This window comes from Mesoplasma grammopterae ATCC 49580 (assembly GCF_000701525.1).
In the GTDB taxonomy this organism is placed as follows: domain Bacteria; phylum Bacillota_I; class Bacilli_A; order Mycoplasmatales; family Mycoplasmataceae; genus Mesoplasma; species Mesoplasma grammopterae.
On sequence record NZ_KL370789.1, the window covers coordinates 1 to 115,343 of the forward strand.

At 25.5% G+C, this 115,343-nt stretch carries 90 protein-coding genes, 2 tRNA genes and 1 other RNA gene (1 of these 93 running past the window's edge); 85 read left to right on the top strand and 8 right to left on the bottom strand.

Annotated elements, in window-relative coordinates; genetic code table 4:
* Positions 1-113 precede the first annotated feature (113 nt).
* Positions 114-1,118 carry an adenosine deaminase gene (gene add / locus T314_RS03840; RefSeq protein WP_036237552.1) on the bottom strand — a complete coding sequence of 335 codons (1,005 nt, stop codon included), beginning with the start codon at positions 1,116-1,118 and terminating at the stop codon, positions 114-116.
* Positions 1,119-1,294: 176 nt separating this feature from the next.
* Here add and T314_RS0102755 point away from each other — a divergent pair, with 176 nt between their 5' ends.
* Positions 1,295-2,413, top strand: coding sequence for a serine hydrolase domain-containing protein (locus T314_RS0102755; RefSeq protein ID WP_029512080.1), 1,119 nt, complete (start codon positions 1,295-1,297; stop codon positions 2,411-2,413).
* Between the two features lie 40 nt (positions 2,414-2,453).
* On the opposite strand, the gene ssrA is transcribed toward T314_RS0102755, so the two are convergent.
* Positions 2,454-2,861: a transfer-messenger RNA gene (gene ssrA / locus T314_RS03960) on the bottom strand.
* Between the two features lie 49 nt (positions 2,862-2,910).
* Between ssrA and mgtE the strand changes: the two genes are divergently transcribed.
* Genes mgtE through T314_RS0102795 form a run of 8 tightly spaced genes read left to right on the top strand, consistent with a single transcriptional unit; the run spans position 2,911 to position 10,540 of the window.
* On the top strand, positions 2,911-4,317 hold the full coding sequence (mgtE, locus tag T314_RS0102760) for a magnesium transporter (protein WP_029512081.1): 1,407 nt from the start codon (positions 2,911-2,913) through the stop codon (positions 4,315-4,317).
* A gap of 8 nt (positions 4,318-4,325) precedes the next feature.
* Complete coding sequence (gene trmB, locus T314_RS0102765) at positions 4,326-4,997, top strand: tRNA (guanosine(46)-N7)-methyltransferase TrmB (RefSeq protein WP_029512082.1); 672 nt, start codon at positions 4,326-4,328, stop codon at positions 4,995-4,997.
* A gap of 53 nt (positions 4,998-5,050) precedes the next feature.
* Entirely contained in the window at positions 5,051-6,394 is a 1,344-nt protein-coding gene (locus T314_RS0102770) for a hypothetical protein (RefSeq protein WP_029512083.1), read from the top strand.
* A gap of 26 nt (positions 6,395-6,420) precedes the next feature.
* Entirely contained in the window at positions 6,421-7,185 is a 765-nt protein-coding gene (locus T314_RS0102775; protein WP_029512084.1) for a PP2C family protein-serine/threonine phosphatase, read from the top strand.
* A gap of 1 nt (position 7,186) precedes the next feature.
* A complete protein-coding gene (locus T314_RS0102780; protein WP_029512085.1) occupies positions 7,187-8,347 on the top strand; it encodes a serine/threonine-protein kinase in 1,161 nt (386 codons plus the stop codon).
* A gap of 9 nt (positions 8,348-8,356) precedes the next feature.
* The gene (gene rsgA / locus T314_RS0102785) at positions 8,357-9,253 is read left to right on the top strand and encodes a ribosome small subunit-dependent GTPase A (protein WP_029512086.1); all 897 of its coding nucleotides are present in this window, start codon (positions 8,357-8,359) and stop codon (positions 9,251-9,253) included.
* Positions 9,253-9,924 carry a ribulose-phosphate 3-epimerase gene (locus T314_RS0102790; protein WP_029512087.1) on the top strand — a complete coding sequence of 224 codons (672 nt, stop codon included), beginning with the start codon at positions 9,253-9,255 and terminating at the stop codon, positions 9,922-9,924. Before rsgA ends, T314_RS0102790 begins: the two co-directional genes overlap by 1 nt.
* Positions 9,917-10,540: a thiamine diphosphokinase gene (locus T314_RS0102795; protein WP_029512088.1), complete on the top strand. Its 624-nt coding sequence runs from the start codon at positions 9,917-9,919 to the stop codon at positions 10,538-10,540. The genes T314_RS0102790 and T314_RS0102795 overlap by 8 nt, the downstream gene beginning before the upstream one ends.
* A gap of 10 nt (positions 10,541-10,550) precedes the next feature.
* Here T314_RS0102795 and T314_RS0102800 read toward each other — a convergent pair whose 3' ends face one another.
* Positions 10,551-10,988 carry a hypothetical protein gene (locus T314_RS0102800; RefSeq protein ID WP_029512089.1) on the bottom strand — a complete coding sequence of 146 codons (438 nt, stop codon included), beginning with the start codon at positions 10,986-10,988 and terminating at the stop codon, positions 10,551-10,553.
* Between the two features lie 106 nt (positions 10,989-11,094).
* Positions 11,095-11,179 (bottom strand) — tRNA-Leu (locus T314_RS0102805).
* Positions 11,180-11,233: 54 nt separating this feature from the next.
* On the opposite strand from T314_RS0102805, the gene T314_RS0102810 reads away from it, so the two are divergent.
* Positions 11,234-11,977, top strand: a complete 744-nt coding sequence (locus tag T314_RS0102810; protein WP_029512090.1) for a hypothetical protein — start codon at positions 11,234-11,236, stop codon at positions 11,975-11,977.
* Between the two features lie 36 nt (positions 11,978-12,013).
* Here the strand turns inward: T314_RS0102810 and rpmB are convergent, their stop codons facing one another.
* Positions 12,014-12,214, bottom strand: coding sequence for a 50S ribosomal protein L28 (gene rpmB / locus T314_RS0102815; protein ID WP_011183124.1), 201 nt, complete (start codon positions 12,212-12,214; stop codon positions 12,014-12,016).
* Between the two features lie 155 nt (positions 12,215-12,369).
* Between rpmB and T314_RS0102820 the strand changes: the two genes are divergently transcribed.
* The 17 genes from T314_RS0102820 to T314_RS0102900 all read left to right on the top strand — a co-directional run bounded on the left by T314_RS0102820 (position 12,370) and on the right by T314_RS0102900 (position 32,757).
* Complete coding sequence (locus T314_RS0102820) at positions 12,370-12,681, top strand: Asp23/Gls24 family envelope stress response protein (protein WP_011183125.1); 312 nt, start codon at positions 12,370-12,372, stop codon at positions 12,679-12,681.
* 28 nt (positions 12,682-12,709) lie between these two features.
* Positions 12,710-14,356, top strand: coding sequence for a DAK2 domain-containing protein (locus tag T314_RS0102825; RefSeq protein WP_029512091.1), 1,647 nt, complete (start codon positions 12,710-12,712; stop codon positions 14,354-14,356).
* A gap of 63 nt (positions 14,357-14,419) precedes the next feature.
* Positions 14,420-15,415, top strand: a complete 996-nt coding sequence (gene plsX / locus T314_RS0102830) for a phosphate acyltransferase PlsX (protein ID WP_029512092.1) — start codon at positions 14,420-14,422, stop codon at positions 15,413-15,415.
* A gap of 1 nt (position 15,416) precedes the next feature.
* On the top strand, positions 15,417-16,112 hold the full coding sequence (gene rnc, locus T314_RS0102835; RefSeq protein ID WP_029512093.1) for a ribonuclease III: 696 nt from the start codon (positions 15,417-15,419) through the stop codon (positions 16,110-16,112).
* A gap of 148 nt (positions 16,113-16,260) precedes the next feature.
* Positions 16,261-19,248, top strand: coding sequence for an AAA family ATPase (locus T314_RS0102840; RefSeq protein ID WP_029512094.1), 2,988 nt, complete (start codon positions 16,261-16,263; stop codon positions 19,246-19,248).
* A 144-nt stretch (positions 19,249-19,392) separates the two neighbouring features.
* On the top strand, positions 19,393-20,526 hold the full coding sequence (gene ptsS, locus T314_RS0102845) for a phosphate ABC transporter substrate-binding protein (RefSeq protein WP_029512095.1): 1,134 nt from the start codon (positions 19,393-19,395) through the stop codon (positions 20,524-20,526).
* A gap of 31 nt (positions 20,527-20,557) precedes the next feature.
* Positions 20,558-22,705: a phosphate ABC transporter permease PstA gene (gene pstA / locus T314_RS0102850; protein ID WP_029512096.1), complete on the top strand. Its 2,148-nt coding sequence runs from the start codon at positions 20,558-20,560 to the stop codon at positions 22,703-22,705.
* A complete protein-coding gene (gene pstB / locus T314_RS0102855; RefSeq protein WP_029512097.1) occupies positions 22,698-23,558 on the top strand; it encodes a phosphate ABC transporter ATP-binding protein PstB in 861 nt (286 codons plus the stop codon). The genes pstA and pstB overlap by 8 nt, the downstream gene beginning before the upstream one ends.
* Before the next feature lie 2 nt (positions 23,559-23,560).
* Positions 23,561-24,250 (top strand): phosphate signaling complex protein PhoU, encoded by a 690-nt coding sequence (gene phoU / locus T314_RS0102860; RefSeq protein ID WP_029512098.1) that lies wholly within the window; start codon positions 23,561-23,563, stop codon positions 24,248-24,250.
* 77 nt (positions 24,251-24,327) lie between these two features.
* A complete protein-coding gene (ftsY, locus tag T314_RS0102865; RefSeq protein ID WP_029512099.1) occupies positions 24,328-25,431 on the top strand; it encodes a signal recognition particle-docking protein FtsY in 1,104 nt (367 codons plus the stop codon).
* Positions 25,424-25,750 (top strand): YlxM family DNA-binding protein, encoded by a 327-nt coding sequence (gene ylxM, locus T314_RS0102870; protein ID WP_029512100.1) that lies wholly within the window; start codon positions 25,424-25,426, stop codon positions 25,748-25,750. Before ftsY ends, ylxM begins: the two co-directional genes overlap by 8 nt.
* On the top strand, positions 25,750-26,514 hold the full coding sequence (locus tag T314_RS0102875) for a TIGR00282 family metallophosphoesterase (protein WP_029512101.1): 765 nt from the start codon (positions 25,750-25,752) through the stop codon (positions 26,512-26,514). Before ylxM ends, T314_RS0102875 begins: the two co-directional genes overlap by 1 nt.
* Positions 26,515-26,599: 85 nt before the next feature.
* Complete coding sequence (gene metK / locus T314_RS0102880) at positions 26,600-27,733, top strand: methionine adenosyltransferase (RefSeq protein ID WP_029512102.1); 1,134 nt, start codon at positions 26,600-26,602, stop codon at positions 27,731-27,733.
* A gap of 66 nt (positions 27,734-27,799) precedes the next feature.
* Positions 27,800-29,698 carry a M13 family metallopeptidase gene (locus T314_RS0102885; protein WP_051612894.1) on the top strand — a complete coding sequence of 633 codons (1,899 nt, stop codon included), beginning with the start codon at positions 27,800-27,802 and terminating at the stop codon, positions 29,696-29,698.
* 79 nt (positions 29,699-29,777) lie between these two features.
* Positions 29,778-31,106, top strand: coding sequence for a methylenetetrahydrofolate--tRNA-(uracil(54)-C(5))-methyltransferase (FADH(2)-oxidizing) TrmFO (gene trmFO, locus T314_RS0102890; protein ID WP_029512104.1), 1,329 nt, complete (start codon positions 29,778-29,780; stop codon positions 31,104-31,106).
* Positions 31,099-31,749 carry a uracil-DNA glycosylase gene (locus T314_RS0102895; protein ID WP_029512105.1) on the top strand — a complete coding sequence of 217 codons (651 nt, stop codon included), beginning with the start codon at positions 31,099-31,101 and terminating at the stop codon, positions 31,747-31,749. The genes trmFO and T314_RS0102895 overlap by 8 nt, the downstream gene beginning before the upstream one ends.
* A gap of 27 nt (positions 31,750-31,776) precedes the next feature.
* The gene (locus tag T314_RS0102900; protein ID WP_029512106.1) at positions 31,777-32,757 is read left to right on the top strand and encodes a 3'-5' exoribonuclease YhaM family protein; all 981 of its coding nucleotides are present in this window, start codon (positions 31,777-31,779) and stop codon (positions 32,755-32,757) included.
* A gap of 86 nt (positions 32,758-32,843) precedes the next feature.
* On the opposite strand, the gene T314_RS0102905 is transcribed toward T314_RS0102900, so the two are convergent.
* The 3 genes from T314_RS0102905 to T314_RS0102915 are packed head-to-tail and all read right to left on the bottom strand — an operon-like array spanning position 32,844 to position 38,214.
* Positions 32,844-33,251: an HIT family protein gene (locus T314_RS0102905; protein WP_029512107.1), complete on the bottom strand. Its 408-nt coding sequence runs from the start codon at positions 33,249-33,251 to the stop codon at positions 32,844-32,846.
* Positions 33,251-35,305, bottom strand: a complete 2,055-nt coding sequence (locus T314_RS0102910) for a lipoprotein (protein WP_029512108.1) — start codon at positions 35,303-35,305, stop codon at positions 33,251-33,253. Before T314_RS0102910 ends, T314_RS0102905 begins: the two co-directional genes overlap by 1 nt.
* Complete coding sequence (locus T314_RS0102915) at positions 35,305-38,214, bottom strand: lipoprotein (protein WP_029512109.1); 2,910 nt, start codon at positions 38,212-38,214, stop codon at positions 35,305-35,307. Before T314_RS0102915 ends, T314_RS0102910 begins: the two co-directional genes overlap by 1 nt.
* A gap of 151 nt (positions 38,215-38,365) precedes the next feature.
* Between T314_RS0102915 and T314_RS0102920 the strand changes: the two genes are divergently transcribed.
* The 58 genes from T314_RS0102920 to T314_RS0103215 form a co-directional block, all read left to right on the top strand.
* Positions 38,366-39,592: an aminotransferase class V-fold PLP-dependent enzyme gene (locus tag T314_RS0102920; protein WP_029512110.1), complete on the top strand. Its 1,227-nt coding sequence runs from the start codon at positions 38,366-38,368 to the stop codon at positions 39,590-39,592.
* Positions 39,593-39,601: 9 nt separating this feature from the next.
* Complete coding sequence (locus T314_RS0102925) at positions 39,602-40,030, top strand: iron-sulfur cluster assembly scaffold protein (protein WP_029512111.1); 429 nt, start codon at positions 39,602-39,604, stop codon at positions 40,028-40,030.
* Positions 40,031-40,086: 56 nt separating this feature from the next.
* Positions 40,087-40,734 (top strand): 5-formyltetrahydrofolate cyclo-ligase, encoded by a 648-nt coding sequence (locus T314_RS0102930; RefSeq protein WP_051612895.1) that lies wholly within the window; start codon positions 40,087-40,089, stop codon positions 40,732-40,734.
* 95 nt (positions 40,735-40,829) lie between these two features.
* Positions 40,830-41,186 (top strand): MerR family transcriptional regulator, encoded by a 357-nt coding sequence (locus T314_RS0102935; RefSeq protein WP_051612896.1) that lies wholly within the window; start codon positions 40,830-40,832, stop codon positions 41,184-41,186.
* A 72-nt stretch (positions 41,187-41,258) separates the two neighbouring features.
* On the top strand, positions 41,259-42,245 hold the full coding sequence (locus T314_RS0102940; RefSeq protein ID WP_029512114.1) for an aldo/keto reductase: 987 nt from the start codon (positions 41,259-41,261) through the stop codon (positions 42,243-42,245).
* Between the two features lie 86 nt (positions 42,246-42,331).
* On the top strand, positions 42,332-42,502 hold the full coding sequence (locus T314_RS04035) for a hypothetical protein (protein ID WP_167321185.1): 171 nt from the start codon (positions 42,332-42,334) through the stop codon (positions 42,500-42,502).
* 459 nt (positions 42,503-42,961) lie between these two features.
* Positions 42,962-44,242, top strand: a complete 1,281-nt coding sequence (locus T314_RS0102955) for a glucose-6-phosphate isomerase (protein WP_029512115.1) — start codon at positions 42,962-42,964, stop codon at positions 44,240-44,242.
* Positions 44,243-44,365: 123 nt separating this feature from the next.
* Positions 44,366-44,869 carry a dUTP diphosphatase gene (locus tag T314_RS0102960; RefSeq protein WP_029512116.1) on the top strand — a complete coding sequence of 168 codons (504 nt, stop codon included), beginning with the start codon at positions 44,366-44,368 and terminating at the stop codon, positions 44,867-44,869.
* A 1-nt stretch (position 44,870) separates the two neighbouring features.
* The gene (locus T314_RS0102965) at positions 44,871-45,626 is read left to right on the top strand and encodes a TrmH family RNA methyltransferase (RefSeq protein ID WP_029512117.1); all 756 of its coding nucleotides are present in this window, start codon (positions 44,871-44,873) and stop codon (positions 45,624-45,626) included.
* Positions 45,627-45,707: 81 nt separating this feature from the next.
* Positions 45,708-47,126: an NADP-dependent glyceraldehyde-3-phosphate dehydrogenase gene (locus T314_RS0102970; protein ID WP_029512118.1), complete on the top strand. Its 1,419-nt coding sequence runs from the start codon at positions 45,708-45,710 to the stop codon at positions 47,124-47,126.
* Positions 47,127-47,265: 139 nt separating this feature from the next.
* Positions 47,266-49,737: an MOLPALP family lipoprotein gene (locus T314_RS0102975; RefSeq protein ID WP_029512119.1), complete on the top strand. Its 2,472-nt coding sequence runs from the start codon at positions 47,266-47,268 to the stop codon at positions 49,735-49,737.
* A gap of 27 nt (positions 49,738-49,764) precedes the next feature.
* A complete protein-coding gene (locus T314_RS0102980; protein ID WP_029512120.1) occupies positions 49,765-54,828 on the top strand; it encodes an ABC transporter permease in 5,064 nt (1,687 codons plus the stop codon).
* Between the two features lie 95 nt (positions 54,829-54,923).
* Positions 54,924-60,101, top strand: a complete 5,178-nt coding sequence (locus tag T314_RS0102985; RefSeq protein WP_029512121.1) for an ABC transporter permease — start codon at positions 54,924-54,926, stop codon at positions 60,099-60,101.
* 10 nt (positions 60,102-60,111) lie between these two features.
* Positions 60,112-60,657 (top strand): DJ-1 family glyoxalase III, encoded by a 546-nt coding sequence (locus tag T314_RS0102990; RefSeq protein WP_029512122.1) that lies wholly within the window; start codon positions 60,112-60,114, stop codon positions 60,655-60,657.
* A gap of 35 nt (positions 60,658-60,692) precedes the next feature.
* Entirely contained in the window at positions 60,693-62,510 is a 1,818-nt protein-coding gene (locus T314_RS0102995) for a cysteine peptidase family C39 domain-containing protein (protein ID WP_029512123.1), read from the top strand.
* A 31-nt stretch (positions 62,511-62,541) separates the two neighbouring features.
* Positions 62,542-63,051 (top strand): rRNA maturation RNase YbeY, encoded by a 510-nt coding sequence (ybeY, locus tag T314_RS0103000; protein WP_029512124.1) that lies wholly within the window; start codon positions 62,542-62,544, stop codon positions 63,049-63,051.
* Positions 63,044-63,949 (top strand): GTPase Era, encoded by a 906-nt coding sequence (gene era, locus T314_RS0103005; RefSeq protein WP_011183163.1) that lies wholly within the window; start codon positions 63,044-63,046, stop codon positions 63,947-63,949. Before ybeY ends, era begins: the two co-directional genes overlap by 8 nt.
* The gene (gene recO / locus T314_RS0103010) at positions 63,949-64,752 is read left to right on the top strand and encodes a DNA repair protein RecO (RefSeq protein ID WP_029512125.1); all 804 of its coding nucleotides are present in this window, start codon (positions 63,949-63,951) and stop codon (positions 64,750-64,752) included. Before era ends, recO begins: the two co-directional genes overlap by 1 nt.
* A 90-nt stretch (positions 64,753-64,842) precedes the next feature.
* A complete protein-coding gene (locus T314_RS0103015; RefSeq protein WP_029512126.1) occupies positions 64,843-66,198 on the top strand; it encodes a glycine--tRNA ligase in 1,356 nt (451 codons plus the stop codon).
* 28 nt (positions 66,199-66,226) lie between these two features.
* Positions 66,227-68,098, top strand: coding sequence for a DNA primase (dnaG, locus tag T314_RS0103020; RefSeq protein WP_029512127.1), 1,872 nt, complete (start codon positions 66,227-66,229; stop codon positions 68,096-68,098).
* 16 nt (positions 68,099-68,114) lie between these two features.
* A complete protein-coding gene (locus T314_RS0103025) occupies positions 68,115-69,530 on the top strand; it encodes a sigma-70 family RNA polymerase sigma factor (RefSeq protein WP_029512128.1) in 1,416 nt (471 codons plus the stop codon).
* Position 69,531: 1 nt separating this feature from the next.
* Positions 69,532-70,221 carry a tRNA (adenine(22)-N(1))-methyltransferase gene (locus T314_RS0103030; protein WP_029512129.1) on the top strand — a complete coding sequence of 230 codons (690 nt, stop codon included), beginning with the start codon at positions 69,532-69,534 and terminating at the stop codon, positions 70,219-70,221.
* Positions 70,199-70,975 carry a Nif3-like dinuclear metal center hexameric protein gene (locus tag T314_RS0103035; protein WP_029512130.1) on the top strand — a complete coding sequence of 259 codons (777 nt, stop codon included), beginning with the start codon at positions 70,199-70,201 and terminating at the stop codon, positions 70,973-70,975. The genes T314_RS0103030 and T314_RS0103035 overlap by 23 nt, the downstream gene beginning before the upstream one ends.
* The gene (locus T314_RS0103040; protein ID WP_029512131.1) at positions 70,965-72,347 is read left to right on the top strand and encodes a DEAD/DEAH box helicase; all 1,383 of its coding nucleotides are present in this window, start codon (positions 70,965-70,967) and stop codon (positions 72,345-72,347) included. Before T314_RS0103035 ends, T314_RS0103040 begins: the two co-directional genes overlap by 11 nt.
* 89 nt (positions 72,348-72,436) lie before the next feature.
* Entirely contained in the window at positions 72,437-73,981 is a 1,545-nt protein-coding gene (locus T314_RS0103045) for a YitT family ABC transporter (protein ID WP_051612898.1), read from the top strand.
* A 62-nt stretch (positions 73,982-74,043) separates the two neighbouring features.
* Complete coding sequence (locus T314_RS0103050; protein ID WP_029512133.1) at positions 74,044-78,057, top strand: protein translocase SecDF, variant type; 4,014 nt, start codon at positions 74,044-74,046, stop codon at positions 78,055-78,057.
* 17 nt (positions 78,058-78,074) lie between these two features.
* Positions 78,075-78,587: an adenine phosphoribosyltransferase gene (locus tag T314_RS0103055; protein WP_029512134.1), complete on the top strand. Its 513-nt coding sequence runs from the start codon at positions 78,075-78,077 to the stop codon at positions 78,585-78,587.
* 57 nt (positions 78,588-78,644) lie between these two features.
* Positions 78,645-79,208 carry a DNA-3-methyladenine glycosylase I gene (locus tag T314_RS0103060; RefSeq protein WP_029512135.1) on the top strand — a complete coding sequence of 188 codons (564 nt, stop codon included), beginning with the start codon at positions 78,645-78,647 and terminating at the stop codon, positions 79,206-79,208.
* 75 nt (positions 79,209-79,283) lie between these two features.
* On the top strand, positions 79,284-81,581 hold the full coding sequence (locus tag T314_RS0103065) for a RelA/SpoT family protein (protein ID WP_051612899.1): 2,298 nt from the start codon (positions 79,284-79,286) through the stop codon (positions 81,579-81,581).
* 85 nt (positions 81,582-81,666) lie between these two features.
* Positions 81,667-82,254, top strand: coding sequence for a sigma factor-like helix-turn-helix DNA-binding protein (locus tag T314_RS03845; RefSeq protein WP_036237558.1), 588 nt, complete (start codon positions 81,667-81,669; stop codon positions 82,252-82,254).
* A gap of 26 nt (positions 82,255-82,280) precedes the next feature.
* Positions 82,281-82,559 carry a hypothetical protein gene (locus T314_RS0103075; protein ID WP_011183177.1) on the top strand — a complete coding sequence of 93 codons (279 nt, stop codon included), beginning with the start codon at positions 82,281-82,283 and terminating at the stop codon, positions 82,557-82,559.
* Position 82,560: 1 nt separating this feature from the next.
* On the top strand, positions 82,561-83,121 hold the full coding sequence (gene coaE, locus T314_RS0103080) for a dephospho-CoA kinase (protein WP_029512137.1): 561 nt from the start codon (positions 82,561-82,563) through the stop codon (positions 83,119-83,121).
* Between the two features lie 54 nt (positions 83,122-83,175).
* On the top strand, positions 83,176-84,036 hold the full coding sequence (truB, locus tag T314_RS0103085) for a tRNA pseudouridine(55) synthase TruB (protein WP_029512138.1): 861 nt from the start codon (positions 83,176-83,178) through the stop codon (positions 84,034-84,036).
* Positions 84,036-84,578 carry a nucleotidyl transferase family protein gene (locus T314_RS0103090; RefSeq protein ID WP_029512139.1) on the top strand — a complete coding sequence of 181 codons (543 nt, stop codon included), beginning with the start codon at positions 84,036-84,038 and terminating at the stop codon, positions 84,576-84,578. The genes truB and T314_RS0103090 overlap by 1 nt, the downstream gene beginning before the upstream one ends.
* A 117-nt stretch (positions 84,579-84,695) precedes the next feature.
* Complete coding sequence (rpsO, locus tag T314_RS0103095; RefSeq protein ID WP_029512140.1) at positions 84,696-84,962, top strand: 30S ribosomal protein S15; 267 nt, start codon at positions 84,696-84,698, stop codon at positions 84,960-84,962.
* A 68-nt stretch (positions 84,963-85,030) separates the two neighbouring features.
* Positions 85,031-85,104, top strand: a tRNA-Gly gene (locus tag T314_RS0103100).
* Between the two features lie 76 nt (positions 85,105-85,180).
* Complete coding sequence (locus T314_RS0103105; protein ID WP_029512141.1) at positions 85,181-85,897, top strand: DxFTY motif-containing membrane protein; 717 nt, start codon at positions 85,181-85,183, stop codon at positions 85,895-85,897.
* Positions 85,898-85,972: 75 nt separating this feature from the next.
* Positions 85,973-87,028: a phosphatidate cytidylyltransferase gene (locus T314_RS0103110; protein WP_029512142.1), complete on the top strand. Its 1,056-nt coding sequence runs from the start codon at positions 85,973-85,975 to the stop codon at positions 87,026-87,028.
* Between the two features lie 25 nt (positions 87,029-87,053).
* On the top strand, positions 87,054-88,322 hold the full coding sequence (gene rseP / locus T314_RS0103115; protein ID WP_167321186.1) for an RIP metalloprotease RseP: 1,269 nt from the start codon (positions 87,054-87,056) through the stop codon (positions 88,320-88,322).
* A 12-nt stretch (positions 88,323-88,334) separates the two neighbouring features.
* Positions 88,335-92,816, top strand: coding sequence for a PolC-type DNA polymerase III (locus tag T314_RS0103120; protein ID WP_029512144.1), 4,482 nt, complete (start codon positions 88,335-88,337; stop codon positions 92,814-92,816).
* Between the two features lie 21 nt (positions 92,817-92,837).
* On the top strand, positions 92,838-93,467 hold the full coding sequence (locus T314_RS0103125; protein WP_051612900.1) for an NAD(P)H-dependent oxidoreductase: 630 nt from the start codon (positions 92,838-92,840) through the stop codon (positions 93,465-93,467).
* 56 nt (positions 93,468-93,523) lie between these two features.
* Positions 93,524-95,626, top strand: a complete 2,103-nt coding sequence (locus T314_RS0103130) for a P-loop NTPase family protein (protein WP_029512146.1) — start codon at positions 93,524-93,526, stop codon at positions 95,624-95,626.
* Between the two features lie 88 nt (positions 95,627-95,714).
* The gene (gene rimP / locus T314_RS0103135; protein WP_029512147.1) at positions 95,715-96,209 is read left to right on the top strand and encodes a ribosome maturation factor RimP; all 495 of its coding nucleotides are present in this window, start codon (positions 95,715-95,717) and stop codon (positions 96,207-96,209) included.
* Positions 96,210-96,218: 9 nt separating this feature from the next.
* On the top strand, positions 96,219-97,634 hold the full coding sequence (nusA, locus tag T314_RS0103140) for a transcription termination factor NusA (RefSeq protein ID WP_029512148.1): 1,416 nt from the start codon (positions 96,219-96,221) through the stop codon (positions 97,632-97,634).
* Positions 97,621-97,884, top strand: a complete 264-nt coding sequence (gene rnpM / locus T314_RS0103145) for an RNase P modulator RnpM (RefSeq protein WP_029512149.1) — start codon at positions 97,621-97,623, stop codon at positions 97,882-97,884. The genes nusA and rnpM overlap by 14 nt, the downstream gene beginning before the upstream one ends.
* Complete coding sequence (locus tag T314_RS0103150) at positions 97,871-98,170, top strand: L7Ae/L30e/S12e/Gadd45 family ribosomal protein (RefSeq protein ID WP_036237561.1); 300 nt, start codon at positions 97,871-97,873, stop codon at positions 98,168-98,170. The genes rnpM and T314_RS0103150 overlap by 14 nt, the downstream gene beginning before the upstream one ends.
* An 18-nt stretch (positions 98,171-98,188) precedes the next feature.
* Entirely contained in the window at positions 98,189-100,078 is a 1,890-nt protein-coding gene (gene infB / locus T314_RS0103155; RefSeq protein WP_029512151.1) for a translation initiation factor IF-2, read from the top strand.
* 8 nt (positions 100,079-100,086) lie between these two features.
* Complete coding sequence (locus T314_RS0103160) at positions 100,087-100,932, top strand: HpyAIV family type II restriction enzyme (RefSeq protein WP_029512152.1); 846 nt, start codon at positions 100,087-100,089, stop codon at positions 100,930-100,932.
* A 3-nt stretch (positions 100,933-100,935) separates the two neighbouring features.
* Positions 100,936-102,024 (top strand): DNA-methyltransferase, encoded by a 1,089-nt coding sequence (locus T314_RS0103165; protein ID WP_029512153.1) that lies wholly within the window; start codon positions 100,936-100,938, stop codon positions 102,022-102,024.
* Positions 102,025-103,074: 1,050 nt separating this feature from the next.
* The gene (locus T314_RS0103175) at positions 103,075-105,420 is read left to right on the top strand and encodes an N-6 DNA methylase (protein WP_029512154.1); all 2,346 of its coding nucleotides are present in this window, start codon (positions 103,075-103,077) and stop codon (positions 105,418-105,420) included.
* A 26-nt stretch (positions 105,421-105,446) separates the two neighbouring features.
* The gene (locus T314_RS0103180; protein ID WP_029512155.1) at positions 105,447-106,103 is read left to right on the top strand and encodes a J domain-containing protein; all 657 of its coding nucleotides are present in this window, start codon (positions 105,447-105,449) and stop codon (positions 106,101-106,103) included.
* Entirely contained in the window at positions 106,103-106,888 is a 786-nt protein-coding gene (locus tag T314_RS0103185) for a hypothetical protein (protein ID WP_029512156.1), read from the top strand. Before T314_RS0103180 ends, T314_RS0103185 begins: the two co-directional genes overlap by 1 nt.
* 261 nt (positions 106,889-107,149) lie before the next feature.
* On the top strand, positions 107,150-108,424 hold the full coding sequence (locus tag T314_RS0103190) for a hypothetical protein (protein WP_029512157.1): 1,275 nt from the start codon (positions 107,150-107,152) through the stop codon (positions 108,422-108,424).
* A gap of 7 nt (positions 108,425-108,431) precedes the next feature.
* Positions 108,432-110,033 (top strand): hypothetical protein, encoded by a 1,602-nt coding sequence (locus T314_RS0103195; RefSeq protein ID WP_029512158.1) that lies wholly within the window; start codon positions 108,432-108,434, stop codon positions 110,031-110,033.
* Positions 110,034-110,128: 95 nt separating this feature from the next.
* The gene (locus T314_RS0103200) at positions 110,129-112,639 is read left to right on the top strand and encodes a hypothetical protein (RefSeq protein ID WP_029512159.1); all 2,511 of its coding nucleotides are present in this window, start codon (positions 110,129-110,131) and stop codon (positions 112,637-112,639) included.
* A 256-nt stretch (positions 112,640-112,895) separates the two neighbouring features.
* Positions 112,896-113,615, top strand: a complete 720-nt coding sequence (locus T314_RS0103205) for a hypothetical protein (RefSeq protein ID WP_029512160.1) — start codon at positions 112,896-112,898, stop codon at positions 113,613-113,615.
* Complete coding sequence (locus T314_RS0103210; RefSeq protein ID WP_029512161.1) at positions 113,608-114,321, top strand: RsmE family RNA methyltransferase; 714 nt, start codon at positions 113,608-113,610, stop codon at positions 114,319-114,321. The genes T314_RS0103205 and T314_RS0103210 overlap by 8 nt, the downstream gene beginning before the upstream one ends.
* A 179-nt stretch (positions 114,322-114,500) precedes the next feature.
* Positions 114,501-115,343: the start of a DEAD/DEAH box helicase family protein gene (locus T314_RS0103215; protein ID WP_029512162.1), read on the top strand. It continues 2,151 nt past the right edge of the window; 843 of the gene's 2,994 nt are visible here — the first part of the coding sequence; it begins with the start codon at positions 114,501-114,503; its stop codon lies off the right edge, out of view.

The following is a 115,343-nucleotide window of genomic DNA, read 5'->3' on the forward strand; positions in this document are numbered from 1 at the left end:
GGTCAGGAGTTGCTTTTTTTGTATCAAAAAAACTGCAATTCCTATGAGATTATTTTCTCATAAGTGTTGCAGTTCCAATTTTAATTCGTACTTATCGTAAGATAAGCATTTATTTATTTGAAGTAGTTTTCTATTTTTTCTTTTAAATATTCTTTTTCTCTAGTATTAGTGAATGTTGAATTTAATGTTCTTAATAATAAAATTTTTCATTTTTCTTCAGATATTTTATTATTTTGATCAACTAAAAGATAGTTATCATTCAAAGTTGTAGGTCCAAAATATGCAGGGTCATCGGAATTTATTGAAAAAGAAATATCATTGTCTAAGAAAACTTGAATAGGAAATGTTTTTGGGTCAAGTCAAGCTTTTGAGTAAAAATTAGGCAAAGGACATAATGATAAATGTATTTCTTTTTCTTTAACTAATTTTAATGCTTCTAAACTTTTATGAATATATAATCCATGATCAATTCTATCAGGGTTTAAAATATTTATAACCTCAATTGGGTCTTGTTCAAAACTATTTTCAGCAGCATGTGTTGTTACATTTAAACCTAGATTCCTTGCTTTATTAACAACTGGTTTAAAAATGGTTGCTCAGTTTTCAATTTCATTGGAATCAAAACCTATTCCAACAATTTTTTTATTTTGAATAGCAAGTTTTGACATATCTAAAATATTTAAAGCTTCATCAACACTTTCATCTTTCAAAAAACACATTATTAACTTTGCCTTTAAATCAAGTTCTTTTTCTGCTTTTTCTAAAGCTTGATATAAACCATCTATAACATCATCTAAATGAATGCCTCGTTTAATGTGAGGTTGTGGATCAAAGAAAATTTCAGTATAAATAACGTTTTGTTTTTTTGCATTTTTTAAATGATTTCAAGCTAAATCAAAAAAGTCTTGTTGATTCTCTAAGACAGCCATATTTTTATAGTAGTCTTTTAAAAAATCAGACAAACTAGTAAAAAGGGGTGGCTTTGATAATTTTTCTAAGCACATATGATCAAAATTTAATTGTTTCTCTTCAATTTTAGCTAAAACTGTTTTAGCTTCTAAAGTTCCTTCTATATGTACATGTAATTCAATTTTTGGCATATTTTCAATATTTTTCATACAACTCCTTTATTTAAAAATATGAACTTATAATATCAAAATGCTAATAAACAAAAGGTATTTTTGAAACACAATATAATTACTTTTTTATGTTAAAATAAAAAAAATGTGTCGAATAAATATGAATAATTTTTTATTTTATTCATTGTAATATTAGTCAAAATGGAGGTACTAAAATGAATTGAAAAAACACTGAAAATAAGTTAAATGAATTTATAGATAATAAATTATTTAATGGGGTTGTATTAAAAATAACTAATGAAAACAAAACAATTTATTTTAATAGTTTTGGTTATTCAAATCTTGAAGAAAAAGTTAAAATGAACAATGAGAACATATTTGCATTGTATTCAATGACAAAACCAATTACAGTTATTGCATGTTTACTATTGATACAAAGAGGATTATTATCTTTTGAAGATAGAGTTTGTGATTTTTACTCAGATTTTAATGAAGAAATTAAAATAAAACATTTATTGAATATGACATCTGGATTGACTTATTTTTGAAATAACTCAGAAAGTGGAAAAGAAATTAAAGCTGTTTTTGACTTGGTTGAAAATGAAAATATAACTTTACAAAATTTTTGTGAAAAAATTAGTAAAGCTAAGGTAATTTCTAAACCAGGAACTGAATGACATTATGGTGTTTCACTTGATATTATCGGTGGAATAATTGAAAAGATTTCAAGTCAAGGATTTAATGATTTTGTTAATGAAAATATACTTGCACCTTTAGAGATGCAAGATACTGCTTTTTATATAAAAGATTTAAATAGAAAAACACAAGTATATGAATTTAAAAAAACAATAGATGGAAATAAGTTAGTTTCTAATAAAGATTTTCATTTCCTTATGCCTTTTACAAATGAACAACCAGCAGCTTCATTGGGCGGCAGTGGATTATTTTCCACAGCAGATGATTACTCAAAGTTTTTGAATTTCTTAATAGATGGAAAAATCAATGGAATACAATATTTGGAATCTACATTACTTGAAGAAATGAGAAGCGATCAATTAAAAGATATCAAGGAAACTTTTAAATGAACTTTTAATAAAGATTATTCTTATGGATATGGAGTAAGAGTAAGATTGAGAAATGAATTAGACCCTTTAACAGAAATTGGGGAATTTGGTTGAGATGGAGCTTTAGGCAGTGCTGGGCTTGTTGACCCTAAGAATAACATAACAATGACCTTTTTAAGTTCTAGTTACCCTGGTAATAATAGAATTGTTCAAACAGAATTATTCGGTGCTGTTTATAAAGATTTAAGAGAACTTAAAATAATAAAATAAAAACCTAGTTATTTCTAACTAGGTTGTTTTTTCCTAATAATGGTGGAGATGGTGGGAATCGAACCCACGTCCAAAATACCGAATCATATAAATTCTACAGTTTAGATAATTTTCTAATTTGCTATATTAAATAAAACTATCAAAAGACTAATATAACATTCGTAATTGAGTTTCAAAATTATTTATTACGATCATAATTTCTATTGGAATTGGTATGTACAATAATTAACAGCTTCCAAGACTATTAAAAATTGCCAAACGTATATTTGTATTTAAGTCAAATTAAGCGAAAGCGTAATTTGCTTGTCCAGCATTTAACATAAATGTTGGAACTTCGTTTGTGTTTTCTTCGTTTTTGTTTGCATTTTATCAAACCTAGAAGTATTATGGTCTACCACACCACTGCTATTATATGACCAGAGTATCCTGTCGAAACCAGGACATCCCCATAAATTTATTATACAATATATAAATAAGAAGTTCATGAAAGGTAAATTATGTTGAAACTAGATCATATTGAAGAAATGCTTGAAAAAGCTTTAGAAAAAAAAGATGTTAAAAAAATAAGAAGCATTTCTAAGGAATTTCAATTTGTTGATTTTGCTGAGGCAATGGAACAATTTGAAAGTAAGAAAGTATTAAAAATATTTAGATTATTGGAGCTTGAAGAAGCTGCAGAAATTTTTACATATTTAGACTCTGAACATCAAGAATATATTATCGAAGCTTTTACTAATACAGAAATACAAGAAATCTTAGATGAACTTTACACTGATGATATTGTTGATTTAATTGATGAAATGCCAAGTGAAGTTGTTAAAAAGATTTTAAAAGCAACTACAAAAGATGTTAGAAAAGAATTAAATAATATTCTTAAGTACAAAGAACATACTGCTGGTGCCATAATGAGTATCAACTTTACTGAACTTAAAGCGGATAATACCGTTGAAATGGCAATTAAAGCTATTAAACGTCGCCATGAAGACTATGATGAAATAGATGATTTATTTATTATTGATGAGCAAAATAAATTATTAGGTTGATTAGAATTAAAACAACTTCTAATAAATACGCCAGAAACTAAACTTGAAAAAATAATGAATTCAAAAATTATTAGTGTTAACGTAGAAATGGATCAAGAAGAAGTTGCTAACTATTTTAAACGTTATGATATAAATACACTACCTGTTGTAAATAAAAACCAACAATTAGTAGGTATTATAACTGTGGATGACGTTATTGATGTATTAGTTGAAGAATCAACAGAAGATATTCAAAATTTTGCAGGTATTGATGCAGATAATGTTGAATCAGATTACTTTGAAACAAGTATATTTAAAATGTATAAATCTAGAATTGTATGATTATCAATTTTATTATTAATTGGAATAGTTACACATGTTATTATGTTAGTTATGTTTAACCTAGTTCCTGAATTAAAAAACTTATCTTCAGGTAAAGAAATGATTATGATGATACCAATACTAATTGTTTTAGCTGGTGTATCTGGCAATATAGCAAATCAATCGTCATTAATGATGATAAGATCATTAGCTTTAAATCAAGTTCATAAAAAAGAAATTAAAACTATTTTTGGAAAAGAATTAATAGTTGGTTTCTTACTAGGTATAACATTATCATTTATAAATGTAATTAGATTATTGATTATATACGCTATACAGGGCGGTGGTTCAATTAATCATATGGAATGAATGGTTATCTTGTTTTCAACTTTAGGAATTTTAGTTGTAGTTATGCTAGCTAATTTATTGGGTATTTTACTACCACTAATATTGAAGAAAATAAAAAGAGATCCAACAATTGCATCTTCACCATTAATAACTAGTTTAGTTGACATAATGTGTGTACTTGTATTTATTGGGCTTGCATTAATTATAGTTTAGGAGAAAATATGAGATTAAGAAATAAACCTTGAGTAAAGGAATATTTAGAAAAAAATGATAAATATTTAATTAATTGAGATAAAGAAACAAAAATTAATTTATCTGATTTATTCAATAATAAAAAGCAACCAGTTCACTTAGAAATTGGCTGTGGTAAAGGAAATTTTATTACAAACCATGCATTAAAAGAATCAGATATTAATTTTATTGGAATGGAAAAAGAAGAAACTGTTGTTGGAGTGGCTTTGAAAAAAACTTTAGCAGAATTTGAACAAAGAAATAAAGAAGTAACTAATTTAAAATACTTTAATGATTTTGCTGAAGACTTATCAGATATTTTTGCCCCATCATCAATTGATAAAATTTATTTAAACTTTTCTGATCCTTGACCAAAGGCTCGACATTCTAAAAAAAGACTTACATATAGAACATTTTTAGACATATATGCGAACATAATAAAATCTCATGGAATACTTGAGTTTAAAACAGATAATGATGGATTATTTGCTTTTTCATTAGAAGAGATAGCTGAAAATAAAAACTGAGAACTTATATATCAAACAACTGATTTATATTCAGATATTGAGGCTTTAAAAAATAATATACCTACTGAATATGAAACAAAATTTCATACAGCTGGTAAAAATATAAATAAATTAATTATTAAAAAAACTTTTTAGAAACTTGGAGAAATCCAAGTTTTTTTATTAATAATATCAAGAGGTGGTTTATAATGAATCTAATTCTTACATTTTTATTTTTTATATTTAGTTTTAATCAAAATATTAATTTTAAATCAGAATCAAAAATAAATAATGAAAAAATTTTTAAAAATGAAATAGAGTATCCATCAAAAATGTATTCTACAAACATAAATTTTAATCAAAATTTAAATAATGGAGATTTATGACATTCAAATTATAATTACACATTTGTTGTTAATTTAACTGATTTCAAAAAGTATACTTTTGAGTATTATGATTTTAAAATAGAATATCAAATACTTGAAAGAATAATTGATAAAAACAATAATGTAATTTCAACAAAAAATGGTATTTCATTACTAGTTAGAAAAGAAATTTCTTCAAAAGCTAAAATAAATAACTATGTATTAGAAGAAATTGAATCATCTAATAAAATTGAATATCAAAGTTTTTTAATGGCAGATTTAGAAATAAAACAAGATTATAAATTAACAACAATAATTACGAATAACCGTGCCAAAGAGTCAGCAATTAAATCTACAAATTTGTTTAAACAAAGAACTTTAAGTGTTAGTCAAATTGAAGTTTTTTTAATTCCTAAAATAGAATATGAAATTTTTGATAATCAGAGTTTACAAGTAAGATATGATCCTTCAAAAATACCAAATAGTATTCATAATATTAATAAAGAGTTGAATAATAAATTATTGCAAATGATAGATCAACTAAATTTAAATTCTCAAATTTTCTTTTATTTCTTTTCTGGAATTCAATTATCAAATGATAATTTAAATGATTTATCAGAAATTACCCCAAATTTGATAAAGACAATAGAGATTGAATTTTCAAAAAGCTATGTTATAGAAAAAGATGCTTTTCTTAAACAATTAACTCCCCCCAAACTAAAAGTATTTTTTTTACAAACTTTTAATATCAGCAATTTAGGATTAGCAAAAGAAATTTTTGTTGAAAATTATTCTATTGTAAACAAAGAATTTTTAATTTCGAAATTTGGCTCACTTGCATTTTTATTTGATGAAATTCTTTTTATTGAAAAAGAAAGAGAAAATAAATGAATTATAGATGTAAAAGATGAATATAAAACCTGTATTTATGGAACCTTAGAAGTTAATATACACCTATACTCTAATAATTGAAATGAATCAAATAATGAGAACATAGATAGTGAAAACCCATCATGAATTGATGGTGAAATTTATGATGAAAATCCACAGTTTAAAAATATTAAAGAAAGTAAATACTTAAAATCTATAATTTTATTTTCTATCAGTATATTGATGTTTAGCTCAATATTGTTGCCAGAATTATTAAAAAAACTAAAAAAGAAGCATAGAAAAAATGATAAAATATAAAAAGAAAATACTGAGGGCTTATTCAAATGAGATATAAAATTCAATCAATGAGTGATATAGGTAGAGTAAGAAAATCAAACCAAGATTTCTTAGGCTACACTACAAACAACGAAGGTTGTCTTTTTGCTATTGTTTGTGATGGTATGGGTGGTCATGCTCATGGTGAATTAGCATCAAAAATGGCAGTTGAAACATTTATAAGATTATTTGAGAAAGAAACTTTTTTAGAAAAGGATGATAATCAAATAAATCAATGATTAAGAGATTCTGTTAAACAAATAGTTCAAGAAATGAAAGATCATGTTGATGTTTTTTATGAAACACATGATATGGGTACAACTCTAACAGCAGTTCTTTTTGTAGAAAAAAAAGCTTTTGTTGTTAATATTGGAGATTCAAGAACATATAGATTAAAAGACGGAAAACTAAATCAAATCACAGTTGACCAAAATTTGTGAAATGATAAAGATAATAGAGAAAAAAGAAAAGAAGAAATTAAAAACTATTTAGGTGCAAAATTTAATGAAATGACATATTGAAAAGTATTAACTAGTGCACTAGGGCCAAATAAAAATACTAAAATTGATACATATTTACTTAACGACAATGTAGGAACTTTTGTTTTAACAACTGACGGAGTTCATGATTATATTGATGCTGAGACTTTTACTGAAATTTTAAGCTCAAAGAGAAGACTTAAATCAAAAGCTAAAGATATGATCGAATTTGCTATGAATAACTTTTCAACAGATAACCTGTCTTTATTAATAGTAGAAATGATGGGTGAGTAATATGCAAGATGAAAAAAAATATACAAGAATAGATGAAATTCCAGTTGATTATTTTGCAAATAAAAAAATAAGTGGAAACTATTTATTAATAAATGAAATAGGTAGAGGTACTTTTGGTTTAGTATATAAAGCTAAAGATTTAAGTAATCAAAACTATTCAAGTGAAAGTTTTTTAGCCATCAAGTTAATGTTTGTTCCAAATATCAAAAATGAAAATGATAGATTAAGAGAACAAGAAATAAGAGATGAAATTAAGAAATACTCAACTCAAATTTTTAATCCTAGAGTTGTTAAAATTCAAGATTATCTTCAATGAGAAAACTTTTTATTAATTGTAATGGAATATGTAGATGGTCAATCATTACAAGACATGCTAAAAGAAAAAGATGGAACTTTAACTTTTGAAGAAATAATTTACTATTTTAGCGAAATAGCCTTAGGTCTTCAAGGAGTTCATGATATGAACATGATTCATCGCGATATAAAACCGGGAAATATTTTGTTATCAAAAGACAAAAAAATAAAAATAACTGACTTTGGTATTTCTCATGTTAAAGGATTTGTTTATGAAGGTGGAAATGCTAAAAAAACACTAAAACCATCTTCTCCAGGAACTCCAAGATTTGCATCACCAGAACAATACATTGAAACAGATAGTTCTAGTGAAGATAAAGTTTCATTTCAATCAGATATTTATTCATTAGGTGTAATGATGTATGAAGCAACAACTGGAGTTGAACTGATAAAAATAAATGATCCAAGGTTATTCAAACCTCAAGACGACAAAGCAAGAAAAGACAGAAATTCATATTTGCTTGATCAAACTTTGGTTGCAGAAATTGTTTTACCGTCAGTTATAAATCCTGCAATTGATAAGAGTTTAGAAGACATAATTATGAAATGTTTGGAAAAGAATGTAGCAGAAAGATATAAAACAGCCAATGAAGTTGCAAGAGATTTAAAAGCAATTGGTAGTGGCAAAAAAATAATAATTAAAAAAAGTAAAAATGAGCCTTACAGGACTGATAGCATTAAAAAATTAGAAAATGAAAATAAAAAATTTAAAGCATTTATTTCAACTTTTATTAATGCCAAAGTTGTTCCGATAGTAGCTTGCATTTTTATAATATTTGTTTTATTAATGTTTGTTTTAATTTGATAGGAGGTAAAAATGAAGGGAAAAATTATTCAAATAGATAGTAACGTCAGTTTTGTTCTTACAGAAGAGCAAAAAATATATGAAGTATTCATAAAAGGTAATGTAAAAAAAGAAATAAAACCTTTAGTTGGTGATGATGTTGAATTCGAACTTATTGAAAATGAAAAAGGGAATATTACAAAAATTCTTTCAAGGAAGAATGAAATATACAGACCACGTATCGCGAATGTCGATCAAGTTATTATTGTAACATCACTATTTGAACCTCTTTTTGCCTCATATATTTTAAATAAATATATTTTTATGATTGAAGCAAAAAAAATAAAGCCTATCCTTCTTTTTACAAAAAATGAGCTGTTAGTTAAAACTAAATATTATGATGAAGTAACAAAGAAAATTAATTCTTATAAAGAATTAGGGTATGAAATTATTGTTTTAGATAATATTGAAAATAAGAATTATTTAAATGAAATAGCTAATTTAAGAAAAAAAATGATTGATAAGGTTTCTTTTTTTACTGGACAGACAGGTGCTGGAAAATCAACTACTCTTAACAATTATTTATTCGAATATCAAATTAAAACAAATGAAATATCTCTTAAATTAAATAGAGGTAAACATACTACTACAAATGTTAAAATTTATAATTTACCAGATAATATTTTAATAGCTGATACACCAGGTTTTTCAAGTTTTGAATTGGTTAATTTGGAAATAGAAAATATTTTAAGAACATCTAAGATTTTAAACAATTTTAACAGTGATTGTAAATTCATAGATTGTATACATATTCATGAAAAAAAATGTGGTGTAAAAGAAGCTGTTGAACAAAATAAAATACCAGTTTTCATATACGAAGATTATAAAAAGATATATGAAGAAATATCAAACAGAAAGGTAAAATACTAATGAAAAAAATAACAATAGTTCCTAGTTTTTTATCAGCTAATTTTGCAGATTTAAAAAATGAAATAAAAAGATGTAAAGAAGCTAAAATTGAATGAATTCATTATGATGTTATGGATTATGATTTTGTTCCTAATTTAACATTTGGATCAAAAATTTTAAAAGATATTGTTAATTCAAGTGACTTTAAAATTGATATACACTTTATGGTTAAAGTTAAAACTAAAAAGTTTGAAGACTTTTTTTCAGAATACATTAAATGTAAACCTACTATGATGACAATGCATGTTGAATCAATGTCTAAAAAAGAAATAAATATGTTTTATAACATATGTAAAGCAAATAATATACTGTTTAGTTTAGCTGTTTCACCAAAGACAAATATAAAAGTTTTAAATAAATGAATAGATAAATTAGAAAACATCTTAATAATGAGTGTAGAGCCAGGCTTTGGTGGCCAATCATTTATTCCCGAAGTGTTAGAAAAAGTAAAACATTTAGCTGAATTGAAAAAAACAAATGGATACACTTATTCTATTGAAATTGATGGTGGGATTAATGATAAAACTAGCAAAAAAGCTATCGAAGCCGGTGTAGAAATGATGGTTGCAGGAAGCTATCTATTTGAAAGCAAAAACTTTTTAGAGAAAGTTGAATCTTTAAAACATGATTAAAAATATTATTATTGTTACAGCTAAAACAAACATAAATTTAAATATATTTAATAATGTTGAATCTTTTATTATTGGTGTAGAGCGTGGTTGCTTAGATCTAATAGACAAAAAAATAAAGATAGATTTAGCTATATCTGATTTTGATCAAGTTCTTGATGAAGAAATTGAAATAATTAAATCTTATGCTAAAAAAATTAATAAATTATCTAGTGAAAAAGATTATTTGGATGGAGAAATCGCAATTATTGAAGCTAAAAAAATTTCTTCAACAGCAAATATAATATTTATAGCAAATCCAACAAAAAGATATGACATGAATTTTTCAATTTTAAATTTAATATTTAAATATGGAATAAAATTGATAAACGATGAAAGTGTAATATTTAAATTGAATAAAGGAGAAACAGAACTTAGTTTTGAAAATTTTCAAGTATATACTTATGTAAGTTTCTTTTCTAAAGTTGATACTAAAATAACTTTAAAAAACTTAAGATATGAATGTGAAAATTTAGAATTAAAGGCTTGAGAAAATACATGTATTTCTAATGCAATAGTATTAAACAAAAACCCAATAATTTATTCTGATGATGAAATTATTTGTATTGCAACAAAATAAAAAAAAGGAATTAAACTTCCTTTTTTTCTTGCAATTTAATTCTTTTTTCCGCAGCTTTTAAATTTAGTTTAGCTTTTTTAAGTCTTATTTTAGCATTTCTTATTTTAGCCTTAAAAGTTATTTTTTCAAATTCATTTTTATTAGATTTTAATTCTTGTTTTCTTTGATCTAATTCAAGCTTAGCAACGTTTACTTCCGCTTTTGCTAATTTTAATTCACTTAAAGATCTTTCATGAATCTCATGAGAATTAAAAAAGCTAGTGTAATCTATTGTCATTTCTTCTGTTGAATGAGTGTTTTCGTTATTTTCATATATTTTAGCTATTAATTTATGTTCTCTAGCTAATTTTTTAGCTTCTGATATTGCATCTTCTTTTTCTTTAAAAGAACCTAATTCGTCTTGTGTTACTATAACTTCTTTTTCATTTTTAACTATTTTTCATGGCATAAATAAAAACTCTTTTCTTTTTATTATTATATTAAATATTTAGAAGAAAAACAAACTTAAATATAAACAACAAAAAAGGACTGATAGTCCTAAATTTTTTTGAGATTGGTGCCTCCTATCGGGGTCGAACCGATACGAGTTTCCTCGTCAGATTTTGAGTCTGATGCGTCTGCCAATTCCGCCAAGGAGGCATATAACAATTATAATACTTTTTTTGGTAAAATAATTCTAATGAAAGAGGTATTATGAAAAAACAAGAAAATAAAATACTGATGCTAAATATATTTAATATATTAGTTACAATACTTTTCAATTTATTAATTATTGCAGTCATAATCTTTGTTTGTGTGTCATTGAAACAAGCGATAGTAGCTATATTAGCTGTTTTACCAATTGTTTCAATTATTTCACTAATTATTTTTTATACAATTTCGTATAAAAAAAGAAAAATAGGAGTAACTAACTTATTATTTTTTATGTGTTCAATTAACATTCCTTCATTATTAATTAGTTATAAAATTATTTCTGAATTAGAAACTTTAGATATTTTTGTAAATGCTAATAATGATGAAAAAACAATTGAAAAAAACAACTTAATGGCTGATTGAGAAATTAAAATTGAACAAGAAAAGATTGAAAAAAAATTAGCAAAATTAAATTCTAAAAATGAATCTAATAATAACTCTAAAAAAGTTATTGAACAAAAAAGAGAAGAAAGAAAAAGAGAAATATATAAGAGTTATTCAAAATTTGTTTACAATAAAATTATTAAAAAATATCCTGATGAAAAGAATACTTTTAAATTGATATCACTAACAACTGAAGCTTTAGAAAATTCAGATTTTCTTGGTGCATATATAAAACAAGAAAAATTAATTAATTTATTACAAGAGTTTGATTGAACCAAAGAGCAGGTAATAGAAATTCTAAATGAAAAAGATATTGAGCAAATTGTTATAACATTTAAAGAAAACAGAAAAAACTTTTAGAAAAAACACATGCGTTTAAGCATGTGTTTTATTTTATTAAGCAACAACTACGTTTTGTTTTTTTAAAGTTCTTAAAGTTCTTGCTGAAACTTTGATAGTGAATACATTACCGTTTTCGTCCATAACTTTAACTTTTTGTAAGTTTAAATTTCATTTTCTTTTTGTTGCATTTAAAGCGTGTGATCTTGAATTACCAGATAACGCACTTTTACCAGTTAACATATCTTTTCTTGCCATCTCATTTCACCTCTGTCTATAGTTAAGATTAATAACACTAAAAAAATAATACTAAAAATAAAGAGATAATACAACATATATAATAAAATTTTGCTTTTTTACCCAACTTTTATATAATATTGTTAAAATAATATAAGTGAAAGTAAGGTGATTTTGTGAACACAATAGACAAATCAGTAATTAAAGTTATTAAAGATGCAATAGTAACAGTTCCTGGTGTAGTTTCATTTTCTAATTTTAATGCAGATTCTTATGATGAGATTGCAACAAATGATATTAACAACGCTATTGAGTTTACAAACACTGACAATATAACTCGTTTCAGAATACATGTTATAATATTATCTGGTGTTAATATCAAAGATGTTATAAAAGAAATACAAATTAGAGTAAAATACGAATTAGAAAAAATCTCAAAATTTACTATGAAATACATGGTAGATGTTGTGGTTGACGATTTAGCTTAAAAGCAATAATGATAGGTGAAGGAAGAAAATGGAAAAATTAATTTTAATAAAAGACTCAATGACGAGTGCTGTAAACAATTTATATAATAACTACCCACATATTGATAAGCTTAACGTTTTCCCTGTTCCAGATGGAGATACAGGGACTAACATGAACCTTACTGCTACAAATGGATACAATGATGTTAAAGATATTGAATTTAAAACAATTGGTGAATTTTTAAATGCTTTTTCTAGAGGTTTAATTATGGGAGCTAGAGGTAACTCTGGTGTTATTTTTTCTCAAATCATTAAGGGTCTAGCAAAAGGAATGAATGATGCAACAGAATTATCTACAGTAGAATGAAAAAAAGGTTTTGCAGAATCTAAAATAATTGCTTATAGAGCGGTAATGAAACCTGTTGAAGGTACAATTTTAACTGTTATTAGAGAAGTAGCTGAACAATCAGCTTTATTACCTGATGATATGGAAACTAAAGAATTTTGAAATAAAATAATTTTAATTGCTAATGAAGCTTTAGAAAATACTCCTAATTTATTACAAGCACTTAAAGATGTTGGTGTTGTTGACTCTGGTGCTTATGGATTAGTTAAATTTTTAGAAGGTATGAATTCAGTATTCCAGTCAAATAAAATAATTGCGAAAACAGACAAACTTGAAATCAATGAAGGTGGAAACATCGAAATGGAAATTGAAGCTGAGTTTGGTTATTGTACTGAAGGTATTGTAATGTTAAATGAAGAGTGAATTAACAAACTACAAACTAGTGCAATTAGAGATCAATTACAAATTTATGGAAATACTTCAATTGTTGTTGTTATTGATGAAGATATTTTAAAAGTTCATACACACGCATTAAGTCCAGGTCAAGTATTAATGTTTTTACAACAATATGGTGATTTTAAAACTATCAAAGTAGATAATATGAATTTACAGGCAGATAAACAAGTTAAAGGTAATGAAGCTTCAGGATGACAAGAAACTACATCAATTAAACTTGAAAGAAAATTGAACAATGATTATGCAACTATAGCGGTTGTATCTTCACCAGAAATGAAAAAATACTTTGAAAAAGAACTTGGTATTGATATAGCAATTGATGGAGGTTCAAAAATGAACCCCTCAACTAACGATTTCTTAAAAGCTATTGAAGAAGTTGATGCTAAAGCTGTTTATTTAATGCCTAATAACGGAAACGTTTTATTGGCAGCAAAACAAGCAGAAAAAGAAGAAACTAAATCAAAAATAATAGTTATTCCAACAAAAACTATTCAACAAGGAATGACTGCAGCATTATCTTTTGATCCTTCTGCAACAACAATGAAAAATACAAAAGCAATAACATCAGCAATTAAAAATGTGATTTCTTTCCAAGTGTCACAAGCTGCAAAAGATTCTGTTGTTAATGGGATTAAAATTAAAAAAGATCAACAAATGGCTATCGTAGATGGAAAAATTGTTGGTACAGCTAATGATATTGGTATTTTATTTGAAAAACAATTATCAAGATATATAACAAATAAAACAGAAATTATAACTATTTTTATTGGTCAAGATGCATCAGCTAAAAGTGTTAGTCAATTGAGAAAATTCTTAGATGAAAATTTTGACGTTGAATATGAGATTATTGAAGGTGGACAAAAAGTCTACAGTTTCATAATCGCAGTAGAATAATTTATTAAAACACCAATTTGGTGTTTTAATTTTATAAAATAATTAAAAAGGTAGGTACTACAAATGTATAAAATAGCGTTTGATGTTATGGGTTCAGATAATGGTAGTGCAGTTGCAATAGAAGCTGCAAGTAAATTTATAAAATCAAGAAAAGATTTATATCTTGTTTTTGTTGGTGATGAAGACCAAATAAAAACATCTTTAGAAAAATTCCCAATTGATGAGTCAAGATTTGAAATTTTAGCAACAAAAGAATTCATTGATATGAATGGTTCAATTATGGATATTAGAAGAAAAAAAGATTCATCTATGGTTAGAGCTTTAGAAACTTTAAAAGATAAAAAAGTTGATGCAATGATTACTGGTGGAAATTCTGCTGCATTTATAGCAGGTTCACATTTTATTCTTGGTGAACTAAATGGAATTTCTAGACCAGGGTTCATGCCAACTCTTCCAACAGCTGTAAACAATAAATTAACTTTATTGCTTGATGTAGGGGCAAATCTTGAAGCTGACGTTGAAGATATCATAGGATATGCAAAAATGGCTAATATATATGCTAAAAACGTATTAAAAATAGAAAATCCTTTGATTGCACAATTAAATATAGGTGAAGAAAAATCAAAAGGTACTTTATTACAAAAGGAAATATATAAAGAATTAGAATTAGATGAAAATATTAACTTTTTTGGTAATTTAGAATCAAGAGATATATTAGCTGGTAAAGTTGATATTATAGTTACTGATGGTTATACAGGAAATATGTGTTTAAAAGCTTTCGAAGGAGCTTCTAAAATTTTAATGACTGAGATTAAATCACAATTGTATAAAACAATTTTTACAAAATTAAAAGCTTTAACACTTAAAAAATCATTTGATAATGTTTCAAAAAAATTTGATTACAAAAATCATTCTGGTGCTATCCTACTAGGAGTTGAAGGAATTGCTTTTAAAGCTCATGGTTCAAGTGATGTTAAATCATTCGAAGCAACACTAAGAATGACTTGTGATGCAGTGGAGAATGATGTATTAAATAAAATTAAAAAGGAATTGAATTAATATGACAATGCATGAATTTTTTGAAAATTTTGGAATAAAAATTAATGATTCAAAAATTTTTAGTACTGCTTTAACTCATAATTCATATGCTAATGAAACTAAAACGAAAGAAACATACCAAAGACTTGAATTTTTAGGTGATGCAGTTTTACAAATGTATGTTTCTAAGTTTCTTTATTTAAATTTCACAAATGCACCAGAAGGTAAACTAACAAAAACAAGATCTGATATTGTTAGACAAGAAACATTAAGTGAAATTGCAAAGATGATAGATTTAGGAAAAATTATAAGATTAGGTCAGGGAGAAATAAAATCTAAAGGTTATGAAAAACCTTCTATTTTATCTGACGTATATGAAGCTGTTACAGCTGCTATATATTTAGATCAAACTGAAGAAGTGCTGATATCATGAATAAAGTCAACAATATTCAAATACATTGAAAAAAATGACTATAAAGAATTAAATCATGATTATAAATCAGAGTTACAAGAAATTATTCAAGCTGAAATAAGAAGTGATCTAGAATATAAGGTTGAAAGCCAAAAACATATCGAAAAAGATAATAAAATTGAGTATACTGTTAGTGTTAATTTAGATGGAAAAAAATACGGAATTGGGACTGGATTTTCTAAACAAGAAGCATCACAAAATGCAGCTAAAGATTGCTTAAATAAACTAAAAAAATCAGCAAAATAAAGAGCAAAAAGTGAGAATTTTCCTCACTTTTTATTTGTAAATTATTGCTTTTATACATAGTATAAAGAAAGAAAAAACTAGCACTTTTACGAGTTTTTTGGTATAATTTTAATAGTTATTACATTTAAATTTAAGGAGTTAATAAATTATGCTATTTTTAAAACAGATTAGAGCAGTCGGATTTAAGTCATTTGCAGAACCAACAACTTTAAACTTCACAAAAGAAATGATAGGTGTTGTTGGACCAAATGGGTCAGGTAAATCAAATATTACAGATTCAATAAGATGAGCATTGGGTGAGCAATCAACAAAGTCATTACGTGGAGCTAACATGGATGATATTGTTTTCTCAGGAAGTGCTGACAAACCAGCCGCTGACTTTGCAGAAGTAACTTTAGTTTTTGATAACCAAAGAGTTATATTTTCTACTATAAAAACAGATGTTGTTGAAATCACAAGAAGATTTAATAAAAAAACTCGTGACAGTGACTTTTTCATTAACGGTGAAAAATGTAAATTAAGAGATATTCAAGATGTTGCTTTAGAAACTGGATTAACAAAATCAAGTATTGCAATTATTTCTCAAGGAACAATCTCAACATTTGCTGAAGCTAAACCCGATGCAAGAAGAGAAATTTTTGATGAAGCCGCAGGTTTAGCAAAATACAAAAAAAGAAAATTAGAAGCTCTAAAACAATTAGCTAAAACTACTGAAAATTTAACAAGAATAAGTGATATTAAGTTAACTCTAGAAAAAAGATTACCAAGAGAAAAAGAAAAAGCAGAAAAAGCTGCTAAATATAAAGATAAAATTGAAGAACTACAAAGAATTGAATTAACTATCTTAGCGAGTGATGCGTTAAGATTTGAAACTGAATTATCTTCATTAAGAGATAAAAGACGCCAATTAGATATTGAAGTTCAAAAACTAGCAAATGAAATTAACTTATCACAAGATGAATTAGATGTAATGTTATCTAAAAATGGTGATGCCGATAAAGAAATAACTCAATTAAATTTAAACTTCCAAAGAATTGTTGAAAGAATAGCAAACTTAAAAACTCAAAAGCAACAAGTTGAAGCAAGAGAAAACTCAGAAAATGTTAATGAAAATATTGATGACATAAAAGCAAGAGCAATTAAAAAAGAATTTGATGAAAAATCAATATCTCTAAATAGTGAAAAGGATCTTATTGTAAGTCTTGAAAGACAAGAATTAGATTTAAAGAAAAGATATGACGAAGTAAATGATCAATTTAGAACTTTCCATATGCAATCACAAGAGATTGAATCAGAAAAGAATAAATTACAATATCGTTTAGAAGAACTTGAACATAAGCAAAATACAAATAATTTAAATCCTATGTCAGGTGCTAAAGCAATTATTGATAATGCAAAAAGATTATCTGGAGTTGTTGGTACTGTTGGTTCATTAATCGATGTACAAGAAGAACACCAAATAGCAATTTCATTAATTACAGGTAACCATTTACAATCAGTTGTATTTAAAACAAGTGATGATGCTAAAAAAGGAATTGAATTCTTAAAAAATCAAAGATTAGGTAGAGTTAATGCATTACCTATTGATACTTTGAATCCTTCTTCAATTGCTGGGCCACAAAGAGACATAATAAAAAGAGCTCCAGGATTCGTTGGTTTTGCTAATGAATTAGTTGAAATTGAAAAAGACTGTCAAGTAGTATTAGATTATATTTATGGTACAACAATCGTTACAAGAAACTTTGATGATGCAACTAGACTTGGAAAAAGTATTAACTTCCGTTATGGAATAGTTTCATTAGATGGTCAAAGAGTTTTACCTAGAGGTGCAATGAGTGGGGGTTCTGTTAACAAAGCTTCAAATATATTTGCGGTTAAAAAAGTTGATGAATCATTTGATCCAGAATCAATTAAAAATAAAATTGTTACTTTAGATAAAATATTTAATGAAAAACAAAAAACATTTAACGATTTAAAAGAAGTAAGAGAAAAATTAATTGATGATATAAATCAAGCATCATCAAATATTAGAATTGGTAAAAACTCAATCAACATACTTGATTCTTCATTAGTAGAATTATCAGATAACTACAAAATTATTACAGGTAAAGATTTATTGAATAATCAAGTGGCTTCTTCATTTGATGAATCTGAATCAATTAGATTAGCTAGAGAAATTGCTAAACTAGAAACTGAAAGAAACGAAATTTCAATTAAAGTTAACGGACTATCAAATTCAAAAACAAAAACAACTGATCGTCAACATGAATTAAATAAAGAAAACAAAGAAAAACGTGAAACTTTAAATAATTGAAAAGATGAATTAGCAAATGTTAAATCAGACTTAACTATTTTAGAATCTACAAATATTCAAATTCTAAAAAGATTATCAGAAGGATACAATTTATCACTTGATGCAATTAGAGAAATGCATTTTGATGAAATCGAAAACCCAGAAGAAACAAGAACTAGAATTCAAGAATTAACTATTGAATTAAAATCAATTGGTGAAGTTTCAATGGATGCAATTCAAGAATATGAAGAAACTAAAAAAGAGTATGATTACTATGTTGCAAATTTAAATGAAGTTCAAGAATCAGCAGACAAATTAAACGAAATCATTTTAAATATTGACATTGAAATGAAAACTCAATTTAAACGTATTGTTGATGATGTTAATGCAGCTTTACCTGAAGCATTCCAAAAATTATTTAATGGTGGAACAGCAAGTTTAATTTATACAAATCCAGATGATATATTAGAAACTGGAATTGATATTGAAGTTAATCCTCCAGGTAAAAAAATTACAAACTTGAATTTATTAAGTGGTGGTGAAAAATCATTGGTTGCACTATCAGTGCTATTCTCAATCTTAAAAGTAAGACCATTGCCATTGGTTATTTTAGATGAGGCAGAAGCTCCATTAGACCCAGCTAACGTAACAAGATTTGCTCGCTATGTAAGAGATTTCGTTGAAAACACACAATTTATTATTGTAACTCACCGTGAAGGAACAATGGAAAACTGTGATATTTTATATGGTGTTACTATGGAAACAAAAGGAATTACAAAAATTGTTCAATTAGCATTAGATATCGATAAAATTAAAAAATTAATAAATAAAAATAAAGAATAATTTGAAATTGCACATTTGTGCAGTTTTTTTATTTTATGACCCTTTAATCATAGATTAAAGAAAGCAACTAAAAGTAACATTTTTAAAGTTTTAGACACTTAAATTGGTATAATATTATTAATTATTTCTAAATAGGAGAAAAACATGAACAAGAAATTCTTTTTAGTAATGGTGATAGTTCTTGGAGCTATTGTTGGTCTTTGATCATGAACTTTAGTTGCCCCAAATAACTCAATTAGTATTGGTGGTAGTGCCAGTGTTCAACCATTATTAAAGAAACTTACTGATAAATATAAAACTGAAGATGGTAAAAAATTTGTTTATTCAGCAACAGGTTCTGGTGCAGGTGTTACGAATGTTAAAGAAGGGGTTTATGAAATAGGTTTTATTTCAAAAGACATTAGTGATAAAGATTTTGATCCATTGCCAATAAATGAAAACAAAACTTTATTTGAAAATTTAACAAATGAAAACATTAATGATAAACATTGATATTCAAATACTTTAGCAAGTACTCCAGGTATAGAAGAAACTTATCGCTCTATTGAATTTGCTCGAGATTCAATTGTTTTTGTCTATAATGATCAACGAACTGGTTTTGATAAATTTTTGGAACAATCAAATTTAAACTTTTCTTTTGAAGTTAGTGAAGAAGGAAACATTAAAAGTAATCTAACTAATAAAGAAGTTAATGCGAGTCATGAAATTCTTAAAGCAATTTATTCACCAAATTCACAAAATGATTTAATTACATGAAATGATTTAGCAGTAATGATTGCAACTTCATTTTCTGAAACACAAGAAATAAATAATAATGTTGCATTAGCAAATTCATTAGTTTCAAATAAAGTAAAAGTTACTCCATATTCTTCAACAAGCGGTTCAGGAACAAGAACTTCATTTAATAATTTAACAGGAATTAATCCTGGTAATGCAGTTAAAGAATATGGAGCGAATGGAACAATTTATAGTCAGATAGAAAAGTCTCCTGGATCAATTGGATTTGTTTCTATGCTATATGGTTCTGCAAATTCTTCAACAGTAAAATCAGTAAAAATTAATCAAGGAGACACAACTTGAAATCCTTCAAAAGATGATTCTGAAAAATTGTCTTCTTACCCTTTAACAAGACCTTTTATAGCTATATACAAATATGATACAAACAATAAAGATTTAAATAGCATATTAGACTTTTTATTCTGAATGGCTGCAAGCCCAGAAGTTAAAAATTTATATTCATCTGTAGGTTTAACACAATTAGTTCAACCAACTAAATAATAAAAACAAAATATAATGGAAAGGAGCAAACATGTTTCTAAATAAAAAAAGCGAAGATAACGGATTTAAACCAAAAATATTTAAACCAAAACAAAATTTTAATGCTAAATTTTTTAAATCATTAATTTATACATTAACTTTCACAGTTCTTGTTATATTATTTATTTTAGTTTTATTTGTTATTTTGAAATCACTTCATGTTTTTGAAGAGCAAGGATTTTGAAGTTTCATAACAGGAACTAATTGAAAGCCTGGCAAAGATGGTGAAGGCCAGTATGGAATTGGTTTAATTATTATAATGACAATAGTTCTTTTAACTATTTCAATGTTATTTGCTATTCCATTAACAATATTTTCAACTCTATTTATTTCTGAGTACTTATCTGTTGGTATGCAAAAAAAAGTTCTTACTGTTATTAAATTATTAGCCAGTGTTCCATCTGTTGTATTTGGTCTTTTTGCAAGAGATCAAATTGGTGCATTATTTCAATTAATGGGAGCGCCAAATAATGATAACTTAATGGTCGCTTCTATGACTATGACATTCATGGCTGCTCCAACAATGATTAGTTTAAGTTACAATGCAGTTCAATCAGTACCAGAAGGGTATAGACTTGGGAGTTTAGGACTTGGTATTTCAAAAGAACAAACAACATTTAAAATTATTAGAAAATCAGCTTCAGCTAAAATTATCTCAGCGATAATATTAGGTATGGCAAGAGTTATTGGTGAAACTATGGCTATTATGATGATAGCTGGTAATTCAACTGGTGGTTTCATAACTAATAGCGGAATAAGTGGATTCTTATTCTCATCAATCAGAACATTAGCAGCTACTATTGGTCTTGAAATGACTGAAAATAGTGGTTCAACACATCAATCAGCTTTATACGCAATTGGTTTAATTTTATTCTTACTAGTTTTCATCATAAACATTGTAATTTTATTCATGTCTAATGTTGATAATATTAAATACTCAAGAAGAATAAAAAGAGAAGAAAAATTGAATAGTAATTCTTCTAGAAAAATTAAAACACCAAAATATGTTTATGATAAAAAAATGTTAGGTATGATGGTTCATAATAGAACAGAAAATAAATTTTTCAAAAAAACATATTCAGCTGTTATGTTATTTTTAATGTGAATATCAACAGCTATAATTATTTCTTTCACTTTCTGAATTTTAGGTGATGTTATTATTAAAGGTTTAATGGGATTATCAGATCCAATAGCATTTATTCATATGGATACAGAGAATAGAACTGGTGGAGGAATCTTTGCTGCATTATTCACTACTATTTTATTAGTTGTGTGTACTTTAATTTTTGCAATTCCATTTGCTTTAGGCGCTGCAATTTATTTAAATGAGTATGCAAGACAAAGTTCTGTCTTAACAAAATCATTTAGATTTGCAATTAACTTATTGGCATCAACACCATCTATTGTTTTTGGTATATTTGGTTTATCAATATTTATTGTTTTATTAGGCTTGCCTTTTAGTATATTGGCCGCAGGTTTAACTATGACTGTTGTTGTACTTCCAATGTTAATATCAAATTTTGAAGATGCATTACAACAAGTTCCTCATCAATATCGTGAAGCTGGTTCAGCTTTAGGTTTAACAAAGATTCAAACTTTATTTAAAATAATATTACCTAATGCAATGGAAGGTATTATTACTGGAATTATTTTAGCGATGGCTAAAATAATAGGAGAGTCAGCACCAATTTACTTAACACTAGGAACTGATATCCAAATGCCTACACAAGGTTTCTTATCACAAGGAACAACTTTAACAACAGGAATTTATATGATGGTTGCTGAAGGAATTCCTGGACATGGTCAAGGAACAATATACTTAATGGCATTAATTACTATTATATTAATTATTGGATTAAACTTTACATCTGGTAGATTATCTTCATTACTTGTACAAAAATCAAAAGATTTAAAAGCTAAATCAAAAATTAAACGAAAAGAATTTAATGTAAAAACAAAAGCTAAAATTAAAAAAATGAAACCTTCACTCAAATTTAAATGAATGAAATTACAAAGTAAATTTAGAAAAGGTGAAATTAAAATAACATTCTTTAAAGAAATGGCATCAAAAAATAAATTGTGAGTTAAACGAAAAAAAGAATATAGAAAATTAAAAAAAGGAGTTATAGATCATGAGTAATACACTTAAAAAAGATGAAACTTTTAAAGGTTTAGATTTAAATAAAAACCAAAAAGAAGAAAAACCTGCCAAACTTCCTGCTTTATCAAAAAGAGCAGATGTTATCAAAGTATCAGATTTTAACTTCTTTTATAAAGGTAAAAAGCAAGCGTTATTTGATATAAATATGGAAATTAAAGAAAACTCAATCACAACTTTCATTGGACCTTCTGGTTGTGGAAAATCAACTTTATTAAGATCAATTAATAGAATGAATGATTTGATAAGCGGTTCTAGTGTTGAAGGTTCAATTGAAGTATTTAATGAAGAAATTTACAAACAAGGAACAGATGTTTCAAAATTGAGAACTGAAGTTGGGATGGTATTTCAAAAAGCTAACCCATTCCCTTTATCAATTTATGAAAATGTTGTTTATGGGCCAAAAACTCAAGGAGTTAAAAGCAAAAAAATCTTAGATCAAATTTGTGAGGATTCTTTAAGAAAAGCAGCTCTTTGAGAAGAAGTTAAAGATAAACTTGAAACACCAGCTCTTGGTCTTTCAGGTGGACAACAACAAAGATTATGTATAGCTAGAGCAATTGCAATGCACCCAAAAATATTACTAATGGATGAACCAACATCTGCACTAGATCCTATTGCTACTTTAAAAGTTGAAGAGTTAGTATTAGAACTTAAAAAAGAATATACTATTGTAATGGTTACTCACTCATTACAACAAGCAACAAGAATTAGTGATATGACTGCATATTTCTTAAAAGGTGAATTAATAGAGTATAATACAACTAAGAAAATATTTATAAGTCCAAAAGACACAAGAACAGAAGATTATATTTCAGGAAGGTATGGTGATTAATTATGTCATTAAATAAAATTTTAGATAACGATATAAAACAATTAAGAAACATGCTTGAGGATATGATTTCTGAAACAAAAGTTCAGTTTGCAGAAACATTTGAAATTATTACTAAAAATAATGTTGAGGGTGCAGCTTTAATTGTCGAACATGACAAAATAATTAATGATAAACTGAATGAATTTACATCAACAGCTCTTTGAAAAATAGCTAAACAACAATTGGTTGCACGTGATTTAAGACTTGCTGTTGGAGGTATATTACTTGCTAGAGAAATTGAAATTATTGCTGACTATTCTAAAAAACTATGTATATTTTTTTCAAAATTTAAACCTACAAAAAAATATACAACATCAATTGTCAACCTTTTCCAGCTTGTAATAGATATGTTAGATAGTTTTTCAGAATTATTTTCAAACTTTGATACTAATTTAGTTGTTAAAGTAATGAAACTCGAAGCTGAAATTAATAAAGAATTTGAAGAACTATATTCATATTTAGTAAAAGCACTTAAAAAAGCTGAAAATAATGAAGAGGTTTTAGAAATTTCTGAAGCAATGAAGCAAGCTAAAAATTTAGAAAGAGCTGGAGATCACTTATTAACAGTTCAAGAAATTGTTTCATTCATAAGAACAGGAAGATTCGAAGAAACTTCAGAAATTTATGATAATTTAAAAACATTAATGGAATAAATTAAATTCTGTATATTCAGAATTTTTTTATTTATGATAATTTGATAAAATAATAAATAGTAGACAGAAGGTATATCATGGGTTTTTGAAATAAATTAAAAGATAAGATATCTGGTAATCAAACAGAAAAAAAAGTTAATGAAGACAAAGTTATTAAATCTGAAACTGTTATTGAAAATAAACAACCAACAGAAAAAGAAGTAGCCAAAAAGCAAAAACAAAAAGCTAAAAAAGAAAAAGCAGAAAAAGCCATTGCCAAATCAGCTTTAGATTTCTCAAAAGATATTAAAAAACTTTCTAAAAAATACAAAAAAATGGATGATGATTTTTTTGATGAACTTGAAGAAGTATTAATTAAAACAGACATGGGAATGAAAATGGTTTTAAAAATTTCAAATAATATAAGAAGAAAAGTTAAAAATACTTCTGAAGCAAATGAATTTAGAGAAATATTAGCAGAAGAAATTTATGATATTTATACTGATGGTTCTAAAAAAGTTGAAGAGCTAAATTTTGAAGATGAAAGATTAAATGTCTTTATGGTTATTGGTGTAAACGGAACTGGTAAAACAACTTCATTGTCAAAGATAGCTAATTACTATGCAGAACAAAATAAGAAAGTTCTTATTGCAGCAGCAGATACATTTAGAGCTGGTGCTATTGAGCAATTAGAAGAATGAGTTGATAAAAGACTTGATAATAAAGTTGATCTAGTAAAAGGTAAAAAACAAAATCAAGATCCAGCTAGTGTTGTGTTTGATGCACTTGAAAAAGCAAAAGCTGAAAATTATGACTTATTATTAATAGATACTGCTGGTAGACTGCAAAACAAAATAAACTTAATGAAAGAGTTAGAAAAAATGTATCAAATAGTTCATAAGTTTGATAAAAAAGCTCCTCATGAACTATTATTAGTAATTGATGCAACAACTGGGCAAAATGGTGTTATGCAGGCTCAAGAATTTAATGAAGTTGCAGATGTAACTGGAATTGTTTTAACAAAAATGGATGGAACAAGTAAAGGTGGTATTGCCTTATCAATTAAAGATCAATTAAATATACCAGTAAAATTAGTTGGTGTTGGAGAACAAGTTGATGACATTGAAAAATTTGATGTTGATCAATATGTTTATAGTTTAGTCGTTGGATTTATGGAAGATAAGGAAGAAGACGATGAGTAAAATAACTTTAGAGAAAACTTTAGAATTATCTTCTTTATTTTATTTATACAAAAATATGTTAACTCAAAAACAGATTGAATATTTTGAACTTTATTTTGAAGAAGATTTGAGTTTTCAAGAGATTGCAGATCAATTAGAAATATCAAAAGCAGCAGCTCATGATGCAATTAACAAAATTATTAAGTCTTTAAATGACTTAGAAGATAAATTGCAGTTAAATCACAAAAAAATATTAATGAATGAATTGCTAGAAGAAAATAAAAATTCAAAAAACGAAGAAGTTTTAAATTTAATTAAAAAAATAGAAGAGGTCATTTAATGAAAGTACTAATGATAGGAGATGTCTTTGCCAAACCAGGAAGAGACGTTTTTAAACAAAACATTGAAAAATTAATAAATGACAATCAAATAGACTTTGTTGTTGTTAATGGTGAAAACACAACTCATGGTAAATCAATTTCAAAAGAACACTACAACTTTTATAAAGAGAATCATGTTGATGTTATAACAAGTGGAAATCATATTTTTAAAAATCCAGAAGTTTTAGATTACATTCAAAATACTCCTGATCTTTTAAAACCAATGAACATGTATAAGACACCTGGAAATGGTTATGTAGTTCTTGAAAAAAATAATAAAAAAATTTGTGTTTTGAATTTAATGGGAAATAATTTTATGGATCCTTCAAACAGTGTTTATGAAACTATGGAAGATTTCTTAGGTTTAAAAATAGCCTATGATATATTACTTGTTGATTTTCACGCTGAAACAACAGCTGAAAAAATAGCTTTTGCTTTAAATTATGATGGTATCATAACAGGATTTGTTGGGACACATACACATGTTCAAACAGCAGACGAAAGAATACTTCCAAAAGGTACAGCATTTATTACAGACTTAGGCATGAGTGGGGTTATTGATTCTGTTATTGGTATAGAAGCAAGCGATGCTATTTATAAGCAAAAAACAGGTTTAGTTAAACGTTTTCAACCTGCTAAAGGTAAGGCAAAACTTAATGGAGTAATCATTGAAATTGATGAAAAATCTAACAAAGCTACAAACATTAAAAGAATAAGTATTTAAAAGCAAATTATTTGCTTTTTTGTTTCAGATTTTTAAACGGATTTAGTATAATTTATATTGATATCGCAGAAGGGAAAATGGAAAAATGAGAAAATTATTTACTAGCGAAAGTGTTTCAGAAGGACATCCAGACAAAATATGTGATCAGATATCTGATGCGATATTGGATGAAGTTCTGAAACAAGACCCAAACGCTAAGGTAGCCTGCGAAACATTCGCTACCACAAACTATTTATTAATCGGAGGGCAGATAACTACAACTGCTTCTGTTGATTATGAAAAAATTGCACGTGATGTATTAAGAAAAATAGGATACAACAACGATGCATATGGTATCAATGCTGACACTTGTAAGATTGATATTAGAGTTGAACAACAATCAGCTGATATTGCTTTAGGAATCGATTTAGATACTGAAGTTATTGGAGCTGGTGATCAAGGAATTATGTTTGGATATGCAACAAATGAATCTAAAACATTCTTACCATTAGCTATTACTATTTCACATGAATTAGTTTATTTAGCATCAAAGTTAAGAAAAGAAGGAAAATTCAAATGAGCAAGACCAGACATGAAGTCTCAAGTAACAATTGATTATACTGATGAGTCAAATCCTAAGATTGATACAATCTTAATGTCAATTCAACATGATGATGAAATGATTGAAGAAGAATTTAAAAAATTCATAAAATCTGAAATAATGGATGTTGTTGCAAAAGAATTTGAATTGAATACTGATTTTAAAGTTTTAATCAATCCAACAGGAAGATTTGTTATTGGTGGACCACAAGGTGATACTGGATTAACAGGTAGAAAAATTATTGTTGATACTTATGGTGGATACTCACGTCATGGTGGTGGAGCCTTTTCAGGTAAAGATGCAACAAAAGTTGATAGAAGTGCTGCTTATATGGCTAGATATGCTGCTAAAAATTTAGTTGCATCAGGATTAGCTGATAAAATTGAAATTCAAGTTTCATATGCAATTGGTAAACCAGAACCAGTTTCAATTTTTATTGAAACATTTGGAACAGAAAAAGTTAGCAAAGAAGTTATTGCAAAAGCATTGAATGAAAATTTTGATTTTTCAGTAAATGAAATCATTAAAAAATTAGATTTAAGAAAACCAACATTCTTAAAAACTGCAACTTATGGACACTTTGGAAAAGATGAATTTACATGAGAACAATTGGATAAAGTTCAAACAATTAAAAAATAAAAACAAATCACTTTTTAAAAGTGATTTTTTTGTTATAAAATAATAACTAATAAAAGGAGAGATTATATGACAAAAATTAGACCACAAGATAATTTCTATGATTCAGTAAATAAAGAATGAATAGATAATAATGAATTACCAGATGGATATGCATCATGAGGAAGTTTTGAAATGCTTCAAAAAAAATCAACAGACGATATTAAAGCAATTATTAATGAACTTGTTAATGCAACTAAATTAGATAGAGATAGCAAAATGATAGCTAACCTTAGATCAAATTATTTAAATGATAAAGCAAGAAATGAACAAGGCATAAAACCTATTCAACCAATCTTAAACAAAATAAACGGGTTAACTGATAAAAAAGAAATGACAAGTTTATTTGTTGAATTATTCCAGGATTGAGGGATTTCTTTTTTCCACTCAAAAGGCGTAGATTCAGATTTTAAAGATAGCAATTTAAGAGCTTTAATGATTGATTCAATGGGTTTAGGAATGTCAGATAGAGATTTCTATGAAACAACTCACCCAAGACATGAAGAAATTAAAAATGCTTATAAAAATTACATTGAAAACTTAGTAAAACTTTCAGGTTTAAGATTAAACACAAAAGATATTTTTAATTTAATTTATAGTTTTGAAGAAAAAATATCAAAATCAATGTTTAAACAAGAAGAATTACGTGAACCTGAAAATATTTATAATGTAGTGACAATTAAAGAATTAAACGATATATGTCCAATTGTAAATTGAACAGAATATTTAAATAAAACTGGTTATGACAAAGCATCAAAAATTATTTTAACTGAACCTAAATATTTTGAAAAATTAAATCAAATGATTGAAGAAATAAGTTTAGATGATTTAAAAGATATTATGTCATATAAAGTTACTAGTTCTTACTCAAGAATGTTAACAATTGATTTATATGAAAATGGCTTCAAGTATGGATCAGTATTTAGCGGTGTTAAAAAAATGAAACCGATTGAAGATAGAGTAGTTGAATTTGTTGATGGTACTCTTGGAGAATTAATTTCAAAAGAATATGTAAAACTTCATTTTTCTGAAGATGCTAAAAAAGATGTTTTAAAAATGGTTAATGATCTATTGAAAGTTTATGAAAATAGAATTAATACATTAGATTGAATGTCAGATGAAACAAAAACAAAAGCTATTGAAAAATTAAATTCATTCACTATTAAAATTGGTTATCCAGATAAATGAGAAGATCTTAGTGATGTTGAAATCCTTAGTTATGAAGAAGGCGGAAGTTTATTCGATAATATGCAAAGTTTAGCTAAACACTATATTAAAAAAGAATTAAAAGAAATTAATTTACCTGTTGATAAAACAAAATGATATATGGATGCACAAACCGTAAATGCATATTACAATCCAACATCAAATGAAATCTGTTTCCCCGCTGGGATTTTACAAAAACCATTTTATGATGTAAATCAATCACATGCTGCTAACCTTGGCGGAATTGGTGCTGTTATTGGACATGAAGTTAGTCATGGTTTTGATGATGAAGGAAGTAAATTTGATAAAGATGGTAACTTTGAAAACTGATGAACTGAAACAGATAATAAACAATATAAACTAAGAACTCAAAAAGTTGTTGATCAATACAATGAATATCAAATAAATGGCTCAAACGTTAATGGAAAATTAACACTTGGTGAAAACATTGGTGATTTAAGTGGAGTTGCTGCTGCATTAGACATATGTAAGGCTCAAAGCCCTAATGATTTAAAAGATTTCTTTACAAATTATGCATTAGTTTGAAGAAGAAAAGCAACTGATGAACAAAAAAACACAAGACTATTAGTTGACCCGCATTCACCTGAAGAATTCAGATGTAATGGTGTGTTAGTAAACATGAATGAATTCCATGAAGTTTATGAAACTAAACTTGGTGATGGAATGTATAAACCAGAAGAAGAAAGAATTAAAGTTTGATAATAAACTATTTAAACCATCTTAAAGATGGTTTTTTTCTTGTTTTAACTTATAATTTTATATAGAAGCAAGAGGTTTAATAATGCAAAAAGAAGTAAATATTATTGGTGCAGGATTAGCTGGTTGCGAAGCTGCTTATTTATTAGCTAACAATGGAGTTAAAGTAAACTTATTTGAAGTTAAGTCTTTAATGAAAAACGATATTCAAAAAACTAATGATTTAGGAGAATTGGTTTGTTCAAATACCTTAAGAAGTAAATCAAAGAAAAATGCTGCAGGGATTTTAAAAAATGAAATGAAGTTATTAAATTCATTAGTTCTTAAAGCTGCATTAGAAAATGAGATACCAGGTGATGATGCATTGAGTGTAGATCGTTTTGGTTTTAGCAAATATATTACTGGTAAAATTAAGAATCATAAAAATATAAATTTAATTGAACAAGAAGTTTCTGAAATTGATTATACAAAAGTAACTATTATAGCCTCAGGTCCGTTGACAACAGATAAATTAGGTAAAAATATTGAATTAATGACTGGTAATGAAAAATTGTTCTTTTTAGATGCTTCAGCGCCTATTATTACAAAGGATAGTATCGATTTTAACAAGGTATATTGAGCAAGTAGACATAATGATGCTAAAGATGGTCAATATATATGTATGCCACTTAATGAAGAGCAATTTAATGCATTTGTTGAAGAATTAAAGAATGCTGAAACTATTAAATTAAAATCATTTGAGAAAGAAATATATTTCAAAGGATGTCAACCAATTGAACAAATAGCAAAAACAAGTAAAAAAGTATTATTAAATGGACCACTATCACCAAATAATTTAATTGATGAAAATGGAAATACACCTTTTGCTGTTGTTCAATTACGCCAAGATGATGCAATTGATTCACTTTATAATTTTGTAGGTTTTCAAACTAATATTAAATGACCTGAACAAAAAAGAATTTTACAGACATTACCTGGTCTTGAAAATTTAAATATTGTTAGATTTGGAGTTATGCATAAAAATTATTATATTAATTCTCCTAAGTTACTTAATAGATCACTACAAGTCAAAAGAAATAAAAACATTTTCTTTGCAGGTCAAATAACTGGGGTTGAAGGTTATATTGAATCTGCAAGTAGTGGTATTCTTACTGCAATCAATGTCTTAGCATATTTAAACAATATAAAAATTGAACAGCCATCAAGAAAATCTATGTTAGGAGCTCTTAATTTCTATATAACTAATCCAAAGCATGATAAATTAAAACCAATGAAATGTAATTTAGGAATTTTAGATCAACAAAATAAAAATGCTAAATCAGAGTTCTATTCATTTGATGAATCAGAAAGAGAAATAAGAAGATTCATAAAGGGTATTAATAATTTTGCAAAGATAGGTGAAAGCAATGAATAAGAAATGAAATAGTTTATTAACAAATGATGATCTTTCAAAAAGAATTGAAGATACAATCGAGTTAGCATATAAAACAAATGAAAAAATTTATCCCTCAAAAGAAGACTGCTTAAGATTATTTGATTTAATCTCACCAGATGAAATCAAAGTAGTAATAATTGGTCAAGACCCGTATCATAATCCTAAACAAGCTAATGGAATAGCTTTTAGTGCAAGTAATGATATCAAAACACCCAAAAGTCTAATTAATATTTTTAAAGAATTAGAAAATGACTTAGGTATCAAACATTATGATAATAATGATTTAAGCAATTGGGTTAAACAAGGCGTTTTATTAATTAATACTTGTTGAACTGTAATTGAAAATCAACCTGAAAGCCACTCAAAATTAGGTTGACAAGAAATAGTTAGTGATATATTGGTTAATCTAAATAAACAGAATCCAAACATTGTTTATTGTTTATGAGGAAATTATGCTAAAAAGGTTTATGAAAATTTAGAGCATAAAGCAAATAATGTAATTAACTCTGCTCACCCATCACCATTTAGTTATTTGAAAGGTTTTAAAAATTCAAAACCTTTCTCAACAATAAATACAATTTTAGTTAATAACTCTTTAGAACCAATTGATTGGTCTAAATAAGGTAAAATAATAAATAAGGAGTTACATATGAGAAAAATAAATGAATTAAACAATACAATTTCTTCAACTGATTTAGTTGTTAGAATTGAAAAAGTTATTATTTCAACAGCTACTAATGGTTCATCTTACATCATTTTAAATTTATCAGATAAAACTGGTAGAATTGAAGCTAGAAAATGAACAGTAACTGAAGAAGATAAACAATTGTTACAACCAAATGCTTTTGTTTTATTTAAAAATGCAGCTGTTAACGAATTTAGAGGCGTATTACAGCTTAAAGTTAGTGATTACAGTGTTGTTAGCGAGAATGATTTAAATAGCTATGGTTTAGATGTTAAAGACTTTTTTATTGAAGCCCCAATTAATATCGAAAAAAACTATGGAGAATTAATGTCAATTCTTGAAAGCTTAACAAATCAAACATATAAAGAATTAACAATTGGTTTAATCAAAAAATATGAAAAAGAATTTTTAACTTATCCAGCTGCAATGTCAATTCATCATAATGTAAAAGGTGGTTTATTCTGACATAGTTTTACATTAGTTAAAAATGCTTTAGCTTTAAAACCAAGTTATGCTTATGCTTCAATTGATTGAGAATTATTGATTTGTGGAGCTATTTTACATGATATAGGTAAAGTTATAGAAATTATAGATCCAACAGGAACTGATTATAGTTTACAAGGTAAAATAATTGGTCATATTAGTATTGGTAACACTGAATTAAATAAAATAGCTGAAGAGTTAAACTTATATAAAGATGAACAAGGAAACATTAATGAATCATTAACTTTATTACAACATATGATTATTGCTAGTCATGGTAAAAAAGAATATGGTTCACCAACTGAACCAGTTATTATTGAAGCTCTTATGTTATCTATGTTTGATGATCTAGATGCAAAAGTATTTAAAATAAATGATGAACTAAATAAAGTTGAATTAAAAACATGAACACCAAGAATCATTAGTGTAGATGGAAAAATGTTTTATAAACATAAAAAGTAATGTAATGTAACTTATGTTACATTTTTTTATGTCAATTTAATAAGTTATTAAAGTAATAAAAAAAAGATGACTTTTAAAGCCATCTTTTATTTTGTTATTTCATTAAAAACATCTTCTAAACTTGCATATTTAAGATTCACGTTCTTATCGTGTAAGAAACCTTCATCTTCTTTAAATTTAGGTAAGATATGTTCGTGATAATGGAATACCACTTGTTTAGCAATTGCTTCTTGATTAGAAACATAGTTAAACCCTTTAACACCTTTTAATTTTTCTTGAAGTATTTGAGCAACAACTTTTTTTGCTTTGTTTACTTCAGATAAATATAAATCAGGTGTTGTTGATAAATTTTCAGCATGTACTTTTGGAATAACCAATGCATGTCCATCAGTTACAGGATGAATATCTAAGAATGCATAAACATATTCATTCTCATAAATTTTATACGAAGGAATTTCTTGCTTTATTATTTTACAAAATAAACAATCATTCATTAGTCTGATGTATTTCCATCTTCGTCTTTAATATATTTTGCAAGTTCATCGTATAAACCTTGGAATAGAACATTATCACCATCCATGATGTATTTACTATAAAGTTCTTCTTTAGCTTCTGTTGTGTAATCTGTATCTCCTGCAACTAAACCATTTTCAATTTCAGAAATTAATAATTGTTTATTAGTTGCAGTTAAATTTTTAATATCTGAGCTTGATTGAACTGAATTGCTTCAAGCTTCACTTAATTGGTAAACACTTTTTGGATCAGCATTTCTTGCTCATAAAACAGAGTATAAAATTTTATCAGTATCATTTACTTTAGCTTGTTGATCTGCATCAAATCCACTTGTAAAAGCTGAGTCTTCTTTATTAATTGTTTCATGAATACCTAACATGGTATCAACATTATTCACAACATTAACTTTAATAGTTCTTGTATTACCTAAAGTGAATGAACCTTTATCAGTTGTAGCTTTAACATAAAGATTTCCACTTTTATCTTTTAAAATATCAACACCTTTAGCATTTGAAATTAATTTCATATCATCTACATAAGGACTGTATTTATCACCAAGAGGTACTCAAGTATCACTTGGAATAGAAAGTGTTGCTTCTTTATTAACAGCATTTAAAGTTACATTTGAGTTATCATAAATATCATTTAGATATATAGGTAAAACTAAAACGATTTCACTTTCACCATTATCACCTACTGCAAAACCTTGATCTTTTGGTCCTGTTAGTAATGTTGGTCTATCTATTGATTTGGCAGCTGTTTGAGCGTCTGTTGAAATACTTAATGAACCACTTATTGCTTCAATACCTGTATCATTATTTTTGGCAATACCATTATATCCAACTAATCCTAATGAGAAAGGATCAGTACCTAATTTTGTTTCATTTTCTAATTTGCCTTCAGCTCCTGGTGCAAGATTAAAATTGTCTTTTAAAGTTTCAATACTATTAGAATCTAAAATTATATTTCCACTACCGTTAGGTTCATTTAATTTTTTCTTATATGATTTAACTCATTGTGTAGCATCAGTTGAAACACTAGCTTTAAAAGATCAAATTAATTTAACATTTGAATTTTTAGTTTCAGAAGTTAATGAATTTTGAACAGATGAAACTAATTTGTTTGAAGTATTTAATCTAACAAATGATCTTGTATAGTTAGTTGTTGTTAAATTTGTTGAATATAAATTACTGTCTAAATAAGCTAAACTAATCAATTGAGTATAAAGATCAGGAATAATTTTTGCATTTATATAACTTTGGAAACGATATTTCATAATTTCTTTACCACTAAACCCATCTTCTGTTTCAGATTTCTTAACTAAAAAATTACCTGTTACATCAGCTATTGAAGTATCTTTGTTTAAAACTTTTGTTGTAGTTGGAAAATTTTCTATTTTTTTATTATTAGTTGACCCAACGATAAAGAAGTTATCTTTTCCATTTAAAGTTTCAATGCTTGGTATATTTCATTCAAATTGACCAAATTCACCTAAAACTTGTCATCTAGTAGGTTTAGCATTGTCATCTTGTTTATAGTAAATAGAATATGTTATCTTAGCATCATCTGAAAATAAATTGAAAGGATTTAAAGAATGATTATTTGAATATTGTTGATCATCAACTAGGCCTTCACTTTCAATAATTTTAGCTGTATATTCACTAAAAAATTTATTAGTAGCTAAATCATTTAATAGTGTTGAAGTAATATTTTCAGTAACATCTTTTTCTTTCAATTTCATGGTAGATGCAAGTGTTGAACTAGTTCCTTTATATTCTTCTTCTGCAATTTTTTTATCTAATATTTTTAATACATCAGCAATAATTTCAGCATCACTAATTTTTAAAAACTTTTCTGCTTGTGAAACACTTATAAAACCGCTATCTTTCATTTTTATAATAAAAGTTTCATATATTTTTTTATCACTAAAATTTAATTTTGAAAATCTGTCAACTGAAGTTGTACAAGAAATTACAACTGAAGAAGTTGTAGCAGTTAAACCAATAGCTGCTAATATAGCTAATAATTTTTTCATTATTTAACTCCTCCTTCATGTTTGTTTAAACCATTAACAATAATTTCATTGTTAAAATACTTATTTGATATTTTGTAAATATATTGCGTGTTTGTTGAAGAAGATAATTGAGTTTTTCAATTATTACTTTTTCCAATAGCTGTAGCACTTTCATTAGTTAGTTTTAAACCTTCCTTGGGCACAAATTTTTTAGATATATCAGTTTGTAAATCTTTTATTTGTTTTTTATAATTATTTTCAACTGATGTATTTCATGTTGTATTTTTATTGATAAAGCTTGTGATAGAAGCACCATTAACTTTGTCTTGTTGATTTCTAATAACATTAATTAATTCATAAACAGCTTTTTCATCAATACCTTCACCTGAAGTTTCAAAGAACATACCAAATAATTTAGTATAATCATTATTTGTTCCTAAAATTTGATCTAAATATATTCATAATCATTGACCTAACATTCCAAAGTTTTCAGAAGTTGAAGTAGTTGCTTTAGCATCTGCTATAATATCAAAATTATAAAATAGTTTTGATTTATCATCATCACTTGATAATATTCCTTTGGCAACTGTATTATTAACTAAAAATCTTTCGTAGTCATTTGTAATAGAATAGTTAATTATTTTACTATAATCATTTCCAAATTCAGTACCCATGTTGTTAATGATTTCTTGCTTTTGAATATCGTTATTAATTCCAGGTTCAACTGTAGTAGTAGAACCACCACCGCTTTCGCCATTAGTAGCAATAATTTTATTTTTTAATTCAGGATTTGGATCAACTGGAGTTTCACTTGAATCTACTTTAGGATTTAGTAAATAAGGAATTAATTCTTTATTAGTGTTTGAAAGTAGATCATAAGCTATTGACTGTTGTTTTTCTTGGTCAACACTTGTTTCAGTTTTTTGACTTAAAGTTGTTTCTTCTTGATTTAAAAGACTATACCCATCAATTTTCATAAAGTGTAAACCATCAGTATCAATAAATGCAATTATTCCTTCTTCCGCATTTAAAACTTTATAAGGTTTTGACGTAGCGGCTCCTTCTTTAGAACCTGTACTATCTGTAGCATGTCTTCCTAAGTCATTAACAAGATTAAATAACAGATTCATTCCTGACTTAGCATCACCATCAAGTTCTCTTGTTTTACCATGGAAAATATCTCACTCACCTACAATATTAGTTGTTTTTGGTCCTCACTCGCTTTCAGTTGAAGGTTTATATTCTTCAGGTTCAGAAGTTAAGAAATCATAAACAGAATATTTAGCTAAATTTGAATAAGTTCCAGTAGTAGTGTCATAGTCCAAAGTTAATAACTTATCATTATTTTTTGCAGTTAAAAATGAAATAATACCAGTGTCAGTTTGATTTTGTCCTAATTTTCATAAATTATTTTTGTTTGCTCCTCTATAAAAAGTTTCAAAGTCTGTTAATCCAGTTGCTGAACTAGTTGATTGTGTAGCTTTATAAGATTGTTCGCCTGAAGATTCTTCATTTAAAACATAAGCATTATAAAATTGATAAAATCCTTCAAAATATTTAATAAATTGGTCAGTTGTGTTTGCTGTATTAATAAATTGAGCTGGACTTATTTCTTTATTAATATCTGGAGTTGCTGAACTATTAATTTTTGAGAAATCTAAAACAATTTCAGAAGTTGCAACAGGTTTTTTATTTTCAAAATAGTTATCTATTAAAAATCTTTGAGAATTTGAAAGGATATTTGTTTTTTGGTTATCTTTAGTTGAATTTAATGTAGGTGCCACAGAAACGATTTGTGTTTTATTAAGTGTTCTAGAAGAAATACCATTGTAGTTATAAAAACCATTAAAAATATCTTCATTTTTACCTTCATCTAACCTGATACCTTCAACTGCTGTAAAGCTAAAAATATTTGGAACAGCATTATTAATTTCAGAAATGGTACCTAAATTTGCAGTAGGATTATTAGCAAAAGTCTTACTAATTCCTGATAAAAAAGTTCCTCAAGTTAAACCTTTTAAGAAAGCATCATTTGTATTTTCAATAAACTTAATTTTAAAGGTTGTACCAGTACTTTCTGGGCCTGTTGTTCCTTCATAGTTAGAAGAAGTGTTTGATTTAAACGCATTTTTTCCACCTAGAGCATTTACTAAATTAATAATAGAAACTTGTTGAGCTTCTGTTGTTACTTCAATAATTGATTGATTTAAAGTAGTATCATTTATTTCAACATTTCCATTTTGAGTTAAAAATACTGACAGTAAATTTGAAATAGTTGTTCTATTTACTTCGATTGTTGAATAACCTTTAGCTCAAGTTGACTCAGTTGCTCCAAAGCCTAATGCTTTTGAAAGATTAGCATAAGCAGAGTTAGTTGAATCAGTTAAGATATAGTTTGATATTCAAGCATTTTCTAATGCTGCTTGATTACCAGTAACTCAAGGGAATTGTCCTTTTAAATATTTAACTCAAGCTTTTGTACCTTGTTTTTTATTGTCAAGATATTCTTTTCTTGCTCTTTCCATTTCAGTATTAGCACGACCATATATTGTATTTGTAGCTTTTGATTCCTTACCATATTGTGTTTTTAAGCTTTCAGCAAATGCTTTTCCATCTTCATTCATATAAGGATTATTTTCAGAACTTATACCTTGAAAAATGTTATTATCTTTACTTGCTTCTTCATAAATGGCAACTGCAAAAATATTATAGAATTGCACTAAAAATTTTTGAGGGTCTTTACCTAAACGTCCATAAGTTTCATTGTATCAATTTAATAAGTCTTCAGTAGTGATTTTAAAATCACCATCATCGTTGATAAATATATTTCCATATTTATCATCATCTTTATCATTAGAACATGAAATTAAAACACTTGTTGCACTAGCTGTTAAAGTAAAAGCACCAATTAGTGATAGTAGTTTTTTCATTTTGTTTTCCTCCTGTGAAAATCGTTTCTGTTAACACTTATTTTTATATAAATATAAGCATTGATAATATTATAACTCAAAACCGTATAAAATTACCAAACTTTTAATTCTAAAATAGTATAATATCAAAGATAGAAAAGTAGGTTTATGGATGAAAGACTTAAAAAAATATTTCCCTTTTTATGATAAACAAAGCAATCTAATTTATTTTGATAGCTCAGCTACTAGTCTTAAAATTAAGAGTGTAATTGAGGCTGAAATGAAATTTTTGAGTGAAAATGGCTCAAATCCTCATGCAGTTGATTATAAAAAAGGATTTGAAGCTTTTGAAATAATTAAAAATGCTAGACAGTTAACTCAAGAATTTATTAATGCTAAAAAAGCAAATGAAATAATATTTACAAGTGGAACAACCCATTCAATAAATCTATTAGCAAACGGACTTAAAAAAATAATAAAAAAAGATGATGAAATTTTGGTTACAGAATTAGAACATTCAGCTAATTTATTGCCATGAATTGCTTTAGCAAATTCTGTTGGTGCAAAAGTTAAAAAAGTTAAGTTAAATAAAGACTTTACAATTGATCATGAATCATTAAAACTACAGTTCTCAGATAAAACAAAAATAGTTTCATTTGCTAGTGTTTATAATACTGTTGGTGCTAAAAATGATGTTAAACTAATTACTAAAGTAATTAAAGAGTTTAATAACAATATAATTGTTCATGTTGATGCAGCACAATCAATTGGTCACACAAAAACTGATGTTATGGATTCAAATATTGATTTTATGTCTTGATCTTTTCACAAAATGTATGGCCCATTTGGTGTTGGTTGTTTATATGGAAAATATGAATTACTTAATCAATTAGAACCATTGTTTTATGGTGGTGGAATGAGTTTGAAAATTGAAGAGAATTTAATTGATTATTCCTTATCTTCATTACCAGAAAAATTAGAAGGTGGAACACCAAATATAAGTGCTATAGCAGGAGTTATAGAATCAATTAAATTTATTAACTTAATAGGTTTAGATCAAATTGAGGAACATGAAATAACATTAAAAGATTACTTTAAAATTAAAGTTAAAGAAAATAACTTAAATGATCACATAACTTTTTATAATTTAGATACTAAATCACCCATAATACTATTTAATGTTAAAGGTGTTAATCCGCAAGATATAACTAATTTTTTAGATGAAAAATACAATATTTTAGTGCGTGGTGGTGCTAATTGTGCTAGAAGAATTGAAGGTGTTATTGGAACAAAAATAGCCATTAGAGCTAGTTTCGGAATCAATAATAATAAAGCTGAAATTGATCAATTTATAGAAGCTTTAAAAGATACAAATAGCTTCTTAGATGTGCTATTTTAAAGGAGAAAAATGATAGATATAAATGATGATATTTTATTAAGAAAAATTTTAATGAAACATTTTACTGAGCCTGAAAATTTGGGATTAAAAAATATTGCAAATGCAATTATTAAAGATGCTAAATCTCAAACTTGTGCAGATGAAATGAAAATTGAAATATTAGTTGAGAATAATATTTTTAAAGAAATAAATTTTGAAGGAACTGCATGTGCGGTTGCAACATCTAGTGCTGATATTTTCTTTAATTTAATAAAAAATAAGTCTTTAGAGGATACAAAAAAAATAATATATCAATATCAAAATTTTTTAAATAGTGGTGATCTATCTGAAATTGATCTTTTAGAAGATTTAGTAGTTTTTAAAAACATTAATAAGCAAAAAAATCGCATATTATGTGCTAATTTAGCAATTGAAGCCATAAATGAGATTATTGAATAGTTTGTTTATGTATAATTATATTATGTAATAATAAATTATATTTTAAAGGAGAAACAATGAGCAACAAGAATCAAATAAGAGAAAAATTTCTTAAAACAAGATCTTTCTTATCAAAATCATACAAAGAAGAAGTTAATAAAATTATCGAAAGAAAAGTTAATCATTATATAGATAGATATAACTTAGAAAAATATGCCATTTATCTTTCAACTGAGAACGAACCTAATACTTTAAACATTATTGAAACAAGTTTAAAAAAAGGAATAGAAGTTTATGTTCCATTAATTATTGAAGATAACAAAATGGAATTTAAGAAAATTACAAATTTAGAAACTGATTTAGAACAAAATAAGGTTTTAAACATTTTACAACCAAAATCAACATGTCCAACATTAGAAAATGGTAACTACATTAATACTATGTTTATTCCATTGGTAGCTTTTGATAAACAATTAAATAGAGTTGGTATGGGTAAAGGATTTTATGATCGTTGATTAAATGAAAATGATTACATTGGATATAAAATTGGTTTATCAGCTTCAACTCAATTATCAAATGAAAGCATTGATGCTGATGAGTTTGATGTTAAATTAGATAATGTAATTACAGAAAAAGAAATTTATGTTCCTTTTGTTGAAGAAGAACAAGAATTTGATTATGATGTTACTTATTCAGTTTTTAACGATGAAACTATTGTAGGTTAATTTGAAATAGGTTTTTACCTATTTTTTTTATTTTTTCTTGCATTAAAGTAGGTTTAATCTTTTAAAATAATAAATATAGAACAAAAGAGGTCATTATGGAAAAGTTATACATAAAAGATATATCAAAAGAATTATCAATTCCAGAGTATGTATTAAGGTTTTACGATAAGAAAGGTTTATTTCCTTTTTTTGAAAGAGATGAAAATAATTACAGATATATAGAAAGAGAAAAATTAGAATGAGTTAGAATTGTATCTTGTTTAAAAAAATCAGGAATGCCTTTAAATAAAATAAGTGAATATATTGATTTAGCCTTAGAAGGCAAAAACACTTATGCAAAGAGGTTAGAAATGATGATTGAACAAGAAAAATTAGTACTTGAAAAGATGAAAGATTTGCAAGAACAATTAGACTATATTAAATATAAAAAGAAACTTTATGAAAATAATTAATTTTTTGCTTGCATTAAAGTAGGTTTAATGAAATATGATGATATTGAGTTCAAAACTCAGAGGAGATAAAATATGAAAACAAGAACATTAGGAAAAGATTTAATTGTTTCAGAAATGGGATTAGGTTGCATGGGTTTAAGCTACAGTCAACCTCCATTTCCAACAAAAGAAGAAGCAATTAAATTTTTAAGAGAAGCATATGAACAGGGTGTAACATTTTTTGATACAGCTGAAGTTTATGGTCCTTTTGATAATGAAGAATTATTAGGAGAAGCTTTCAAAGATATACGTGATAAAGTTGTTATTGCAACAAAATTTGGTTTTTCATTTGATGGTAGAAATATAACTGGAGTTGATAGTAGTAGAGAAAATATAATGAGAGCTATTGAGGGTTCATTAAATAGATTGCAAACTGATTACATTGATTTATACTATCAACATAGAGTTGATCCAAACACTCCAATTGAAGAAGTTGCACAAGTAATGAAAGAATTGATGGAGCAAGGAAAAATTAAACACTGAGGATTAAGTGAAGCTTCTGCTAAAACTATTAGAAAAGCACATGCAATTTGTCCAGTTACCGCTTTACAAAGTGAATACTCAATGTTTTGAAGAGAAGCTGAAATAAAAGTTATGCCAACTTTAGAAGAATTAGGAATTGGATTTGTACCGTTTTCTCCATTAGGAAGAGGGTTCTTAACAGGAACCATTAAACCTGGTCACATTTTCCCAGAAGGTGATTTTAGAAATACTGTTCCAAGATTTAATACACCAGAATATTTAGAAAATAATTTTAAACTAGTTAAATATGTTGAAGAACTAGCTGAACAAAAAAATACAACTCCAGCTGCTGTTGCTTTAGGTTGATTGTTAGCGCAAAAACCATGAATAGTTCCAATTCCGGGAACTAAAAAAATTGAAAGACTTAAAGAAAACAATTCAGGAACAAATGTAATGTTTTCAAAAGAAGAATTAGAAAATATTAAAAAAATGTTAGATACTATTGAATTAGTTGGACATAGATATAATGAAGCTACTGAAAGCAGAATAGACAAATAAAATATTTAAACAAAACCGTGATATTCATTTCGGTTTTTTTACTTTATAATATTAAATAAATATAATTTATTATCAGAAAGGGAAAAATGACAAAATGCAATTTATGTAAATTAGATATAAAACCATATCAATTAAGAAAAAAAGAAGTAAATTCTGCTCAAACTCAAAATAATCACCATATGTCAAATTTTGGTTTGACAATTATTGGTGCTAGAGTTATGTATAGTCATTTAGGTTGTTATAAATATATATTATAAAAAGAATAAATATTGAACTTGAATAGGCGCTTTAATTGCAATAATTGGTATAGCTTTATTCATACCTGGATTTTTTCATTTTTTTAATTCTGTAACTGATCAAATTGACACACAAACTAATGATTGAATTATTAATTATGCATTAAGAAAACAAGGAATGATAGAACTAATATGTGCAGCATGTTTAATTATTGGATCAATTATAATAATTACTATTGGAAATATTTATGCTAAAAAATTATTAAAGATGGTTCTCATGCTAATGATTTCATTGATGAAAAAATCAAAATTGAATATTATAAAAATATAGATAAAGAAAAAAATATTTAAGATTTCTTTTTAATTGAAAATATAAATAATTAAAATATAGATTTTTAGGTACTGCTCTAAATCTATATTTTTTTATTTTTCATAAGAGTATAATAATTTTTGTAAAGTAAAAATTTAAGGAGAAAATATATGATTAAAGTTGATTTACAACATTCAGGACTTTCTATTGCAGATTTAAATGAAGCTAAAGTTAAAAAAGTTCATGAGATGATCATTAATAAATCTGGAAAAGGTAATGATTTTTTAGGATGAATTGAATGACCAAAAACATTTGATAAAAAAGAATATGAAGAAATGAAAAAAGTTGCATCTTCATTAAGAAATAAAATTGATGTATTAGTAACTGTTGGAATTGGTGGTTCATACTTAGGTATTAGAGCAGCTGATGAAATGATTAGAGGAATTAATCACTCTGATAAAGTTCAAGTAATTTATGCAGGACATACAATGAGTTCAACTTATGTTGCTCAGTTATCAGAATATTTAAAAGGTAAAAAATTTGGAATTTGTGTTATTTCTAAATCAGGAACAACTACAGAACCAGGAATTGCTTTTAGAGCATTAGAAAAACAATTAATTGAACAAGTTGGAGTTGAAGCTTCAAAAGAATTAATTGTTGCTGTAACAGATTCATCAAAAGGAGCTTTAAAAACTTTAGCTGATAATAAAGGTTACCCAACATTTGTAATCCCAGATGATATTGGTGGGCGATTCTCAGTTTTAACACCTGTTGGAATTTTCCCATTATTAGTTGCAGGAGTTAACACTGATAATATTTTTGCAGGAGCTATTAAAGCAATGGATGAGTTAGTTCAAGGTGATTTAACAAATGAAGCTTATAAATATGCTGCTGCTCGTAATGCTTTATATAATGAAGGTTATAAAGCTGAAGCTTTAGTTGCTTATGAACTACAAATGCAATATACTGCAGAATGATGAAAACAATTATTTGGAGAATCAGAAGGAAAAGACAATAAAGGTTTATATCCTACATCAATGATTTTCTCAACAGATTTACACTCACTAGGACAATGAGTTCAAGAAGGTGCAAGAAACGTATTATTTGAAACAGTTATTAAAGTAAAAGAACCAGTAGCTAATATGTTAGTTGAAGCTGATAATGATAACTATGATGGTTTAAATTACTTAGCTGGTAAATCATTCCACGAAATCAATTCAACTGCTATTGAAGGAGTAATTGATGCTCACGTTAATACTGGAAAAATGCCAAACATTGTATTAGAATTTGACAAAATGAATGATGTACAATTTGGATACTTAGTTTACTTCTTTGAAATAGCTGTTGCGATGAGTGGATACTTATTAGAAGTTAATCCATTTGATCAACCAGGAGTTGAAGTTTATAAATACAATATGTTTAAATTACTAGGAAAACCAGGAGTTAAATAGTATATTGAAATCAGCATTGCTGATTTTTTTTATTTCAATACATTTATTTTAATAATTAAATATTTTATAAGATAAAATCATTAATATATATATATAATATTAAAATTAAAAAGGAGAACATATATGATTAAAAAATCAACACTTAAATGATTAAGCGAACAACAAGAATTTTTAGATAATAAAATAATAGAAAAACACAATTTAACATTAGATCACCAAATGTTTAGAAAAAAACTAATTGCTTTTTGAGTAGAATTGGGTGAATATGCCAATGAAGAAAAAAGTTTTAAATATTGAAAACAAGGAGCACCTGGTGCTAAAGAAGTTCAATTAGAAGAATATATTGATGGATTACACTTTATCATAAGTTTAGGAAATCAAATTAACTATAATTTCGAAACTTTTAATTTTAATGATTTAGGATATAACAATAATATTGATTGTTATTTTGAATTAATAAAAGATTTAACTGCTTTAGTTAATCAACCAAATGATCAAACATTCTCTAAAATTTTTAATTCATTTTTACAAATTGCAAAAGTGCAAAATTATTCTGAAGAAGATTTAATTAAAACTTACAAAGCTAAACATGAAAAAAACCAACAAAGACAAGTAGAAAATTATTAAAATGGAAAAAATAACATCAACATCAAATAACAAAATCAAAGATTTAATCAAATTAAGAGATGATAAAAAATTTCAAATAGTTGAAAATCTTTTTGTAATCGAAGGATTGCACATGGTTAATGAAGCCATTAAAAGAAATATTGTTAAAACTATATTTTTGGAAGAAAAAATCTTTAGTAAAATTTATGATATTAATAATTTTGAATGCGTTTTAATTTCAGAAAATGTTTCAAGTAAAATCTCTTCAACCAAAACAAGTCAAGGAATTTTTGCAACTTGTATATTAGAAGACCAAGAAATTAACATGTTGGAAAATATATTAATTTTAGATCAAATTCAAGATCCAGGTAATATGGGAACTTTAATTAGAAGTGCAGCTTCTTTTGAATTTCAGACTGTAGTTGCTTCAAATAATTCTGTCAGTTTTTATAATCCTAAAGTTTTGAGATCAACTCAAGGAAACTTATTTTCAATAAATTTAATAAACGATAATTTAATTAAAACAATTAATGAATTAAAACAAAATGATTATCAAATCATAGGAACGGTTTTAAATGATGAAACAAAATTTATGAAACAAATAGAATTTAGCAAAAATCAAAAGTACGCATTAATAATAGGTAATGAAGCAAAAGGCATAAGTGATGAACTTAAACCTTTAATAGACATTAATTTAAACATAGAAATGAGCAATGAAGTTGAATCATTAAATGCAGCAATTGCAGGTTCAATTATTATGTATAACATTAAAAAATAAATAAATTTAATTTTTTGTATTGCCTTATAGTAGGTTGAATGTTTTAAAATTAAATTGCAATCAAATAAAGGAGAATTTAATATGGAAAAATTCAAAGCAATAATTAACAATCAAGAAATAAACTCTAACTCTTGATTAGATATTATGGACCCAACAACTGATGAAGTTTATGCACAAGTTAGTGCACTGTCTTCTCAAGAAATAGACTCAGCCTTTAAAGCAGCAAAAGCTGCTCAAAAAAAATGAGAAGCAATTGGTATTGAAAAAAGAACTGAGTTTTTAATTAGATGAAGAGATTTATTGTTAAAAAACGAAGAAAATTTAGCAACAACAATGATGCATGAAATCGCAAAAGCATATAAAGATTGTTTAACTGAAGTTCGTAGAACAGCTGAATATATAGATTTAACAATTTCAGAATATAATGATTTACAAGTTTTAACTTTTGATAAAAATTCTAAAGGCGTTACTGAAGATATTGTTGCTGAATATAAAAGAATAGCAAAAGGTGTTGGTGTTGGTATTTCACCATTTAACTACCCTATTAATTTAGCTGTTTCTAAATTAGCGCCAGGATTATTAACTGGAAATACATTTGTATTTAAACCAGCAACTCAAGGTAGTGTTGTAGGTATCAAAATTGGTCAATTAGCCATTGAAGCTGGTATACCAGCTGGTGTATTGAACGTTGTAACTGGACGTGGAAGAGACATTGGAGATGTTATTGTAACAAACCCATTAATTGACTTCATTTCTTTTACAGGAAGTGTGCCTGTTGGTAGAAGATTAATGGAAATTTCAAGCTCAAAAGACTTAGTTTTAGAATTAGGTGGAAAAGATGCAGCTATCTTATTAGATGATCATAACTTAGAAAACATTGCTAAAGATATAGTTGCAGGAGCATTTAGTTATTCAGGGCAAAGATGTACAGCTATTAAAAGAGTTATTACTACAGATAATATAGCAGATAAGTTAACGCCATTAATTAAAGCAGAAGTTGCTAAGTTAACTGTTGGATTACCAAATGAGAATCCTATTATTACACCTATGATTGATAAAAAAAGTGCAGATTTTGTAACTGATCTAATTAATGATGCTGTTAAAAAAGGAGCAACTTTAGTTTATGGTGGAACTAGAGATAAAAACTTATTACAACCTACATTATTAGATAATGTTACAGTTGAGATGAATGTAGCTTGAGAAGAACCATTTGGTCCTGTACTTCCAATTATAAGAATAAATAAAATTGAAGACATGATTAGCGTTGCTAATAAATCAAATTTTGGTTTACAAACTTCAATCTACTCAAAAGATGTAGATTTAGCTTATAAAGTTGCTGAGCAATTAGAAGTTGGAACTGTAAATATTAATAGAAGAACTCAAAGAGGACCTGATGTTTTACCTTTCTTAGGTGTAAAAGATTCAGGGTTTGGGGTTCAAGGTATTAAGGAAACTATTTTATCTACAACTCGTTACAGAGGGATAATAATTAAAAAATAATAAACTATAAGGGTTTTAAAGTCCTTATTTTTTATTTTTTAATACTTAAATTAACCTCTTTTTCTATCAAAATCCCTAAAAATGGTATAATAATATAAATATTTTTAATTTTATATTAATCAAAGGAAAGGGAGTTAATATGAAAAAAATGCTTTTAAGCTTAACTGCTGTTAGTATGTTAGCTTCATCGGCTGCAACAGTTAGTTGTACATATACGATGAAAGCTAAAAGTGAATTTGTGAAAAGTATTCAAAAGATAATTAATATTGCAAATGTTTCGGCTGAAGCACAAATATTAACTTCGAATAATACATCAGATACTAAATTAGCTATAGACGACTATAGCAATAATAGTAGAAAAATAAATGGAATTGAATATTCAACAACTAATGCAAACATAGGTTATTCATATACATTAGACAACTTTAGTGGTATGAAAGCTAGTCAATTTTTGCCAAAAGAAGATTTAACACTTTCACTTTCAAATAATCCTAACGATGATAATACAAGAATGGATCGTTATTTATTTAAAAACTATGGAAGCAATTGAGTTAATAACATCAATTCATCAAGTATAAAAAATGGTGAAACACACAAAGGCAAAAAAACAGGTTCAAGTTCTATCACTTCAACTGCTAGTCTAGTTTCATCAATAATTGGAGTTGTTTTAGGAAGTGATTTTAGCGTTTCAGAAGCTGGTTTCTTAAATGATAATATTGCTACTATTTTAAACCAACTACCTAATAACACAAAAGAAAGTTTAGCAAAAACATTAGATGGTTTATCAGTTAAATTTGAAACACTTCCAGAAAGTTTCAAAGAAAGTTTTTCTAACCCTTTAACTAAATATGTTGGACAAAGAAAAACAAAATTTGAAGCTATAACTGACATATCTAAAAACTTTTGAACAGAAATCTTTAAAAAAGATACTGGTGAAAATTCAACTAATGAAAAAGTTGGAACACTTAATAAAATGTCTTCAGCACTTCAATATATATTTACATTGTTATGATATATACAAGAATATGCTGATATTATAGACACAAAAATTACACCAGATAATTTGACCTATGTTTTAAATCAAGAAATAGACGCTAATGATGTTAAAAACTATGATCAAATAAACCTTAATAAAACTTTTAAAATTTTAAATAATTTTTTAAATCCTGGAAGAGATACAAGAAAAGCAAAAAATCTTGTTATTGTTCTTTTTGGTATTCCAACGTCAGAAGGTGAATTTAAACCAAAATCTAATATAATTGTTGAACCAATATTTCAAGCTTTATCAAGTAATTCTTCAAGTACTCCTGAAACTTATGGTTTAAAATCTAATCAATCTAAAATGTTTGGTTTAAACATAACAGAAATTATAAAATTTTTAAATGACATTCTTAAAGCAAATAATTCTTTACCAAAAGAAATTGTTAAAGAAATCATTAGACTACTAGGTGTTTTACAAGAAATTTTAGCAAGTGAAAATAAAGATACTTATACAATAATTCAATCTTTATTGAATGAAGCTGTTTTTAAACCATTAACAGAAGAAGGAAAATCAGTATTGTTAATAGGTGACATATTATATCTACTTGCAGAATCAGTAAATGCTAAAAATGATAATAGAGTTGTAATCGATTCAGCTCCATTATTAAAAATATCAAGTTTAAGTGGATCGCAAAATCCATTTGGTGCTTTATATGATGGTGGATTATTGAAAAGTATCTTCCAAACTATTAATTATTTCACAACAAAAGATGGTTCAAGTGAACCTATGTTTAGTGATGTTGTTATTAAAAACTTTAAGGACTTAAGTTCAATTTTTAATACAAAAATGAACATAATTTTCACTCAAATGTTAAATATTGATTATGACAATAATATGCAATTTTTATATGGTTTAAAAAATTCTTCAATAGCAACTATTGTTGATACTATTTCTAAACAATTCATAGACCCAATAGAAGGAAAAGAATACTTCCTTGATTTAGGAGCTATTAGAAATATAATTCTTTCATTATTTAGTAGTTCTTATAGTTCTATTTCAATTGGCAAAGAACCGAGTTATGAAAATCCAAATAACTTATTTGCAACTTTAAAAGTTGTTTCAGCAGCTTTAAGAAATCAATCAGTTAAATTTGGTGATACAGAAGTTAATAATTCAAAATCAATAGTAAATGTTTTAGGTTTAGACCCTACAAATCCAAATAAATTTATAGGTGGTTCAATATTCGATGCAATTGCCCAAGCTTATGGTCACGGTGTAATGGTTGACGGAAAACCAACAGAAATGCCTGAAAAAAGAGAAAATACAATCAAAATGATTTCTGTAATGCTTGAAGGAATCTCGTGAATGTCAAAATCTTCAGAAAGACAATATTACAATGACAATTTTGGTCATTTCTTTGACCAACAAAACTGAACAACTCAAATTATTAGTTACACAAATTTTGACAAAATACATAATGATGCCGAAATAAAATATAACTTAATTTATCAAAATAAAAAATACAAAATTAAAGAAACTTATCAAGTTACTTTAAAAAGAGATAAAGTTCCATTGAATGAATCAATAGGAAATAAATATTTCTATATTACAAATTTAACTAGAAAATAATAAACACAAAAAGGAAAGGAAGCGTTTATGAAAAAAACAAGTAATTGATTACTTTTTAAACAGGGTTTAAAAGGTATATTTAAATTTAAAATTCAATTTGTTATCATTTTAATTCTTTCTTTCCTATCAATTTTTATTTTAACAACTTCTATTTCTTTAAGAGATAGATTGAACCACACATACAACGAAGTTGTAAAAAGTGTTGACAAGTTTGACTATGAATATGACGATGAATTTTTTGGTATATCTGGTGGAGTTACATCAAACAATGTTTCCCAAAATCCAATGATAATGTTTGTAGATCCAGAATCATATTCAACAATTAATGGAGGTTCTAAAACTTTTAATATTTCTTTTAATGAAATATATGGTGGTAAAACTTTTATAACTGAAGCATTTTTAGATCAAAATATGAAAAATACATATTATGCTAATAATCAATCAGTTGGGTGAGATCTAGACAGTAAAGATTTCATGGTAAAAACTAGAAATATTTTATTAAATTACTTTTATAGTAATTTAGTTTCAACTTTAGATGGTCAAGAAACAGAAAGTTCTCTAAATTTAGAAAAAACACCAATTTTTACATATGTATCAACTTTAAACAAAGATGAAATAAAGTCCGATTATGAAGTTATTAGAAATTACCAGTCAACAAAGCCTATAAATATATACGAAATCAAACAAAAAGATTTATTCTATTTTTCAACTATAGCATTTAGTAGTATTGGAGCTTATATTACTGAAATAAATAATACTTATAATTTGAGCAATAGTACAAATCGTCTAGCAGAAAAAACATATGAAGTAATTACAGGTAATAGTTTAAGAGAAACTCCTATTAATACTAATCTAATGGTTAATGAACAAAATAAATATTCTCTTAGAGTAACCAATTCAACAAGTAATAATGCTTTAATAAGTATTAATTCAAACTCTAGAATAGATATTGAAAGTGCTATAAAAGCAAATGGATTAAAAGGTATATCTACTCCAACTTTTGTTCAAAATAATAATAAAAACAATGAAGTTATAAACCTTAATTCATTTAAATTACAATCAGCAGCAAATGGTGATGATTGATCTGCTAGATTAACTGCATTTAACTCAACTAAAATTGAAGAAAACTTATTTAACAATTTAATGAATAATTCTAACTACGATTGAATTTTACAAGGTAAGAATTATACAAATATGAATAATGAAGTTGCTAATATACTATCATTTACTTATAAAATGCAATCTGATATTGCAGCAATTGCTTCAAATGTAGAAACAGAATTTAGAAAAGAATTTTCTGTATTTGATAATTCTTCACAAGTTGAGTATAAAGCTGTTGTTTTAGATGAAATGAAACATTCAAATTTAAAAATATTAAATCCCGATAAGGGAGGAAGAATGCCAATTGCAAAAGGTGAGATATTAATTTCTGAACAGTTTGCTAGAGCAAGAAAAATACCTTTATTTTCAGATTTAAAAGTTGGAGCTCAAAACTTTACTGTTGTTGGATATGCTACAGACACATTTTCATATTATCCTGTTGTAAATGATGATTTACCAATACCTCAACCTAAAAATACAGGGATTATTTATGCATCACAAGAGACATTAAAACCTTTATTTGAAGATGCACCTTCTTCAAACGCAGAAAAAATTACTAAAACATATGCAAAAAGATTTGTTTGAACAAATGAAAAATCAGATATGAACTTATTCAATTATTTATTTGCTCCATCTCAAAAAGCAAAAACATTTGCTGAATCTGTATACAGATTCTCTTGAGACTTACAGCCTCAAGTTGTATTAGCTTATAGTTTATTTACTATTATAATTTCATTAATAATAGGTGTAATAGCATTATCTGGTTTATTAATATCACTTAAAAAATCAATTAAAGCAAATACAAAACAAATAGGTATTTTAAAAGCATTAGGTGTAGAGCCGCATAATATTGCTTTATCATATATTGCTCAATCAGTTATTATTGCTATATTTATTATTCCTTTAAGTTGAGGTATAGGATTGTTAGTTCAATCTGGTTTTGTGCATTTATTTGTTCCATATTTTAGTATTCAATTGTATCAAATTCAAGTTTCTGTATTACCTCTTATTATAGGTTTCATATTCTTTGGGTTCTTATCTGTTATGGTTTCATTCTTAGTTGCATGAAGATTAACAAATAAATCAGTTATTGAAATTTTAAGAGTTGAAGAAACTAAAAAATCTCATTCTTGAATTTTAAATAAAATGAAAAATACTATTTTTAGCAAATCAAAATTTACTTTGAAATTCAGTATAACTTTAGCTTCAACAAACAGAAGAAATATATATTTAATGACAGTGGTTATTTTTATAACATCATTTTTAGTTTCAATTGGTTTCACTATTCCAGCAACTGTAAGAACAGCTGAATCTGCATATTATAAAAATGTTGAATATTCAAATAGTTATAACTACATTGAAAATGTTTCTAACTCACCATTATCTAAAGGTGCAATAAGTTATTCAAAAGATCCTAGTGTAATAGACAATGATTATACTAAACATGGAGATATCTTTGCATATTCAAATCCTTCAAATTACTTTGAATCAACGTATGATTCATCACCAATTTCTAAGTACTTGTATAATGGAATGGATGTTAAAAACAAACCTATATATTCAAATACATTTAAATATTTAGTTTCTGATTCAGCAAATATGCCATCCAACAGTGAAGGTGAAACTGAAGCTAAAACAGGATTATTTCAAATTATTACAGAACAATTTGGTAATAACTTTGCAAACGGAATAGGTTCTCAATTTTCAATTGGAACTATTGAACAAGTTTTTGGTCTTTTATCAAGTTCACTTTATGATGCAACTACGCTAAACCCTGAAACAAATATTGCTAAAGAGACATATTTAAATGACGCTTTAGTTCAAAAGAAATATGATGTTATTACTAAAAACTTAACTCAAGCTATACCAATGATATTAGGAAGTATCTTAGGATCAGGAACATCTGGTGATGAAAAAGATTGAAAAGAACAAATACTTTCAGTCATAGCATCATCTGCTCCAGCTTTTGTTCAAAGTTATATTCAAGACCCATCAAGAGTTCAACAATATGGATTTGGATATAATGTTAAAAAAATATATAAAGATAGTGAAACTTTTGCTACTAATATTCAAGTTTCAAATAATGAAAATAATATTAAATTAACAGGTTTAGAGCAAAATCAAAAAGCTTTTACAATAAACAATAGTTTACAAAATAAACTTTTTGTAAGTGAAGAAACTTTAAATAAATTAAATAATGTATTTAATGTTACAAAATATGATTCTGATATTGAAGAAAATGGATTTAAATATTATGATCATGAAACAAACACAGTAAATGTGCCAATTTTACCCAACAAGCAAGCTTTAAACTCATATGGATTAAATAAAAATAATACAATTGATAATATTTTTACAAAACAACAACAAATTTTATTCGAACATAAAAATGGAGAGAATACAACATATGATGTTCTACCAAAAGAAGCTTGAACATATGACGATTCTGATTTTATTAATTCAAATTATTTTAAAAATTCTTTTATTGAAGGTAGCGAAAACGCTAATACAGTAATAAATGATAGAACAGGAACATATCAAACAGATAAAAATTATTTAAGTTTATATGATTTAGATAATAATAAGTTTACATATAAATATTTATACGATGACCATAACACACTTCAAAAAAACAGTTATTTATTCAATGATTTTGCTGTTAAAAATAATGAAGGAATTTCATATGTTAGACCATATTATGAATACTCAAATATTAAATTGTTCTTACCTAAAGCATTATTAAATCAAGATGAAAAAAACGGAATTAATAAATGAGCAAATTATAATAATAAAAATGGTGTAAATACCGCAGGATATTTTGATAACAATGTTGGTGTAGAGGATGTTCCAACAACTACTAAAAAAGCATGAGAATCAACTTATGGAGCTGATGCTAGTTCTAATGGTTATATAATGATAAAACCTTATTCTTTAGAATATAGTTTATCTAAAGAAGAATCTATTAATAGAGGATTAGCAAATATTGTAGATGGACAACCTTTATGATTTGTTGATGCAATGAGAGCAAACTTATTTAAACAAGAAGCAACTCAAGTTAAATATGCAAATACCGATTTAAAAGTTAATTTAAAATCAGTTGGAAGTCTTGATTCATATAATGGTAGTTTAACTATTGTTGATCAAGGATTAGCTAACTTAATTGGTAATTTCTCAATTAGCAAAAAATATGATGTTAATTATAATTTCTTTGAACCAGAAATTGTAGTTAAAGCAGGAGAAACAATTAATGCTAATGGTGTATCATTTACATCTAGCTATGATAAATATAAATTACACAATGAAAGTGAAGATTTATATGTTTCAGATTATACAAAAATGTTAAATGGTGGAGCTAGTTCACTTAATTACACACAAATGATGTGAAACAATGCTAAATTTTCTAATATTGATGAACCAATTGATCTAACTACTGGATTCCTTCAAACAACACAAGAAAACAATGGTATTCTACTTTTATCACAAGTACCAATAGGCAATATATCTCAAGAAGACTTAAAATTACAAGTAGCTAATCAAAAATTATTAAGCATTGAAAAAGACTTAATTGCACAAATTTCACAATTAGCAATTTCAATTGCAATGTTAATTATTGTAAGTGTTATTATAACCTCTTCGTTATTGATTATATTAATTGGAGATATTTACATAACGCATTATGAAAGATTTATGATTTTAATGAAATCATTTGGTTATTCAAACTGAAAAGTTCAGAAATACTCATTTGGAACCGTAACTATTTTATCTATTATTGGATGAATATTAGCTACATTATTAGCATGCGGATTAATAGCATTAATCATGTTCATGCTTAAAATGACAGGATTTGCTGTTCCATTCATTATTTCTTGATGACCATTTGTAGCCAGTCTAGCTGTTGTTTCTATTTCTTATTTTGGAAGTTTAATTTTAATTTCTAAAAAAGTAAGAAAAGGTGATCCAGCAGGTCTATTGATGGAAACACATGAATAAAAAATAAAAACTTACCACTTTGGAAATTATCCAAAAATTGGTAAGTTTTATTTTGCATATTGTATAATGTTATTAAAAGAAATAAAGGCGATAATATGAATAGATTTAAAAATAATTTATTATTTTTTAAACAAAGTTTAAAATCAATATTTAAGTTTAGGATTCAATTCTTAAGTATTTTGTTATTGTCTTTTATGTCTATTGTAGTTTTAACAAGTTCACTAACAATAAAAGATAGACTTAATGATACTTATAATTCAGTTGTTGGGGATGTTGAAAAATTTGATTATCATGTTTCAGATCAGATGTCTTTTATTAAGAATCAACCTTCAACTAATAAAGTTTCAAAGCAATTAATACTTAGTTTTTTACCAATTGATTCAAGAACAAGTGTTGATCAACAAGAAACAGTAAACATTAACTTTAATTCAATATATGGAAGAACATTTATTACAGAAGCTTTTGAAAGAGATAATAGAATGCTTAATACTTTTATTTCAAATACTTATAATGAAGATTCAAATAATAATTGAAATGCATTTACATCAAATGCGTTTTTCTGAACTACAAGAATGTTGTTATTAGAAAGTTTTTATACCGATTTAGATCTTTACTATAACCATAATGATTCAAGTGTAGATTATTTGAATTACGTTCCTATAGTTAGTTATATAAATGAAATAGATGATAAAAGTTTTATAGAACATGATTTAAATAATATAAAAACTAATCTTTCAACAAAAGATTTTAATGAAAATATAAATGAAAATAACACTGCTTTTAAGGTTAATGATTTAAATAATAATCAACCACAAATTAATGATATTATTCGAATTGAAAATAAAGAGATTTATTTATATGCGTCAAATGCATTTTCAAGTGTTTTTGCTTTTATGAGAGAATTTTTAAATAATTCTAATTGAAGTTTTCAAAGAGAAAATAGAGGAAAAGCTATTTTTCAATTTATAACAGGTCAAGATATTCAAGATAATTGAAATCAATCAAATGTAAATAAAAAGTGAATAGTTAATGAACAAAATAGATTGTATGATTCTGTAGTTACAGGAGACATAAAAGAAAAAAACTATATATATGTGTCAAAAGATACAACAAATAATGCTGATGTGTATGCAGAAATTAAGAATAATGGTTTAAAAGGTAAATCAACCCCAATTGTTGCGTTTTATGATGAAGAAGACAAAATCACAAAAGCTTCAGCTGAATATATTAATTTAAATCCTTTAAGTTTAAATTCAAATAGTTTAAATGATGATTGAAGTGGTAAATTTAGTGCAATCAATAACTCTAAAATGTCTGATCAGTTTTTTGGTAATTTATTTTCAGAAAGAAATATTGAATGATTAACTTGAAATCAAAGTAATTATGCATTATTTAGTGATAATAGCCCATGAACAAATAATATGTCAAACAATTATAGAATGTTTTTAAAAATTGCAGCATCTTACTCTAATTTTGATATTGAATTTAGAAAGGAATTTAATGTATTTGATAACTTAAATCAAATTCAATATAAAGCTGTAATACTTGATGAATACAATCATACTAACCTAAAAATTTTAAATGAGAATGAAGGTGGTAGATTACCTTTAAATCATGGCGAAATATTAGTTTCTGAACAATATGCAAAAGCGCATAATATTAAAAATAATTCAACTATAAAAATTGGACCTCAAGTTTTAACTGTAGTAGGTATTGCAACTGATACATTCTCTTACTATCCAATAGTTGATGAAAACGTGCCATTACCTCAATATAGAAACTCAGCGATTATTTATGGAACTGAACAAACATTATTCCCAATTGTTGAAAATTCACAATCAACTTCAAAAGAACAAATATCTAATACAAATATTAATTACTTCTTATGATCTAAAGACAATAATGTTAACAAAAACTTTCAAACTTTTACATCATTTACTCCATTATCAAAAAATATTAAAACTTTTAATGAATCAAGTTATAGAATGAACTGGGTTCTTCAACCATCAATAGTTTCAGGGTTATTAATAATCATGATATCAATATCTGTTATTGTTGGTGTTATATCATTATTGGGAGTTGTAATTTACATTAAGAAAATGGTTAAAGCAAACATAAAACAAATAGCAATATTAAAAGCGATGGGAGTAAATTCATTCTCAATAGCAAAATCATATGCTGTTATTGGTTTAATTATAACCTTCTTAGTTATACCTGTTGGTTGAATAGTTGGAACGTCAGTACAATTAATATTTATTAAGATGTTTATTCCATATTTTAGTGTGCAAATTTCTCAAATATCAATTTCAATGGTTGCTTTATTAATTGGTATATTTGCATTTGGTTTTGCTGTAATTATTCTATCAATATTATTTGCTTACATTGAAACAAGAGAAGACGTAACTTTAATGCTAAATAAGGTTGGTAAAATAAAACAACAAGCTGCAATAATGAACTGAATTAATAGAGTTTTTGCAAATTCAAAATTCACTTTAAGATTTAGTTTAATTGTAAGTGCCTCAGCAATTAGAAATACAACAACAACCGCATTTGTAATTTTTATTTCATCATTCTTGATTTTCTTCGGATTGTCAATTCCGGCTTTAGTTGAAACAACTAAAAATGGTTACTATAACCATTTGAACTACAACAACCAACATAGATTTGTAGAAAATGTGTACAACGCGCCGTTGTCGAAATCGACAATTAGTTATACTGAAGATTTAAAAACCATCGACGGAAATTTTAAATCTACATCGTTAATGGAATACTATTCAAATCCAACATATAGTTATAATTCATCATTTGACGTTTCTCCATTATCTAAATATGTTTATTCAAAAAACCAAGATGGTAGTGGGCAAATTACAAATACATTTAAATATATTGTTAACGATTCAAGTAACAATGCAGTTCATTCAACAGAAAATGATGAAAATGATAATAACACTGGATTATTCCAATTAATCACTGAACAATTTGGTAACAACTTTGCAAATGGTATAGGTTCACAATTTAGTGTTGGTATGATTGATCAAGCACTAAGCGTTATTATGAACTCTTATTATGATGCAACAGCTTATGGTACAAAGGCTTATTCTAGAATAAATAGTGACATCGATAACTTAAATAAATTTAACATCATTACAAAAAACTTAACAGATGCAATACCAATGATACTTGGTGCTATTTTAGGTGGAGGTTCTGGAGAATCTACTGGTAATTGAAAAGAAGATATTTTATCAATTATTTTAAAAAATGTTCCACCTTATGTAGAAAGATATTTACAAGATCCTTCACGTAAAGAACAATATGCTTTTGGATATAATGTTAAAAAAGTAACTAAAAACCAAGATTCATTAGCAACAAGCATTAATGTTGATACTGAAGAATATAAAAATATGAGTTTTACAGGAATAAACCCTAATCAACAAGCATTTGATCTAAACAATGAAAAAATATTTGTAAGTGATAAAACAGCTATTCAAATTGAAATGTTAATAAATAATCAATGAGACATGAAAAAATCAATTTCTGAAAATGGCTTTGTTTATTATGATGCTCAAACAAAAACTTTAACAATTCCTATAATGCCAAACAATCAAGCAAGAAATAAATATCATCTATCAAATAATAAGGTTTTACAAAATGAAGGTGTATTCGGAAATCAATTAAAATTTAAATCAAAAAATGATAATCAATTTTTAAGCTTGCCAAAACAGGCCTGAGTATATAATGATTCAGATTTCATGAATTCAGATTATTTTAAAACTAATTTAAATCAAAAAGATAGTGATTCAAATATTAAAAGTAATAGAACTGGTGTAATAAGTGATCAAAACTATTTAGATCCAGCTAATCTTGATAACAATAAATTTACTTATAAAATTCAATACACAGGTGAAAATGAAAACACTTCAATAGATAATAATGCTTATATGTTTAATGATTTTGCTGTTGATGACAATGAGAATGGTGTAAGCTATGTTAGACCATACTATCAATATGAAAATATTGAGTTATTTATTCCAGAAAACTTAATTGGTTCAGTTGATGAATGAGCTAATGTATCAAACAACACACCTGATAAATCAAAATACTTTGAATCAGGTATTATTGGTGATAATATACCAAAAGATGTTAAAAATGCTTGAGAAAGTATGTACTCATCAGCAAAAGACTCAAAATATATTAAAATCAAACCGTATTCTTTAAGTTATAAAAGAACAGATTATAAAAACAAAGGTTTAGCAAACTTATTAGAAAAAGAATCTAATTATGTTTGATATGCAAGTGCTATGAGAGACAATTTATTTAAGCAAGAAAATGATACTGTTAAATATTTAAATTCAGACTTAAATATAGATTACAAAGTTGTGGGAACATTAAATTCTTACAACACAAGTATGATTTTAATGGATCAAAAGATGGCTAATATTCTTTCAAATTATTCTCTAGCAAAAAAACAAGATGTTAAAAATAATGTTTTTGAAGATACTCCAAAAGTTAAAGCAGGACAAACTATAACATATAATAATGGAAATAAAATTGTCAGTGAATTTGATAGATATGAATTACATGATGATAATAAAGATATTTATTTAAATGATTGAACTAATATGTTATCTGAAGGTGCAGACTCAACTGAATATACTCAATACATGTGAAGCAATACAAAATATTCAAATGTTGAAGAAACAATTGATTTAACAACGGGTATTTGACAAAGTGTTTCAGAGAATAACGGGTTATTAATGTTAAGTCAAACACCAATTGGAAATATATCTGATGGATATGTAACAAGTAGTATTATGAATTCTAAACTTCTTTCAACTGAAAAAGAATTAATTAAACAAATAACAGGTCTGGCTATTATTTTAGGTTCATTCTTTATCATAATTGTAATTATCACGGCATCCTTATTAATAATGTTAATCGGAGATATTTACATAGCTTCACTACAAAGGTTTATGATATTAATGAAATCATTCGGATATTCAAATTGAAAAACACAGAAATATTCATTTGGGGTAGTTAGTGTATTAGCAATATTTGCATGATTTATATCAACACTATTAGCAACCGCAGCAATGTCTTCAGTTTCAATAATCTTAGCCTCATATGGGCTTGCAATACCAATGGCACTAACTTGATGACCATTTATTGTTTCTGCAGTTATTATCGGATTATCTTTCTTTGGAAGCTTATCTGTTATAACTAGAAAAATAAGAAAAGGTGACCCTGCTGGATTATTAAGTGAAACTTATGAATAAAGGAGAAATTATGAAAAAAGTAGCAATAATTTTACATAAAAATTTTGAAGAATCAGAAGCTATTGTAACAATAGATATATTGAGAAGATCAGAAATTATTGTAGATATATACAATATTGAAAATAAAGAATATCAAGTAGGTTCTCATAATATAATTGTAAAAGCAGAATATAATATTCAATCGTTGAATTCACAAGATTATGATGGAATAGTTATACCTGGAGGACCAGGAGTAAATGAATTGTTTGATAATGAAATTTTATTAAATTTAATAAGAGATTTTAATGATAAAAATAAAATGGTTAGTGCTATTTGCGCTGCACCACAAATTTTAGGTCAAGCTGGAGTTATCGATAATATTAAAATAGTAAAATTCCCTACTTCTAATAAATACTTAGAAAAAGCTTTAGTTCAAGAAAAAGATAGTATTATAGACAAAAATATTGTTACTGGTTCAAGTATTGGAACAGTAGTTCCATTTGCCTTAAATATAATAGAATATCTACAAGGAAAAGAACAAAAAGAAAAAATTAAACAACAACTTGTAATTATTTAACAAAATCACCTTACTAATATAGTGAGGTGATTTTTTTGAAATTAGTAAAACAAACCTCATATCAAGATTGTGGTGTTGCATGCATAGCAATGATGATTAATCATTTTTATAAGTATGAAATTGATTTGCAACAAGTTAAAAATTATCTGTCAATCCATGATGATGAACTTAGCTTTTATGACGTTATTGATTTAGCTAGTAATTTTTATTTAAAAGGCGATGCTTTTAAAGTTGAGCAAGATTTTTTAGAATTAAAAAATAAAGTACCATTTTTAGCACAAGTGATAAATTCTGATGGCCTATTACATTTTGTTATAGTAGAAAGTATTTTACAAAATAATTTAATTGTATTTGATCCAAGCAAAGAAAAGAAAACTATGCAAAGTTTGCCTGAATTTTTGAAATGTTTTAATAGTAACGTAATAATTTTTAAATCCAACATCAAATCATTTAATAAAGACTTTAAATTTAATTTTAAAAAGTTTTTAAATATTTTTAATTTTGACTTTATTCTATACTTATTAATAAATTTAGTATCAACACTATTGTTTATTTTAGATACACAATTTCTTAAGATGTTTTCTAATTCATTATCTGAACAGACTCAAGATTTTTTAATATATTTATTTCCATTAATCATTTTATTGTTTAATATACTTTTCAAAAATATATCGATTAATATTCTTAATAAAAATTATAAAAAAAGAAAACATTTTTTATTAAAAAAATTCTCAAACTTAATTGAATCTACAAATTCAGGAGATTTATTTTATTTATATCAAGAAATAAAATGAGTATGTCAATATGAAAACTACAGTTTAAAGAGCAGCATTTCATCATTTATTTCTGAAGTAGTAAGTTTATTCTTTATTTATTTTATTATTAAAGAATTATTTTTAATAATACTTATAGCTGATGTTATTTATATCTTGATTAATATTTTTATAAATAATTTTGTTAAAAAAGATAGTTTTAATCAAGATAAAGAATGATTTATATTTTTAAGTAATATTGAACATGTAAAAAATATTTGTGCTGAATATGATATGTTAGCAAAACTTTTAAAATTAGAAGAAAAAGATAAACTCGCTAGCTCAAAGTTAAATTGAATTGAACTTTGAGATAAAGTTGGCTTAGTATTAATTTATATAATTAGTTGATCATTATTAAAAAATGGTAATTTAGAATTTTCACTTTTCTTTATAATTTTATTGTTTAAAAATTTTAGTAGAATTAATATTTTTAATTTAGGTCAAACTTTAATATGAATAAAAAAATATAAGATATCAATTATAAAATTTGAAAAATTTTTTATTGAAAAAAACGAAGTTAACTTTAATGAAGAAATAAACAATATTCTAATTTCAAATAAACAACAAAAATTAGAATTAAATAAAGGGTTAAACATAATAAATTTTAAAATTGATTTAGGTAATATAAATAAAACTAAAAATGATATAGAAGTTGATGTCTACATAAATAACAAGAACATTAACAGTTTAAAAACATCTGATTTACGTAAACAAATTTATTATTCAAAAAATTTTCAAATCAAATTTGGAACTATTTTTCAAAACATAACAACATCAAATAAAAATAGTATAAATATTTTTAATATTAAGGAAATTAATGAGCTTTTAAATAAATACTCAATCAAAATAACAAAGCTAGTAAAACCAGAAACTAATACTCAAATTGAAAAAGAAATAATTAAACTATTGAATGTGTTTTACATTAACAAAAAAGTAATATTAATTAAAAATGATTTTCAAATATTAACTTTTGATGAAATAAAGTCAATTTTAACTATCTTTACTAAATTAAGTAATGATAAATTTTTGATTTTGTCTTAAAATTAATATATTAAAGTAAAAAGGAATAAGAATGATAAGTATTGATTTTATAAATGAAACTGATTTAAAAGTAAAAGAATGAGAAGATTTAGCAAAACAAATAATTAATTCAGTTTTTAAATATCTGAATTTAAAAAATAAAATAAATCTATCTATTACTTTTTTAGATAGTGAACCAGCTCAAAAAATAAATCAAGAATATAGAAATCATTCTTATATACCTGATGTAACATCATTTCCAATAGAAATGTCACCACAAGAAATAAAAGCTTTAGGATATCAAGAAATAGGAGATATCTTTATTTGTATTGAAGAAGCAGAAAGAAAAAGTATTAAATATCAACATTCTTTGAAAGAAGAAATGGGATTTTTATTTACTCATGGTTTTTTACACTTAATGGGTTATGATCATGAAACAAATGAAAAAGATGAAGAAGAAATGTTTTTCATTCAAGATGAAATACTTAAAATAAATAAAATAAATTACACAATAAAATTTACTGAAGAAGATTATAAAGAAATAGAGGAAAAAGATGAATAAAATTAAATCAGGATTTATATCTATAGTTGGTAGACCAAACGTTGGTAAATCAACTTTATTAAATAAAATAATAGGGCATAAAATTTCAATTGTTACAAATAAAGCTCAAACAACAAGAAATAATATAAGAGGTATTTTAACAGAAAAAGAATATCAATTGATATTTGTAGACACACCAGGAATACACACGTCAAAAAATCAAATTGATAGATTTATGAATTCTAGTGCTATGAGAAGTATGAAAGAAGTTGATGTTGTTGTATTTATGGCACCAGCTGATGAAACAATAGGAAAAAATGATTTATTTATATTAAATGAATTATCAAAAAAGAATGATATTAAAAAAATACTTGTAATCTCAAAAGCTGACGTTGTTAGCAAAGAAAAATTATTTTTAAAAGCTACTGAATGAAATACATACGAACAAATTTTTGATGAAATTATTATTACTTCGTCAACTGAAAATATTAATATTGATAAATTAATAGAAACAATTGTTGGTTTCTTGCCTGAAACAGGTCATTACTTTTATGATGAAGAATCTATTACAGATCAACCTAATCGTTTTGCAATAAGAGAAATAATAAGAGAAAGCGTACTTTTAAAAGCTGGGCAAGAAGTTCCTCATTCAGTTGCTATACTTGTAGATGAACTTGAAGAAACAGAAGATGAAATTAATATTGTTGCATCTATTATAGTTGAAAGAAAATCTCAAAAAGGAATCATTATCGGTCATCAAGGTAAAAAAATAAGCGATATTAAATATAAATCAAGAAAACAAATAAGAGAACTTTTTGAAAAAGATGTTAATCTAGAATTATTTGTAAAAGTCCAAGAGAATTGAAGAAACTCTGCAAGTTTAATTAAAAAGATGGGATACGACAAGGATAAATACTAATGAGTGAAGTAAAAATCAGAGGAATAGTTTTAGATTCTTTAAATTATGAAGAAAATGACAAAATTATTACAGTTTATTCTGATGAATTTGGGAAACTAAGTTTTATTGCTCTAGGTGCTAATAAAGCATCAAGCAAAAATAATTACTCACTTAATGTATTTTCTGAATCTGATTTTGAAATATTCAAATCAAGAAAAACACAATCAATTTCAAAATTAAAAACGGGAATATTAGTAAGAGATAATTTTAAAATTGCAAAATCATATAATAATTATTTATTTGCAAGCATTATAAGTTCAGTTATTTTACAAGAAGAACTTTTTTATAACAAAGATTTTAAATTATTTGATATGTTAAGAGAAGCTATAAGAAATATTAATGATGAGGTAAACCCTTTTTCAAATATGGTTTGATTTCTTTTTTACTCATTAAAAAATTTTGGAGGATACTGAGAATTAAATAAATGTTATCGTTGTAACAAAGCAAGTAAGATTTATAGAAAATTTGATCTTCAACATTATGGTTTAGTTTGCCCTAATTGTATTAATGAAAATGAAGAAGAACATGATTATGAATTTATTAAATATTTACAAAGAATGGATAATAATACTTTTTTCACTATTCAAAAATTCCCTATAAATGTTTCTTTTGAAATAATAATTTCTAAATTACTTTTAAGTTATTATCTTAATGAAATAGGAATATATTCATATCCTATGAATGAGATTTTAAAGAAAGAAGTTTATAAAGATGACTCCTTTTGAGAGTACACTCATAAAGTGTTGACAAAAAATAGTATTTAAAGGTAAAATCATTTATAATTGAAATAGTTTTATGTCAGCCAAATGCTGACTTTTGTTATTTTATATACAAGACTATTAAGGAGAAAAAATATGGAAAAATTAATTGCCCATTTAAAATCTCAAGGTTTTATTTTTCAAGGTTCAGAAATTTATGGTGGATTAGCTAATTCTTGAGATTATGGACCATTGGGTGTAGAAGTTAAAAATAAATTAAAGCAAGCTTGATGAAATCATTTTGTTAGAAAAAACCCTTACAATATCGGTTTAGATAGTTCAATCATTTTGAACTCAAGTGTTTGAAAAGCTAGTGGTCATATAGACGGGTTTAATGATCCATTAATTGATTGCAAAAAATGTAACAGTAGATGAAGAGCAGATAAATTAATTGAAGAATTTAATTCTGAAATTAATGCTGGAGTTATGACAGAAAATCAAATGGAAGAATTTATTAAAGAACAAAACATAAAGTGTCCAAAATGTCAGGCATGTGATTTTACACAAATAAGAAAATTTGCACTAATGTTTAAAACTAATCAAGGAGTTCTTGAAGATGAATCTTCTTCTGTATATTTAAGACCTGAAACAGCGCAAGGTATTTTTATAAACTTTAAAAATGCTCAAAGATCATTGAGAAAAAAATTACCTTTTGGTATTGGTCAAATTGGTAAATCTTTCAGAAATGAAATTACACCAGGTAACTTTATTTTTAGAACACGTGAATTTGAACAAATGGAATTAGAATTCTTTTTTAATCCATCTGATGAAAAAGATTGATTCTCATACTGATTAAATGAAGTCGAAACATTCTTACAAGATAAAATTCAAATTAATAAAGAAAATTACAGAGTTAGAAGTCATGAAAAAGATGAATTAGCACATTACTCAACAGCAACTAGTGATATTGAATTTAAATTCCCATTTGGTTGAGGAGAATTATGAGGAGTTGCACATAGAGGTAATTTTGACTTAAATGCTCATCAAGAAGCATCTAAGCAAGATTTAACTTATTTAGATCCAACTACTAATCAAAAAGTTTTACCGCATGTAATTGAACCAAGTGTTGGTGTTGAAAGAATGATGTTAGCTATTTTATGACAAGCATATCATGAAGAAGATTTAGGCGAAGGAAATTCACGTATAGTTATGAAATTGCCATATAACCTAGCTCCTTATCAAATTGCTGTTATGCCTTTACAAAAACAACAAAATGATCAAGCACTAGCTCTATATTCAAATCTTTTAAATAATTTTGATGTTACATATGATGAAACAGGAAATGTTGGTAAAAGATATAGAAGACAAGATGCAATTGGAACACCATTCGTGATAACAGTTGACTTTGACACACCAGAAACAAATTCAGTTACAGTAAGAGAAAGAGACTCAATGGAACAAGTTCGTATTAATTTAGATGAACTTGAAACATATTTAAAAGCAAAATTTTAATTTTTAATTTTGAAAGGAAGTGATACTCATGTTAATACCAAAAGAAGTTATTGACGATATTATTGAAAAATCAGACATAGTTTCAATTGTAAGCGAAAGAGTAGCACTTTCAAAAAAAGGTAGAAACTTTTGAGGTTTATGTCCCTTTCATCAAGACCAAAATGCTTCAATGTCTGTTTCACCAGAAAAAAAATTTTTCAAATGTTTTTCTTGCCAAGTTTCTGGTACAGTTTTAGACTTTGTTAAAGACTTTGATAATATAAGTTTTCAAGAAGCTATAAAAAAATTAGCAGTTATATTAAACTATGATTTGTCTAAATTTGAAAATGAAAATCCAGTTAAACAAAATAAAAATACAATTATTTATAAACTTAATGAAGAATCTTTAGCATTTTTTAAATTAAACTTAAGATCTAATGAAGCAAAGCCTGCTGTCAAATACCTTCATTCAAGAGACATAACAAATGAAGATATTGCATTTTTTGAAATAGGATTTTTACCAAAGCATAATAGTTTAGTTGAACACTTAATAAGCAAAGGATACAACATATCAGATATTGTTGAAGCTGGATTGGGGACTTATAACGAAGATCGCCAAAAAATGTATGATATTTTTACTGATAGAATAATGTTTCCAATAAGAAATGAAAATAAAGAATTAATTGGTTTTAGTGGAAGAATTATTGAAACAAATTCTGAAAAACCAAAATATTTAAATACAAAAGAAACGCCAGTATTTTCAAAAAGAAAAATAGCTTACAACTTTAGTGAGGCTATTAAATCAGCGCGAATTAAAAAAGAATTAATTGTTTTAGAAGGATACATGGATGTTATCAGTTTGCATAAAAATGGAATAGATAACACAATAGCTTTAATGGGAACCGCTCTTTCACAATATCATGTTAATATTTTCAAAAATATTAAAGGAACTATAAAAATGTTTTTGGATGGTGATGAGCCTGGTATAAAGGGTAATATAGAGGCTTCCCAAACATTAATTTTAAATAATAAAAAGGTACTGGTAGTTAATAACCCTACAAATAACGATCCAGATGAATTAATAAAACAAGGTAAAAAAGCTGAAATTGAAAAAATGATTTCTGAAGCTTTAAATCCTTTGGAATACATTATTTCAAAACGTTGACCAAAAGTTAATTCAAAAGATTTTAATTCTGTTGAAGAATTTATGAAAGAAATATGTTCATTTGTATTAAAGTGTAACAACAATATACTTTATGAAACTTCAATTGAGGAACTTGAAAAAATAACTGGTCTTTCAAAAGAAGCAATTATTAATTTTTATAAAAAAATATCAAATAAACAATTAAATAATATTTCTAACAGTATGGTTGAAGAAGTTAAAACAAGTTCTGAAAAACAAGAAGTTAATAATAAAAATACGAGTTTTAATATTTTGTCTTCATTAAAAGCTTATGAATTGGCAGAAAAAACTATTTTATTTGATTTAATAAAATCTAATAAAAACTTAGAACTGATAAAAGATAAAATTAGAGAAGTAAAATTCCCACATAAAGAATTTGGAAGATTAATTTTAAAAATAATTAATTCTTACGAAGAAAACATGAATTACAACGAGACTGAAATAAAAGAAATAATTAATCAAAACTTTTCTCAAGAAACACTTGAAGAAATAAACTTGTATGAATCTGATCCATTAATGGTAAGAATAAAACCTGAAACAAATACAGCTAAGCTAATTGAAAATTCATTTGAAAAATTAAAAATGTATTCTAATGAGAAAAAAATAGCAGAAATTAATGAAATGTTAAATTCAAATAATTTGAGTAAAAACGATCGAGATAATTTAATGGACATTTTATCTGAAAGAATTAAAAAAAGAGAAGAATGACTAGGAAATTTTAACGATAAGAACAACTAATGAAAGAGGTAACTATATGAAAAAATATATGGATAAAAAAGAAATAGCAAAAATTAAAACAATTGAAGATTTTTATGAATCAACAGTAGAATTTGCAAAACAAAATAATAATGAAATAACATCTGAAGAAGTTCAAATGAGTTTTAGTAAAATCTTTGCAAATGCAACTGATAATGAATATGAAAAATTATTAGAAGATTTACAAGCAAAAGGAATTCAATTCACAGATTTAGAAGATATTGATATTGATGAAGAAATTGATCTTGATGAAGAAGTTGAAGAAGACGCTGAAGTAAGCGACGATGATGCTTATGCTGATGAATTAATCGGAGAAAGAAAAGGCCCAGGTAGAAGACCAAAAGATGCTGGTACAACTAAATACAGAGTTGGATCAATTTCAAATGAGACTAAAATTCAAGATTTAATTAAAACATACTTTTCAACTATTGGACAAACTAAAATTTTAACTAAAGATCAAGAAATTGTTTATGCTAAATTAGCTAATTCAGAAGATCCAGAAGAAAGAAAAGAAGGAAGAGATATGTTAATCACTTCTAACTTAAAATTAGTTATTTCAGTTGCTAGAAAACATTTAAATAGAGGTTTAGATTTTGCAGATTTAATTGAAGAGGGAAATATTGGTTTAATTAAAGCTGTTGATAAATTTGATTATGAAAAAGGATTTAAGTTTTCAACATATGCAACATGATGAATTCGTCAAGCTATAACAAGAGCTATTGCTGATCAAGCTAGAACAATTAGAATACCAGTTCATATGGTTGAAACAATTAATAAACTTTCTAGAATTGAAAGACAATTAACTCAAGAACTAGGAAGAGAACCATCATCAAAAGAAGTTGCAGAAAGAATGGGTGGAGACATGACAGCTGAAAAAGTTGTTGAAATTAAAAAAATTGCTGTTGAACCTGTTAGTTTAGAAAAACCATTTGGTGATGAAGATGATACTCACTTTGGAGATTTTGTTGAAGACAAAGATATGATTTCTCCAACAGACTTTACTGAAAAAGAAATTTTAAGAGAAGTTATAGACAAAGTATTTGAAGATATGCCAGCAAGAGAAGAAAAAGTTATCCGTATGAGATACGGGATTGTTCCAACAAAAGTTAGAACATTAATTAGACTTGCTGAAGAATGTAATGATGAAACTGCTGGAGAATTAGCTAAAGCAATTAATAAACTAGATATTCACTTAGAGACTCCTGTTGAAAAAATCAGAACAGTTGACAGTAAAATAATTCAAGACCATTTATTAAAATATGAAGCATCAAAAACTTTAGAAGAAGTTGGTAAAGAATTAAATGTTACAAGAGAAAGAATCAGACAAATTGAAGCTAAAACAATTAGAAAATTAAAACAACCTGCAAATGCTAATAAATCAGGTAAAGTTTTAAAAGAATTTTACAAAGGTTAATATGCTGACAAAAAGACTAAGAACTATTGCTGAATTAATTGATTCTTGCAATGTTGTCGCAGATATTGGTACAGATCATGCATATTTACCAATAACTTTAGTTAAAGAAAAAAGAACTAAGTTTGCTTATGCTGTTGATGTTAATGATGAACCTTTAGGTTGAGCTAAAAAGAACATCAACATGTATAACTGCAATAATCAAATACAAACTATCTTAAGTGATGGTTTGGATTTTGTTTTAGAAGAACAAATTCAATTTATTGATGTTGTTACAATTTGCGGTTTAGGCAGTACAACCATTCTTGATATTGTAAAAAAAGATAATAATAAAATTGGTAAGTACATTATTTGTTCTAATACAGAAATTAGTAACATAAGAGAATGAGTTTTTGAAAAACAATATTCAATAAGCTTTGAAGATTTTATAATTGATAGCAAAAAAGGTTATTGAGTAATTGTTATTGAAAAAAACAAAACTAACTTAATTACGAAAAGCGATATTTCTTTTGGAAACAAAAAATACTTTATAAATAATGATGAAGTTATAAAATACTATGATAATGAAATTAAAAAGTTTGAAAAAATATTAAGTAAAATTGATGTTGAAAAACACTATAATTCTCATGAAGAAATAACAAATAAGATTATAGAAATTAGAGGATACTTAAATGAAATTAATAAAATTGATTAAATATTTAGAAAAAAAGTTTCCTGCTAACAAAGGTTATGAATGAGATAATGTAGGTATTCAAAAATTTAATAAAAAAGTGGTTAATTTTGATAAAGAAATTTCAAACGTTTTGATCACAATGGATTTAAATAATGAGTCATTAAAACAAATGAAAAGTAGTAAAATTGATTTTATTATTACTAGACACCCTTTTATATTTAATGAATTAAATAAAGAGAAAGAGAATCCCTTTAAAAAAGAACTAATTAAATATTTAACAAAAGAAGATATATATGTTTTTTCAATTCATACAAATTATGATATTTGTGGATATAAAGCTTTTATTGATCAGTTAACAAAAGTATTTAAAATAAAGAGTGCAAAATTTCCATTATTTAATAAAGAGTATTTAGAAGTTAATTTAAATAGTGACATATCAAGAGTTGATTTAATTCAAAACTTGAAGAATATTTTTCAAGTTGAAACAGTTCAAATAAATTCATATGAAAATTTTAAAGTATCTAAATTTTTAATAAATCAAGGAAGCGGAGCTAGTTCAATGATTTCTAAACAAATTCAAGATTGCATTTTCATAACTGGTGAAGCTAAGTGAAGTGATTGAATATATGCAAATGACAATAATGTAACTTTAATAACTGTTGGTCATTACATGGAAAACTATTTCATTAATGATATTGAAGAAAGATTGTCAAATAATTTTAAAGATTTAAAGATAAAGAAAGTAGATATAAAGGAACAATACTATGTCAAATAATAACGAAAGAAAGTTTAGTGATTTTGGTTTCAAAAAATACATTAATGATACTTTAAAAGAAATAAATTTTGAAACACCAACTAGAATTCAAACTGAGATAATACCTTTAATCAAAAAACATCAAAATGTTATTGCTCTTTCTCACACAGGGACAGGAAAAACTCATGCTTTTTTACTACCTATTTTAAATAATTTAAAATTTGATCAAGATAAGAAAAATGTACAAGCATTAATTATTGCACCAACAAGAGAATTGGCAAAACAAATTTTTGATAATGTTAAGCCTTTCACAAAAAATGAGCATCAATTAAAAGTAGATTTATTTATTGGTGGAGAAGACATAAATAAACAAATTGAATCCTTAGGTAAAAGACAACCAACAATTGCTGTTGGTACACCAACAAGAATTAAAGAGTTATATGAACAAAATCATCTTAAAGCTACAACATCAGATTACATTATTATTGATGAGTGTGACATGATATTTGATTTAGGTTTCATTGAAGATGTTGATTTTGTTGTTTCAAAAGCAAAACAAAATGTAAACTTATCTATGTTTAGTGCAACTATTCCCGAACAATTAAGACCTTTTGTTTCTAAGTATGCTAGAAATGCACATTTTATAGATGTAACTGAAAAAAATGTATCAAGCAAAAACATAAAACACGTTTTAATTGAAACAAAGAATAGAGAAACTGATTTAGTATTATCAAATCTTTTAAATTCAATTAATCCATATTTATGTCTTATATTTTCAAACCATAAAGAAGACATTCCTAAGTATGTTAAATTAATTCGTGAAATAACAGGTCAAAATGTTGGTGAACTACATGGTGATTTACAACCAAGAACAAGAATGAATATGCTTAAAAAAATTAAAAACAATGAATTTAAGTTTGTTGTTGCAACAGACGTGGCTGCAAGGGGTGTTGACATAATTGGTGTCAGTCATGTTATTTCAATTGACTTACCAACAGATCTTTCATATTACATACACAGAAGTGGAAGAACTGGTAGAAGCAAGATGACTGGTGAAAGTTATGTTTTATTTAATGTTAAGAATCAAGAAAAAATTGAAGCTCTAGAGAAAATTGGAATTGAGTTTGTTCGCTTAAGAATGGACAATAATCAGCTAATTGAAATAAGAAATAAAAACAAGAAAAAAGCTAAGCATTATGAAGACTTAGATACTGATTCAAAAAAAGTTATTGCAAAGTATAGTAATCAAAAAGTTAAACCTGGTTATAAGAAAAAAAGAAAAAGAGAACTTGATGAAATTACAAGAAAAAAACGTCGTGAACATATTAAAAAAAGTATTGATAAAATCAAAAAAGAAAAGTATAGAAAACGTCGTGAAGAATTATTTGATTAATATTTAAAAAAGTGGATTATTCTGCTTTTTATTTTTATATTTTTTAGTATTATTAAAAATAGAAATAATCAAATCAAAGGAAAGTAGATATGGCAAGAAAAAAAAGAATAAAAATTTATTCATCTAATGGTAAAAAAGCTTTACTACTTTCACCCGAAGAAATAACAATAGTAAAAAATGATCCAAGCTATGAAAAAAACTATGAAACAGAATTCAATAAAGGTAAGCAAGCTTTCGAGGTTAGAAACTATTATGCTATTGGATTTTGAAAAGATCTTTTATTTGTTTTAATAGGTGCATTCCTTTCAACTATTGCAATAGATTATTTTATATCTATAACTGGTAATGCTGGATTATTCCCTGGTGGTTTAGGTGCCATAGCTCGTTTCCTATCTATAATAGGAGCTAATAATATAACAATTTCAGCAAGTACACTTTATTTTATAGTTTACTTTATTATGAATATTCCTTTAGTAATTTTTGGATTTATAAAAATAGGATGAAAGTTTTCAACTCTTACATTAATTTATTCAATTATTTCAATTTTCTTTGATTTAATATTACAAAATATTCCATACATAAACCCTAATGAATTTAGTTTACTTATTGATTACAATTTAATTAGTTCTTTGCCGGGTGCTTGAGGAGCAATTATTTGAATTTTTGCTTTTGCTATCTTTGGTGGGATGATTAACGGATTTAGTTATTCAATTACATATAAAGGAAATGCATCAACTGGTGGAAGTGACTGAGTTACTTATTATTATTCTAAAAAATTAAACAAAGATATTGGTTCATTAAATATAAAAATAAATATTTTCATATTATTTATTGTTATTTGTTTGAACACAATTATTTTAAAAACACAACACATTGATCAGACAATTAAGCTAAGTGCTATTTACAATGAATATAATAGTTGAAATGAGTTGATAAATTCAGATTTAGGAAAAGCGCTAGATCCTATACTATCTGCTGAGGATAAAGTTTCAATAGACTTATATAATAGTTGACAAAATTTACAAACTGGAAATTGAAACAATGAAGATTGATTTAATATTTCAAAATATATCTCATCATCATCTGAGTATGATTCATATTACACTTCATCATTAGTTTGAAAAATGAAATTCAAATGAATTATTGGGCCAAGTTTATTTGCATCTTTAACATTAATAATTACACAAGGATTAACTGTTAATAGACTTTATCCTAAAAATAAAATTTTGAACTTATTTATATCAACAAACAAAATTAACGAAGTTCAACAATATTTATTTAGTGTTGGTTATACAAACAATATTTTTATTTGAAGAACTGTTGCTTCAAAGAAAAATGCTTGAAATGATCAAGAGCAAGATTTAATTATGATTTCTATGCCTTTACTATACTTTAATAAGATTGAAGACTATTTAATCAAAATAGATGAAGACATGATAATTAATATAATTGGAAGTAAAGCTGTTAAAGGTAAAAACTTTAGTTATACATTTGATAATGAATTACGTGAAAAAGCATTAACTGAAGAATTCATGAATAATGGTAAATTAATGAAAAAAATTGAAAGCAACACTATTATTAAGACACACAAAAAAATGAAAAAAAATGGTGTTAATATACAAAATGAGGTATAATCTTTTATAGATTATACTTTTTATTTTAAGTATTAACTTTTCAAGCAAGGAGGAGTAAATAAATGAATAATAAAAAAACTTCATTTAAGAAAATAGCACAATCTCTTTGTCTTATTTTAATTGTGTTTTCTTTAATAATTTCAATTATTTTCTCTTCATTGAGCATTGCTAATAAAACAAATTTAAATACTAGATATTCAGGTGGATATGATGCGCTTGTTGAAGTATATGATGAAAAACAAAATGCAACACAAGGAACTTCAACTCCAAATGGTGACGCTAGACTAGCTGCTGAATCTCTACAAACTAAATTATCTCCATTTTCAGATAACACAATTGATGTTAAAGTTGTAGGGCAACATAGGGTTTCTATTAGAGCAACAAAAGAACAATACCAAAACAACCCTAGATTATTTATAAATGCAATCGAGCAAGACGGTGGATTGATGGCATTTACTCAAACAAATAATGTATATACAGATATTTTATTTGATGATACTGCAGTTAAAAAAATAACAGCTTCAGAAAATGGAATATATGATAGCAACAATGAAATTACTAATAAGTTAGCAATTTCAGAAATTTTTGGATCAGTTAAATATACTCCAGATAAATCTGAAAGTGGATCAGGTCAACAAAACTCACCATTTTTAACTTTTGAAGAAGGATCAAATGGTAGCTATTTAAAAAACTTAACAGCTGCAACAACTGCAACAGAAGGTGGAACTTCAACACCCGCAAATTTAACAGTTATATCATCATTTGAAACAATCTTAAACAATCTTAGAGAATATTTCTTACAAGCACCTAATGAAAAATCAATTGATACTTACTTAGAAAACTACTATAGGGGTGTAATTCAACCGATTTTAAGTTTTTATACAAGTACAACTACTACTGCTCAGCAAAGAGCCGTCATAGATGATTTTTTCTCTGTTTCATACATGACTTCAAATGGTCAAATGCAATCAACTTCTTTAATTTCAGGGAGCTTTAATAAATGATGAACAGATAGTGCGTCTAATGAAAAAATGTTATTCAATAATTCAAATAATGTTGAACTTATTGTAAATGATTTAAAAGCATTATTATATGGAACATTTGAGGGCAGAACTGCACCAACAAACTATACTTATAATTTTGTAAATAATGTAAATAAATATGTTATTGATCCAAATTCAAAAACTGAAGACTTTAAAAAAGAACCAGAAAATGGTAATCCTGCAGGTAAATATTCAGAAGATGTAACTTTAGGAACACAATCAATGAGAATTGATGAAGTAGCTAAAGTTATGAATGATGTTATGTTATCAAATGTATTATTTGCTCAAAAATCATCAACTTCAACATTTTCTCAATATCTTGATGAATCAATTTTTGAAAAAAACTTTATCATGATAAATGATTCAGTGACTCAGACTGGAGTTTCTTCTGCGTCAGAGACAATGTCAAGAGCAACATTTACACCTAGTGTTGTTTATAACGGTGCTACAAGCCAATTAAAAGTAAAAACTAGATCAGCAACAATTGCAAAAACAATTGAAGCCTCAATTTCACAAACAACTTCAGGATTTAGTTTTAAAGTTATAAAATTAACTGAATTTAATCCAGAAATAACTTTATACATGTTATTAGCATCTATTATATTCTTGCTAATATTAGCTATTGTTACAATGATATTCTTAGTTATTGCTTACAGATTATTAGGTATTTATACATTAATAATTGCTGTAACATCAGTTTTCATAACATTGTTTACTCCCACTCTATTTGGAATAGCAATTGGTATAGAAATTTATACTTTAATTTTCATAATGTTAGGTCTTGTATTAGAATCATGTATTCTGACGATTGAAGCATTTAAAAAACACTTAAATAAAGAAAAAAGATCAATTACTGAATCATTTAAACTATCTTATAAAGAAAACTTAGGTATAATACTTGATTCATTTATATTAATATTAATTCCAAATTTAATTATTTTTTGAATTGGAACAGGTTCATTAAAAAACTTTGCAACTGTTGCAACAGTATCAACAGCAATTATATTATTTTTAGTAATTGTTGTATTTAGATTAATGATCTACTTAACAGTTAAAATTCAAATTTTTAAAAATCACCCATTGTGATTGCCAATTGATACAAAAGATATCAAATCTGGTGTTGCAATTAGAGATAAAATCAATTTATCAAAATATGAATATCAATTAAATATATTAACTAATAAAGAAAAAGTTAGTTCAAAAGAGTTATTAAAAATTAAGAGAATTAATGATTTAATTGAAGCTTTAAAAATTAAAATTGAAAATAAAGAAAAAGATTATAATAAAAAATCAATTTATAAGAATAAAGAAAAAACTATCAAATTAAATCAAAAAATTGAATCTCTTGAAAAAACAGAGAAAAAAATTCGTTGATATAAAAAAGATTGAATCTCATTCTTAAAAGTTAATAGAGACGTTGCAAAAGCAATTTCAACTAATGCTGAAGGTAAAGTAATTGAAGAAGTAAAAACAAAAAGAAATCAAAATTGAATCTTCAATATAAATAGAATTATTATAGTTTTACTATTAGTGTTTTCAGTAATTGGTGGTGTTGTAGCTGCTACTGTAGGTCCTAACTATTCAAACTTGTTTGGTAAAGATAATACTTATATTGTTTATGGTGAATATTTATATGAATTACCAGGAAACAATTTTGATAATGTTGTTACTAAAATAGCAGAAAATCAATCTGAGGAACAAGCAAATGAGTTTGAGCAAGTTGCTAAACAAAAAGCTTTTGATGACTGAAGATTAACAGACATTGAATCTGGTGCAGATAATATTGAGTTTGTTGCTTGATTAAGTGAGTATACAGTTCAATATGTATTTGACAATAATTTAGTTAAAGTATTCTATTCAGGTTACAAAGGAACAACTTCTTTAAATTCTATTGAATCAGGAACTACATATGGTGATCAAACTGAGAATTCATCAGCTGAAAATTTAATGCCATATATTCAAATTGAATTATCAAACCAAACAAACATTACTAGAACTAAAAGATTATTAAATAGTATTTTTACAGGTAGAACTCGTTTAGGAAGTAATTATACTAATGAATCAAGAGGTATTTTAGGAATGTATCAAATTCCATTTACCGCATATGGTCAAATTAATCAAATATTAATTTCATTCGCAATTTTAATTTTAATTTTAATTGTTTATATATTAATTAGATATAAATGAACTTACTATGTTGCCTTAGCACTAGCGCTTGTAGTTGTTGTTTTAATTACAACATCTCTAGTAATTATGTTCAGAGTACCAATAAGTACAGAAATATTGGTAACAATGATTTCAATTGCAGCATTCACAATTATGTCTGTAATATTTATCCTTGGTAAAACAAAAACTTTAATATCTATAAAAAATAAAAATGAGTTAAGATTCGAATTTGATAAAGAAGCTAATGCTCAAGCAATTATTAAACACAAAGTCTTAGAAGCAATAAATAATAAAAAAGCTTTAAATAGAGCTAATAAAAAACGTATTAAAGATATTAGAAGAAAAATAGTTGATATTAAAATAGCTAAAAAATCAAAATTCTATACATGAGATGCATTTAAAGCTATATTTAAATCAAATAGAATACCTAAAATAGCAGAATTAAGAAAAGAAATTAAAGCAATTAGAAAAGAAAATAAAACTGATCTAAAACCTTTAAGAAAAGCAATTAAGGCTGCTAAAAAAGCTGGTAGAAAAGAAATATCATCAATATTAAAAGATAATCAATTTGCTAAAACATTATTTGTTGATTCATTAAGATTTGGAATGAATAGATTAGTTTATATTTCAGGATTCTACTTATTATTTGCAATTATTTTAGCTGTTACAATACCTTCTCTAGCTGGAGTTGGAATTACATTATTAATTGGTGTATTTGTAGCAAACATCGTAATCTTAACAATGTCATTACCTTTATTGATATGATTAGAAAAACGAAGAATAGTTTCAAACTATGGTAGAAAAGAATTTATCTCTCAAACTAGTGTTTCTCAAGAAGAACAAATAGTTAAAGATATTAACGATTAATTAAAAGGAGTAAATATATGGATTTAAAAAAACATATTTTAAATGTTAAGGATTTCCCAATTGATGGAATTGACTTTAAAGATGTAACACCATTATTAAATGATGCTGATGCTTTTGCTTATGTAATTGATGAAATGGCAAAATTTGTTATTGAATGTGGAGCTAATGTTGTAGTTGCTCCAGAAGCAAGAGGATTCTTATTTGCAAGTGCTGTAGCTTATAAATCACATACTAGATTTGTATTAGTTAGAAAACCTGGTAAATTACCTCGTGAAGTTATTGATATTGAATATACTTTAGAGTATGGAACAAATCATCAACAAATGCACAAAGGTGATATTAAACCAGATGATAAAGTAGTTATCATAGATGATGTACTTGCAACTGGTGGAACAATTGAAGCTATTGTTAAATTAGTTGAAATGCAAGATGGTAAAGTTGAGGGAGTTTCATTCTTAATTGATTTACCAGCATTACACGATGAAAATCTATTACAAGAATACAAAGTTCAAAAACTTGTTAAATATTAAGATTAACACCTATAATTAAAATAGGTGTTTTTTTATTTAAAACAGAAAGGTATATTTATGAAAAACAAACAAAGATGTGATTGATCATCAAATGCTATTTTAAATGAATATCATGATAATGAGTGAGGAAAAATAACTCAAAATGATGATTACATATTTGAATTACTCATATTAGAAAATATGCAAGCGGGTTTAAATTGATTAACAATTTTACTTAAAAGAGAAGAATTCAAAAAAGCATTTGATAATTTTGATTTAGAAAAGATTATTAACTATGATGAAAATAAAATAAATCAATTAATGAATAATAAAGGTATTATAAGAAATAAACTAAAAATTAAATCAGCAATTTCAAACGCGAAAGCTTTTAAAGAAATTCAAATACAATTTGGTTCTTTTTATAATTACATTTCAACTTTTACAAATAACAAACAAGTTATTAATAATTGAAATTCAATTAGTGAAGTACCAGCTGAATCAAATTTATCAAACACAATATCAGTAGATTTAAGAAAAAGAGGATTTAAATTTGTAGGACCTGTTATTGTTTATTCATTTTTACAAGCAATAGGAATAATTGATGATCATTTAAATAAATGTTTTTGTAAAAGTCAAAATTAATTATATAAGAGTGTATAGACTTATTTTAAGTCTATTTTTTTTTGTTATAATTTTAAAAATAGAATGGGTGATTTCATGGCTGGTATAATATTACCTAGAAGAACTAGTAAAAGAGCTTCAACAAACTTAAATATTGTTGAGATAAAAGACTATATAACACTAGAAAATGAATTAAAAAAATATATTAAAGATAGAAAAGCATTAATTAAAATTAAGGAAGCTTATTTGTTTGCTGAAAAAATGCATAGCGAACAAAAACGTAAAAATGGAGATCCCTATATTTATCACCCACTTTCAACTGCATACTATTTAGCACAACTACAAATGGGACCAAAAACTATTAAAGCTGGTTTATTACATGATGTTGTTGAAGACACACCTGTAAAAATTGAAGAAATAGAAGAGAAATTTGGAAAAGAAATAGCATCACTTGTTGAATCTGTAACTAAAGTTAGTTATTTCGCCGAAGAAAATCGTGAACAAATAAAATCAGAATATTTAAGAAAATTGTATATTTCTATGGCAAAAGATATAAGGGTTATTATTATTAAAATTGCTGATAGATTACACAATATGTTAACAATTGAAAATTTACCAGAAGAAAAACAAAGAGTAGTTGCTAAAGAGACATTAACTATTTATGCAGCTATTGCTCACCGTATAGGAATGAAGAATGCTAAATCTAAATTAGAAGACATGGCATTTAAAGTTTTAAATCCAAATGATTTTACAGACATTGAAAATTTAATTGAAAAAGGTCGTGAATCTAGGGAAGTTAATATTGCTAAAACAATTGATGATATTTCGTTTTTCTTAAGAAAAGAAAAACACATTAAAATAATTGATATTTTTGGAAGAGAAAAAACAATTTATTCAATTTACAGAAAAATGAATGTCAATGGTAAACAATTTGAAGAATTACATGACCTTGTTGCAATTAGGATAATTGCAAAATCAACAGATGACTGTTACAAAATTTTAGGGTATTTACACCAAAAATACTTACCATTATCAGGAAGATTTAAAGATTATATTGCAACACCTAAAAATAACGTTTATCAGTCATTGCATACTACTTTAAGTAATAATAAGGGAATGTTTTTTGAAGTTCAAATAAGAACTCAGCAAATGGATGATGTCGCTGAAGCTGGTGCTGCTGCTCACTGAAGATATAAAGAAGGTGAAGTTGTAGATATTGCTAAGAGACAAAAACAAATTGACGAACAAATTGATATATTTAGCAGAATTTTGGATTTAACAGATCAAATAAATGAAGAAGAAAATTCAAAGGAAAAAGAATTAGAAAATCAATTGCAAAAAGATGTTTTTGGATCAATGATTTATGTTCTAACTCCAACCCAAAATGTAATTACCTTGCCTTATGGAGCAACTGTATTAGACTTTGCTTACAGAATACACACTGAAATAGGAGAAAAAACTACAGGAGCAAAAATTGATGGTATATTCTCTCCAATAAACACAGTTTTAGAATCAGGACAAGTTGTTGAAATTAAAACATCTTCTAAACAACAACCAACACATGAATGATTAAAAATAGCTACTACATCAAATGCTAAAAATAGAATTAGAAAATACTTAGGTAATAAACTAAAAGAAGATAATTCATTTGATGAAGATAGAAAAGAATTAGCAAGAAAAACAGAAAATTTAATTAACTCATATATTAATCAAAAAGAAATAAAATGAAAAAGAAAATCTCAAAGTGAAATTCTTGAAGCTGTTAAAAAAGCAGGTTATGCTAATCTTGAAGAGTTTTTAATTAGTGTTGGTAAAGGTGAAATCTCTATTGTAGAAGCTACTGATAAATTCTTCATTAATCATAATTTCTCAAAGGATGAAGAAGCTTTAAGAAGTATTAAATCAAAAACTATAAATGATAGAAGTTTAAAAAATGATATTGTTATAGATGGAATAACAAATATTAAAACATCAATTGCAAGTTGTTGTTTACCAATTCCATATGAAGATGTTATTGGTTATGTTGCTAAATCAGGAAATGGTATAAAAGTTCATTTAAAAGAATGTTATAACCTATATGCAACAGAAGAAACAAAACGTTTAGTTCAAGTACAATGAAATTCAGCTGTTGCTGAAAATAGTTTATATACAACAAAACTTAAATATTTTGCTACAGATAGACCAAATCTTTTATATGACATATCAAGAGCATTATCAAACTTAAAAGCAACAACAATAAATGTAAAACTTGGTGTTGATGATAAATCTTTACTTGTTAATGGTGAATTAACAATTAAAGTTAAAAGTTCAGCACAATTAAATCAAATTATTTTAACAATTAAATCAATAGCAAACATCATAGATTGTGAAAGATCTGTAAAGAGTATTAAATAGGTTTTAAACCTATTTTTTATTTTTTCAAATTTTTTCCAATATTTTTTATTAATAATATAATGACATTGAAAGGAACTAAAAATCGATGAAAAAAAGAAAAAAAGTTAAGTTAACTTTAGAAGAAAAATATAAATTGTTTAACTCTAATAAAGCTAGAATTTATTTTGCTATTAAAAAAGCATATAGTAAATTTGATTCAATACCATTAGAGTTAGAAGATTTTGAATTTTATGCATGAGAAGCATATTTGGATATTTTAGATAAATATTATGATAGAAATATGAGAAAAAGTTTTGAGAGTTGTTTAGTAGATGCTGTTTATTGAAAGGCAATGAATGTTTGTGCAAAATTTGTAACTAATAAGTATAAAATAATCAATCAAGGAATGAGAACAAGCAGTTTTATGAGCGATGAATATAAAGAAATGATAAATAATATTAGTGTTGAAGAAAACTCATATAATGAAATTGGTTGAACACAGTTATTTGAACAATACTTTGCAAAAAATACTGATAAAATGCCAAAACAAGTTTTTACACTTTATATTTATGGAATGAGTTTTGTAGAAATTGCAAAAGAACTAAATATTTCATCAGCTAAAGTTAGAAATACTTTTTACAAAGTTTTACCAGAAATTAGACAAGTGGTTTCCAATCAAGTATTTTTAGATTAAAATATATTGTGAAGGGGCGTGATTGAATGAGTTATTATTATAAACCAAGTATGGGCTATTCAGTGCACGCTTTACAAAGAGCTAAAGAAAGACTTAAATTACAGGATAAACAAGACTGAGAAGTTAAAGAAGCAATTAAAAATCATATTTTTAATTCAACAAAAACTTTTAAGATTAACGGAATGTTATATTTATCAGCGTCTAATACAAACATATTTTTTGTAATCAATGAAAGTAGTAACACATTAGTTACAGTCACTCTTGTGTCAGCTGAAAAGCAACTAAGATTAATGGGTGGGTGATAATATGATAATTGGAGTTTATGGGACAATAGGTGCTGGTAAAACAACTATTTCAAATAAAATAAAAAAATTAAAATTTAAAGTAATAAATGCAGATAAAATTTCAAGGGATGTTTTGAATTCAAGAGATATAGAAAAACAAATAAAAGATGCTTTTCCTAATGCTTTTATTGAAAATAACTTAAATAGAGCTAAATTAAGAAAAATTATTTCAGAGGATCAAAATAGTTTAAATAAATTAAATTCAATTGTTTGACCTGAAATAAAAAACCAAATCTCGTTATTAATTCAAACAAATCCAGGAAATATTGTAATTGACGCAGCATTATTACCAGAACTAGGACTTGAAGTTGATAAGTATATAAGAGTTAAAGCAAATCTTTTAACTACTCTTTTAAGAGTGAAAAAAAGAGATAAAAAACCTTTTAAAGAAACTTATTCAATTTATAAACAACAAAAACAAAGAATTAAAAAATATGATTTAAATAACGAAGTTATAATTATTAACGATATATGAACAAAAAGCATAACTTATATGCAACTACATAAAAAAATATTTAAATAAGATCGAGGTCTTATTTTTTATTTTTTTGCAATTAATTAAGATAAAATAAATAGTATGAATAAATCAGGAATAATAATTTTAAATAAACCAAAAGGTTTAACAACAAATCATTTAATTCAAAAACTTAAAAGAAAATTAAATGTAAAGAAAATAGGGCATGCAGGTACTTTAGATCCTTTAGCTACTGGTGTCGTTATATGTTTAATAAATAATGGAACAAAATTAAGTGATTATTTTTTAAATGAAAATAAAGCATATGAAGTTACTATGAAACTATTTCAAGCCACAGATACATATGATAGTGATGGAAACATAATAGAAGAACAGGAACCTTTCAAAATAGAAGAAAAACAAGTTAAAAATGTTATATCAAAGTTTAATGGGCTTGCTTATGAACAAGAACCACCAATGTATTCAGCGATTAAAATTGATGGAAAAAAACTTTATGAATATGCTCGTGAAAATCAAGTTGTAAAAGTGAATAAAAGACTAATAAAAATTAATTCACTATCGTTAGATAAATATGAAAATAATGAAATATCAATGACTGTTTATTGTTCAAAAGGAACTTATATAAGAAGCCTTATTGTAGATATAGCAAAAGAACTAAAAACAATTGCTCATGTAACTAGTCTAAATAGAATAGAATCAGGAAATTTTACAATTAAAAATTCTGTTAACATTGAAAATAGTGAAGAATCGAATTTGATTAAAATGTTTGACGCAATTAAAATGGCTGACTATGAAATAATTGAATTAGATGACACATTAAGTGTTGAACATGGTAAAAAAATAGAAATCATAACTGAAAACAATATTGTTTTCATTTCAAATAAATCAAAAGAACTTATAGCTTGTTATGAGAGAGAAAATGGAAATGTCTTCAAATGCAAGCGTGGAGGTTTAAATATTTAATGAAAGTTATTAAAACTGATATAAATAGTATTAACCAAAATGAAAGAGAAACTTGTGTAACTATAGGTATGTTTGATGCATTGCATAAATATCACAAAATGATTATAGAAAAAACACAAACAATTGCTCAAGAAAATAATTTGGAATCTATAATAGTAACTTTTGATCACAAACCAACAAAAGAAACTGAAACATTATTAAATGAAAATAAAAAAATAAACTATATTAATGAAAATTTTCAAATAGATAAAATGATAATTTTACAAGTAAATAATGATTTGATTAATACTTCAAAAGAGCAATTTGTAAAAATACTTAAAAATAAATTGAGAGTAACCAAGTTAGTTGAAGGAAGTGACTTTAGATTTGGATTTGAAAAAGGCGGAGATATTGAATATTTAAAATATAATTTTGGAGAAAAAAATGTTTTTATTTATAAAAGAGATGAAAACATATCAACATCTAAAATAAAAAAACTTGTAAAAGAAAATAAAATTGCTGAAATAGATGATGAATTAGAAGTTAACATAAATTTATTGTAATAAAGATTTAAAAAGTCTATAATATAAAAAGTGATTGTTCACCAAAGATGTTATTCGCTCCCATGAATGCACCTTTGATGAAACGCTAAAAATCAAAAAAAGAAAGGGAGACAGATCATGATTTCAAAAACAAGAAAAACTGAAATTATTAAAGAATTTGGTGGAAGCGAAGCTAACACAGGATTAGCTGAAGTTCAAATTGCTTTATTAACAGAAGATATCGCTAACATGACTGAACATTTAAAAGAACATAAAAAAGATGTTCCTACAAGAAGAACTTTATTAAAAAAAGTTGCTCAAAGAAGACACTTATTAGATTTCTTAATTAAAAAAGATGTTAACAGATATAAAGAAATTATTGCTAAATTAGGTTTAAGAAAATAATTTCAAAAAAACTAAAAAATTATTGACACATAGATTTAATTCTTATATTATATTTATGTGTCTAAAATGCAGGTGTAGTTTAATGGTAGAACTTCAGCCTTCCAAGCTGACTGTGAGGGTTCGATTCCCTTCACCTGCTCCATTTAAAAAGTAGAACAACCGGAAGGTTGTTTTTTTTATTTTTTGATATAATTAAAAATAGAAAAAAGGTGAATCAGATGAGCGACATAAAAACCCTGGACTGAAATAAAACTAGAGAATTTGATCTTGAAAGAACAAATATTTGAATAAGTTTTATTTTTGAAATCTTAGTCGTAGTTTTACCTTATCTAGCGATTTGAATACTTATAGGCAGTTCATGGAATACTGATAAATTTCATAATTATTATAATGACTTACCTTTAAAAGATTTAATGCTTACAATAATTTGTATAACTTATATATTAATAGCATTGGGAATTAATTTAATTACATATATTTTAAAATGACAAAAAGAAGATAGTTTCACTTTTACAACTGCAATTGCCTTGTGTTTAACAGGATTAATAACTAATAGTATTTGAATAGACAAATTATCAATAGGTGGCTTTTCAATATTTTTAAAAGTTATATTTTTAGTATTATTTGCTTTAGTAGGTATATTCATAGGAACTTTAGCAACAATGTTAATTAGAAATTTAAAATTTAAAATAGAAGAAGAAGATCAAATTTTATTACAAGCATATAAAAATGGTGAAGAAATACCTTCTATTAAAAAAATAAGATTAGATAGAGCTGAAAAATATAGAATTAAAAAAGAACAAGAAATTGAAGAACTAAATAAGTTTAAAGAAGAATTAAACGAAAAAATAGCAATTGAACTAAAAAATAAAAAGCATGAAAAATTAGATGAAAAAGAAAACAAAAAACGTAATAAAAAAAATAATAAAAAATAACCTGTATTTAAGGGTTAAAAAACAAAGCAAAATTTGCTAAAATTAATATAATTATATTTTAAAGAAAGGTTTATTATGACTAATAAAGTAGAATCAAATCAAAGTAAATTTTTAAATTTAAAAAATAATAATTTCTTTATAAGATTTTCATCAAGTGTAATTATAGTTGCTCTGATAATTTTATTTTTATCAACAGCAATATTAAGTGAAGAATTATGAGTTCATTTAAACGATAAGAATAAAGCAGAAACTGTTAGTCAAGCTCTTGGAATTGTTATGCTATGTATATCTGTTGCTATATTAATGTTTTGTATATATGAATTATCTACATCATTAAAGATTAAAAATAAAGTTTTTATAATTATTATGGAATTATTAGCTTTAGGACTATTTTTAGCACCGATAACTTCAATAAGAAATCTAAATGATCTATTCATTTATCAAGATTGAGTTTTAAAAGCTAAACTGGCCGAATGATATATGCAAATTATTTATTTAATTATATTTTTAAGCGTTTCATCAATAACAGGTTATTTATCAGGAGTTAATCTTAAAAAAATGGTTATGATCATTGGAACGTCATTAATTATAATATTTGGTATGAAAGGATTTACTTACATATCACTAACAAATGATTATAGTTCACAAGATTATTCAAGTATTAGATTTGGTTATGTAACAGCAATTTGAATTTGATTAATTGTTATATTAACAGATACATTTGCTTATATATTTGGTATAGCATTTGGTAAACACAAAATGGCTCCAAAGATTTCTCCTAAAAAAAGTTGAGAAGGTGCAATCGGAGGATTTACAACAGCTTTTATAGTTTCAGTAACAATGGCAATATTATTTTTCTTCTTTGTTAATTCTCATTCTGTTTTTAAAGATTATATGAGTAATATTCAAAACAATTTAGGAACAGGATTAGTTATATTCTTGTATATTCTTTTAGCATCTTTAATTTCATTTATAGGTCAATTAGGAGATTTATTTTTCTCACTAATTAAAAGAAAAAATGATATAAAAGATTTTTCAAATTTAATACCAGGCCATGGAGGAGTCTTAGATAGACTTGACTCATTCATGCTAGTATTCTTATTTATGTATTTATTTACATTAATCAATTAGTTTAAGGAGTTATATGGGAAGTGTAATGATAGTAATTTTATCAATATTAATTTCAATCATTGTTGTATTAGTGCTAATTACACTTCATGAACTAGGACATTTCATTGTAGCAAAATTATCAAAAGCTTATGTCTTTGAATTTGCAATTGGTTTTGGTCCTAAATTGTTTGTTATAAAAACAAAAGAAACTTGATATTCAGTTAGACTAATACCTTTGGGTGGTTATGTTTCTATAGCCAGCGATTTTGCTGAGCCACCAAAAGGCAGAGAAGAAGAATTTGAAAAAATACCTGACATAAGAAAAATTGATTATGCTATAAAATGAAAGAAAACTTTATTTATTTTATTTGGACCATTAATGAATTTATTTATAGCCTATATTTTAATCTTTTCAGTAATGTTTGGAGTTGGATACAAACCAAGTGATCCAAATTTTTATGGTCAAAACTTTTCAACAACTTCTATTGCTTATAAAATGATATATGAAAAAGAAAAAGAAGGTCAAACCCCACCAGTATCAGAAGAAAAATATATTTACAATGATTTGCAAATTGCAATTACTGGATGAAATGTAAAAATTGATGAAGAAAACACTTTTGAATTCACGACTACAAATTCTGCTAATTTAGCCCCTACATATTTACAAATTTCAAAAATGTTTAATGATGGTAAAACTACATTGTTGAAAACGATAAATAAGAACAATATTGAGTCAGGCAATGTTCAATATCAATTTAGTTATGTTAATTTAGATAATGATTATTCAGGAGCTGTTAAATCTGATGGTAAAACAAAGTTTACAGAGTTTAAAATTATAAGTGAAGAACAAACAATTGCTGAATGAAGAAAAACAGGTCAAATAAATGGTATAGCAATTGCACCACCAGATAGACATTTTAAAAATGGTGCTCAAAAATTTGGTTATACATTCGTTGAAACATGAAATCAATCATTTTCATTATTAGTAGGTATTGGTAAATTCTTTACAGGTGATTTTAGTGCTATTTCTGGTCCTGTTGGTATTGCTAAATCATCAATTGGAACTACAAGTGCTGCAACTACATCAATGGCTGCCAGTCGTTTGTTTTATGTTTCATCTATATCAGCAAACTTATTTATGCTAAATATGCTTCCATTTCCACCATTAGATGGATATAAGTTTTGAGAAACATTAGTAGAATGAGTAACCAGAAAAGAAGTCAGTCAAAAATCAAAAACAATAATTTATGCAGCTGGAGCAATTTTATTAGTAACTTTCATAGTAATAGTAACAATTAAAGATTTTATAATTTAAAAAGGAGCTTATATGTCAGACAATAAGGTATTAGAATTATTTCAAAAATTGAAGATCAATTTAAATGAAGGCGAACTTTCATATTTTGAACATTCTGAAATTGAAAAAGCTACAATAAGCTCTTTAAAATCAAAACTTAGATTGTCATTAAAAATTAAAAACTTTTTACCTATAAGAGTATTAAGTGAAATTCATGAAAAATGTGTCGGATCAGAAGAAATAAAAATTAAACTAATTTTAAATGTTCAAAACCAAAGAATAGATAAAGAATTAATTTGTGAGTATATTGAATTTATTAAAAATTTTAAATCTCAAAATAAAACAATTATTTGAAACTTTATTGAAGCTGAAGGATTTGAATATGATGCAGATGAAAATTTAATTAAATTTATTGTTGATTCTAATGAATTGAAAAATCAATTAACAATTGAAATGGAATATTGTTTAGCTAAATTAACACAATTTGGTTTTAAAGAACTTAGTTATGATATTCAAGTTGAAGATAAAACAGAAGAATATATAAAACAATCTTTAATAATTGAACAACAAACTAAAGAACAATATAAACAATTTGCTCCTGAACCAACAGAAAAATCTCAAAATATGATTATTTCAAAACAAAATTCTCAGAAATGAAATCAATCTTTAGATAAACCAAGTTATGATTCATTTGAAGACATTGAAGAAGATGCTCAAAATATTGTTTTACATGGTAAAGTAATGAGCATTGAAATAAGAGATTCTAAAGCTAATAATCGTAAAATATATTCAATAGGTTTAACAGATAATAATTCATCAATCAAATCTATATATTTTGGTAAAGAAGATGAAAGAACTATTATGGATCCTTTAACTGAAGAAGAATTATCATCAGATAGAATTGAAGAAATTAAAAATAAGAGAATTGCTAAAGGCGATTGAATAGCTGTTAAAGGTAAAACATCTTATTCACAATTTGATAAAGAGCAAAATTTTATTATTGATAGAATAGGTAAAATATCTCGATCTGAAGCTGCGGTTAAAGACGATTCAAACCAAAAACGAGTTGAATTACATTTACATACTAAAATGAGTGCTATGGATGGTGTTTCATCAATTCAAGACTATTTACAAATGGTTGATAAATGAAATTGAAAAGCGATTGCAGTTACTGATCATATAAATGTTCAAACTTTCCCTGATGCTTATAACGAATTAAAAAAAATTAATAAAAATAAAGCTGAAGAAGATAAACTAAAATTAATTTATGGTCTTGAAATGAATATGATTCAAAAAGAAGATTATTGAATTGTTAAAAATCCTAAAGGTCAAAAAATAAGAGAATCAAAAATGGTTGTATTTGACTTAGAAACAACTGGTTTATCACCTGAGTTTCATGAAATCATTGAGTTTGGTGCTGTAGTTTTTGATCCTGCAACTGGGAAAACAACCAAACATGACTACTTATTTAAACCAAAACAACCTTTAAAACAATTTACAATAGATCTTACAAATATAACTCCTGAGATGTTAGAAGATAAGAAAAATATTGACGATGATTTTGATAAGATTTATCAATTAATTAAAGATAGTATTTTAATTGCTCATAATGCAAACTTTGACTTTAACTTTTTAAATATTTTATCTAAAAGATTAGGATATGGTGAATTACAAAATACTGTTATTGATACATTAACACTTTCTAGATTAGTTAGACCTGCTTTAAAATCTCATAGATTAGGAGCAGTATGTAAAAAATTTGGTATTTTATACGATGAACATGTAGCTCACCGTGGAGATTATGATGCAGATGTTTTAAATGATTTATTCTTTAAAATAATAGCTCAGTTAAAATTAACTACACCAATTATTTATGATGCTGATTTAATTAAATTAGAACCTGAAAATGATAAAGATAATGTTAACTTATTAAGATCTCGTGGAGTTCACGTTAATGTATTAGCTAAAAATCAACAAGGGTTAAAAGACATATTTAAATTGGTTTCAATTTCTCATACTGATAACTTTTTTAACTCTCCTAAAATATTTAAGGAAAAATTAAAAGAATTTAAAGAAAAAAATAATATTTTAATTGGAGCTGGTTGTGTAAACTCAGAAGTTTTTGAAATAGCTAGAATTGGAACAGATGAAAAACTAGATGAAATCATTTCATTTTACGACTATATAGAAATTCAACCATTAAGTGTTTATAAAAACTTAATTAATGATAATCAGTTAGAAGAACATGAACTAATAGATGTTATTAAAAAAATCATTAGACTAGCTAAAAAATATAATGTAATGCTAGTAGCAACAAGTGATGCTCACTATACAAGACCTGAATTGAAAAAAATTCGTGATGTTTATATCAACGCCAAAGGACTTGGAGGAAGTAGACACCCATTATTTAGTTTTAGAAATAAAAACAAATTAATTGACTATCCTGATCAATACTTAAGAACAACTAATGAAATGCTTAAAGAATTTGCTTGATTAAATGAACCTGCTTTAGTGCAAGAAATGGTCATTACAAATACAAATAAAATAGCAGATATGATTGATTCAAATATTATTGTTATTAAAGATGGTTTATTCACACCAAACATTGAAAACGTAGATACTTTATTAAAAGATAAATGTTATGAAACAGCACATGCAATGTATGGTGATGTTTTACCTGAAATAGTTGAATCACGTTTAGAAAAAGAATTAACATCAATTATTAAACATGGTTTTGCTGTTGTTTATTGAATTTCACATTTACTAGTTGAAAGATCTAACAATGATGGATACCTTGTTGGTTCAAGGGGAAGTGTTGGTTCTTCATTTGTAGCAACTGCTTCAAAGATTACTGAGGTTAATCCATTAAAAGCACATTATAGATGTTTAAACTGTAAATATTCAGATTTTAATACTCCAATTGAAATTAAATGTGGATATGATTTACCAGAACAAAATTGTCCAAAATGTAATGAAAAATTAATTGGTGATGGGCATGACATTCCATTTGAAACATTCTTAGGATTTGATGGAGATAAAGTTCCAGATATTGATTTAAACTTTTCTGGAGAATATCAACCAATTGCTCATAACTTTACAAAAGAAATGTTTGGTGAAAACAATGTATTTAGAGCCGGGACAATTTCAACAGTTGCTGAAAAAACTGCTTTTGGATATGTAAAAGCATTTTATGAAGAAACTGGTGTATTAGAAGAAGATATGCCAAGAAAAATTGAAATTGAAAGACAAGCTAAGTTAGTTGAAGGAGTAAAAAGAACAACAGGACAACACCCTGGAGGAATTATTATCTTACCTAAAGAATTTGAAATTGAAGATTTCTCTCCAGTTAACTTTCCAGCTGATGATGCATCAAGTTCTTGAAAAACAACTCACTTTGATTTCCACTCAATTCATGATAACTTATTAAAAATGGATATTCTAGGGCACGTTGATCCAACTGCTTTAAGAATGCTTGGTGATTTAACTGGAGTTAATCCAATTAATATTCCAACAAATGATCCAAAAGTATATTCATTATTTAGTAATCTATCTGCATTAAATATCAAACCAGAACAAATTAATGGAGAAAAAACTGGAGCTATTGGTTTACCTGAGTTTGGAACAGGATTTGTTAGATCAATGTTAAGAGAAACAAAACCTAAAACATTTGCTGACTTAGTGCAAATTTCAGGGTTATCACATGGTACTGATGTTTGATTAGGAAATGCAAGAGACTTAATTAAAAATAATACAGCAAATATTTCAACTGTTATTGGTTGTCGTGATGATATTATGGTTTATTTAATGGGTCAAGGAATTGATGCTACTACTTCATTTAAAATAATGGAATCAGTACGTAAAGGACAAGGTTTAAGAAAAGAATGAAAAGAAATTATGTTAGCGCATAATGTTCCTGAATGATATATTGAATCTTGTTTAAAAATTAAATATATGTTCCCTAAAGCTCATGCTACAGCGTATGTATTAATGGCTTATCGAATTGCTTGATATAAAATTTATTATCCTGCAGAATACTATGCAACATTCTTAACTAATAGAGCAGATGCTTTTGATTTAAAAACATTCTTAGGTGGTTATAATGGAGTTAAAGAAAAACTAGCAGAATTAGAATTAAGAAAAAATAAAAAAGATAAAATGACTACAAAAGAATTAGCTTTAATGCCAGTTCTAGAAATAGGATTAGAAATGTTTAGTCGTGGAATTAAAATGGCTAACTTAAACTTTGAAAAATCTTTAGCTGATAAATATATTATTGAAAAAGATGAAACAACTGGGGAAGCTACATTATATCCTCCATTCTTAGTAATTGATTCACTTGGAGATGCTGTGGCTGATTCAATTATTAAAGCTAGAAGTGAAAGACCTTTAACTAGTGTTAAAGACTTAACAATGCGAACAACTATTACTCAAACACAAATGAAAATATTTGAACAATTAAATGTATTAGATACTTTAGCACAAGATGAACAATTAGAATTTGACTTTTTTAACTAAAAGATAGATTGAGAGAAAAAAATGAAAAATTTAGCAGAATTAATGACACAAAGAAGGAGTGCTCGAGATTTTGATGTTAATTATGAAATACCTGAAGCTGATTTTAATGATATTATCCAAGCAATGAGAATGTCTCCATCTTCATATGGTATTTTAGGACAAAGATTATTAGTAATTAATCGTGGAGAAATGCGTGAGAAATTAGCACCATTCTTTTATAATCAATTAAACTATGTTAATGCATCAAAATTTATTATTGTATTGGGTGTAAATCATAAAGGATTGCAAGAAGTTACAAATCATTCGTTAGATTTAAGATTTGAAGGAAACCCTGAAGGAAGAAGTACTTATGGGGCTAATATTAATAAAAACTTATTTGGTGGTAATTTAAGTGATCAACAATTAGATAACTATTCAAGTCAACAAACTTATATCACAACTGGAATAGCAACAGCGGTGGCTGCTAGTTTAGATGTTGATACTTGTATGATTGGTGGATTTAATGCAAAAGGATTAGCTGAATTTTTAGTTCAAGAAGGTTTAATGCATGATTATGAAACTCCATTCATTACAATGGCTTTTGGTAAAAGCACAAAAATAAGTGGTGAAAAACTTAGATCTGAATTAAAAGATTTTGTAAAAGAAGTTTAAGAATCGAAAGATTCTTTTTTTGTTTAGATTTATAATTAAAATAAAAAGGAGGACGAATGTGATATTTAAATAAAAAAAGAAAAATATTAAATTTCAAAGATATTGAACTAGATGAATCTTGTGAAATAGAAGTTATTGATTCTCTATATGAATTAAACTTGGAAGAAATAGAAAAAATCAATTCCAAAAAACCAATTTTAATATCCGGTGGTCCAGGTTCTGGTAAAAGTTTTTTAATAAATAAAATACTTAATGAAGCTGAAAAAAAATCATCCGATAATATAACATATATAAATTGTAAGCATTTCTTAGATTCAATAAATGAACAAAAAGAAGATTACTTTAAAGTATTTATGACTAAAGTTGTAGATAAAATAAAAGGTAAAAAACCCGCAATGCATGAGTACACCAATAACACTTTTTGAGTTATAAATTTTTGATCAGTTATTGAATTATTTTTAGCAACATCAATAATAACTTTACTAACTTCTGAAATCAAACCTTTACCAATTTATTTTTGAATTTTATTTTCTTTAGCGTTTGGAATAATAACTTATTTTTGAATTAAATCTCTATTTAAAGTTAAACATTGAAATAATTATATAAAAAGATTAAAAAGGTCTTTTTTATTTTCTTCATTTTTTAAAAATAAAAAAGAAATAATTATTTTTGATGAGATAAATAGATTAGTAATACCATTTGGTCAAAGTTTGCAACATATAGAAAAAAAATTTATTAAAGAAATTTCTTCTTTATCAAGTGAAAAATTAACATTTATTTTTATCACTTCAGAAAAAATAATTGAAGAACCAGATGAAAATGAGAAAGATTTCATTCATAAAAATTTTTCAAAAGTTTACAAATTAGAAAAGAATGAAAAAATTTTTGATGAAATACTCTTTCAAAATATTGATAGAAATTTCTTAAGTAAAAATGATTATTTAATAATTAAAAAATTTTTTAATTTTATAAATTATAGAGACGCAAAATTATGTATAGATAGAATAAATAAAAATTTATTGTTGGCATCAGAATTTAATTTTAATGACCAAGCAATAATTTTAATGTCAACTATAAAAACTATGAATTATTTTACTAAAGAATTAACTTACTTGAATACAATATTAAAAAGTGGAAAAGAATTTATAAATCAAGAAGATTTGCAATATTTGGCTGAAATCTTTTATGATGAATTATCTTATCGTTTTACAGAATGAGAAACTGTAAAAAGAGAATGAGACAATTATAAAGGAAATAAAAATAGTTATTCAATTTTCCAAAGCCATGATTTATTAATTAGTTTAATGAAACAATATGAAATTAGTAATGATGATTCAATTAAAATAAGAATTATGAAAATTTATTCTTTTTTAAATTCTTCAGGTGAGATATTATTTAATAATTGACCAATGACATCGGATATATTGTCAGAAATTGATTTCTCAGATGAAACAAAAGATGAACAGTTTTCACTTAAAAAGGGTTATTCGCATAAGTTATATTACAATATGCATAAAACTATTAAGTATTTTTCTGAAAATGATATTAACAAAATATGGTTTTTTGAAAAAAGTAATGATTCTTATTGGATCAAAATATGAATAGCATATAAAATTTTAAATAGTAAAGATAAAAATACTGAACTAAGAAATATATTAGTTTTTTGTGAAAAAGTTCAGCAAATGCATTTATATGAATATTGTATGTCAATATATTTTAGAATAAAATGAAATTATTTATGCAATGACTTTAATTTTTTTGACTTAATTCGAAAAGATTCATACTTAAATTTTGGACCAACTGAATGAACAAAACATTATTTAAATAAAATCAAAAATTCTGAAATAATCTTAGATAATAATAAAGAAGAGCTACAATTTATAATTTTAATTTGCAATCAAAATATAAGAAGTTTTGATTTTCATAATTTAAATTGAACAATTATATATTTTATTGAAGATGAAAAAGAAGTAATTAAGTTTTTAAAATATTTAAAAGAATATTTTTTAAACGTTAATACATTAAAAAAACAATTAAATATTGATTTTGACGAAAGAATAAAGAATATTCAAAATTCAACTTACCCACCAATTGGTGAAAAAGAAAATGAAATAATGAAAATTCAAAAAAGACGAAATTTAGTAGAAAAGTACTTATAATTTATTTCTTTGCTATAATATAAATAACAATATGAAACAGCAAGACTTATCGGTCTTGCTTTCTTATTGATTTGAAAGGAGATTTTAAGTGAAAAATTTTGCATCTATTAAAGATGAAATCCAAAAGATTGCTGAATCAATTTTAAAGGAATATAACTTACAAATATATGAAATAAATAATTTCTCTGATTTTGAAAGTGATGTTTTGCAAATCTTAGTTGAAGATATAGCTGAACCAAACAAAGCTTTAGACTTTGATTCAATTATTTCAAGTAATGAAAAATTATCTGATGCTTTAGAAAACTTCCCAGGATTAAGTGAACCTTATATGCTAGAAGTAGCTAGTGCTGGAATTGAAAAACCAATCAGAAATAAAGATGAATTAGTCAAAGCTGTTAACAGTTATATTCATGTTAAATTAAATCAAGAAAAAAATGCAAGTAGTGAAATAGAAGGTATTTTATTAGATTTTGATGTAAACAAAGATACATTTAGAATCACCTACTTTTTAAAAGGTCAAAAGAAAAAAGTTGACTTTAAATATGAACAAGTAAAGTTTGCAAGATATGCAGTTAAATTTTAAGGAGAAAATATGGTAAACGGAGCACAAATATTAGAAGCATTAGCTTCATTAGAAAGTGAAAAAAGCATTAGCAAAGAAGTTGCTATTGAAGGAATTAAAGAAGGATTCCAAAAAGCTTATGAAAGATTTTTTGATACAGAAGCTGTAGTTAAAACTGAAATTAATGAACAAACAGGATCAATTAACTTGTTTCAAGAATTAATGGTAGTAGCTACAGATGATGAAATCGAAGATGATTGATTAGAAATTGTTTTAGAAGATGCTTTAAAAATCAATAAAGAAGCTAAAGTTGGAGATAAAGTATACAAACCAATTGATTTTGATGAAGAATTCTCAAGAGTAGCTGTTGGACAAGTAAGACAAATCTTCCAACAAAAAATTAGAGCTACTGAAAGAGCTATGATTTATGAAAAATTTATTCAATTAGAAGGTGAAATTGTTAGAGGTAAAATCGTTGGAATGAACGATCAAGGAACTTCATACATTTTAGATATTGATGGAGTACATACTTCATTATGAAACCAAAAAACAATCAACAGAGAAGAGTTTGTTGTTAACGAATTAGTTGATGTTTTATTAGAAGAAGTTGCTAGAGAAAATAAATACTCACAATTAGTTGTTTCAAGAGTAGCACCTAAATTCTTAGCTAAATTAGTTGAAAAAGAAGTTAGTGAAGTTGCTCAAGGATTAGTTGAAGTAATGTCAGTTTCAAGAGAACCAGGTAAACGTGCAAAAATTGCTGTTTTATCTCATGATGAAGATGTAGAACCAATTGGAGCTATTGTTGGAGTTAAAGGTTCAAGAATCAATAACATTTCAAAAGAATTAAGAGGAGAAAAAATTGACGTTGTTAAATGAGATGATGAAATCATTCCATTTATTATTAACGCAATGGCACCTGTTAAGGTTATTTCTGTAAATGAAGTTGAAGGTGAATTTGATATAGTAGTTCCTAATCAACAATTATCATTAGCTATTGGTAAAGGTGGAATGGCTGCTAAATTAGTTGCTAACTTATTAAAACGTCGTATTAACATTTACAGTTTAGAAAATGCTATTACTGACAACATGGATGTTTTATGAAATGGAAACATTACAGAAGAAGAAGTAAACAACCCAGACTTTATTAACGAAGTAAATAAACGTAAAATCAACTCTCAAACAGTTAAACCAGAATACCACAAAAATTCATTCAGAAATGCACAAGCAAATAATGAAGAAGAATTAATGAGTTTCCAAGCTGAAGTTGAGGAAGAATACAACCAAGTTGAAGAATTAATTGAAGAAACAAATGCAGTTGTTGAAGAAAATAAAGATTTAGAGTCAATTCAATCTGAACTAGAATCATTTAATGATATTTTAAATGATGAAGATGAAGAAGATTTTGAAGAAGACGAATACGAAGATTTATATGATCAAGAATAATCTAAGAAAAGATGTCGTTAGTAAAGAAATGTTAGATAAATCAGCATTAATTAGAGTTGTTTTAAATAAAAACAATGAAATTTTTATTGATTTAACTTATAAAGCAGATGGACGTGGAGTTTATGTTAAGAATGACTTAAACTCAGTTAAAATCGCTAAACAAAAAAACCTTTTAAGCAGAGGATTAAAAACAAAAGTTGATTTAAGTATTTATGATAAATTAGAAAAGTTATTTAATGAACAAAACTAAATTATTAAATGCTATTGGATTAGCTTATAACTCTGCTAAATTAGTTAAAGGTGAAAAATTATTAGATTCAATTAAAAGAAACAAAGTAAAATTTGTTATCTTATCAACAGATATGGGTGCTAGTCAAAAAAAGAAATTCAGTGATAAATGTAAATTTTATAATATTGAATTTATTGATGATGTATTAACTGTTGATGAAATTTCACAAGCGTGTGGATCTACCACAATTGTAGCGATTGGTGTTAATGATATTAATATTATTAAATTAATTAAAAACAATTTATAGAAGAAAGGGGATTTTTACATGGCTAAAAATATAAAAACAAATAAAAAACCACAACAAGTAAACAAAAAAGAAATGTCTAAACAACATGCTAAACAAATTAAGCAACAATTAAATGAAACAGTTGCAACTGGAATCATTGATGGGGTATTTGTTTATACTGAAGCTTTAAGGATTGCTGATTTTGCGAGCCAAATTGGAAAAAGTGTTGCTGAAATACTTAAGTATTTCTTTGCACAAGGACTAATGTTAAATCAAAATGTTGTGTTATCAGAAGAACAAATGGCTGAACTTGCTTTAGAGTTTGGTTTTGACTTTAGAAAAGAAGAATCTTTAACTAAAGAAAACTTTTTTGAAGCATTAGATGCTAGTGAAGAAGATAAACCAGAAGATTTAGAACATAGAGCACCAATTGTAACAATTATGGGTCACGTTGATCATGGTAAAACTACTTTATTAGACTCTATCAAAAATACGAATGTTGTTGGTGGAGAAGCTGGGGGAATTACTCAAGCAATTGGAGCTTACCAAGTTAAAAACAAAGATGGTAAAAAAATAACATTTATTGATACTCCAGGTCATGAAGCATTTTCCGAAATGCGTAGTCGTGGAGCTAATGTAACAGATATTGTTATTTTAATAGTTGCTGCTGATGATGGAGTTATGCCTCAAACAGAAGAAGCAATTGATCATGCAAAATTAGCAAATGTACCAATTATTGTATTTATTAATAAATGTGATAAACCAGGAGCAGATCCTGAACGTGTTAAAGCTGAATTAATGAAATATGAAATAGTAGCTGAAGAATATGGTGGAGATATTCCATTTGTTCAAGGTAGTGCTAAACAAAAGATTGGTTTAGACCAATTAGAAGAAACTATTTTATTAATTGCTGAAATGCAAGATTATAAAGCAAATCCAAATAAGTTAGCTAAAGGAGTTGTTATTGAAGCTCACTTAGATAAGGCAAAAGGACCAGTTGCTTCTATTCTTGTTAAAGAAGGTACTTTAGATATTAGAGATATGATTATCGCTGGAACTACATATGGAAATATTAAACATATGGAAGATGAAACTAATAAAAAAGTATTAAAAGCAGGACCAAGTAAACCAGTTGTTGTTTATGGGTTAAATGAAGTTCCAAGTGCTGGAGATAAATTTATTGTTATGAATGATGAAAAAATGGCTAGAACTATTGCTGAAGCACAAGCTGAAAAGAAATTAGCAGCTGAACGTCAATCAAACCAAATCTTTAGTTTAGATTCAATTAAAAAACATATTGATGATGGTGAGTTAAAAGCAATTAACTTAATTGTTAAAGCTGACACTCAAGGTTCAGTTGAAGCACTTAAAGGAAGTTTAACTAAAATTGATATACCTGGTGTTAAATTAAACATTATTAGAGCATCTGTTGGAACTATTACATTAAGTGATGTTACTTTAGCTTCAACTGTAACTGATGGAATTGTATTAATCTACGGATTTAATGTAAGACCTGATGCAGTTGTACGTAAAAAAGCTGAAGAAGAAGGAATTGAAATTCGTTTACATAACATTATTTACAAAGTAATTGAAGAATTAGAAGATGCTGCTAAAGGAATGTTAGATCCAGAATATAAAGAAGTAGTTACTGGATCAGCTGAAATTAGAGCAACATTCAAACACTCTGACATTGGAACAATTGGTGGATTCCATATTACTGATGGAAGCATTGAGCGTAAATCAAAAGTTCGTATTATTAGAAATGGTATTGTTATTTATACTGGAGAATTAGCAACTTTAAAACATTTAAAAGATGATATTAAAGAAGCTAAAATTAATTCTGAAGGTGGATTAACAATCAAAAACTTTAATGACATCAAAGAAGGCGATATTGTTGAAGGATATAAGGAAGAAGAAGTTAAGAAATAGGGTAAATTATGGAATATAAAGACTTTAAAAATAAATTAGATAAAAAAATAAAAATTGATGAATTTTTTTGAACAAATTTCATTAAAGGTTTATTAAAAGATTCAAAAAGAATTTGTAGTGATTATAGAGTTAGCCCTATAGAAGTTAAAATTTTGCAAAATATTACACAAAGTAATGAAATTAAATTTGGAGATTTTTTAGAAGACATAATAACTGAATATTTTAATGAATTGAATTTTGAAAATATATCAAAACATATAATTGAAAATGAAAATGTGAGCTTAAAATGCGATCAATTATTTTTTGTAAATTCTGACAAAAATGATCTTATATTAATTGAACAAAAAGTCAGAGATGACCATGATAGTTCAAAAATTAGAGGTCAGTGAGATAATTTCTCTAGAAAAGTTGAAGTTTTAAAAAAAGAATATCCTTCTAAAAAAATAGTAGCTATAATATGATTTATTGATCCTCTTTTTAGAAGTAACAAAAAATTTTATATAGAGAAAATAAAAAATTATACTTTTTCTGAAAATGTTTATTTAAAGTTATTTTATGAAAAGGAATTATTTGCTTTTTTAAATGATTATAATGAAAAATCTTTAGAAATTTTTGATGAAATAAAAAATAATATTATTAAATATAAAAATGAATTGGATTCTAAAAATATAATTGTGCCTGATTTTGGGAAAGATGAAGAAATTTTTTCAGCTTTAAAAAATTTAGATAAAAAGGAAATAAAAAAACTTTTGGGTAATTCTGAAAATATTCTAAAATTAAGAAAAACTGTTTTTAACGATGGAGAAAATATTGAAAAGATAAGAGAGTTTTATAAAATTAATTTTGAGGAGTAAAAAATGGAAAAAAAAATTAACAAAATATTATTTGGTGATTCTATTCAAGAAATGAAAAAAATGCCAGAAAAGGTATTTGATTTTATTTTTGCAGACCCTCCTTATTTCATGCAATTAGATTATAATAAAAAACTTTTAAGAGCTAATGGTGAAGAATTCAAAGGCGTTGATGATGATTGAGATAAATTTGAATCAATGGAAAAATATGAGAAATGAACTAAAGAATGAGTTAAAGAAGTCAAAAGAGTAATGAAAGATGAAGGTCTTTTTTGTGTTATTTCTGGAATGCAATCAATTTATGAAATAGGGAATATTCTTAAAAAAGAAGGTTTTTGAATAGTAAATGATATTATTTGATTAAAGTCTAACCCAACTCCAAATTTCAAAGGCACAAGACTTAATAACAGTCATGAAACAATGTTACTTGTACAAAAAAGTAATAAGAATAAATTTACTTTTAACTACAAAACAGGGAAATTTTTAAATAATAATAAGCAAATGGGTTCAGTTTGAAATATACCTATTTCTTCAGGAAACGAAAGGTTGAAAGATGAATTTGGCAAAAAAGTTCATAGCACTCAAAAACCTGAACTTCTTTTATACAGATTAATTACTATATTTACAAAAAAAGGTGATTTGATTTTAGACCCTTTTGGTGGAACAATGACAACTGCTGCTGTTGCAAAAAAAACTGGAAGAAATTTTGTAACTATTGAAAGAGAGAAAAAATATATAAAATATGGTGAAAAAAGACTAGATTTAATTGAACCAGAAATAAGTGATGTCACACAAAATACTTTTGATTTAAAACCATTAAAAGTTTCATTTGAACAATTAATTAATGAAGCATATTTATTTTTAAATGAAAATATGTATGATTCTAAAGGAACTAAATGCTTTTCTTTAAAGGATAAAAAAGGAAAAGTTAGTTATAAAAATGAAATTTGGTCTATACATGAGGCAATTGGCAATTTTAAAGGCAAAAAAAACAGAATTAATGCATTTGAAAATGTTTTTGTTTTAAGACAAGGAAAACTTAAATCACTATATGAAATTAGGGAAGAATTTAGAAAAAAATATAACAAAAATTAAAAAAGTAGTAATGTAAAACTTATTAGGTTATTATGAATAAAGATATGCTAGTTTTATTAATAACTTAAAAATACAAGAGCAACTTAAAGTAGAGTTGCTCTTTATTTATGAACGCTTTTCAAATAAAACTATTAATTTATTAAAAAAGTTATCATTTGATATACAAAATATTGAAACAGTATAAGCTAATTTAAAAATTTTAACCAATCAAGATATTATTGAAACAAAAATAAGTTTGAAGATTTTTCACATAAAAATATATTATCTTCTAATTCAAGCATTGACTTCTGATCTTATAAAATACTGTGAATTAATTTAATGTTTCAGATATAACCTTACAAAGCATTAGCAAAGAAGTATCATCCAGATAATAGTAAAGACCCAGGAGCAAAACAAATGATAAAATTCATAAATAAAAGCATATAATATATTAAAAGGAAAAAAATGAAGACTAAAATAAGAAAATTAAAATTATTATTTTTTTATTAAGACTGAAAATATTACATTAAGTGATGTTACTTTAGTTTCAACTGTAACTGATGAAAATATATTAATTTAATGTAAGACCTGATGCAGTTGTACATAAAAAAAGCTAAAAAAGAAGGATTGAAATTCGTTTACATAACATTGTTTACTAAGTTATGTAGGAATTAGAAGATGCTGCTAAAGGAATGTTAGATCCAGAATAGAAAAAAGTAGTTACTGGAACAGCTGAAATTAAAGCAATATTTAAACAATCTGAAATTAGAACAATTGGTGGATTCTATATTGTTGATGGAAGTATAAAGCGTAAATCTAAAACTCATATTATAAGAAAGGTATTGCCATTTATAATGGACAATTAGTAAATTTAAAAATTGATATTAAAGAAACTAAAATTTATTCAGAAGGTAAATTAATAATAAAAAATTTTAATGATACCAAAAAAGGAATTATTGATAAAGCATATATAGGAAAAAAAGAAATAAGTTTTAATGCTTTATAGTGTTTTAACTTTAAAAATATAATAAAATGTTAAAATAAAAATAGTATTGAAATATGGAGGCACTAATGAATACAAAACTTTATTGTCCTATTAGAGGATTATTAAACGTAGATGAAAAAGATAAAAGTGGTTTATCTTTTACTGAAGAGAGACAAAGAATTGAACTTGTTAAGTTTCTTTTAAATAAAAAAAAGTACCCTAAAGAGTTGTTTCAATTTGAATATATAATAAAAATAGGAACGTCTAATCAAAAATTAAGAGCAGATCTTGTTATATGAAAAGATGAAAAAAAAGAAAAAGTTGAAATAATAGCAGAAGTTAAAAAAAATGGAAAGCATAAGGAAAAGGCAGCTATTTTGCAATTAGAACCTGGTAAAAAGCTTTTAAATGCAAAATACGGAATTTATTTTGATGATGAAAACAATTATTTGCTTTACAATAACGATAAATACTCAATAACAAAATTACCTGATTATGGATTTGATTTTGATTCAAAAAAAATAGCAATTAATGATTTAAGAGAAATTAATAATATAGATTCTCTTTATTCTAAGCTTGATCAACTAGCACATAATAAAGGTTTTTCAAAAGAAAAAAGATATGAAGGAATATTTCAAGTTATTTTAGCGAAATATTATGATGAAAAATATAATTCTAAAAATTTAAAATTTATTTCAAATAAAAACACTTTTAAAAATTTTACTGATTTGTACACTAAATCAATGCAATATTATAATATAAGTTCACAAATTGAATTGAATAGTCAAATTATTCTTTCAGAAGACGTAATAAATAAAATTGTAGAAGTACTTGAAGAGTATTCTTTTATGAAATCTGATATAGGAGTTATTCAAACATTTTTTATGAAATTTGGTGCTAATTTTTTAAAAAAAGATTTAGCACAATATTATACACCCATCCCTATAATAAAATTTATCGCTTCATTAATTGATGTTAAAAGTAATAATAGAATTATTGATCCAGCAGGTGGCAGCGGAGACTTTTTAGTTGGAATTTTAGAAAAATATAAAAATTCTGATACTTTTTCTTTAATTAAAGAAAATTTACATTATTGAGATTTAAGTGAAGATGCTTTGAAAGTAGCTTTCATTAATATGGTATTGCATGGAGATGGAAGAACAAATATTGAACAATTAGATTCTATAGAAAGATTTGATTATAAAAATAACTCTTTCGATTATGTTATTACAAATCCGCCTTTTGGTTCAAAAACAAAATGAGATGGCTCAAATGAAATTATGAAACAATATAAAATTGTAGAAAATGAAAAAGCAAATAAGGAATTAGGAATTTTATTTATAGAAAGATCTATTAAATTACTTAAAGAAAATGGTATTTTAATAATTATTTTGCCTTCTGGTTATATGAATAATAGTTCAATGAGTTTTATAAGAAATTATTGTTTAAAATATAGAATTATTGCTGATATTTCTCTTCCACCAGGAGCTTTTAAAGGTGCTGATACAGGAGTTAAAACTGATATTTTAATAATTAAAAAAGAAATTTTAGATAAAGATTATAAAATATTTGTAGAAGCTCCAAAAAAAATAGGTTTTGATTTTAAATCAAATAAATTATCAATAATGTATAAAAGAGATGAAAAAACTGGATCATTTTTATATGATGATCAAAATGATAAAATAATTGATTCTGATTTGACAGAAATTGAAAATAAGTTTAAAAAATTTACGTATGATAATTCAATTAAAGGCTTCGAACAGAAAAATAATGATGTAGAGTATAGCACAGTATTAAAATCACAAATAGTTAATGATGCTTTTTTAACCTTAAAACCTGAACTTTATCTTAATAATTATGTAAAATTAATTGAAGACATAAATCAAAAAGGTGCAGTTAGTTTAAAAGAATTAAAACAACAAAATAAATGTAAAATAGTTATAACTAATTCAAAAAGCATAGAATTAGTGGATGAAAAAGAATATACCTATATAAGTATTTCGGAATCTAAAAAAGGGTATTATTCACTTGAAAACAAAATGAGAAGCTGAGAAATTTCTCAAATTGATAGAGCTAAACAAAAAGCAGAAGAAAATGATATATTTATTAGTTATTTATACGGTAGCAAAGATAAATTTTTTATAATGACTGAAAAAGATGCTGATAATATTGTAGTTACTAATGGAATGTATAAAATTAAAATTGATGATGAAAGGATAAGATTGTCATTTTATATTTTTTTATTTACTGAATATTTTTCAAAACAGTTTGAAGCATTTGCAACAGGCCATATCCAAACAAACATAAATATAGATAAAGTATGAGAATTTAAATTCAATATATTAAATGATGAAGAATTTGAGGCTGCTAAAAAAATGCTTAAGTCTCAAATTGAATGAAAAAACAATTATAATGAATTTAATAACTTTTAGTTATTTTATTATAAAGAGGCTTTTAAATGATAAAAGATAAGATTAATTTTATTAATAACTTAAAAATACAAGAGCAACTTAAAGTAGAGTTGCTTTTTCTTTATGAACGCTTTTCAAATAAAACTATTAATTTAATGAATAAGTTATCATTTGAAATACAAAATATCAAAAACAATATTAATCAATTCACAGATACTGATTTTTCATCAAATTTATATAATGAATTTAAACTAAAAGTTTTAATGAATCAAGATATTATTGAAAACAAAATAGAATCAATTGATGAAAGCTTCAAAGAAATTGATTTAAAAAAACTTGAACAGTTAATAAATGAAATCATTTACAAATTAAATGAAAATTACATTTTAACTATTAAAAAATTAAAACAATTTATATTAGCAACATATGAAATTGATTTTGAATCAATTGAAATCAATTTTTCTGAAAACAAAAATAGGTTTGAAGACTTTTCACATAAAAATATATTAGGCTCTAATTCAAACGTTGACTTCTGATCTTATGAAATACTAGGAATTAGTTTAAAAGCTTCAGATATACAAATAAAACAAGCTTATAAAATATTAGCTAAGAAGTACCATCCAGATAATAATAAAGACCCAGAAGCTGAAGAAATGATGAAACTAATAAATAAAGCATATAATATATTAAAAGGAAAAGAATAATGAAGAGTAAAATAAGAAAATTAAAATTGTCAATTGGTTTTTTATTAGCATTGGAAGCCTTAATTATATTAGCAATGGTTGTACTTTCATTTAAGTGATCATGGTTGATCTTTTTAACAGCTGGGGTTGGTTATATATTATTTATATGTCATAATTTAGTATTTGTAATTAGAAGAAAAGTTATTATAAAGAAATTTAATAATACAATTAAAGAAAATTTAATCTTTAAGTCATATATTGAAAAAAGAAATTATATACATAACTTTTTAATATTTTATACATCATTTTTTATATTAGTATTTGTAACTATTGCAACAATAATATTTTTATTTGTAACTGATACAGATAATAGTATTGCCCTAGATTTATTAAGTCTAATTTCAGCTGCTTTAGTAATAGTTTCACCATTTTTAGGAGCATTCTATAAAAAGATAACAAATATAACGCAAACTGAAGGTGATATGAAAACTGATGCACTTAGAAAAGATATTAAATATGTAATAACAGGTAATACAAGTTTAAATAAGGCAATTAATGATATAAACTTAAATACTAAAACAATTGAACTATTAAAAAATGAAAAAGATATTAATTCACAAAAAATAGTAAAAAGATTAAATAATCGTATTAATAATATTAATGAACAAATTTCATTATTTGAAGTATATTTATTATTTGAGGCTTCTTTAAAAGAAATTGAAGATAAAAATAAAATAAAACAATTTAAGAATAATATTTTAACTAAAAAGAACTTATCTGAAATAGTAGTTATTTTAAATAAATAAAAGCAAATTATAAAAACTGTATTTTTTCAAGCAACTATTTATATTTTTTTAAGTCACTACACCTTAGTTATTGATTTTCTAGTTAAAAATAAAAAAATTTTTTTAAAAAACACCCAATACTGGGTGTTTTTTTTGTTTTTATCAAACTTTAGTGTGATTTTATCTTGACAAAAAAAAAAAAAAAACCATAATTAGATTATTCACAAAACTTAAGTTTTTACACTTTATCGTTTTGATTTTTAAAAGAAAGGTGGAGTCTCTTTGAAAAAAAATAAAAGAAAAATATTAGCATCTTTTATTATTCTTTTATTAATAGTTGTATGATCTCTTTTTTTAGGAATTATGATTGTGAACGGTGGTGAAAATTCATCTTCAAAAAAAATAATTAGTTTTCAAGAAGTTAAAACTGATGTTGATAAATATACAAATGATAATACATTTTATGATTTTAAGAGTTACCAAGATGGCCTAAATGATTTAAATCTAGAAGGCGTTAATTTAACAGCATATCAAATATTATTAGAAAATAAACAATCTTCAGAATTAACTACATTAAGAGTAGAAGTTATTTTTAAATTAGAAGAAAACTATAAATGAAAAGAACTTATATCAGGTGATCAAAAAGTTGAATATCAAGTTGTTATTGATAAAAGACAGATAGTTAATAAGCAAGAGTTATTTGATTATGTACAAAACAGCCTAAATGAACAAGAATATTTATCTCAAGAAGAGTTGAATGTAAGATTTGAATATATAAAACAAGATTATGAAAAAAAATACCCTGATATTAAACTAGATTTAAGTACAAATACAAATATTAATGGTGAAAATAAAACAAAATGAACAATTGATATTGAAGCATCTATTGATTTCAATCTATATAAATGAAATGATGGCGTTGAAGAAAAGTTTATTATGAAAGAAATTAAAATTACAAAGGATATAAGTAAATTGGTTTATCAAGAAGAAATCAAAAAAGAATTAAACGAGATCATAGAAAAAATTAACACTAACTCAATTAAAAACTATTCAATTAATGAAGTCATTCAAGAAGTCGATCAAAATTATTTTAAAAGTGCTAATGAAAAACTAAAAGGAACTTATATATTAAACCAAACTGCAGAATATCAGCAACAAACTGAAGACGGTTTTAATATATACACATTAAAGATAAAAATAGGTTTAAATGATGGATATAAATGAGAACATGACAGAAGTAAAGAAGTTAAGGAATTCAGTTTTCAAAACATTAAAATTAATACGAAAATAATTGATTTAAATCAAGTAATTGATGATTTAAAAGTATTAACATCAATGAAATTTCAAAATACTAGTGAGTTAGAGGAAAAGATTGAAGAAATATCTAAATCAAGTAAAGGTTATAATTTAGATCTTATTAATAAAGATGAAACAATGAAAGTAAACTTTATAGCAAATTTACAAATAAGTTTAAATGAAGATTATGTATGAAATGATCAAGAAAACACAAACGAGAATATAACTATTAAATTAGTTATTAATAAAATAGAAAAATAGGTAGAAAATGAAAAAATTATTATCACTTTTGTCTGGTATAGGAATCGCTTCAAGTGGTTCTGTTTTAACAGCAAACACAATTAATATAAAACAAATCAATAATGAAAATGTTGAAATTATTGAAGATTTAAATGAAGGGCAAACAGGCCCAGAAATTAATGTTAATACAATCAAGGTTTCTGATGCAATCAGTAAAATTAAGCAAACGGCCGAAAAACAAACATATGTTTCAATTAATGAAGCAATTGAAGCAATTCAAAAAGAAACATTAGTTGGAACAGAAGTTAGCTTAGAAAAAAGCGAATATATTGTTAGAGAAGAAAATAAAATTAATGGACTTGTTCACTTAAATCTTGCATTAACTTTAAAAAAAGATTATACATGAGATAACGAAAGTTTAGAGAGCACACTCTATGTTTCTACTATAGCAAAAATTGATGAAAGAATTAATGTAGATAAAAATGAGGTATTAGCTAAATTTAAAGAATTATGAAGTACAATTCCTGAGGGAGAAGGAAAAGTTGAACACAAGAAATACTTTAAATCAAAAAATGAAGCTTTATTAGAAATTTTACAAACAGAATTTGAATATGGTCAAGTAACTAATGCAATCATAAAATCAGCCTCAAATGATGAAGGAAAAGTTATTAATGATGATATTGAGTTTGAAGTAGAAGTTTTGTTAGATAAAAATCATAAATGATTAAATGAAGTTGAAGGAGAAAAAACTATGAATTTGAATACTTTCAATTTTTATTTAAAAATTGATGAACGAAAAGAGGCATCATTTAACGAATTAAATACTGATATTATTAATGAATTAGGGAAAAATAATATAAAGTTTTATTCAGAACAAGAAGCTTTAGATGCAATTGAGCAATATAAAACAGAAAGCAATATAGAATCAATTAAAGATGGTGGAGTTTCTTTAGTTGTAAAAGAAAACGATATATCTTCACAAATACATTCAATTTATGATAAAGAATTTATTATTGAAGCAAAAATTGATGAAAAAATTTACAAATGATCTGATGAGACAATTCTAACAAAAGAAATTAATCTACTAACATTGATTGATTCAAGAATTCAAGTTAAACAAAATTTAGTTGAAAATCAATTGAAAGACGCAGTCGAAAGTAAAGTTTTTGCATCACAAGGTGAATTAGTGCAAGCAATACTTGATACATCTCTTGAGGAAGGAGCAACTGTTTTAAATATTAAAATTAATGTTGTTGATGATGAAACAAATATTCAAGTTATTGTTGCTATAGATGGTGAATATAGATGAGACATCAAAGACGATAGTAATGAACCACTAACATTTGAAATTAAATCTAAGGTATATGATAATCGTGTAGACTTTTCAGAAGCAGCGAAATCATTGTCAAACACATTTAAAACAGAAAGTTTTGCTAATAAAGAAGAAATCGAAGCTTTTGTTGAACATCAAAAAGTAAATGGTATTGATATTGAATTTGTTGACGCTAATGGGAGTCAAGAAAAAGGATGAATTATCAACTTAATATTAACACCAAATAAAAATATGACTTGAAGCGATGGAACCAATTCATCTCAAAAATTAATGGTAACTGCTAAAGCTGCAAAATAATCTAAATGCAAATTTAGTTTTTTGCACTGATTAGAAATAAATAAAATTTTAATTTCAACATACGAAAAATCAATAGAAAGTAAAGGTTAAAAATTATGAAAAAATTATTATCGATTATGTCTATCCTTTTTGTGGGAACTACCGGTTCTATATATCCTCTTATTGTGCAAAATCAAGTAGAAAAACAAAATAGCATAAAGCAAATTAATATACTAAAATTAAGCAATGTTAGAGAAAATCTTGAAGATCAATTAAAAGATAAAACTTTTTCAAGTAGTAGTGAAGTTATAGACATAATAGCAAAAAATTCTATTGATGGTTTGCAGTATAAAGCTTCATTGAACAATACTCAAACAAATCACAAACAAAATTATGAAGTTTTTAATGTGGAAATTACAATTACTGATGAAAATAAATTTAAATGAGATAATAATAAATCAAATACGATATTATTAACAGTTACAGCTTTCATTGATTCGCGTCAAATTATTGACCATGATGCTATTCAAAAGTCACTAGACGAAAACTTTTCATTTAAAACTTACAATTCATCATTTGACTCTAAATTTGAATTATTAACAAATAATGAAATTCAAGAAGGAGTTAATATTATTTATATTAATCCTGAAGAAAAAATTATTAATCCAAATAATAAAAAATTATATCAAATTGATTATCAAGTAAATGTAGACTTAGATTCAACAAAAAAATGAGCAGAAAATGATAATGGTACTAATTTTAGTGTTTCTTCTTATATTGACGAACGCAATTACATTGATTTTTCAGAAATTCAAAAACAAATAAATGACGTTGTTGAAAATAATTATTTTTTATCTACACAAGCAGTTAAAGAAGCAGTTAATGAAATTAATATTAACTCAGCTGTAGAAATTAAAAACTTAACAGAAGTATTCCCTGATAATAAAATAGCTACTAAAGAAGTTGAATTTAGTTATGATTTAGTCTTGAAAGACAGCGAAAACTCAAAATGAAAAGATGGAACTATTAATAATATTCCTAATACTTTTAAGGCTAAAGTAGAAAATAGAAAAATCTTAGATTATGAAGCTGTTCAAACAGCAATAAGTAATACATTAAAAGATAATACTTATACTTCTGTAGAAGAAGCTGAAAAAACAATTAGAAATGTTCAAATACCTAGCGAAATAAGCATTTCAAAAATTGAATCTTCTACTTCAACGATTTTTGGGTCAGTTGAATTCGTAATTGAATTAAAAATTAATGATACAGAAAATAATAAGTGAAAAGATGAAACAGTTACAAATAAAAAAATTAGTGTTTCAGCAAATATTGATGGAAGAAAGCAAATTGATTTTGAAACCGCAAGCTCACAAATTAATCAAACTGTTGCTGGAAAAATTTTTAAATCAATGACAAATGCTGAAGCAGCAATAGCTGAAGCTAACCTTGAAGAAGGAATTGAAATATCATCGATAATACCTAAAAGTACAACAATTTATGGAAATGTTGAATACACAGTAGAAATTAAAATAGATGACAAATTATTTAAATGAAGCGATGGAACAACTGAAGATAAAGCCTTGGAGGTTTTAGCAGAAATTGATGGAAGAACAATTGTAAAATTTGAAAGTGTGCAAACTTTAATTAATAAAGCTAATGATAATAAAACTTTTAAATCCGTTGATGAGGCAATTAATACTATTGAAGAATTGAAAATGCCAAAAGAAGTTATTATTTCTTCTGTAACATCATCATCTGAAGTAAAAGTGGGTACAGCTGAAATCGAAATTGTTATAGACTTGAAGGATGCTAGTTTATCAAAATGAAGTGATGAAACAGTTACAGCTAAAACAATGAAAATTAATTCTAAAATTGATTCACGTATTAAATTATCAACAGATTTAATAACAAAAGAATTAGGCTACTTTGCATTTAAACAAGAAACAAATGAAATAGATATATTAAATCAAATGTTAAAATTAAATGCTTCATTAAAAATTGAAGAATTAAGTGTTTCAAATATTACTAACAGTTCAGCAACTATTAAGGTTAAAGAAGGATCTTATGAATACTTCTCAGAAACAACAACTGTGAATTTTGAAAGAGACGTACGTATTGATATTAAAGAACATGTTAAAGTTAAAGATCTTGGAACATTTAACACAACAAAAAATAATTTAAATGCAACTATAAAAGATAAAATTAAAAGTTTAAATAAAGACATAAATATGTCAGAAATTGAACAAATAAGTTCAAATATAGTTATTGAGACAGGGCCAAGTAAAGTTGTTTGAAAGGTTAAAGATAATTCAAAGGTATATTTTGATCAATCAACAATTGAATTTACTTTTACAATTAAACGTCAGGCACTTAAAGACCCAAATACAAGTTATACTCGTGCAAAACTTTATATTGAATATATGAGAGATCCTGATCTAGCAAAATCTCAATTAAAAGCATTCTATAGAAATTATGAGTGGGATGATATTGAAATGGTTCAGTTTACTGAAACAAGTTATTCTAGCGAAAATATGCGAACTGAAGGATATTGATCAATTAAAGCAAAATCTGATTCATATTATTACACAGGTCAAGCTATAGTTTATGTTTATTCATCACAATAAAATTTATTCAATTTAATCTTTTTTATAATTTTCTAATTAAAAGGTATCTTACTTTTCAAAGTAAGATACCTTATTTTAAATTAGTAGTATAAAATTATAATAATATTTCTGTTTTAAAGATATTATATGTAATATTTAATTCTTGCTATAATTATAAACATATCTAATAAAGTTCTTAGTTAATTTAAAACTTTTGCTAAGTATAACTTATTATATAATAGTTAATTTAATTAAAACAAAGAAAGGAAAAATGATCATGAGCAACAAAATGAATGACAAAATTGAAATGTTAGAAGAAGAAGTTAAGTATAGAAACATAAAAATTCAAAAATATGTTATTAAAGACATTTTACAAAAAGTTGTTGAAGCTGGTTTTGACAAAACAAATCTTTATTTTGTTTCTCAAGAAGGTGAAGCAAGTCAAGCATATAAATTTATAATGGTTACTAAACAATGAGTTAGTTCAATTGTTAAAGATGTTGATTTACTTCCTTTAAAAGAAAAATATAAAGATAAGATAAAACAAAAACTAATTAAATTAGATAATCTAGAAATAGTTAAAGAAAAAAGAATCAAAATATATGAAATAGATCAAAAATATTTGGATTTACTAATTCAAAAATTAATAGCAAAAAATAAACTAATTCCTATTAGAAAACTTAAGAAAAAATTATTTATTTTAACTGATGACCGTAAAAACCAATATACAAATAATTTGAATATTTTAAATACAATTAATTTTAAAACACTAGAAGATCAAAAGAAGATGTACCAAAAACTGTGAGATAAAGAAGTTAAAGAATATTTAAATGAAAGAGAAGTAGCTTTAACTAGATTAAAAGATCCTAATAGATACAATTTTTTAAATGATTACTATAAAAAAGATCCTAAAAATCAGTTACTGAAAGATTTTAGACCAGATAAAGAAAAATATGATATTTTTAAATCAATTATTAAAGGTGAGATAAATGTTTAGATATTTTGTTGAAATTAAAAATAATAATAATTTTATTATTAATAATAGTGATGTGCATCATATAAAAAATGTTGTAAAACTTAAAAATAATGAAATTATTGAATGTGTTTATGAAAAACAAGTTTATCAAACTAAAATTATAGATTTAACTTTAGATCATACTGTAGTGGTTGAAATTATTAATATAGAAGAAATAATAATAAGCAATATTAAAAAAGTTTTAATAGCTGGAGTTTTAAGAGAACAAAAATGAGATTATTTATTACAAAAATCAACAGAACTTGGGGTTGATGAAATCATTCCTGTTATTTTTAAAAGAAATGTAGTTAAAATTGACGATAAAAAGATTAATCAAAAATTACAAAGATGACAAGCAATTTGTGACACTGCAGCTAAACAAGCAAAAAGAACAACAATTCCTGTTGTTAATAATTTAATAACTAACTTAAAAGATTTAAAAAATAACTTATGTGATTTAAATCTTGTAGCATGAGAAGAAGAAAAAAATATTGGACTTAAAACTTATTTAACACAAGACTTTAACTCAATTAGTTTTATTATTGGTTGTGAAGGTGGAATTGATGTTAGTGAAATTAAAATTCTAGATGAAATAGGCTTTAAGAATGTTAGTCTAGGAACCAATATATTAAGAGCTGAAACAGCGCCAACATATGTATTAAGTAGCTTAATTTATGAAAATAAATAATCTTAGTATTTAAAATAAAGGTCAATAAGTATATAATTATAACGTGTCTGGCACCGCCTTTCCTTAATTATCAATTATATTTTAGCCAGACACATCACCCTAACCGGTGATTTTTTTATTTTTATTCTGCTTTTGGAAGTTTAAAATGTTAAACTGTTAATAAATAAGATGGTGAAAAAATGAAAGATAAATTATTGCAAGATTTGCTATTAAATATTAATACTATTGATAATGTTGAATTTAAAGAACAAGCTAAAAATAAGAGTGATAAATGACTTATAAATCAATTTCAAAATGTTTTGGAAAAAAAATTAAGTTCTTTTAATTCATTTAATCAGAAGCTTGAATTTATTAATGGTTTATTATCTAATGAGGAAAAATTTACAGAATTTACTAATAAAAATAAAACTAAAAATAACATAAATTGTAATCTAAGTCTTAATGAACTAGTTGTTTCGTTTAAAGATTTTATTGAAGAAGAATTTTTAAATGCTAATAAGGTACTAATTATTTCTCCTTTTATAAGTTCGTTTATGGTAAATAAACTAAGAAATTGACTAACAAACAATAAAAATTTAAAAGTTAAAATAATAACTACAACTTTTGATGGTTCATCAAGATTTCTTTCATTAGAAACATTAGTTTATTTAGAAAAAGATTTTAAGGAAAGAATAGAGATTAGAATTGAGAATTCTTTTAAAAATAATGGCTCAAGAATTCATATGAAAGCATATTGTTTTTTAAGAGAAGGCGGATTTAGTAATTTATACATTGGATCAAACAATTTTACAAGAACTGGAATAATGATAGGAAATGAATATTCAATAAAAATTAGTGAATTTAGGGAAAAAGAAATATTTAATAACTTTATTTTAGAGTTCAATCAATTATGAAAACAAGAATTAATTGATATAAATAATTATGAAGTTGTAAATAAAATGATATTGTCACAAATTTTTATTGATGAAATAAATAGAGAAAAAGAAAAAGAACAAACTGAAATAATTAATAATTTATCAAAT